This window comes from Phytopseudomonas daroniae (assembly GCF_004327285.1).
Classification (GTDB): Bacteria; Pseudomonadota; Gammaproteobacteria; order Pseudomonadales; family Pseudomonadaceae; genus Aquipseudomonas; species Aquipseudomonas daroniae.
Genome location: NZ_QJUI01000014.1, coordinates 1 through 114189 on the forward strand (window position 1 = coordinate 1; position 114189 = coordinate 114189).

The following is a 114189-nucleotide window of genomic DNA, read 5'->3' on the forward strand; positions in this document are numbered from 1 at the left end:
CCCTCAAACCTTGCCCATTCCCTCCCCCCACGCTACAGTCCTCCCGTCACGGTAAATCCCGTGACCGGGTGTGGTAGCCCGATTCACACGAAGGCGCGGTAGCGCCATAGTCGAGAGCAGGCGCTTTTTTTGTGCCTGCTGTTTTCTCGTGCATTTATGGCGGGCCGTGTGAGGCAGGCTTCGGCCTGGCCGGCCTTCCTTCGTGAGTCGGTCTACCACCCTTGCACGGTCCGCCTCCATATCGTGTGGTAGCGAATGGAACGCGGCTCCTTAAATTCACGAAGGAGCATAAGGAAAATGCACTATCCCCCTTTTACCCAAGGGCTCCGCCCTGGGCTGCTGGCTGTCGTGTCGACTTCCGTGTTGGAGGTGCTGCATGAGCCGCTTTGAGTCCGTCGTTATCCCCTTCCCCACCCCGCCAAACTCGTTGCGCAGCCATGCGGTCAATAATTGCTCGGTTCTGGCCGCGGCCGAGTATCGAGCGGCGCTGCTGGCCAAACTGCTCAGGCACATTCCCCAGCAGGAAATGGCGAGTACCACCGGCATGCTGCTCAGTGAGTTGATCGTGCTTTACCGCCAGGCCATCTACCAGGCGCACAGGAGGGCCGAGCATGATTGAGCGGCAACGGCACTTTACTCATCTGCCGGCACATGATGGGCAACCAGCCGCGGCCTTCGGCTGGGGCGAGAACTGCCAGGCGAGCTTCACCGATGGCGCGCAGCAGGCACAGGCCTGGTTGGACGATGCCAACAGCGGCTGGCTGTGGGCCAATCTACTGCTGGAGCGTCAATTGTTCCCACCGGGTGCGCAGCGCCATGCCTTCGAGCTGGGCTTTCTCAGCCGCATTCACCAGCGCCTGTGTTCACCGTTGGGTGGCGGGCATCTGGCACGGCGCACGAAGTTGCAGTTGTAGGCAGGCAAGCGGTGGGCTGCGTTACGCGGCTCACCGCTTGGCATCACACCAGGCTGTCGCGTCGCAGTTGCTGCGCTGGCACACACCGACCGAGGCGGTGCCAGATTCCTGCGGGCAGCACGCGCCCCACTCTCGTCACCGCTACACCACCGCAGCCGCAACAACTCTGGAACGCCAGGCAAACCCCAACACCATCAACAACCCCAGCGCCGCCATCGCCGCGCCGGCCAGGGAAATCGCCGGATAACCCAACCCCGCATTGATCACCGCGCCGCCCAGCGCCGCACCAACCGCGTTGCCCAGGTTGAAGGCGCCGATATTCACCGCCGAGGCCAGGTTGGGCGCGTCCTTGGCGGCCTCCATCACGCGCATCTGCAGCGGTGGCACGATGGCGAAGCTGGCGATGCCCCAGATCAGGATGGCCACGGCGGCTGGCAGCGGCCAGCGCATCAGTACGGTGAACGCCAGCAAGACGATAATCAGCACGCTCAGCGAAACGATCAGGGTGCGGTCGATGGAGCGATCGGCGGCCTTGCCGCCCCACATGTTGCCCAGCGTGAGGCCCACGCCGTACAGCACCAGCATGGCGGTGATGAAGGCGGTGGACGCATGGGTCTCGCTGCTGAGGATCGGCGCGATGTAAGTGAAAACGGTGAACATTGCACTCGAGCCAACCACGGTCAGGGCCAACGCCCCCAGCACCGGGCCACGGCCCAGCGCGCGAATTTCGGCCATTACACCGACGCTTTTCGGCGCCGACAGGTTGGGCAAGGCGAACCACAACGCGGCCATGGCCACCACGCCGAGGCCAGTAATTCCCCAGAATGCGGTGCGCCAACCGAGCACTTCACCAAACCAGGCAGCCAGCGGTACACCGCCGATGGTCGCCAGGGTCAGGCCCATGAACATGGCCGCCACCGCGCCAGCACGTTTCTCCGGGGCGACCACGCTGGCGGCGACGATAGAGCCAACGCCAAAGAACGCACCGTGGTTCAGTGACGTCACCACCCTGGCGAACATAAGGCTGTAGTAATCGGTCGCCAGGGCCGACATCAGGTTACCCAGGGTGAAAATCGCCATGAGTCCGATCAGCAGATAGCGCCGGGGAATCCTGCCGGTGGTCAGGGTCATCAGCGGCGCGCCGAGCAGTACGCCCAGGGCGTAAGCACTGACCAACAGGCCTGCGGCGGGAATGGAAACGCCGAGATCCGCAGCGATGCCCGGCAACATGCCCATGGGGGCGAACTCGGTAACGCCGATGCCAAAGGCACCAATGGCGAGTGCTACAAGGGGTGGATTGATACGCATGGAAGGCTCCTTATCTATGCCGCGAATGATAGGATCCAGACTTTTCAGGCGGTAGATAGCTTTTCTGGAAAGCACCTTTGCGTACGGAGCACAAATGGACTTCAACGGTAGATCAGGTGAAATGGGTGTGTTCACCACCGTGGCGCAGGAAGGCAGCCTGTCGGCCGCCGCGCGTGCATTGGGGCTGACACCCTCGGCGGTCAGCCGGATCATCGCGCGTACCGAACAACGTCTCGGCACCCGCCTGCTGTTGCGCACCACCCGAGCGATCACCTTCACCGCCGAGGGCGAGGCTTACCTGCGCGGCGCCCGGCGTATCCTGGCCGACATGGCCGAGGTCGAAGAAGCCATCACCGACCAGGGCGTACCCAGGGGCCGATTGCGGGTAAGCGCCGCCCTCGGCCATGGGCGGCTGGCCATCGTTCCCCTGGTGGCAGCATTCAGCGCCCGTTACCCGAACATCGTCGTCGACCTCACCCTCGGCGACGAAGTGGTCGACATTCTCGGCGGCCAGGCCGACGTGGCGGTACGCTTCGGCCATCTGCCCGACAGCCCGCTGACCGCACGCAAGATCGGCGACACCGGCCAGGTGGTGGTGGCTTCGCCCGAGTACCTGAAGCGCCATGGCATACCCCAGGAACCGGAAGACCTGCTACGGCACAACTGCCTGCGCTTCAACTTCCGCCGTGCCGAACCCAACTGGCCGTTCATCCGCGACGACAAAGAGTTTTCCCTGAAGGTCAGCGGCAATATCGAATGCAGCAGTGGTGAGGCACTGGCACAACTCGCACGGGTAGGTGCCGGCATCGCGCGCATCGGCGAGTTCAGCGTGGCCGAGGATCTGCAGCGCGGCGACCTGATACCGCTGCTGGAGGCCTGGAACCCCGGCGACCGGGAACCGATTCACGCGGTGTTCGTAGGCGGCTCGGCAATGCCGGCGCGGGTGCGGGTGTTCGTGGATTTTCTGATCGAGCATCACCGGCTCTAAGCACCAGTTGAAGACCCTCGAAGTTGGCAGGCCCCTCTGGATCAGCGGCAACGAGGCAATCGCAGCCGCTATCTGGATACCGTCTTGCTCCTTGGTCTGCAAGAGCCCGTTCGCAGTCTGGGTTCGCACGTAGGAGCGTCGACCCCGGCGCGATGCGATGGCGGCCATGCCGCAAAAATCGCGGTATGGCCACGATTCGCCGCGGGGTCGCGGCTCCTACACGAATCGGGTAATTCTGCGCTTGTTGTTGAATCCCGTAACGCATCGCTTTAGGACGTAGGGTGGACAACGCTTTTCTTGTCCACCGTTACGATTGCCGGATGGTGGACGGGTCGGACCGCGCAGGTGAAGCGTCGTCCACCCTACGACCTGATGGCGATGGCCAGCCGCTTGCGCCCGGGCAGCGGGCATTTCCGTAGCCATCGGCCAGCTCCGGCCATCTGAGACTCAACCCCCGGGGATCGGCTGCACGACGTCCAATCAAGAGGGCCTGCAACTGATCGGAGTGCCGCAAAGACGCGGTCGGCCAAGACGCCGACCACCCATCGTGGCTGGCATCTCAAGCGTAGACCGAGACGATGCCCTCGTACTTGAAATCGGGAGCACTCACCCAGTTGCCATCGACGAACTTCTCCCAGCCACCATAACGAACCTCGCCATTGGCGGAGATTTGATTGAACCAGTTGTTGCCGACCCAACTGCCATCACCCTTCTTGGCTGCATTGATCTCCTTGCCGATATCCACCGTCTGGGCAAAGTTGCCCATGTCGAGATGGTACTTGCCATACATCGACACGTTGTCAGCCGCCACGAAATCGATTTGAAGCTGGGCGTAGCGGTTGGCGGCGCCGACCAGTTGGCTGGAGGCATTCAAGGCGCTCTCCACCCGTTCTGCCTGTTGCTTGGTCAGATCTCCGGCACTGGTCAGGACGAGGCGGCCCTGAGGGTTCACGCTGAATCCGAATTCCTTGCCAGCAAGCTGAGGCTCCCTGGCAACCAGCGTCTTCATCACCTTGTCGTAATCGGCTTCCACCGACGTGTAGGCGCTCCCGGTGTCGCGGAACAACTCACGCGCCACCAGCTCGGAGGTAATCGGGCGGCTCACCTGCCGATACAGGTCGAACGAGCGCGTATCCTCCGGCACGTCCGAGACGTTGGATTGCGAGAGCACCGAAGCATGCAGTGAGGATTCCGGCGCGACTTCAACCTGCGCAGGCAGGGCCTGTGCTTGTGTCCTCTGCCCCGCGCTCGCGACCTTGGATTGCCATGTGGACAGCGTGGCCGGCAGTGCTCCGATCTCCATAGCAGTCTCCCTTCTCGGTTGTGATCCTGCCCATGTAGTCGGCAGAAGTGCGGGAAATCTTAGGGCTGTTGACATTTCAGCATGACCGCGCCGAAGCCCTGCGGCTTGCGCTGAAACGTCAACAGACCCTAGAACGTAGGGTGGACAACGCTTTTCTTGTCCACCGTTGCGATTGCCGAATGGTGGACGGGTCGGGCCGCGCAGGTGAAGCGTCGTCCACCCGACGCCCCTACGGCCGGCTTACCAACACGGTCAGGATGATCGCACCCGGCAGCACAGCCAGGATCAAAAACCCGATGAAGGTCGGAAAGAAATACAGGTAGCTGTTGGTGTCCTTGTAACGCCCCCCGGTCAGGATCCTCAGCACCCACAGACCGAACACCCTGAAACCGCGTTCGATCAGCGTACCGATGAAGTTCAGAATCTCATCCATGATGCCAGCAAACCTCTTCGTCCGAGCCCGGCCTACCGACCTAGTCCAGATAGCGCCCTGCCTGCTCAGTGATTCAGGCAAAGCAGAAACAGCAGATACAGCCCGAATCCCACGACCGGCAGCAAATGCCACAGGTTGGACAACCAAGGCGCCGAGTTCAGGTAGCCGACGATCAGTAGGCCCGCGGTGAATATCGAGATGGCCGGTAGCAGCAACATCAGGCTCGACAGCAGGCGATCCTGGAACGGCGTCAGCTCGCTGTGGTTGGCGAGAGCAGCACCGGAAAACACAACGAGCAGGCCCTGCAGGCCTGCGAAAAACAACTGGCCAATCACTCCAATGATCAATGCCGTGAGAGACATGGGCTCGCTTCCTTTCATTCACCCGGTTGTAGATTGGCCAGCAGCTTGCCGGTGAGTGCATGCAACTGCTGTTTTTCCTCGTCACTGAGGGCAGCCAGAACGCGTTGCAGGTTATCAACGTGGGCACTGAGCATGCTGTCGATCAGTTCATACCCTGCCGGCGTCAGGGCCACCAGGATGCCGCGTCGGTCGGTCGGGTGCTTGCGGCGTTCGATCAGGCCAGCCTTTTCCAAGCGGTCGATGCGGCTGGTCATGCCGCCCGAGGAAATCATCGCGCTCTCATACAGCGCCGTGGGCATCAGCGCGTAGGGTTCGCCCGAACGGCGCAAGGTGGCGAGCAGGTCGAACTCGCCGGCCTGCAGGCCGTGTTCGGCGAAGAACGGCAACAGGTGATCGCGGCCAATCACTTGAGATAGCTCGCCCAGACGACCGATTACCGCCATGGAGAATCCGTCCAGATCCGGGCGCTCCTGTTGCCACTGCTCGGCGGCCAGTTGTGCACGATCCTGCATATCGCCCTCTATTTATCTTGCTATCAAGATACTTTTCGAAAAGAATGTTTTCATCTTAGCGTATTCATCGGATGGAACCAGCCATGTCACCCTCCAATCCACGGCCAATACTGGCGCTAATGCTGTTGCTCGGCATCGGCGCGCTGATGGGATTGACCAGCAATCTGGTGAAGCTGGCCAGCGCAGCGGGCTGGTCACCGGTGGCCTATCTGCTGTGGAGCCTGATCGGTGGCGGCTTACTGTTGCTGGCGTTCACCCGCCTGCGTGGTGAGACACCCGGCATGAGCCCACGCCTGCAACGTTACTACCTGGCCTCCGGGCTACTCAGCATCGCCCTGCCCAATGGCCTGCTGTTCAGCTCCATTCCTCATGTCGGTGCCGGTTTCGCCTCCATGTGCCTGGCGTTTCCGCCGCTGATCACTTATCTGCTGGCCCTGGCGCTGCGCATGGAACCGCTGAGCCGCATGCGCCTGCTCGGCATCTGCATCGGCCTGGGTGGCAGCCTGCTGCTGGCCTTGGACAAACTGCACAGTGGCGACAGCCCGCTGCTGTGGATCATCGCCGCGCTGGCCGTGCCGGTGTTCCTGGCTCTGGGCAATATCTACCGTTCGCGCTGCTGGCCACCCGGTGCCAGCCCGTTGTCGCTGGCCCCCGGCATGCTGCTGGGCGGTGCCCTGCTCCTGCTGCCTCTGGCGCTATTCGACGTAAGGCTCAGCCCTAACCTGGACAGCGGCGTGGCGATCGTCCTGCTACTGGTGCAGATGGCCCTGTTCGCCATCGTCTACGCCTTGTATTTCGTCTTGCAGAAACTGGCCGGCGCGGTGTACCTCAGCCAGATCGGTTCGGTGGCGGCGATGCTTGGCGCAGCCATGGCCGTGACGCTGCTGGATGAACGCGGCAGCCTGTCGATGCTGCTGGCGGCACTGTGCATCGTCGGCGGCGTGCTGCTGGTCGCCTGGCGTGGCGCGCAGAAAAACAAGCGATGAAACGTCAGCCCCTGCTGTTGCTCGCCATCGTCCTGCTCGGCCTGAACCTGCGCCCGGTGCTGGCGGCGGTCGGCCCGCTGCTCGACCGCATCCAGCTCGACACCGGCCTGGGTCATGTCGGCGCCAGCCTGCTGACCAGCCTGCCCATCGTGATCATGGGCCTGGGCGTCCTGGCTGCCGGTGTGTTGCGCCAGTACACCGATGATCTGCGGCTGAGCTGGCTGGCCATGGCCGTAGCCACCCTGGCGCTGATGGCCATGGCCGCGCGTTTCAAGCCGGGCAGCGGGCACTTTCACACGCGAACCGGCTGATGCCCTCAGCCGCGGCGCTCACGCAGGTAGGCGATGACCGCCGCTTCATCGCCGGCGAACTCGATTCGCTCGGCCTTGCTGTCGCGCTGATAGGCGTACATCGGGTCGTAGTACTCGCGCAGCAGACCTTCGATCCAGCCACGGTGCAGCTCTACCGTACCGCTGCGCTGCTGCTCGTTCAGGGCAGCCTGCATGATGGCCAGCAGGCGCTGATGGCGCTCACCGCCCAGACGTTTGTGGATATTGTTCAGGCTCTGCAGCAGCCGCTCGGCGAACAGTCCGAAGCCGCTGTCTTCACCCTGCACGCTGATGAACTCGGCGCACAGATTGACTACGTAGTCGCGCAGGATACGTTCGACACGGTTGTCGAAACTGTCCTCCAGCCAGACCAGCGGATAGCGCTGCATACCCTGGTACAGCGCCAGCGGCACGTTGCAGCTGCCGACGATACGCCCCTCGTCCTCCACCACGAACTGCTCGATGCCCGCCGCGCGCTTCCTGAGCAGGTCGATGGCCAGGGCATTCTCGAAGTCGATCTGTGCCGGCTGGCCGGTGGCGCGCTTGCCGAAGCTGGAGCCGCGATGATTGGCATGGCCTTCCAGATCCAGGGCATTGGGCAATTGCGCCAGCACATCGGTCTTGCCGGTACCGGTCATGCCGCCGACGACCACGAACCGACACTGCTCCACCGCCTGTTCGAGGGTCTCCAGCAGGAAGGTGCGCATGGCCTTGTAGCCACCGACCACCCGCGGGTAGTCGATGCCGGCCTCCTTGAGCCATTGCTGGACGATCTGCGAACGCAGCCCACCACGAAAGCAGTACAGGTATCCATCCGGATTGGCCCGCGCGAACGCCACCCAGGCCTCGACCCGCTCGGCCTTGGTCTGACCGCCAACCAGCTGGTGCCCCAATCTGATGGCAGCATCCTGGCCGTGCTGCTTGTAGCAGGTGCCGACCTTCTGCCGTTCCAGGTCAGTCATCAGCGGCAGATTGAGCACACCGGGAAAGGCACCTTTGCCGAACTCCACCGGCGCGCGGGTATCCATCATCGGCACATCGGTGAGAAACAGGTCGCGGTAGTTACGGGCGTCGTCGCGCATCAGAACACCTCTACCGCGTGACGCTGTCGTTCGACCAGCACGCCGATGGGCGCCAGTTCCAGCCCCAGCTCGGCGGCGAGCGCAAGGAACTCGGCCTCGCCCTGCTCGCTGACGGCGATCAACAGACCGCCGCTGGTCTGCGGATCACAGAGCAGGTCGCGCTGCTCGTCACTGAGCGCCTCGATGCGCTCGCCGTAGCTGTCGAAGTTGCGCAGCGTGCCACCCGGTACGCAACCCTCGGCGAGGTAGTGCTCGACGCCCGGCAGGCGCGGCACGGCCGCATAGTCCAGACGCGCGCTGAGCCGCGCGCCGTCGGCCATTTCCACCAGGTGCCCGAGCAGGCCGAAGCCGGTGACGTCGGTCATCGCCGTGACCCCGGCCAGCTTGCCGAAGCGGCTGCCCGGCTTGTTCAGGGTGCACATCCAGTCGCGGGCCAGGCCGACGTCTTCGGCACGCAGCCTGGCTTTTTTCTCGGCGGTGGTGAGAATGCCGATACCCAGCGGCTTGGTCAGGTACAGCGTGTCGCCGACCTGGGCGGTGTCATTGCGCTTCATGTGTTTCTTCTGCACCACGCCGGTTACCGCCAGGCCGAAGATCGGCTCCGGCGCGTCGATGGAATGCCCGCCGGCCAGCGGAATACCGGCGGCATCGCAAACTGCGCGGCCACCCCGAATCACCTCGCGTGCGACTTCCGGCGGCAACAGATTGACCGGCCAGCCGAGAATGGCGATGGCCATCAGCGGGTCGCCGCCCATGGCGTAAATGTCGCTGATCGCATTGGTGGCGGCGATGCGGCCGAAGTCGAAGGGGTCGTCGACGATGGGCATGAAGAAGTCGGTGGTCGAGACCACGCCGCGCTCCTCGTCGAGGGCGTACACGGCGGCATCGTCCCGGGAGGCATTGCCCACCCAGAGATTCGGGTCGAGATTCTGTGCGCCGCTGCCTGCGAGGATTACCTCCAGCACCTTGGGGGAAATCTTGCAGCCGCAACCGGCACCATGGCTGTACTGGGTCAGGCGGATCGGCTCACTCATGGCAACGCTCTCGGCAACTGGGAAACAGGGCGCGGATTCTAGCAAAGCTGGTCTTTCTCGCGGCGCCTCCTATAATCGCCGCGCTCTCTAACGAATCCTTTGCAGCGCCTGTCTTGGCGCTGCTATCCGTTTTTTCCGCTATTGAACCGGAGAACTCCCATGCTCAAGCGCACCCTGGCGCTCGCCGCCGGCCTCGCCCTGTCGGTTTCCGCCCTGACTGCCCACGCCGCCGAAACCCTGCGCGTATCGGCCATTCCCGACGAGGCGCCGACCGAACTGCTGCGCAAGTTCAAGCCGCTGGGGGCATACCTGGAGCAGCAATTGGGCATGCAGGTCGAGTTCGTCCCGGTGGCGGACTACCCGGCAGTGGTCGAGGCACTGGCCACCGATCGCCTCGACATGGCCTGGCTGGGCGGTTTCACCTTCGTGCAAGTGCATCTGAAGACGGGCAACGCCATTCCCCTGGTGCAGCGCGAACAGGATGCCGAGTTCACCAGCACGTTCATCACCGCCGACCCGAACGTGAAGTCGCTGGCCGACCTGAAGGGCAAGACCTTCGCCTTCGGCTCGGTGTCGTCCACCTCGGGCAGCCTGATGCCGCGCTACTTCATGCTGCAGGACGGTATCAAGCCGGAAACCTTCTTCAGCCGCGTGGCCTACTCCGGTGCCCATGACGCCACCGCCGCCTGGGTGCAGGCTGGCAAGGTCGATGCCGGCGTGCTCAACGCCAGCGTATGGGACAAGCTGGTCAACACCGGCAAGGTCGATACCGACAAGGTCAAGGTGTTCGCCACCACACCGACTTACTTCGATTACAACTGGACGGTACGCGGCACCCTCGACCCGGCACTGGCCGAGAAGATCAAGCAGGCCTTCCTGACCCTCGACCCGGCCAATCCGGAGCACAAGGCGATCCTCGATCTGCAGGCGGCGAGCCGCTTCATCGACACCAAGCCCGAGAACTACAAGGGCATCGAAGAGGCTGCCCGTGCTGCCGACCTGCTGAAATGACCCTGCGCCTGTCCGGCATCGGCCTCAGGCACGGCAACGGCGTTCAGGCACTCGAGGATCTGCACCTGAGCATCGCTCGCGGCGAGCGGGTGGCGATCATCGGCCCGTCCGGCGCCGGCAAGTCGAGCCTGCTCAATCTGCTGGCCACGGCGCTGGCACCGAGCACTGGCGAGCTTGAGGTGCTTGGTGAAAGCCCCTGGCAACTGTCGAGCCACCAACGGCAGCGGCTGCGCGCGCGCATCGGCCTGATTCATCAGGCGCCGCCGCTGCCTGCGCGGCAGCGGGTGATCACTGCGGTGCTGGCCGGCAAGCTCGGCCAGTGGGGCCTGGGCAAGAGCCTGCTGAACCTGCTGCACCCATTGGACATTCCCGGCGCACGCGCCGAGCTGGCGAAGCTGGATCTGGCCGACAAGCTGTTCGCCCGCTGCGGCCAGTTGTCTGGCGGTCAGCTGCAACGGGTCGGCATTGCCCGGGCCCTGTATCAGGCGCCAGAGCTGCTGCTCGCCGACGAACCGGTCTCGGCGATGGATCCGCGCCTGGCCGAGCACACGCTGTCGTTACTCTGCCGCCATGCAGAGGCCAATCAGGTGACCTTGGTCGCCAGCCTGCATACGGTGGAACTTGCCCTGGCGCATTTCCCGCGCATCATCGGCATCCGCGATGGGCAGGTCGTCTTCGACCTGAACGCCAGCGAGGTCGACCGGCAGCGCCTGGATGCCCTGTATGCCAACGAGCAACTGAGCCCGGCACCCCACAGCGAGGCGTCCGCCAGCCCCTGGGCGCCGCGATGCTGAGAAGCGACCGGCGCGATCCCGCGGCCGTTTCACGCCTGCTCCTGAGCCTGCTGGCCCTTGCCCTGCTATGGCCAGGTATCCGGCTGGCCGAGCTGGATCTGACGGTACTGCTGCAACCGAACAGCACCCAGTCGATGGGCAGCTTCCTCAAGGACTTCTGGCCGCCGGCTCAGGATGCCGACTTCCTCGCCCTGCTGCTGGACGCCACCCTGCAGACCCTGGCCATCGCCACCGCGGGCATGGCCCTGGCTCTGCTGCTGGCGGTGCCGGCAAGCCTGCTGGCCAGCCGCGCGCTGTCCTTGTCGGCGGCGTCCCGCGGCGGGCGCCCCAGCCTGCTCGGCCAATGCCTGCGCTGGCCGGTGCGCGGGTTGCTGATCATCCTGCGCAGCGTGCCGGAAATCGTCTGGGCACTGCTGTTCGTGCGGGCCGTCGGCCTCGGCCCTACCGCGGGCGTGCTGGCCATCGCCATCACCTACGCGGGGATGCTCGGCAAGGTCTATGCGGAAATCTTCGAATCGGTGGATCAACGTCCGGTGCACGCCCTGCTGCAATCGGGCAGCGGACGCCTGGCGGCATTCGCCTACGGTGTGTTGCCCAATGCGGCGGCGGAACTGACCTCTTACACGGTGTACCGCTGGGAATGTGCGGTACGCGCCTCGGTGGTGATGGGTTTCGTCGGTGCAGGCGGCCTGGGTCAACAGATCGACCTGTCCATGCGCATGTTCGCCGGTGCCGAGGTAGCGAGCATGTTGCTGACCTTCCTGGTGCTGGTGCTACTGGCCGACCAGCTCAGCCGCCTGCTGCGCGGGAGGTTCGCATGAAGCGCCTGGGTAACGGGTTACTGGTGCTGGCCATCACCGCCGCGGTGATCGGCTCATTCATTTACCTCGGCCTGGATCTGCTCAGCCTGGTCAGCGGTGACAGCCTCGGGCAGATGGGCAGCTACGCGCTGCGCTTCATGAGCCCGGATTTCAGCAGCGAGCACCTGCAGGCCACTGCTCGGGGTGCCATGGAAACCCTGGCCATGTCGGCGCTAGGCACCCTGCTCGCAGCCGTACTGGGCCTGTTCCTCGCCCTGCCTGCGGCTGGTCGCCTGGGCTGGCCGCTGCAAAGCGTCACGCGTTTGCTGCTCAATGCCTTACGCGCCATTCCCGAACTGGTCTGGGCGGTGCTGATGGTACTGGCCGCCGGCCTCGGCCCCAACGCCGGCACCCTGGCCCTGGCACTGCACACCGCCGGCGTGCTTGGCCGGCTGTTCGCCGAAGCGCTGGAAAACACACCACAGGAGCCAGCCGCGGCCATTCGCCTGCAGGGTGGCGGAGCGTGGATGGCCTTCTGTTACGGCACCCTGCCTTCCCTGTGGCCACAGTTGCTGGCCTATACCCTGTATCGCTGGGAAAACAATATCCGCATGGCGGCGATCATGGGCTTCGTCGGTGCAGGCGGGTTGGGCCAGATGCTGTACGTGAGCCTCAGCCTGTTTCAGGAAGCCCAGGCCAGCACGGTAATCCTTGCCATGTTGCTGCTGGTGCTCGCGGTGGATGCCTTCAGCGGCTGGACGCGGCAGCGCTGGGTGCGCAATTAATCCCGGACAGGCTTCGCCTGCTGGCGAGAAGATCAAACGGCACATCGCGCCTCCGTCAGGGCTCGATCGACCCTGCCAGCCGCCACCTAACGCCTGATACAACCCCACCAGCGCCAGAGAAGTTGCCTGGCTGCTGTCCACCAGTTCCTCCTCGTTGACCAGCAAGGCGTGCTGCACCGATAGCACGTTGAGGTAGTCCACCGTGCCCTGGGCGTATTGCTGCTCTTCACAGCTTTGCGCCACGGCCTCTTGCAGATGATCGTGACGGCGTTGCTGGGCCTGGTAGGCGGCCATGGCGTCGTCCACTTCATGCCAGGCGCCGAGTACGGTGCGCTGGTAAGCGCGTACCAACGAACCGCGGTACTGAAGTGCAATGAAAAAGGCCCTGCAGTGCAGGGCCTCCGGTACAGCATGCGCCGGGCTATTTGCTGCCGAGCTTCTTCAACTCTTCGTCACGCAGCTCGCGGCGCAGGATCTTGCCGACATTGGTGGTCGGCAGGCTCTCGCGGAACTCGACCTGCTTGGGCCGCTTGTAGCCGGTGAGGTTGTCGTGCATGTGCGCCATGACCTGTTCCTTGGTCAGGGTCATGCCCGGCTTGACCACCACGAACACCTTGATCGCCTCGCCGGAACGCTCGTCCGGAACGCCGATGGCGGCGCACTGCAGCACCTCGGGCAGGGTCACCAGCACGTCTTCCAGCTCGTTGGGATAGACGTTGAAGCCGGACACCAGGATCATGTCCTTCTTGCGGTCGACGATGCGGATGTAGCCGTCTTCCTGGATCAGACCGATGTCACCGGACTTGAACCAGCCATCGGCATCGATGACTTCGTCGGTGGCTTCCTGACGCTGCCAGTAGCCCTTCATCACCTGCGGGCCCTTGATGCACAGTTCGCCGATCTCGCCCAGCGCCAGGTCGTTGCCCTGGTCGTCGATCACCTTGAACTCAGTGGACGGCACCGGAATACCGATGGTGCCCATCTGGATATTGGTGATGGGGTTGACCGAAGCCACCGGGCTGGTTTCCGTCAGGCCGTAGCCTTCGCAGATGGCGCAGCCGGTCACCTGTTTCCAGCGCTCGGCCGCCGCTTGCTGCAGCGCCATGCCACCGGACAGGGTGACCTTGAGCTTGGAAAAATCGAGCTTCTGGAAGCCGTCGTTGTTGCTCAGCGCCACGAACAGGGTATTGAGGCCAACGAAACCACTGAACTGGAACTTGGACAGATCCTTGACCATGGTCGGCAGGTCACGCGGATTGGTGATCAGCACGTTGTGGTTGCCGCAGTGCATCATCGCCATGCAGTGAAAGGTGAAGGCGTAGATGTGGTACAGCGGCAAAGGTGCGACCAGGATCTCGCTGCCTTCGTTGAGGTTGGAACCCATCAACTCGCGGCATTGCAGCATGTTGGCGATCAGGTTGCGGTGGGTCAGCATCGCGCCCTTGGCCACACCAGTGGTACCGCCGGTGTATTGCAGCACGGCGACCTCGTGAGCAGCGGGGCTGGCTTCGCTCACCGCCTTGCCACGGCCCTGGCTCAGGGCGTCGGTGAGTTTGATGGCGGCTGGCAGGTTGTAGGCCGGCACCATCTTCTTCACGTACTTGACCACGGCGTTGACCAGCAGGCGCTTGAGCGGCGACAGCATGTCGCCGACCTCGGTGACGATCACCGTCGTCACGCCGGTCTTGGGCACCACCTGCTCGGCCAGGTGGGCCATGTTGGCCAGGCAGACCAGCGCCTTGGCGCCGGAATCCTTGAACTGGTGTTCCATTTCCCGGGCGGTGTACAGCGGGTTGGTGTTGACCACCACCAGCCCGGCACGCAGAGCGCCGAAAACCACCACCGGATATTGCAGAACGTTGGGCAGTTGCACGGCGATGCGGTCGCCGGGCTGCAGATCCGTGTGCTGCTGCAGGTAGGCAGCGAAATGACCGGACAGCTCGAACAGCTGACCGTAGGTGAGGGTCTTGCCCAGATTGGTGAACGCGGGCTTGTCGGCGAACCGCTGGCAGGACTGCTTCAGCACCGCCTGAACGTTGGGGTACTGGTCGGGATCGATCTCGGCCGCGATCCCCTCGGGATACTTGTCCGTCCAGAAGTTTTCGGTCATGGACACCCACTCCTAAGCAACAGCTTGTCTTCACCGCGTATGCGGTTGTTTGTTGTATGTATGCCTACTGTTCGGCCCCTATGAGGCGAAAGCGGGCCGAGAGTAGCAGAGTTGCCAGATACCGACCAGAGCTCGAAACGGCCAGCCAGTACCGAAAGTGACCAAAAAAAATTAATAGTCACAAAGCTTTTTCAACCGCGATTGATCCGCAGAAGTCATCGGACGGCAGGCAAGGCCCATGATAGACGCCTGCAACTTTTTCTGCCGGGCGAGATTGGCAAGAGAGAGAAGGGATCGAAAGAGCGCAGAGCAGCGACGACGGCGGCTACGTCCAACCTCGGTCGAGTAGCGTGGGTCGAGCGCAGTCGTAGGATGGGTGAAACCCATCAATTGCCGATGGGTTTCACCTACGCGGCCCGACCCATCCTACGGACTAGAAGCGCGATCCGCGGGACAGCTTGAGCCGCGCAGGCGCCACTCGACGGCGAGTGAGGGATTGGCAACCATCCGGCCGGCGCCTCTAACTTGCCGCTTGAAGCTTGCGGCTTGTAGCTCTAATCGCGCAGCTCACGCCGCAGGATCTTGCCTACCGGTGTCATTGGCAGCGAATCCCGGAAGACGATGTGCCGCGGTACCTTGTAGCCCGTGAAGTTGTCCTTGCAGTAAGCCTTCAACTCTTCGGCCGTGAGGCTATTGTCGCGCTTGACCACGAACAGCTTGACCGCCTCCCCGGACTTTTCATCGGGTACGCCGATGGCCGCGCAACTGGCAACCTTGCTATGGGCCATCACCACATCCTCGATCTCGTTGGGGTACACATTGAAGCCGGAGACGATGATCATGTCCTTCTTGCGGTCGACGATGTGCACGAAGCCATCCTCGTCGATCACCGCGATATCGCCGGACTTGAACCAGCCTTCGGCATCCAGCACCTCGGCGGTGGCGTCCGCTCGATTCCAGTAGCCCTTCATCACCTGCGGGCCTTTGATGCATAGCTCGCCCCGCTCGCCCAGCGGCAGTTCGTTGCCGTCGTCATCGATGATCTTGAAGGTGGTTGCCGGCACCGGAATGCCCACAGTGCCCAGCCGCGCATACTCGCCGTAGGGGTTGGCGCTGGCTATCGGCGAGGTCTCGGTGAGGCCGTAGCCTTCGACCACCGTACAACCCGTCAGGCTCTGCCAGCGTTCGGCAGTGGCCTTGACCAGGGCGGTGCCGCCCGAATTGGTGACCTTGAGGTGGCTGAAGTCGAGTTTCCTGAAGTCTGGATGATCCATCAACGCCACGAACAGGGTGTTGAGCCCCAACAGCGCGGAGAACTCCCATTTGCCCAGTTCCTTGATGAAACCGGGGATATCGCGCGGGTTGGTGATCAGCACGTTGTGGTTGCCATTGACCATCATGCACATGCAATTCACGGTGAAGGCATAGATGTGATAGAGCGGCAGCGGCGCGATCATCACCTCCTGGCCGCGCTTCATCAGCGGAATGCCGTCGGGGCCGTGCTGGGACATGCAGGCGTCGGCCTGCAGCATGTTGGCGATCAGGTTGCCGTGGGTGAGCATGGTGCCCTTGGCTACGCCGGTGGTACCGCCGGTGTATTGCAGCACGGCAATATCGTCCTGCGCGGCGGTGACCGCACGGGCCGACAGGCTGGCGCCTTTGCGCAGCACCTGCTTGAACGACAGCGCCTGGGGCAGATGATAGTCGGGCACCATCTTCTTGACCTTCTTCACCAGGGTATTGACCAGCCAGCCCTTGAGCGTGGGCAGCATGTCACCCATGCGCGCTTCGATCAGGTAGTCGATATCGCTGTCGGGCAGCACTTCCTGCACCAGCTTGCCGAACATGTTCAGGTACACCAGCGCGCGCACCCCGGCATCCTTGAACTGATGACGCATCTCGCGGGCGGTATACAGCGGGTTGGTGTTGACCACGATCAGGCCGGCGCGCAGTGCACCGAACACCGCGATGGGGTACTGCAGTACGTTGGGCATCTGCACGGCGATGCGGTCGCCGGGTTTGAGATCGGTGTGCTGCTGCAGGTAGGCGGCGAACGCGCCGGAAAGCTCATCCAGCTCTCCGTAGCTCAGCGTTCTGCCCAGGTTGCTGAAGGCGGGCCGATCCGCAAAGGTCTTGCAGGAGCGTTCGAACACTTCGACCACCGACTGGTAGGCGCTCATGTCGATATCGTTGGGCACGCCAGCGGCGCGTTTGTCGTTCCAGAAATCAGGTTGCATTGTTGTTGTCCTCATTTCCCTGAATATCCGTTGAGCCTCAAGGCTCCAGTGAACTTAGCAGCCGACCACCTGCTCGCAAACCTACAATCAATACCGTGAATTTCAGCCCCTGCGCGGTCTACAATGCGCGGCATACGCAGGCTCAAGGAATTGCCATGCAGCACCGCACCTTTTGGCTCGACAGCAGTGATGACGTCCCCCTGTACGTCAACCACTGGCATGCCGAGCGTGCCCCCCGGGCGGTGCTGATGCTCGCTCACGGCATGGCCGAGCACAGCGGCCGCTACGCCCGCCTGGCCGAAGCGTTGGTAGCGGCTGGTTTCGACCTCTACGCCCACGATCAACGCGGCCATGGGCAGACGGCGCAACACGGCAGCCTTGGCCATTACGCTGATCGGGAGGGTTGGGCACGGGTGGTAGGCGATCTCTCGACGCTCAATCACCACATCCGTCAGCAATGGCCACAGGCACCGATCTTTCTGTTCGGCCACAGCATGGGTAGCTTCATCACCATGGCCTACCTGATGCGCCACAGCAGCAGCGTGCAGGGCGCGGTTCTGTCCGGCTCCAACTATCAGCCATTGCGGGTTTACCAGGCTGCCACGCTGATCGCCCGCTTCGAGCGCTGGCGCCAGGGTGCGAATGGCCGCAGTGGGCTGATCGACTGGCTGTCGTTCGGCACCTTCAACAAGGCCTTCAAACCTGCCCGTACCGCCTTCGACTGGCTCAGCCGTGACGCGACAGAGGTCGACCGCTACATCGCCGACCCACTGTGCGGATTTCGCTGCAGCAACCAGTTATGGCTCGATTTGCTCGAAGGCCTGCAACAGATCACCCCGACCGCCCGCCTGAAGCAGATCGATCCGTACTTGCCCGTGCTGATCATCGGGGGCGACCATGACCCGATGAGCCAGGGCCAGCGCCTGCAACACCTGGCCGACGCCCTGAGCCGTTCAGGGCATACCCGCACGACACTCAAACGTTACCCCCAGGCCCGTCACGAACTGCTCAACGAGCTGAACCGTGACGAGGTCACCCGCGACCTGATCGACTGGCTGGAACAGGCACTGGAGCAGCCCCGCCAGCGACCATCACTTCCTCAGGAACCCAATCCATGACACAAAGCAGCAACACGCCCTACGACAGTCTCGAAGTCGGCCAGACCGCCACCTACAGCAAAACCGTGGAAGAACGCGACATCCTGCTGTTCGCCGCCGTCTCCGGCGACCATAACCCGGTGCATCTGGATGCCGAGTATGCGGCCACCACCATGTTCCGCGAGCGCATTGCCCACGGTATGTTCAGCGGTGCGCTGATCAGTGCGGCGGTGGCCTGCACCCTCCCCGGCCCAGGCACCATCTACGTGGGCCAGCAGATGAGCTTCCAGAAACCGGTCAAACTCGGTGACACGCTCACCGTACGCCTGGAAATCCTCGAGAAACTGCCGAAATTCCGCGTGCGCATCGCCACCCGTGTGTTCAACCAGAACGACGAGCTGGTGGTAGACGGCGAAGCGGAAATCATCGCGCCGCGCAAGGCGCTGACCGTCGAACTGGCTACCCTGCCGCCGATCGGCATCGGCTGATGCCCTCGCGAGCGCAGACCTCCAGGTCTGCGCCCCCTCTCCCCTGACTTCCCCTGGAGCACCCCATGTCCCTGTCCATGTACAACATCTCGATTCCGGTCTTCACTCGCCAGCTGAACAATCTGTCGACCATCCTCGGTATCGCTGCGGCCAACGCCGAAACCCGCAAGATCGAGCAGAGCGTCTTTCTCAACGCACGCCTGGCAGCGGACATGTTCCCGCTCAGCCGCCAGGTGCAGATCGCTTGCGATACCGCGAAAACCGGCGCCGCCCTGCTGGCAGGCGTCGAAGCACCGAGCTACGCCGATGACGAAACCAGCATCGCCGAATTGCAGGCGCGCATCGCCAAGACCCTGAGCTTCCTGCAGGGCATCAGCACCGCGCAGCTCGATGGCAGTGAAGATCGCACCGTGACGCTCAAGCGTCGTGACAAGGAAACCCACTTCCTGGGGCTGGCCTTTCTGCTCGATCACGTATTGCCGAACTTCTATTTCCACCTGACGACCACCTACGCCATCCTGCGCCACAATGGTGTCGGGATCGGCAAGCGCGACTTCCTCGGCACCCGCTGAGAACCTGCTCGAGATTTTTGTAAGGGCATTGATGGACTGCTGCTGGCCGTCCCACCCGCAGGGTGGATCGGGGCGCGTAGCTGACGCTCTTTTCATCCGCCACTCTAGTCCGCCATGGCGGACAAAAAGAGCGTTGTCCACCCTACGTCCGCTCCCGCCACCTTGCAGGCAAAAACGTCTTGAGTCGCCCGTAACCTGTTGGTGCATGCCCAGACGGCATCGCACCAAGACAGGTCAAATCTGGTTATCTTCAACAAAAATAATCGGCAGAAGCGCTGAAAATCCGCATTTCATTGTGCGCATTGCACAACCCGCACTGTACGACCCGCCAAACCCATCACTTGGCACGTCACCTGCTATAGCCATGCCTTCCCTCACCCCCGTGGAGCTAGGCCATGACGCATCCCACCACCGACAGTGACTACCCCCTGAGCGAGGTTCCGGCAGGCGCCCGCAAGGGTCTGTTCTCCACCTCGATCATGTTGTTCTCCTTCACTTTCTTCACCGCCACCATGTTCGCGGGCGGCAAGATCGGCATGGCCTTCGACTTCACCACCCTGATCTGGGCGGCCGTCATCGGCAACCTGCTGCTCGGCCTGTATGCCGCGGTACTGGGTTTGATCGCCTGCCGCAGCGGCCTGAACTCGGTGCTGATGGGTCGTTTCTGCTTTGGCGAGGCCGGCAGCAAGCTGTCAGACATACTGCTGGGCTTTACCCAGATCGGCTGGTACGCCTGGGGCACGGCGACCGTCGCCATCGTGCTGGTGAAAATCCTCGGCCTGCCGGAAGGCCTGACCACCGCGCTGATGGTGCTGTTCGGCTTCGCTTTCTGCATCACCGCGTTCATCGGCTACAAGGGCCTGGACATCCTTTCGCGGATTTCCGTACCGGCCATGCTCGCCCTGCTGATCTGCTCGCTGTGGATCGCCACCGATGACATTGGCGGCCTCAGCGCGCTGCTGGCCATCGAACCGACCCAGAGCATGACCCTCAGCGTCGCCATCACCATGGTCTTCGGCACCTTCGTCAGCGGCGCCACCCAGGCCACCAACTGGACACGCTTCGCCCGCACCGGCCGTATCGCGATGATCGCCAGCATGGTCGGATTCTTTCTCGGTAACGGCCTGATGATCGTTGCCGGTGCCTATGGCGCTATCGTCTACCAACAGCCGGATGTCGTCGAAGTGCTGGTGCTGCAGGGCCTGTCCATGGCGGCGGTGATTATGCTGTTCCTCAACCTGTGGACGACTCAGGACAACACCATCTACAACTTCGCCGCCGCCGGCTGCAACCTGCTGCGCACCGGGCGCCGCAAGACGGTCACCGTGGTTGGCGCCGGCATCGGCACCTTGCTGGCCATCGGCGGCATGTACGAGCTGCTGATCCCCTTCCTGATCCTGCTCGGCTCGATCATCCCGCCGATTGGCGGGGTGATCATGGCGGACTACTTCTACGGTCATAAGGGCCGCTACCCGCTGCTCGCCGACACGCGCCTGCCCGCCTTCAACTGGGTCGGCCTGGGTGCCTATACCGTCGGTGCGCTGTGCGCCTACTTCTCGCCCTGGGTCGCGCCCCTGGTCGGTATCGCCGTCGCTGGACTGGTGTACGTCAGCCTGTTCGAAGCGAAGAAAGTGTTCGCCGCTCGCGGCCTGGTCGCCGACGCATGAGCCTGAGCGTCGCCGATGTACTGGCCCTGCCCGGCCTGCATGACCTGCGCCTGCGCGCGGCTCAGGCGGCGCTGGGCAACCCGGTGCGCTGGCCATACGTGGCCGAGAATGCGGATATCGCCGATTGGGTGATGGGTGGCGAACTGGTCTTCGTCACCGGGATCAACCATCCCCGCGATGAGGCCAACCTGCTGCTTCTGGTACGCCAGGCGGTCGAACGCGCCACTGCCGGCCTGGTGATTCTCACCGGTGCCGAGTACATCCAGAGCATCCCGGCAACGGTGCTGGCCGAAGCGGAGCGCCTCGGCCTGCCGCTGCTGGAGCAGCCCTATCAGTTGAAGATGGTGGTGGTGACCCAGGCCATCGGTACCGCCCTGGTACAGCAACAGATGCTCGGCAGTTCGCGCCAGCATGTGCTGGAGCAGTTGCTGGAAGGCGATTACCAGTCGCTCGACATCCTCCTGCAGCGTGCCGCCAGCCTCGACCTGCCCCTCGACGTACCGCGCCAGATCGCTCTGCTGCGCCTGCAGAACAGCGAGCGACTGTTCGACGGTGAGGCGGCCAACAGCGGCGAACGCCTGCTGCGCGACAACCGTCAGTGCCTGCAGCAACGCCTCGAGCAATGCCTGCAGCAACTCGGCGACGCACTGCCGCTGATCAGCCAGGGCGAACACTGGATCGCCCTGCTGCCGTGCACGAACAATCAGGACGAACAACGCAACCGCCGGCTGCTGATGGAGCTACTCGGCGAACTGGACGAGCGTCTGCAGCCCCAGCGCCTGGTTCTCGGTCTCAGTACCGGCAATCATTATCCGGAGCGCCTGGCCCGCGCCCTGGGCCAGGCCCGCCAGGCGCTGGTTGCCGCACAGGCCTTTCCCGAGCGGCTGGGGCTGTGCAGCTTCAACGAACTGGGGGTGATCGAGCTGCTCGCCGCCATCCGCGACCGCAGCCTGCTCGAGCGCTTCGTCGAACGTACGCTGGGGCCGTTGATCGGCGATGACTCGCGTCATGAACCGGTGCTCATGCCCACCCTGGAAGCCTGGTTCTTCGAGAACGCCAACATGGCCCTGGCCGCCCAACGCCTGGGCGTGCACCGCAACACCCTGAGCTACCGTGTACAGCGTATCGAAGCGCTGACCGGCTGCTCCTTCGATGATCCTCACGACCGGCTCAATATCAGCATTGCCCTGCTGATCCGCCGCCTGTCGTCTCATAGCCTGCCAAGGAGTACCCCATGAACATCGTCAACGCCCGCCTGCGTGGCCGCGAAGGCCTTTACCGTATCGCCCTGGACGGCCCGAAGATCGCCGCCATCGCTGCACAGCCGGACACCCTCAGCGCCAGCACAGGTGATCTGGACGCCGCCGGCAACCTGGTGGTGCCGCCCTTCGTCGAGCCGCACATCCACCTCGACGCCACGCTGACCGCCGGCGAGCCGGCCTGGAACATGAGCGGCACGCTGTTCGAAGGCATCGAGCGCTGGGCCGAGCGCAAGGCCCTGGTCACCTTTGATGACACCAAGACCCGGGCGAAGAAGACCATCGACATGCTGGTCGACCACGGCATCCAGCACGTACGCACCCACGTTGACGTCACCGACCCGACCCTGGCCGCGCTGAAGGCGATGCTCGAAGTCCGTGAAGAAACCCGTCACCTGATCGACCTGCAGATCGTCGCCTTTCCCCAGGAGGGCATCGAGTCCTACGCCAATGGTCGCGCGCTCATGGAGCGGGCCGTGGAGCTGGGCGCCGATGTGGTCGGCGGCATTCCGCACTTCGAGAACACCCGCGATCAGGGCGTCAGCTCGATCAAGTTCCTGATGGATCTGGCCGAACGCAGCGGCTGCCTGGTCGACGTGCACTGCGATGAAACCGATGACCCGCAGTCGCGCTTTCTCGAAGTGCTGGCCGAAGAAGCTCGCGTACGCGGCATGGGCGAACGCGTCACCGCCAGCCACACCGTGGCCATGGGTTCCTACGACAACGCATATTGTTCGAAGCTGTTCCGTTTGCTGAAGATGTCGAAGATCAACTTCGTCTCCTGCCCCACCGAGAGCATCCACCTGCAGGGGCGCTTCGACAGCTACCCGAAACGCCGCGGCCTGACCCGTGTGGCGGAAATCGATCGTGCCGGCATGAACATCTGCTTCGGCCAGGATTCCATCGTCGACCCGTGGTATCCGCTGGGTAACGGCAACATCCTGCGCATCCTCGAAGCTGGCCTGCATATCTGCCACATGCTCGGCTACAGCGACCTGCAACGCAGCCTGGATCTGATCACCGACAACAGCGCACGCACCCTCAACCTGGGCGAACGTTATAGCCTGGAAGTGAACCGCCCGGCCAATCTGCTGATTCTCTCGGCGCCCGACGACTACGAGATGATCCGCACCCAGGGTTACGCGCTGGTATCGGTTCGTCACGGCGAAGTGCTGATGCGCAGAACCCCGGCAAGCGTGCAGCGCGGCTGATCGGTTCGCAGCTCACGCAGGGAGCCAGCTCTTACATGCCGGCAGCTAGCGAACGACAATCGCCAGATGACACATTTGTAGGAGCCCCGCCCCGGGGCGAATCGTGGGCACATCGCGATATCGGTGCTGCCTGAGCCATTCGCCGCGAGGCCGCGGCTCCTGCAGATTGAACGGCCTTGAACGCTTTACTCCACCCGTACGCTGGCGGTCATGCCGGCGCTCAGTTGAACGTTTTCCGGCACTGCATCGAGCTTGATGCGCACCGGGATACGCTGGGCCAGGCGCACCCAGTTGAAAGTCGGTTCGACATTGGCCAGCAACTGGCCGTCCGGGCTGGCGTTGCGGTCGGTGATGCCGCGGCTGATGCTTTCCACCTCGCCACGAATCTCCTGCTCGCCACCCATCAGCCAGACCTCGACCGGTGCGCCGACCTGAATACGCGGCAGCTTGGTCTCCTCGAAATACGCCTGCACGTAGAACGATCCGGTATCGACCAGCGCCATCACCGACTGGCCGGCCGTCACGTAGTTGCCTTGGGCCAGCACCAGGTTGGTGACCTGGCCATCACGCGGCGCCCGCACTTCGCTGCGCGCCAGGTTGAGCTGGGCGATACGCAGGTCGGCCTGGGCCTCGCGGAATTCGCTACGCGCCATCTCGGCGCTGATCTGTGCGTTCTCGCGCAGCTCGGCGCTGATCGCCTGCGAGCCAAGGCGGGCGCGCCGGGAGGCTTCGTGCTCGCGCAGGCTGAGTTGCTGCTTGCGGATATCCACCACGGCCTGGGCCTTTTCCACCGCGGCCTGGTAACGGTCGCGGTCGATGGTCATCAGCAGGTCGCCAGCCTCCACCTGCTGGTTATCGCGCACCTTGAGCTCGACCACCCAGCCCGATACGTCCGGCGCGATGGTCACCACGTCGGCCCGCACCCGGGCGTCGCGGGTCCAGGGCGTATACATGTAGTGCTGCCAGATCCAGGAGCCGGCGAGAATCGCCGCAACCACCATGGCCAGGGTAATGCCGACGCGAATCGTCGAACGCATGTTCTCTCTCCTCAACGTGCCAGCACGGCAATCACCACCGCCAGAACACAGACATACAGGGCGCAATCGAACAGGGCTTCGTGCCAGATCCAACGTGCCAATCCAACGCGCTGCAGCCCCAGGCGCAATACGCCGGTCAGCAGCAGCGCCAATACCGCGTAGGCCGCCATGGGGCTCAGCAATACGCCGCCCAGCGACCACTCATGCAAGCCCATGGGCCTCTCCTCTCAGGTGGCACCAATGGCGCCAACCGGTTTGCAATTGCAACAGCGCAGCCTCGGCCAGACGCCGGTCGACACTGGGCGCACCGGCGCGCAGGGCGTCCTGCAAGTCAGCCACCGGGCCATTCAAATCGTCCTCGCGGCCAGGCGCAGGGCCGCGCTCCAGCACTTCGTCCAGACGCCGCAGGAAACGTCGCTGAGAACCGGCCAGATCGGTATCGGCATTGGCCAGGCAGGCCCGCAGGTGCAACAGCTCATCGCCCAGATCGAGGCCGGCAACGCCGTCGTCCCAGCGGCTGCGCGCCTGATCCGGACGTGCCGGATAATGGCGGGCGAGTTGCAACAAACGATCCGCCATACGCCCACCGAACCAGTTTTCCGCACGGCTCAGTTCCCGCCGGGTCAGTCGGCCGAGATCCACCAGAATCGCATGCATCAACCGGCGGCCATGCCACACCGGATTGCGCAGCACCACCAGGCGGAACGCCAACACGGCGAAGCCGACCCCCATGAGCATGCCCGGCGATTCGTTGAGAAAGAATTCGACGTTGTAGCCAACCCCTGGGGCGGGCAGACAGAGCACGATGAAATGCAGGCAGAAGGAGGTCGAGGTGGCGGCCAGCGGCGGTTTGGCCATACCCAGCACGCCAAAGAACAGCGGTACGCCCAGCACCATGCAGAGCATGACGAAACCGTCGATCTGCGGCATCAGTATCTGCCCGACGAAGAACGCCACCGGCAGCGCATAGAAAATGCCGCGCAGGAACATCATGCCGATCTGTGGCGCCGCCTCGAGTCGGGCGAACAGGCTACAGACCACGCAGGCCAGCAGCAGCGCGCCGGTGGCGTGCGTCCAGGCCGTGGCCAGCCAGAAAGTGGCCAGGGTCAGGAACGCCAGGGCGCTGCGAGCACCGTACACCAGTGCACTCTGCCAATCGTAATGCCAGGACAGCGCTCGCGGCGCGTCGGCCGGCGCCCTGCCCTGCTCGACCGCGAGCAAGGCCCGGCTGGCATCCTCGATACGCAGCAGCAACACCGCCATGCGCTCCAGGCACAGTTGCTGGCCACTGTTCAGTTCGTCATCCTGGGCCGCCTGGCGCAGACGTTCGATCAGCTCCGGCAGATCGCCCTGATCCTCCTGTAATCGCTCATCCACCTCCTGCAACCAGGGAGCAACGGCCTCGGCCTCGCTGCTGCTCAGCTGCCGCCATTGCCGCGCCACACCACGGGCCAGACGCAGCACGCCGAGCAGATCGCGGCTAAGGACGCGCAGCGCAATGGCGCGCTGGCGGCCCCGCTCACCCTCGAACCAGGCGTGCTCGCGCTGGGCATCCACGGCGACGATGCGGGCCAGCGCTTCCAGCAACCCCTGACGTGCTTCGACCTCACCGGTCAGCGCCTGGCGCGCCGCCTTGACGCCGGTCTGCCAGGCAGCCCTGGCCTGTTGCGCCAACTGCCGCTCTACCCGTTGCGGCCAGAGCAAGGCACTGCTGAGCGTGGCACAGACGATACCCAGGCATATCTCGGTAGAACGGGCGATGGCCTCGTCGAAGATCACCAAGGGTTTGCCAATGGCCGGCAGGCCGATGATCGCCACGGTGTAGCCGGCCAGTACGAAAGAGTACGACCAGGCGCTACGCAGCATGGTCGAGGCCGCCGTACACAGCGCCAGCCACAAGGCGAACGCCAGCAGGAACAACAGGGGCGTCTGGGCGAACAGCGCCATCATCACCACGGCCATAAAGGTGCCGATCAGCGTACCGAGCAGGCGCGCCAGGCCCTTCTGCACCACCATGCCGGAAAGCGGCTGGGCGACGATAAAGGCCGTCATCAGAGCCCATTGCGGCTGTTCCAAACCCAGACGCAGCGCGAGCCAAAGTGCCAGACCACCGCCGAGCAGGGTCTTGATGGCGAACTGGATGGCTTGGGAGCTTGGCGCAACGAACGCCAGCAGGGAATCACGCACGATGGTTACCTAAAAGAATCTCAGCTCTGAACATAGCTGTAGCGAAACGATTCCGCCTCCATGCGGAGCGCCAATTATTAGCTAGCTAACTATATGCTGTCCAGAGGGCTTTTCCGCACTCACACCTTGTCCGCGTCAAAAAATGGCCGGGAGCCATTTTTGACGTCGCCTGCGACGGCCCGAAGGGTGGCCCGCCAGGGATGGCAGGCCACAAAAAGCGCGGACGAAAAAAAGGGCGACCGAAGTCGCCCCAATGCCTTGCGTGCTCGTGAATCCGGTTTTCAGTGCGGCTTTTTCTTGCGCGCATCTCTCCAGATGAAATAAGCGAACCCGGTGCAGAACAGCAGCATCAGCCCCACGGTGCCGATACCGGCTAGAACCACCACATCGACGAACATGCTGCCTCCTGCATCCGTTGTTCGGGTATGGCGCTACGTTAGCAGCGCCGCGCCGGGCGCCATTGATCCAGATCAAGTACCACCCGCGGCCAATAGCGAACAGCCGGCAGGAAGTGACCTGGATCAACGGAAAAGGACTGGAAGTCGAAGCGCGCATCCACGAGCGGGATGCACAGAGGGTGTCACGGCAGCAAGGCGAGCGATAGCAGCGTGACGCGGCGAAACCTGTCAGCGCTTCTTCGGTTTGCTCTTGGACTTCTTCTTGCCCTTGGGCATCGGCAAGGCCTGTTCGAAGGCATTGCGCATTTCCTCGAGTTTCTTGTCGCGCAGGTCATGAATGCGCTTGTCGCGCTCGGCGTTGAAGTCGATCAGTTTCACATCGTTGCTCATAGCGGCGCCCGGATCAGACGAAACGTAAGGTTCAGGCGCGGCGCACAAGGCTTGCGCGTTTTCGCCACCTGATGCTGCCAATGATGCTGTGTCTGGCCGCCCATGACCAGTAGCGAGCCGTGCTCCAGCATAAGCGAATGTTCGATGCGGCTATGGCCCTTGCGCCGCAGATCGAAGCGTCGCGCCCCACCCAGGCTCAGAGAGACCACTAGTGGGTCATCGCCCAGCTCCCGCTCGTCATCGCTGTGCCAGCCCATGGAATCCTGGCCGTCGCGGTAATAGTTGAGCAGCGCGCCATTGAGTGGCCGCCCCAGCGCATTGACCACGCGCTGGCGAATCTCGACGAGCAGCGGCGTCCAGGGCAAGGGTTGATGAGTCATGCCGGAATAGCGATAGCTCGCCTCGGCATCACCGTACCAGGCAAGTAGCCGGGGCACCGGATGGCGACGGCCGAACAGCATCACTTCGGGTTGTTGCCAGGGTGTTTCGCTGACCAGTTGCTCAAGCCAGCGATCCGCCGTGGCGTTGTCGAGCCATGCGGGCAGATAAGTGAGGTCAGCACCGGGCAGGCTCAAATCAGAAGCATCGAACAAACCGGCCTGGCCAGGGGCAGCGGAATCGGTGGTGCTCACACTTCGACATCCACCCACAGCCCCTGGCGGGGCAGTTGCTCGATGGCTGGCTCATCAACCTCGGCCACATCGCCCTCTGCCAGTTCGGCCGGCGTGTAACCGCGACGCCGACGGCGACGCTGCTCCTCGCGCAAGCGCTCCTCGACCTCCTGCGGATGACGTTTATCCAGGCTCACCCCACTTTCCTGGGCAGCCTCGGACACCGGCGTGACCGGAGGGACATCGGGCCTGGGCTTGACCACGTCCTGCTGGGCAGTGACCGGAACCAGACTGTGAGGGATGGGTGGCAACATGGATCGATGCTCCGTCTGAGCCGGTAATTGAACAGGCCCCTGAAGGCTTGTCGGCCTCGAAACGAGCGACTTTAGCCTCGCCTCGCTACACTTACGACCGGGCATCCGTCAGTAAGTGCCAAATCGGGCGTCATGCACCTTTGGCTGAGGCCCGGCGTTCCGTTACCATAGCCGGCTTTTTCACAGGGGAGACAGGCATGGCGGAGTATCAACCGGGGCAACGCTGGATCAGCGACAGCGAAGCGGAACTGGGCTTGGGAACCATCCTCATGCAGGACGGCCGCATGCTCACCGTGCTCTACCCGGCCACGGGCGAAACCCGCCAGTACGCGACCCGCAATGCGCCGCTGACCCGCGTGCGTTTTTCCCCGGGCGACGAGATCACCCATTTCGAAGGCTGGAAGCTGACCGTACGCGAAGTCGACGATGTCGATGGCCTGCTGGTCTACCACGGCCTCGACGCGCAGAACCACAACGTTACCCTGCCGGAAACCCAGCTTTCCAACTTCATCCAGTTCCGCCTCGCCAGCGACCGCCTGTTCGCCGGGCAGATCGACCCGCTGCCCTGGTTCTCGCTGCGCTACCGCACGCTGGAATTCACCAGCCGCCAGGTGCAATCCTCGCTGTGGGGCCTGGGCGGCGTGCGTGCGCAACCCATCGCCCACCAGTTGCACATCGCCCGTGAAGTCGCCGACCGCATCGCGCCACGCGTGCTGCTGGCCGACGAAGTGGGCCTGGGCAAGACCATCGAGGCCGGCCTGGTGATCCATCGCCAACTGCTTTCCGGGCGCGCCAACCGCGTACTGATCCTGGTACCGGAAAACCTGCAGCACCAGTGGCTGGTGGAAATGCGCCGGCGCTTCAACCTGGAAGTGGCGCTGTTCGACGCCGAACGCTTCATCGAAAGCGATGCCAGCAATCCGTTCGAAGACGCGCAACTGGCACTGGTCGCTCTGGAATGGCTGTGTGAGGACGAAAAGGCCCAGGACGCACTGTTCGCCGCCGGCTGGGATCTGATGGTGGTCGACGAAGCCCACCACCTGGTCTGGCACCCGGAAAACGCCAGCCGCGAATACAGCCTGGTCGAGCAACTGGCCGAAGTGATCCCTGGCGTGCTGCTGCTCACCGCCACCCCCGAACAGCTTGGCCAGGACAGTCACTTCGCGCGCCTGCGCCTGCTCGACCCGAACCGTTTCCATGACCTGGCGGCGTTCCGCGCCGAAAGTGCCAACTACCAGCCGGTCGCCGAGGCCGTGCAGGAGCTGCTCGACAAGGGTCGCCTGTCCGCCGAAGCGCACAAGACCATCCAGGGCTTCCTGGGAGCCGAGGGCGAGGCCCTGCTCGCTGCTGTCGCCGATGGCGATAGCGAAGCCAGCGCCCGCCTGACCCGCGAGTTGCTCGACCGTCACGGTACCGGCCGCCTGCTGTTCCGCAACACCCGCGCCGCGGTGCAGGGCTTCCCCGAGCGTGAACTGCACGCCTACCCACTGCCGAGCCCCGACGAGTACATGGAGCTGCCGCTGGGCGAGCATGCCGAGCTGTACCCGGAAGTCAGCTACCAGGGCCAGTCCGACATCGAGGAAGAGCAGCGCTGGTGGCGCTTCGACCCGCGTGTCGAATGGCTGATCGACACCTTGAAGATGCTCAAGAAATTCAAGGTGCTGGTCATCTGCGCCCACGCCGAGACCGCCATGGATCTGGAAGATGCCCTGCGCGTGCGCTCCGGCATCCCGGCCACGGTGTTCCACGAAGGCATGAGCATCCTCGAGCGCGACCGCGCCGCCGCCTACTTCGCCGACGAAGAGTTCGGTGCCCAGGTACTGATCTGTTCGGAAATCGGCAGCGAAGGCCGCAACTTCCAGTTCGCTCATCATCTGGTGCTGTTCGATCTGCCAGCGCACCCGGATCTGCTCGAGCAGCGCATCGGCCGCCTCGACCGTATCGGCCAGAAGCACAAGATTCAGCTACACGTGCCGTACATGGAAAACAGCCCGCAGGAGCGTCTGTTCCAGTGGTATCACCAGGCGCTGAACGCCTTCCTGGCCACCTGCCCGACCGGCAACGCCCTGCAGCACCAGTTCGGTAGCCGCCTGCTGCCGATGCTGGAAAACGCCGACGACGGTCAGTGGCAAGCACTGATCGACGAAGCCACCGCCGAGCGCCAGCGCCTGGAAAGCGAACTGCACGCCGGTCGCGACCGTCTGCTGGAGCTCAACTCAGGCGGTGCCGGTGAAGGCGAAGCGCTGGTCGAAGCGATCCTCGAGCAGGACGACCAATTCGCCCTGCCGATGTACATGGAGCAATTGTTCGACGCCTTCGGCATCGACAGCGAGGATCACTCGGACAACGCCCTGATCCTGCGCCCCAGCGAGAAGATGCTCGATGCCAGCTTCCCGCTCGGCGACGACGAAGGCGTGACCATCACCTACGACCGCGACCTGGCGCTGTCGCGCGAAGACATGCAGTTCCTCACCTGGGAACACCCCATGGTGCAGGGCGGCATGGATCTGGTGCGCTCCGGCTCGATGGGCAACACCTCGGTGGCGCTGATCAAGAACAAGGCGCTCAAACCCGGCACCGTGCTGCTGGAGCTGCTCTACGTCAGTGAAGTGGTCGCGCCGCGCAGTCTGCAACTGGGCCGCTACCTGCCGCCGGCCGCACTGCGCTGCCTGCTCGATGGCAATGGCAACGATCTGGCGGGCAAGGTTTCCTTCGAAACCCTCAACGATCAGCTGGAAAGCGTGCCACGGGCCAGCGCCAACAAGTTCGTGCAGGCCCAGCGCGACGCGCTCAACCCGCAGATCGCTGCCGGTGAAGCGAAGATCCTGCCACGCCATGTCGAGCGAGTGGGCGAAGCCAAACGTCGTCTGGCCGCCGAGCTGGACGAAGAACTCGCGCGCCTGACCGCGCTGCAGGCGGTCAACCCGAGCGTGCGTGACAGCGAGCTGGTCGCCTTGCGTGAGCAACGCGAACAGGGCCTGGCGATGCTCGACAAAGCCGCCCTGCGCCTGGAAGCCATCCGAGTGCTGGTCGCCGGCTGAAAGCCCTCCCGCCCGCTCTGCGCAGAGAGTGAGGCGGCAGGTTTACAGCGGGAGCGGACGCAGGGTGGACAACGCTCTTTTTGTCCACCATTGCGATCGCGAGTGGTGGACGGGTCGGGCCGCATAGGCAAGCGTCGGCTACGCGCCCCGATCCACCCTACGGCTCGCTTTTGCTTCTGGCTTGAAGCTTGAAGCTTATGGCTGCTCCTAAACCATCTGCAACCGCTGCTTGCGCCCCGGCGCAGGATAGGCGCTGTCGATCATCTGCAAATCGGCCTCGCTGAGCTGCAATTCGGCCGCTGCTGCATTCTCCGCCAGGTGCCGCGGGTCGCCCGCCTTGGGAATCACCAACACACCCGGCTGCCGCAATGCCCAGGCCAACGCGACCTGCGCCGCACTCACCCCATGCCCTTCAGCGACCTGGCGCAACGCCCGGTTGGCCAGCAATGCACCGCCCTGCCCCAACGGACAATAAGCCATCAACGGCATGCCCTGGCGCTGTTGCCAAGGCAACAGGTCGAACTCCACGCCGCGCTCTTGCGGGTTGTAGAGCACCTGATTGGTGGCGCAGCCCGGTTGGCCGAGCTCTTCCAGGTCGTCCAGATCGAAGTTGGAGACGCCCCAGCGGCCGATCTTGCCCTGCTCGCGCAAGCGTTCGAAGGCCTCGACCGTTTCCTCCAGCGGGTATTGCCCACGCCAGTGCAGCAGGTACAAATCGAGATGACCGGTGCCCAGGCGCTTCAGGCTGCGCTCGCAAGCAGCCGCAACCCCGGCGCGGCTGGCGTTGTGCGGGTAGACCTTGCTGACCAGAAATACCTGATCACGCCTGCCAGCGATGGCCTCACCGACCACCTCCTCCGCACCACCCTCGCCATACATCTCGGCACTATCGATCAGGCGCAGACCGCGCTCGATACCTTCACGTAGCGCCGCCACCTCCGCACGCCGCTGGCTGGGCTTCTCGCCCATACGCCAAGTTCCCTGGCCGATCACCGGGACTCGAACGCCGGCCAATTCAAGTGTTCGCATCATGGATTCCTCCTGCCGATTGCATCCTGACCCGCTCGCTACGCGTGGGTTCAGCCTTTGCTCCATCAGATCACGCCCCCGCCGTAGAGCGTCTACGGCGGAATCCCCGTTCATGTCCCGACACGAGTTTTTTGCTCGCTGGGCAGAGCACGAAGCCGCTTAACGACTACGCTAGAGATAAAGGACAAGCCAGGGCCACTTCACGATGGGCGCACTATGGCGATCCGATTCAGCACCGCCTGTCAGCGTGCACAAAGCCGCTACCGCGGTGCATCTCGAACCTCGACGGCCCTCCCATCGCGTGCGCTGGGCAGTTGGCGTCATCCTGATGTTCCTGCTGGTAATCGGCTCAGCGCTGCTGATCGTTGAGCTACGCACCGCCTACTTCCAGTCCACCGAACTGAGCCGCTATGCCGCCCAACTGACTTATCAGGTCGAAAATGGCCCCAGCGACGCCATTGTCTACCCAGGAGCTGGCCCTTTCGATCGGCGCCTGGGCTACAGCCGCCTGCCAATCTTCATCGAGCGCCTGCAAGGCAGAGGTTTCGAAGTACTGCAGCAGAGCCACTTTTCCCCTGCCTTGATGGATTACAGCGAGCGCGGCTTCTTTACGCCCTTCGCCGAAAAGACCCAGACCGGGGTCAACATCGAGGACTGCCGCGGCACCCCGTTCTACACGGTACGCAATCCCCGTCAGCGTTACCCCAGCTTCGGCGCCATTCCGCCGCTGGTGGTCGGCAGCCTGCTGTTCATCGAGGATCGCAAACTGCTGGCCAGCGAGCCTGCCGAAGCCAATCCGGCAGTGGACTGGCCGCGGTTCAGCAAAGCCGCGCTGTCCCAGGTTGGCAAGTATGTCGGCATGCAGGATCAGTCTGCCGGCGGCAGTACACTGGCCACGCAACTGGAGAAATACCGGCACTCGCCGGACGGCATCACCCATGCGCCAGCGGAGAAACTGCGGCAGATGGTATCGGCCAGCGTGCGCGCCTATCAGGGCGGCCCGCAGACACTCGAAGCCCGGCAGAACATCGTGCGCGATTACCTCAACAGCGTACCGCTGTCGGCAGCGCCAGGGCACGGCGAGGTGCACGGCCTGGCTGACGGTCTGCGCATCTGGTACGGCGCCGATTTCAGCACCACCAACCGTCTGCTCGACCCACAGCGCTCTGCCGATGCCAGCCTGGCTGAACGGGGCTTGGCGCTGCGCCAGGTGCTGTCGCTGATGATCGCCCAGCGTCGGCCTTCGTATTACCTGTCCCAGGGTCGCGACGAGCTGGCCGAGCTGACCGATAGCCACCTGCGTTTGCTGGCCAGTGGCGGCGTACTGGATAACGAATTGCGCGATGCAGCCCTGGCACAACAGGTGACTTACCGCGACTGGCAGGCCGATCCCAACCTGCAACGCATCGACAGCGACAAAGGCATCAGCATGGCCCGGGCGCGGCTGGCCGGCCTGCTCAACCTGTCCTACTACGAGCTCGATCGTCTCGATCTGGACGCGCGCTCCAGCCTCAATTCGGATCTGCAGCAGCAGGTCAGCCACTACCTCGAACAACTCGCCGACCCGGCATTCGCCGAAACCGTCGGCCTGTTCGGCGACCGCCTGCTTTCACCGAGCAAGACCGCCGACGTACGCTACAGCTTCACCCTGTTCGAACGCACGCCCAACGGTAACCAGGTAAGGGTGCAAACCGACAACACCCATCAGCCGTTCGACATCAACGAAGGCAGCAAACTGGAGCTGGGCTCTACGGCCAAGTTACGGGTCATGGCTACCTACCTGGAGATGATCGCCGAACTGCACCAACGCCATGCCGGACAGACGCCCGCCCAGTTACGTGCCGTGGAGGTCGCCGACCTGGATCTGCTCAGCCGCTGGGCCATCGATTATCTGCTGCGCAACCCAGGCGCCGACCTCACCGGCATGCTCGACGCGGCGCTGGAGCGGCGCTATTCGGCCAGCCCTGCAGAACGCTTCTTTACTGGCGGCGGCCTGCACACCTTCGGCAACTTCCGTCGCGAGGACAACGGCCGGCGCCCGACCCTGCGTGAATCCCTGCGCGAATCGATCAACCTGCCGTTCATCCGCCTGATGCGCGATCTGGTGCGTTACAGCACCTACCAGGCACCGGGCAACAGCGCCGAGCTGCTCAAGGACGACAAGGATCCACGACGGCAGGAGTACCTGAGCCGCTTCGCCGACCGCGAGGGCACCACCTTTCTGCTGCGTTTCTGGCGCAAGTACCAGGGCCAGTCCGCCCAGGAACGCCTGGACACCTTTATCGGCGGCCTGCGTCTCACCGATACACGCCTGGCCGCCGTGCACCGCTACCTGATGCCGGATGTCGATCAGGCCACTTTCGGCAGTTTCATCAAGGCTCACCTGCCGGGTAACCCGCCGAGCGACAAACGCATCGGCGATCTCTACATGCGCTACGGGCCGGGGGCTTTCAGCCTGCCGGATCAGGGCTATATCGCTCGGGTGCACCCGCTCGAACTGTGGCTGCTCGCCTACCTGATCGATCATCCTCAGGCTCGCTTCGACGACGCCGTGGCAGCTAGCCGCGACGAGCGCCAGGAGGTCTACGGCTGGCTGTTCAAGAGCCGACACAAGAGCGCCAGGGACAGCCGTATCCGCATCATGCTGGAAGTCGAAGCCTTCCTCGACATCCACCAGCGCTGGCAGAACCTGGGCTATCCCTTCGAGTACCTGGTGCCCTCCCTGGCCACTGCCATCGGCAGCTCCGGCGACCGCCCGGCTGCGCTGGCCGAGCTGATCGGCATCATCCAGAACGATGGGCTGCGCCTGCCAACCGTGCGCATCGACAGCCTGCACTTCGCCGCCGATACGCCCTACGAAACACGGCTGGGTCACGTCCTGGAGCCTGGCCGACGGGTAATGGCTCCAGAAGTCGCTGCTGCGTTGCGTGGGGCACTTTCCCAGGTGGTGGATGGCGGTACGGCGCGGCGCCTGCAAGGCACCTTCACCCTGACCGATGGCAGCCCGCTGATCCTCGGAGGCAAGACCGGCACCGGCGACAACCGTTTGACCAGCGTGGGCCGCGGCGGTCAGGTGATCAGCTCACGGGTACAGAATCGCACGGCCACCTTCGTGTTCTTTCTCGGCCCGGATCACTTCGGCACCCTCACCGCCTTCGTACCGGGCCGCGCCGCGGAGAACTTCCGTTTCACTTCGGCGCTGCCCGTGCAGGTGCTCAAGGGCATGCAGCCGATTCTCGCCCCCTACCTGCAAACCGCCGCCCGCACACTGTGTGCCCCACCGCCGCAACAGCAGACGGCGCACGCTAGAGGAAGGCCGCCTAATCCGTGGGAGGGGCTTTAGCCGAGAGATCTACGCCTGGCCAGTCGTAGGGTGGATGACGCTTTTTTCATCCACCATTGCGATCCCATGATGGTGGACGGGTGAAGCGTCGTCCACCCTACCAACGGCCACTTTTGCCTTGTTCGCGTCTTTCGCTATCGCCAACGAAACCTAGCGCTTCTGCTTCAAATACAACGCCTCGACCTTCTCTCGCGCCCAGGGCGTTTTACGCAAAAAGGTGAGGCTCGACTTGATGCTCGGGTCGCTCTTGAAGCAGCGGATATCGATGCGCTGGGCCAGGCCGTCCCAACCCAACTGCTCGACCAGTTCGGCAAGAATGGCCTGCAATGTGATGCCGTGCAGAGGATCTTTGGACGTACTCATATCGGGCTCCTGATTCCTGGCCCGCCAGCTTACCAGCAGGCAGCAACGAAAAGGCCCGGACGAGAGTCCGGGCCTTTGCTTGAGCGAGCTACAGAAACGCGATCAGAGATGCGCGTCCTGGTACTCCTTCTCGGCCTCGTCGAAACGCTTGACCATAGTCGGCGAAGCCGGGCGACCGATCTTGCTGAAGATGAAAATGGCCAGGGTAGCGAAGATGAACCCCGGAATGATCTCGTAGAGACCCAGACCAACGAAGTTCTTCCACAGCACCACGGTCACTGCACCGACCACCATACCGGCCAGCGCGCCATTGCGGGTCATGCCTTTCCATATCAGGGAAAGGATCACCACCGGGCCGAAGGCAGCACCAAAACCGGCCCAGGCGTAGGAAACCAGGCCCAGAACCTTGCTTTCCGGATTCGACGCGATGGCTATAGCGACTACCGCAATCAGCAGCACCATGCCACGGCCGACCCACACCAGTTCGGTCTGGCTGGCGCCCTTGCGCAGAAAGGCCTTGTAGAAGTCTTCGGTCAGGGCACTGGACGATACCAGCAGTTGGCAGCTCAGGGTGCTCATCACCGCTGCCAGAATGGCGGAGAGGATCAGTCCCGCGATCCAGGGATTGAACAGGATCTTGGTCAGCTCGATGAACACGCGCTCGCCATTCTCGCTGACCGGGCCCGCCAGTGCAGGATTGTTGGCGAAATAGGCGATACCGAAGAAACCCACCGCCACGGCGCCGCCCAGGCAGAGGATCATCCAGGTCATGCCGATGCGACGCGCAGCCGGGATCGACTTGACCGAGTCAGCCGCCATGAAGCGCACCAGGATGTGCGGCTGGCCGAAATAGCCCAGGCCCCAGGCAAGCAGGGAGACGATGGCGACGAAGGACAGACCGCGGAACATGTCGAAGTTGGCCGGGTTGGCCTGCTCGATGGTGGCCATGGCCGCATCGAAATCGCCCAGGGCAAGAATCACGAATACCGGAGTGATCAGCAGAGCGAAGATCATCAGGGTGGCCTGTACGGTATCGGTCCAGCTCACCGCGAGGAAGCCACCGACGAACACATAGAGGATGGTCGCTGCCGCACCGACCCACAGGGCGGTGTCATAGGACATGCCGAAGGTCGACTCGAACAGGCGAGCACCGGCCACCACGCCCGAAGCGCAGTAGATGGTGAAGAACACCAGGATCACCAGCGCCGAGAACACGCGCAGCAGCTTGCTGTTGTCCTCGAAACGGTGGGTGAAAAAGTCCGGCAGAGTCAGGGCGTTGTGATTGTGCTCGGTGTGCACACGCAGACGACCGGCGACGAACAGCCAGTTCAGCCAGGCACCGAGGATCAGGCCGATGGCGATCCAGCTTTCCGAGATACCGGCGACGAAGATCGCGCCCGGCAAACCCATCAGCAGCCAGCCGCTCATGTCGGAGGCGCCAGCGGACAGCGCGGTAACGAAACTGCCGAGGCTACGGCCGCCGAGGATATAGTCGGAGAAGTTCTTGGTCGCACGATAGGCGATGAACCCGATCAACACCATGGCCAGGATATAGACCACGAAGGTGACCAGCATGGGAGTACTTGCAGTCATTGGGGAATGCCCCTCTCGTTTGTTTTTATTCAGGCCGGGGGATGATCCCGTACCCAGTTGGCACATCACGACCATCGGTCACGGTCGTGCTCCAGGCATGCCACTCTGCTGGTGGCATTACCGATTCGGGGCAACTGCCCCCAATAGCAAAACGGGTGAAAACCTCATCGATTCCCACCCGTCGTCTTTACTCGTCGCCCAGCGACAGCAGTGAAGCGTTGCCGCCCACCGCCGTGGTATTCACCGAGGTGGTGCGCTCGTTGACGAAGCGCAGCAGGTAGCTAGGGCCGCCGGCTTTCGGGCCGGTGCCGGACAGGCCGCAGCCGCCGAATGGCTGTACGCCGACCACCGCACCGATCTGGTTGCGGTTGACGTACAGGTTGCCGACCCGCGCCAGGGCTTCAATGCGGGCGGCAGTTTCCTCGTTTCGGCTGTGGATGCCAAGGGTCAATCCATAGCCGGTGGCGTTGATGGCCGCGACCACCTGCTCCAGATCGCCCGCCTCGAAGCGCACCACGTGCAGAACCGGACCGAACTGCTCTTTCTTCAGCTCGTGGATGCCGCCGATTTCGAAGGCCACCGGCGCAATGAAATGCCCGTTCAGACCAGTCGACAGCGTCGCTTCGGCGATCAGCTTGCCCTCGCCCTTGAGCTGCTCGATGTGCGCCAGCAGACCTTCGCGGGCCTCGGCGTCGATCACCGGGCCGATGTCGTTCTCGCGCAGGTGGGTCGGGCCGATCTTCAGTTCGGCCATGGCGCCCTTGAGCAGGTCGATCACCCGCTCGGCAATATCGCTCTGCACGTACAGCACGCGCAGTGCCGAGCAACGCTGGCCGGCGCTGGTGAAGGCGGAACCGACGGCATCCTTGACCACCTGCTCGGGCAGCGCGGTGGAGTCGACGATCATCGCGTTCTGGCCGCCGGTTTCGGCGATCAGGGTGGCGATCATGCCGTCCTTCTCGGCCAACTGGCGGTTGATGATCCGTGCCGTGTCGGTGGAACCGGTGAAGCACACGCCGGCGACACGCGGATCACGGCAGAACACGCCACCCAAGGTGGCGCCGTCGCCCGGCAGGAAGGCGATCACATCCTTGGGCAGGCCGGCTTCGAACATCAGTTCCAGCGCGCGGGCGGCGATCAGGCTGGTCTGCTCGGCCGGCTTGGCCAGCACCACGTTGCCTGCCACCAGGGCGGCACTGATCTGGCCGAGGTAGATGGCCAGCGGGAAGTTCCACGGGCTTACGCAGACGAAAATGCCACGGCCCTCGTGGAACAGCTCGTTGCGCTCGCCAGTCGGGCCCTTGAGTTCTTCGCGGCCCAGCTTGAGGCGCGCCTGCTGCGCGTAGTAACGGCAGAAGTCCACCGCTTCGCGTACTTCGTCGATGCCGTCCTGCATGGACTTGCCGGCTTCCACGGTGCACAGCGCCATCAGCTCGGCGCGATTGCTTTCCAGCAGATCGGCGAGGCGTTCGAGAATGCTCGCACGTTCGTCGATGGCGACCGCATTCCAGCGCGGCCAGGCGGCGCTCAGGCCATCCAGCGCCTGGGCTGCCTGGGCGGCGGTGGCGAATTGAGCGCTGCCGACCACCTTGCTCAGATCGAAGGGGCAACGAACTTCCTGGGCAGTACCGCTCAGGCTCTGGCCGTTGATTACGGGCGCAGCCTGCCATTGACGGTCGAGTTGCGGCTTATAGGCGTTTTCGAGCTCGGTCAGGGATGTCTGGATGTTCATGTTGATGCCTTGGGAGTTTTTCCGTGTGGCCCCGTACAACGCTGGCGGGAGTGGGATTTTGTCGTTACCGATGCTCTTGAACTGGCGTAGCTGAGTGACCGGGTGATCGATCAGCGATTCGACCGGCACGCTCGGGTCGACCAACTGGTGCACGAACGACGAGTTGGCACCGTTCTCCAGCAGGCGGCGCACCAGGTACGGCAGCAGATCCTTGTGGGCACCGACCGGCGCGTAGATGCGTACGTTCTTGCCCTGTTTCTCCAGCACCGTGTCGTACAGCGCATCGCCCATGCCGTGCAGACGTTGGAACTCGAACTCGCGCGGTGACGTCTGCTCGGCGGCCATGGCCAGGATGCAGCTGACGGTATGCGCGTTATGGCTGGCGAACTGCGGGTAGATGACGCCGCGGGTGAACTCGCTGAGCAGATAGCGGGCGCAGGCCAGATAGGAGGTATCGGTGCCTTCCTTGCGGGTAAATACCGGGTAGCCATCGAGCCCCCACACCTGGCACTGCTTGATCTCGCTGTCCCAGTAGGCGCCCTTGACCAGACGCAGCGGCATCTTCTCGCCGAGCTCCTTGCCCAGCAGGGTCAGCCATACCAGCACCGGCAGACAGCGCTTGGAGTAGGCCTGAATCACCAGACCGAACTCGCCCCAGCCGGCAACGGCCGGATCACGCAGCAGCTTCTCGTAGAGTTCCAGGGACAGTTCCAGGCGATCCGCCTCTTCGGCGTCCACGGAAATACCGACGTTCAGCTTGCGCGCACGGATCACCAGCTCGCGCACGTTGGCGAACAGCTCACTGAGCACGCGCTCGCGCTGGGCCACTTCGTAGCGCGGGTGCAGCGCCGACAGCTTGATCGAGATCGACGGCTTCGGCCCTGGGCCGACCTGCGGCTCGGCACCGACGGTATCGATGGCCTTGCGGTAGTCGGCCATGTATTTCTCGGCGTCTGCAGCGGTCAGCGCCGCCTCGCCAAGCATGTCGAAGGAATAGGTGTAGCCCTTCTGGCGCTCCGGGCGACCGTTCTTCAGCGCTTCGCTGATGGTGCGGCCAAGCACGAACTGCTTGCCCATGAGCTTCATGGCCTGGTTCATGGCTGCGCGGATCACCGGCTCGCCGGAGCGCTGGATCAAACGACCGAGCACCTTCTTCGGACGGCCATCGCTGGTTTGCGGGTCGACCACCTTGCCGGTCATCACCAGGCCCCAGGCAGCGAAGTTGACCAGCACGCTGTCGCTCTTGCCCAGGTGGCGTTCCCACTCGGCGGCATTGAGCTTGTCGCGGATCAGGGCATCGGCGGTAGCAGAGTCCGGCACGCGCAGCAGCGCTTCGGCCAGGCACATGAGCATCAGGCCTTCCTGGGTATCGAGGCTGTACTGACGCAGCAGGGCGTCGAGGGTGTCGACCGCGTTGTCGCGGCTGCGCACGTCCTGGATCAGGGTGCGTGCCTGCTGAGCGATAGCCTCGATGCCCGAGGCACCGGGATCGGCCAGCTGCAGCAGTTCGCCAAGATAGGCTGCCTCGTCAACGCTGTAGTTGGCGCTGATGACGGGGAAAAAATCGGCGGCCTTGGCAGCGGAGATCCGGTCAAGGAACTCCTGATGCAAGACGTGACTGGCTTTGAACATCACGCCCATCCTCTTGTTATGGAGATAATCTGTGAGATACCCCTGCTTTGGGTCTAGCTCAGATACGGGTATCTGGCGATTCCATGACGCAGAAGTGGATGGCGGAATTTAGTGGCAGAGTGATGACGGCTTCTTGCGGAAACCTCTGGAGTTTTTGCAGAAAGCTCCGAACTGCGGAACTTCCGCCTTGGCGAGCGCGCCAGACGGCGACCCGTGCACAGCCATGGTGCAGAAACACGAACGCCGCCGCCCATTGCTGGGCCAGCGGCGTCTGAAGACTTTCCGAAGGGCTCAGGAAGTCAGGCGGGTCAGCGCTTCGCGATACTTGTCGGCGGTCTTCTGCGCGACGTCGGCCGGCACTGCAGGTGCTGGCGGCTCCTTGTTCCAGCCGGTGGATTCCAGCCAGTTGCGCACGAACTGCTTGTCGAAACTCGGCGGATTGGTGCCTTCGGCATAGCTGTCGGCTGGCCAGAAGCGGCTGGAGTCGGGGGTCAGCACTTCGTCCATCAGGGTCAGGGTGCCGGCTTCATCGAGACCGAATTCGAACTTGGTGTCGGCGATGATGATGCCGCGAGTGGCCGCGTATTCCACCGCTGCGACGTACAGGGCGATGGAGGTGTCACGCACCTTGGCGGCCAGCTCGGCGCCGATGATCGCTTCGCACTGTTCGAAGCTGATGTTCTCGTCATGGTCGCCCACGGCGGCCTTGGTCGACGGGGTGAAGATCGGCTGCGGCAGCTTGGCGGCTTCCTTCAGACCGGCGGGCAGCTGAATGCCGCACACGGTGCCGCTCTTCTGGTATTCCTTCCAGCCAGAACCGACGATGTAACCGCGCACGATGGCTTCCACGGCAACCGGCTTGAGGCGCTTGGCGACCACGGCGCGGCCCTCGACCAGCGGCAGCTCGGCAGCCGGTACCACATCTTCGACGCGATCACCGGTGAAGTGGTTGGGCACCACGTGGGCGAGCTTGTCGAACCAGAAGTTGGAGATGGCGGTGAGGATCTTGCCCTTCTCCGGGATCGGCTGCTCGAGGATCACGTCGAAGGCCGACAGGCGATCGGTCGCGACCATCAGCATGCGCTTGTCGTCGATCTCGTAGAGATCGCGGACTTTGCCCGAATAGATCTTCTTCAGGCTCAGGGAAGGTGTGGTCATATCGAGATTCCGCCTTATCGCGTGAAAGTCGCGCCGCTCTTCGTCAAGGGTGACGACCTACGGCCTGGTAGATGCCGGCAACGCCAGAAAGGCCTGCCTGTGAAAACAAAAGGCGAAACCCCTGGGGGTTTCGCCTATCGCCAACCACTCGCCAAGGGTTCTTAGCCGAGGTTTTCCTGAATCATGCCCAGCACCCGCCGCGCGACATCGGCCGGCGCAACGGTGTTGAGGTCTTTTTCTACCGTCACCTGCACAGTGTCGCCAACAGCGGTCAGGCGTACCTGATAGCGCTCGGCGCGGGCTTCGATTTCCTCCTTGCTGTCCGAACCACCAAACAGGCGGCTGAAGAAGCCAGGCTTCTCGTTGGCGCGCTGCGGGCCTTCGGCCAGATTGACGTAGTAGACGCCCAGGGTACGGTTGATATCGTCGACGCGCAGTTCGGCCATGCGCAGCGAGCGGCCAACGCCGGACCAGGCGCGGTCGAAGTCGGTGCTCAGGTTCAGCACCGGGTTGCTGTTGCCGTCTTCGGACAGGCTCACGCGGCTCGGTGCGTCGAAGTCACGACCGGCCAGCAGCGATACCGAACCGCCCTGTTCAACGCTACGCGTCAGGTTGACCTGCAGCTCGTCGAGCAGCGCGGCGTCCAACGCCTTGTTGACGCTACGCTCAGTGAACGGTACGTCGACGGTGCTGCCGGCAGGACGCTGCGCGGTCACCACGAAGATTTCGCTGGTGTTGCGCTGTACGCCAGGCTCGAGGCGCACGTGCACACGGGTTTCGGTGTTGCTGTCAAGACCGGCGACACGGCCCCCCAGACGACTCTGCATACCGCTGGACAGCGCGTCGAAACGCTGCCAGTCGGTGCTGAACTCGCCCGTTTGCGGACGTTCGTCGACGATGCGGAAGCCGCCATCCTCGAAGAACTGACGGGCACCCGGCCAGACTTCAGCCGGAACACGCTGGGCTACCAGCCAGCTGGAGTCGCCACTGTTCTGCAGGCTGAACTCGCTGACGTCTGCACTCACGGCCAGGGCCTGCGGGCGCGGTACTTCGTATTCGCCCTGCACTTCGCTGTCGCGAATCTGCTGCGGAATCGGCAGCAGCGGGTCGAGGCGCTTGGCTTCGACGTCTGCCGGCAACTGCATCGGCGCAGTCTGCCGTGCGGTCAGGTAATCACTGCCGCGGTCGCGGAAGTAGCCATTTTCGCCCCAGACCCAGCCACAGCCACTGGTGCTGGTGATGATCAGAGCAAGTGCGGAAAGTCCGGCCAGTCGCTTCATGCGTCGTAGTTCCTCGATTAGACCAATACACCGGACTGGCGCAGGGCCTGACGCAGCGGTTCGTGACAACGGGGGCTCAGCCAGGTCAGCGGCAAGCGAATGCCGTCGGCCATCATGCCCATTTCGTTCAGGGCCCACTTCACCGGAATCGGGTTGGCTTCGATGAACAGGTTCTTGTGCAGGGGCATCAGCCGGTCGTTGATCGCACGGGCAATCGCTGCTTCACCGCGCATGGCCGCCGAGCACATGTCGCTCATCGCCCGCGGCGCCACGTTGGCGGTCACCGAGATGTTGCCCTTGCCGCCCAGCAGCATCAGCTCGACCGCAGTCGCGTCGTCGCCGGAGTAGAGCAGGAAGTTCGAGCTGACACGATCGAGGATATCGCGGGCACGCTGCAGGTCGCCGGTGGCTTCCTTGATGCCGATGATGTTGTCGACATTAGACAGGCGCTCGACGGTTTCCGGCAGCATGTCGCAGGCGGTACGCCCCGGCACGTTGTAGAGAATCTGCGGAATGGCCACTGCTTCGGCGATATGGCGGAAGTGCAGGTACAGGCCTTCCTGGGTCGGCTTGTTGTAGTACGGGGTGACCAGCAGGCAGGCATCGGCGCCAGCGCTCTTGGCGTTCTGGGTCAGCTCGACCGCTTCGCGGGTGGAGTTGGCACCCGTGCCGGCGATCACCGGGATGCGCCCACCGACTTGATCGACCACACGACGGATGACCTCGATGTGCTCGTTGACGTCGAGTGTCGCCGACTCACCTGTGGTGCCGACCGCGACGATGGCATTGGTGCCCTCTTGCAGGTGGAAATCCACCAGTTTGCTCAAGGCATCCCAATCGAGATTACCCTGTGCATCCATGGGCGTGACCAGTGCCACCATACTACCCGCAATCATGCAACCGCTCCTGCCGAAAAAGAGAGCCGTAATGGTACTGGCGCCACCAGCCTTGCACAAGCGAAGTAGCAGGTGGCGTGAACGGCCGTGATTTCCGGCATTGGCCGCCGCTATCCGCTTGGCGATAGCGGTATCTGGTCATTCCCCTGGCGGGCGCTTTTCGCTACCCTGCGAGTTTGTTTGGCACTGTCTTATAGAGCCGAGCGCTCAACGTTTAGGAAGGCTGCATGTCCACCCCCTCAGTTCGCGAACAATTCCTCGTCATCAGTGCACTCGGCACCAACGCCATGGAGCTGACCAACGTCCTGTGCCGATCCAGCCATGAAAATCGCTGCGCGGTCGTCAGCACGCGCCTGAGCCGCCACGGAGAGTTCAGCGCACTGGTGCTGCAGGTATCTGGCAACTGGGATGCCCTGGCGCGCCTGGAAGCGGGCCTGCCGGCGCTGTCCAAGAAACATGAGTTCACCGCCAACGTGATCCGCAGCGCCGCCTCGGAAGTTCGTCCCCAGGCACTGCCTTACGTCGCCTATGTCAGTTCGGTGTACCGTCCGGACATCCTCAACGAACTGTGCCAGTTCTTCATCGACCACCGCGTCGAGCTGGAAAGCCTGACCTGTGACACCTACCAGGCTCCGCAGACCGGCGGCACCATGCTCAACGCCACGCTGACCGTCACCCTGCCCGCCGGCACCCAGATCAGCTGGCTGCGCGATCAGTTCCTCGACTTCGCCGACGCACTGAACCTGGATGCATTGATCGAACCCTGGCGTCCCCAGAATCCATAAAGGAGCGTTTCATGGCCATCGCTATCGACTCCCCGATCCCCGATTTCAGCGCCCCCGCCACGGGCGGCGACTTCAACCTGGCCGCTTACAAGGGTAAGCAACTGGTGATCTACTTCTACCCGAAGGACAACACCCCGGGCTGCACCACCCAGGGCCAGGGTTTTCGCGACGGACACGATGCGTTCAGCGCGGCCAATACGGTCGTCATCGGCGTATCGCGCGACAGCCTGAAGACCCATGAGAACTTCAAGGCCAAGCAGGGTTTCACCTTCGAACTGATTTCGGACAAGGACGAAAGCGTCTGCCAGCTGTTCGACGTGATCAAACTGAAGAAGCTCTACGGCAAGGAATACCTGGGCATCGACCGCAGCACCTTCCTGATCGACAAGAACGGCGTTCTGCGCCAGGAATGGCGAGGCGTCAAGGTGCCCGGCCATGTGGATGAAGTATTGGCCGCCGCCCAGGCCCTCAACAAAGCCTGATACATATAAAAATGCCGCTCTCGAGCGGCATTTTTCATTCCTGCGCATTCAACCTGGCATCACGCCTTGCGCAGCCAATAGCGGAACACTTCGCCCTCGGTTTCCTCACGAAGCAGCTCGTGGCCAGCCAGGCGAGCGAACGCCCGAAAGTCGCGCTGCGACCCGGCATCCGTGGCCAGCACCTTGAGCACGTCGCCACTGCTCAGGCCGTTGAGGGCCATCTTGGCCTTGAGCAAAGGCAGTGGGCAATTCAAGCCACACGCATCCAGCTCGGCCTGATGCTCGCCCTCCCACACCGGTACATCACTCATAACGCCCTCCGTTTTTTCCAGCCCGACAGCATAACCCAAGGCCCGCCGACGCTGGTCAGGCAAGTGCCTCCCGGCTACAGTACGGCACTGATCCGACAAGAGCTCCATGCATGAATTTTTTGCGCCCCATTACTCTGCTGACGCTCGCCTGCCTGCTGGCGCAACCGGCGACGGCCAACGACCTGCCGTCACTCGGCGACGCCAGCTCTGCCCTGGTTTCCCCGCAACAGGAATACCAGTTGGGCCGTGCCTGGCTGAGTATCGTCCGTGGCCAGGTCAGCCAGCTGTCGGATCCCCAGCTCAAGGACTTCGTCGAAAGCAGCGTCTACCGCCTGGCCGAAACCAGCCAGGTACAGGATCGGCGTCTCGAATTCGTCCTGCTCAACAGCCCGCAGATCAACGCCTTCGCGGCGCCAGGCGGGATCATCGGCGTCAACGGCGGACTGTTCCTCTATGCGCAGACCGAAGGCGAATATGCTTCGGTGCTGGCCCACGAACTCGCTCACTTGTCGCAACGCCACTTCGCCCGCGGCCTGGAAGCCCAGCAACGCATGCAACTGCCGGTCATGGCGGCGATGCTCGCCGGTATCGTCGCAGCCGCAGCGGGTGCCGGTGACGCCGGTATCGCCGCCATTGCCTCGACCCAGGCAGCGGCCATTCAGGAACAACGACGCTTCTCCCGGCAGAACGAGCAGGAGGCGGATCGTATCGGCCTGGTCAACCTGGAAAAGGCCGGCTACGACCCACGCTCGATGCCGAGCATGTTCGAGCGCCTGATGCGCCAATATCGCTACGACCGCATGCCGCCGGAGTTCCTCCTGACCCACCCGGTCTCCGAATCGCGCATCGCCGATACCCGCAACCGCGCCGAGCAGTACCAGGCTGGCGGCACCGAGGACAGCCTGCGCTACCAGCTGATGCGCGCCCGCGTACAGCTCACCTACGAAGAAACCCCGGGCATCGCTGCCAAACGCTTCCGTGCCCAGCTCGATGAAAACCCCAACATGGATGCTGCGCGCTACGGCCTGACCATCGCCCTGATCAAAGGCAGCCAGTTCGACGAAGCGCGCGACACGCTTGCGCCCTTGCTGCAAAAGGCCCCGGACGATGTCACCTACAACCTGGCGCAGATCAGTCTGGACTCGGCGGCCAACCGCCTCTCGGACGCCGAGCAGCGCATCAAGCGCCTGCTCGATCTGTACCCTGGCAATTATCCGCTGAACCAGGCCCGTATCGATCTGCTACTCAAGCAGCGCAGCATCCCTGAGGCCGAGCGGGCACTGAATGACCTGCTCAAGCGCCGCGTAAAGGATCCGGACGTCTGGTATCAGGTGGCGGAAGTGCGCGGCCTCAGTGGCAATACCATCGGCCTGCATCAGGCACGCGCCGAGTTCTTTGCGCTGGTGGGGGATTTCAACCAGGCCATCGAGCAGCTCGATTTCGCCAAACGCCGGGCCAGCAACAACTTCCAGCTGGCCTCACGTATCGACGCCCGGCAGAAAGAGCTGATCGAAGAAAAGCGCATGACGGAAGAAATGCTGCGCGGCTAAGCAAGGGCGCTACAAGCCATCCGTAGATACCGTCTTGACCCCAAGTCGGCAAGAGGCCGTTCGGAGCCAGGGCCTACTTGTAGGAGCGTCGACCCTGGCGCGAATCGATGGCGGTCTTATCGCAATATCTGGCGTTGCGCCTATTGGTGGCGCCGTGCAGAACCGTAGGATGGGTGAAACCCATCAATTGCCGGTGGGTTTCATCACATTGCCGCCAGCAGACGACGCACAGCAGATTACAAACAAGCCTCAGGCATTACCTGCCAGCTTCAGCCGCGCCGCCTGGGTAAAGTCCAGCATGCGCTTGAGCGGCTTGATCGCCCGTGGGATCAGTGCCGGATCGACGAATACTTCGTTACTGCCCTCACGCAGGCACTGCAGCGTGCGCTGCAAGGTATTCATCGCCATCCAGGGGCAGTTGGCGCAACTGCGGCAAGCGGCGCCATTGCCGGCGGTCGGCGCCGCGACGAATTCCTTGTCCGGACACAACTGCTGCATCTTGTAGAAGATACCGCGGTCGGTGGCGACGATGAAGGTCTTGTTCGGCATGCGCTGCGCAGCGGCGATCAACTGACTGGTCGAGCCCACCGCATCGGCCAGGTCGATCACCGCCGTAGGCGACTCCGGGTGCACCAGCACTGCCGCGTCCGGGTACAGCGCTTTCATCTCTTCAAGCTGACGGGCCTTGAACTCCTCGTGGACGATGCAGGCACCATCCCAGAGCAGCATGTCGGCACCGGTCTTGTTCTGGATGAAACGCCCCAGGTGCTGATCCGGCGCCCAGATGATGCTCTCGCCGTTGTCCATCAGGTGCTCGACGATCTCCACGGCGCAACTGGAAGTCACCACCCAGTCGGCACGCGCTTTCACCGCCGCGGAGGTATTGGCGTAAACCACCACGGTGCGCTGCGGATGCTGGTCGCAGAACGCGGCGAACTCGTCGACCGGGCAACCCAGATCCAGCGAACAGGTCGCCTCCAGCGTCGGCATCAGCACACGCTTTTCAGGGTTGAGGATCTTCGCCGTCTCCCCCATGAACTTGACACCGGCGACCAGCACGGTCTGCGCCGAATGCTGATTACCGAAGCGCGCCATCTCCAGGGAATCGGACACACAGCCGCCGGTTTCTTCGGCAAGCGCCTGCAGCACCGGGTCGCAGTAATAGTGAGCGACCAGCACGGCATTCTGTCGCGTCAGTTCTTTTGCAATTTCATCACGGTAAAACGCTTCCTGCTCCGCCGTCAGCGTCTCTGGCTGCTTGGCATCAAGATGAGCTTGGACAAGAAGTCGTTCGGCAATCTGCGTCATGTCGTCAGGCCCTGTTGAGGTCTATCAGCACGGAACTTGGAGTATACCGCCAGACACACTGGCCTGGTCGGAACACGCAGAGGGGCTTCGCACAGGGTACAACGGCGGGCGCCGGCCTTGCGCGGGCGCGCATGTTAAGTGCATTGCGAGGCCTTTTTCAATCACGCAATCAGCCTACTATCGATCCACCGGTTGATCGCCACGATAAACCGCCGCATCATCAGCACAAGAACGCGACTGCTTGAGCGACACCCGCCAAGCTGGAACGTGAAGCCACTGAATCGGGAGAAGCCCTCCCGAGCGCCTGCCAGGCGCAATGGCTACACGTGGCCGACCAAGTTCAGTACCGCAGAGGCCGAGTACGACCTCTGAATGAATCATAGTTACCACCACTTCTGGAAAACACTGGCCACGCGCGCGCCCCGCAGTGGTCGTTCAGCGATTGAGGATGTCATGGCTTACGAAAGCATCGAATGGGACAAGCTGGGTTTCGATTACATCAAGACCGACCAGCGTTATCTGTCGCACTGGCGCGACGGTGAGTGGGATCAGGGTACCCTGACTGAAGACAACGTCCTGCACATCAGCGAAGGCTCCACCGCCCTGCACTATGGCCAACAGTGCTTCGAAGGCCTCAAGGCCTACCGCTGCAAGGATGGCTCGATCAATCTGTTCCGCCCGGATCAGAACGCCCAGCGCATGCAGCGCAGCTGCGCCCGCCTGCTGATGCCGGCGCCATCCAACGAGCAGTTCATCGAGGCCTGCAAGCAGGTCGTACGCGCCAACGAACGCTTCATCCCGCCGTACGGCTCCGGCGGCGCGCTGTACCTGCGCCCCTTCGTGATCGGCGTTGGCGACAACATCGGCGTGCGTACCGCGCCCGAGTTCATCTTCTCGGTGTTCTGCATCCCGGTCGGCCCCTACTTCAAGGGCGGCATGAAGCCGAACAACTTCGTCATATCGAGCTATGACCGCGCGGCCCCACAGGGCACCGGCGCTGCCAAGGTCGGTGGCAACTATGCAGCCAGCCTGATGCCGGGCGCCCAAGCGAAGAAGAACAACTTCGCCGACTGCATCTACCTCGATCCGCAGACCCACACCAAGATCGAAGAAGTGGGTTCGGCGAACTTCTTCGCCATCACCCACAACGACGAATTCGTTACACCGAAATCGCCATCGGTACTGCCGGGCATCACCCGTCTGTCGCTGATCGAACTGGCACAGAGCCGCCTGGGCCTGAAAGTCATAGAAGGCGATGTGTTCATTGATCGCTTGAGCGATTTCAAGGAAGCCGGCGCCTGCGGTACCGCGGCGGTGATCACACCGATCGGCGGTATCGAGCACCAGGGCAAACTGCACGTGTTCTATAGCGAGACAGAGGTCGGCCCGACCATCAGCCGCTTGTACAGCGAGCTGACCGGCGTGCAGTCCGGCGATGTCGAAGCACCGCAAGGCTGGATCGTCAAAGTCTGATACGACGCGCTGGCGGGCCTCAATGGCTCGCCAGCGCAAGCAGGCTGGACGCATGTACCCAAAACGAAAAAAGCCCGGATATCTTCACGATATCCGGGCTTTTTTGTGCGCCTTCACCGGGAAGGCTTGAAATGGTGGGTCGTGTAGGATTCGAACCTACGACCAATTGGTTAAAAGCCAACTGCTCTACCAACTGAGCTAACGACCCGTGGTGCGAGCGGTATGATACTGATTTAACTCAGGAATTCAACACCCACCAGAAAATAATTTATTGATAGCGAGTAGGATCGACCACACCAGCGGCGGCGAAGCCGGCCGAGCGCAAACGACAGCTATCGCATTTCCCGCAGGCACGGCCGTCGTCATCGGCCAGATAGCAGGAAACGGTCAGGCCGTAATCCACACCCAGGCGCGAACCAGCCTGGACGATTTCAGCCTTGCTCATCATCTGCAACGGCGCCTGGATACGGATGCTCTGCCCTTCTACGCCCATTTTGGTCGCCAGGTTGGCCACCCGCTCGAAGGCTTCGACGAACTCCGGCCGGCAATCCGGGTAACCGGAATAATCCACCGCGTTGACGCCGATGAAGATGTCCTGCGCCTCCAGCACTTCGGCCCAACCCAAAGCCAGGGCCAGAAACACGGTATTGCGCGCGGGCACGTAGGTGACCGGAATGCCAGTCGTCGGGCTCTGCGGTACATCGATGCTCGAATCGGTCAGCGCCGAGCCACCGATACCACCGAGGTTCATGCCGATCACCTTGTGCTCGACCACACCCAGTTGCCGCGCGACGCGCTCGGCGGCCTGCAGTTCGGAGCGATGCCGCTGGCCGTAGTCGAAGCTCATGCTGTAGCAGCTATAACCCTGCTCTTTGGCCATGGCTACCACGGTCGCGGAGTCGAGGCCGCCGGACAGAAGGATGACCGCTTTCTTTTCACTCATGTCAGTGCCCCGGCTCGTCGTTCCAAAGAATCTTGTGAAGCTGCAGTTGCATGCGCACCGGCAGGTTGTCGGCAATCACCCATTCGGCCAGCTCTCGGCCACTCACCTGCTGGTGGCTGGGTGAAAACAACAACTCACCGGCGCGCTCGGCCAGACCATACTGAATGATCTTGCTCACCGACCAGTCATAGTCCTCACGCGAACAGATGACGAACTTGACCTGATCCCGTGGCTGCAGGTACTCGATGTTTTCATAGCGATTTCGCGCTACCTCGGCGGATCCTGGCGTTTTCAGATCAATGACCTTGCTGACCCGCGCATCGACCGCGGACACGTCCAGGGCGCCACTGGTCTCCAGGGACACGTCATAACCGGCGTCGCACAGGCGCTCGAGCAAGGGAATGCAGTTGGGCTGTGCCAGCGGCTCACCACCGGTTACACAGACATAACGCGGTCGATAGCTCGCGACTTGCTCGAGGATGGCGTCCAGCGTGAGGACTTCACCACCACTGAAGGCATAGGCGGTATCGCAGTATTGACAACGCAGGGGGCAGCCGGTCAGGCGTACGAATACCGTCGGCAAGCCGGCAGTACGCGTCTCCCCCTGCAACGAGAAAAAGATCTCGGTGATGCGCAGGGTATCTTTCATAAGGGCCACGGGCGTAACGGCGAAACAGGCCATCCGCCTCCGTTGCGAAAAAGGACGGCGATTCTAAACGAAAAAAATGGCCGGGAGTCATTTTTGACGTCGCTTGCGACGGCCAAAAGGGTGGCCGCCAAGAATGACAGGCCATAAAAAACCCGCGACAGGCGCGGGTTTCGCTCGGAAGCCTGGATCTACTGGATTCTCTGCAAGTCACGCTGCGCCAGTTGCGCAGCCGAAGTACCCGGGTATTGCGCGATAACCTGCTGCAGGATGCCCTTGGCCTTGTCGTTGTTGCCCAGGCGAATTTCCACATCGGCCAACTTGAACAGCGAATCAGGCACCTTGGAATGCTGCGGGTAGGCCTGACTGACTTTGGCGAAGGCTTGACCTGCGCCCTGCAGATCACCCTTGGCGAGGTTCACCTCACCCAACCAGTATTGAGCGTTGCCTGCGTACTGACTGTCCGGATAACGACGCAGGAACGCGGCGAAGGCCTGGCTGGCCTTGTCGAAATCCTTGGCCTTGATCAGGTCGAAGGCAGCGTCGTAAAACAGCTTTTCCTTGGCGGGATCTGCCGGCTCGCCGGAGGCTTGCGCCTGCCCTGCGCCACCAGCAGGAGAACCGTCGGCACCATTGCTGGCGCCAGCGGCTGGAGAATTCTGTGTGGTTGCAGCACCGGCTGCGGCACCACTGCTCAGACGTTTATCAAGATCCTGGTAACGCTCCAGGCCTTCCTGCTTCAAACGCTGAATGTCGTTCTGCTGCTCTTCAAGCATGCCTCGCAGTTGCGCAATTTCCTGCTGCATCTGCTGTAGCTGATTGAACAACATGCCCTGCGCCGAAGATGGGGTTTCCACCCCACCTCCAGCGTAGGCGCCAGACGTGCCGTAACCGGCATTCGGATTACCACCACCGTTACCGGTACTGCCATCCTGTACGGGAATCTGAGCCCAGGCCGCAAGCGGCAGGCTCAGCGCCATTACGGTTACTACACGTCGGCACATTCGCATATCGAATTACTTACGCAGTTCGACGCGACGGTTCTGAGCCCAGGATTGCTCGTCGTTGCCAGTGGCAACCGGACGCTCTTCACCGTAGGAAACCAGTTCCAGCTGAGCTGGGGAAACGCCCTGCAGTACCAGGTAACGCTGAACGGCCTTGGCACGACGCTCGCCCAGAGCCATGTTGTATTCGCGGGTACCGCGCTCGTCAGCGTGGCCTTCCAGGACGACGCGAGCGCCGTTGCCTTTCAGATCCTTGGCATGAACGTCCAGAGCACGCATGGCTTCCGGCTTCAGGTCAGAGCTGTCGTATTCGAAGTAGAAAGTGGTGATAGCGCGCAGAGCGGCTTCTTCACTCAGGCTGCCGTCGACAGCGTCGGTGCTTGCACCGTAGCCAGCGTTCGGGTCTACAGCACCTTCGCCAGCGGTGTCACCGCCTTTGGAGGAACAGCCAACAGCCACGGCGAGAGCCAGGCTCAGTGCAGCAAACTTGCCAAATTTCAGCATTTCCATGTGTAACTCCTAATGAACCCCAGTGTGTTAAGCATACAAACAGGTGAAGCACCGCGCATCAGTTCAGGAAGGGGGACCAGGATGGCTCTCGAACTTCGCCTTGAGCGGTAGGTAGAGGGAGCCTAACGCGGCCATTAATGGACGCTAACATCAGGACTCCCCGCCCCTGCTGGCGGGTAGCGTAGATTAGCATGGTGCCATTGGGCGCAACAGTAGGCGACTCATCCAAACTTGTATCTGAAAGAATGCGCAGATTGCCACGCTCAAGATCCTGTGCTGCTACCTTGAACACGGTGTAACCATCCTGGCGATGAATCATTACCAGGGTCTTTTCGTCGGCAGACAATTTTGGGTTGGCATTGTAATTGCCGACGAAGGTCACTCGTTCGACCGCACCAGTATTGATGTTGGTCTTGTAAATCTGTGGCCTGCCAGAACGGTCAGAGGTGAAATAGATCGTCTGACCATCTTTGCCCCAGAAGGGCTCGGTATCGATAGCGTAGTGATTGGTGACACGGCGCAAGTTCCGGGAGGCCATGTCCATGACATAGATTTCCGGGTTGCCGTCTTTCGACAGGGTGAACGCCAGCTTGCTGCCATCCGGCGACCAGGCCGGCGCACCGTTGAGGCCTTCGAAATTGGTAACCTGCTCACGACGACCGGTATCGATGTGCTGGACGAAGATACGCGGACGCTTCTGCTCGAAGGAAACGTAAGCGATACGCTTGCCATCGGAAGCGAAGGACGGCGACAGGATCGGCTCGCGCGACTGCAGCAGAGTGACCGCACGGGCACCGTCATAGTCCGAACGCTGCAGGGTATAGCGGGTATTGTTGACACCGAAGCGCTCCGCCGTGACGTACAGCATTCGGGTGGAGAATGCACCCTTGACGCCTGTCAGCTTCTCGAACGACTGATCGGCGATATGGTGAGCCATGTCGCGCAGTTGATCGGTACTGCCACCCACGTTGCCGGTCAGCACCTGCTGCTCGGTGGCGACGTTGAACAGGGCGAATTGCACCTGCAGGCGAGCACCGTTCGGCACGATATTGCCGACCAGCACGTACTGGGCGCCCAGCGCTTTCCAGTCGCGGTAGATGACTTCGCTGCCCTGGGTCGGCAGGCTGATCATGTTCTGCCGCGGGATCGGCTCGAACACGCCGGAGTTGCGCAGATCATTGCCTACGATGGTGGCGATGTCTTCGGGCAGCACATTGCCGCCCTGCCAGCCGAACGGCACCACGGCGATCGGGGTGGCCCGATCAGTGCCGGTGCTGATCACCAGTGGATCAGCCGCCTGCACGGTACCGACCAGCATGGCCAGCCCCAGCACAACGATTCGCATCAGGGTATTCACAGACCTAAATCCTCCGGTTTGAAGACGGCACGACGCTGCCGGTAAAGCCGATCGAACGTGGCGCGATCAAGTTGCTGCATTTCTGCAATGCGCCCCACGTTGCGCACTGCCTGTACTGCTGAACTGTCGAACGGTGAGTCGCCGCTGGAGCGGCTGATGCTGGCATTGGTGATGGTGCCGTCGGGCAACATCTCGATCAGCACTTCCACACTCATGCCATTGCGCGCCGAAGGCGGACGCCGCCACTGCTCGCTTACCAGCTTGACGATCAGATCATCGAGGTTGCCCGCCACCTGATCGCCCTGTGTCTCGGCCAGCGCCTGTTGCCGCTCGGTGTCATCGGACAGCAGCTCGGCCAGAGCCGCTGCTTTCTTGTCCTCGACCGCCTTGCGCTCGGCTGCCTGGGCATTGGCTTTTTTCTTGGCATCTTCAGCAGCCTTTTTCTTCGCTGCATCAGCTGCCGCTTTCTTCTTCGCCTCTTCGGCTGCCTTTTTCTTGGCATCCTCGGCGGCTTTCTTCTTCGCAGCTTCGTCAGCGGCCTTTTTCTTGTCGGCCTCTTCCGCCGCCTTTACCTTGGCGGCGTCAGCCAGCTTCTTCTGCTCGGCGGCTTTCGCCGCAGCATCGGCCTCTGCCTTTTTCGCTGCATCGGCCTTTCGAGCTTCTTCGACTTTCTTTTGTTCCGCTGCTTTAGCGGCCTGCTGCTGTGCCTCCGCCTGAGCCTGCTTTTCCTGCTCGGCCTTTTTCTGTTCGAGCTGTTCGGTCTCGAACTGCGGCGCAGCGGTTTTCTTGGCTTCGCCTGCGATCTTCTGGTTGGTCTGGGTCGTAGCCTGGCTCTGCGATTTCAATTGGTACAGGGTAGCCTGCACGATCGGTTTTGCCGGTGGCAGATCGGGCGCGAAGGCAAAACTGACGAACAGCATGCCGAACATCAGCGCATGCAGCCCTACAGCCCAGACCACCGGCCAGAACAGGCTTTCCGAAGGTGAGCGTTCACGCTGCCGCATCAGGGTGCCTCGGTAATCAGGCCGACGTTACCCACGCCAGCCTGTTGCAAGCCACCCATAGCGGACATCACGGTGCCGTAATCGACCGCCTTGTCGCCACGCACGAACACCTGCACCTGCTTACCCTGGCTGCGGGTCTGATTGATGATCGCGGTAACCGCGCGAGTCATCTCGTCCAGGGTCAGGGCGCGATCCTGCACGGTATCGGTATCCACTTCCGAGCCCATGTTCCAGTAGTAGGACTTGTCGGACTTGATGGAAATGGTCAATACCTGAGAATCGTTGTCCTGAGGCAGCACTTCGCTGCTGACCTGAGGCAGGTCGACCTTGACTCCCTGATTGAGCATCGGCGCCGTAACCATGAAGATGACCAGCAGCACCAACATCACATCGATGTAAGGCACTACGTTCATCTCGGAGACGGGCTTGCGTCTGTTGCGAATTCTGGCCATGGCTCTGAAAACCTATCTATGAATGCCTAAGGCTTAGTCTTCACTACTGTGCACTTTACGGTGCAGGATCGCCTGGAACTCGTCGGCGAAGGTGTAGTAACGCGAGATCAGCATTTCACCGCGGGCAGCGAAGCGGTTGTAGGCGATAACGGCTGGAATCGCAGCGAACAGGCCGATAGCAGTAGCGATCAGTGCCTCGGCGATGCCGGGCGCGACGGTCGCCAGGGTGGCCTGCTGCACTTGAGCCAGGCCGCGGAAAGAGTTCATGATCCCCCAGACGGTACCGAACAGGCCGATATAGGGGCTGGTGGAACCGACGGTAGCGAGAAACGGCAGGCTCTGTTCGAGCTTCTCTTCTTCACGGGAAATGGCCACGCGCATGGAGCGAGCGACACCATCCATGACCGCGTCCGGATCCATGCCAGGCTGCTGGCGAAGGCGGGAAAACTCCTTGAAGCCGGCACGGAAAATTTGCTCCAGCCCCGAATCGGGATCCGGATTGCTACCCGCCTGACGATACAGTTTGGACAGATCGATACCGGACCAAAAGCGCTCCTCGAAGTTGTCCAGCGCACGCTTGGCACCGCGCAGCATGCTGCTGCGCTGGAAGATGATGACCCACGAAGTGACCGATGCGGCCACCAGGGTCAACATCACCAACTGCACCACCAGACTGGCGTTGCTGATCAGACTCCACATCGACATGTGGTCAACGGCGTTGGCTTCCACGCTTACTCTCCTGCAGTAGATGTACCGGCACCATCCTCTCCGGCGAACGCAGTTCGCAGAGACAGAGGCATGGCCCGGGGTTTGAAATTATCGGCGCGCACACAGGCCACCAGGAACTGCCCCTCACAGAGCAGCACGTTATCCGTCACCCGCCTCACCTGTTGACGAAAGCGCAGGCTGGCACGGTTCAATTCAGTTACTTCAGCACTGACCAGCAATTCGTCGTCCAGCCGCGCCGGTGCGTGATAACGCGCCTCGCTGGAGTGCACGACGAACAACAGGCCCTCACCTGCCAGCGTCGACTGGGCGAAACCCAGTTCGCGCAGCCGCTCGGTGCGAGCCCGCTCCATGAATTTGAGGTAGTTGACGTAATAGACGATTCCACCGGCATCAGTGTCTTCGTAGTAAACACGACAGCGATGGGCGAACGGCTGACCGGCGTATTGCGCGCGCATACTCTAGTGCCAGCCCCGAGTCTTGCCAATCGGCCCGACAAGTATTTTTTTCATTGCCCTTCTCCATCAATGAACAAGTCGAGGGTTGGCCGTTCATCCATGCGCTTCGGCGTGTTCAAGCCAAAGTGCAAGTAAGCATGTCGGGTCACGACTCGCCCTCTCGGCGTGCGCATGATGTAACCCTGCTGGATCAGATACGGCTCCAGCACGTCCTCGATGGTATGCCGCTCCTCGCTAATCGCTGCCGCCAGGCTATCGACACCGACCGGACCGCCATCGAACTTCTCGATCATGGTCAGCAGCAAACGTCGATCCTGATGATCGAACCCCCGCTCATCCACATCCAACAGGTTCAATGCCAGGTCGGCGATCTGCCGGGTGATGTCGCCCTGCCCGCGGACTTCGGCGAAGTCTCGCACGCGGCGTAGCAACCGATTGGCAATACGCGGCGTCCCCCGAGCGCGGCGGGCAATCTCGAACGCCCCCTTTGCCTCGATGGGCAAACCGAGAATTCCCGCCGCCCGGGTGATGATGGTCGCCAGATCCTCGGTACCGTAGAACTCGAGACGCTGCACGATACCGAACCGGTCACGCAACGGATTGGTCAGCATGCCGGCCCGAGTGGTGGCGCCAACCAGGGTGAATGGCGGCAGATCCAGCTTGATCGAGCGTGCGGCAGGCCCCTCACCGATCATGATGTCGAGCTGAAAGTCTTCCATCGCCGGGTACAGCACTTCCTCGACAATAGGCGACAAGCGGTGAATCTCGTCGATGAACAGCACATCGCCCGGCTCAAGATTGGTCAACAGCGCCGCCAGATCGCCGGGGCGCTCGAGCACCGGGCCAGAGGTGCTTTTGATGGAAACATTCATTTCCTGGGCGATGATGTTCGCCAGGGTGGTCTTGCCCAAACCCGGCGGGCCGAAGATCAACGTGTGATCGAGTGATTCCTTGCGACCTCGGGCCGCCTGGATAAACAGCTCCATCTGCTCGCGAACGACGGGCTGCCCAATGTACTCGGCCAGCGTCAGCGGGCGAATGGCGCGGTCGACCTGCTCATCGCGGTCGCGGCTGCCTGCCGTAACCAGCCTGTCTGCTTCGAGCATCTACAGCATTCCCTTCAACGCACGACGAATCATGTCTTCACTACTCAACCCATCTTCTTTGACCGCCGAAACGGCGCGACTGGCTTCCTGCGGTTTGTAGCCCAGGGAGATAAGCGCACTGACCGCATCATTCTCCGCGCTTGTGACTGCGCTACCGGCACGAGGTTCAACCACCAGATTGGCCATGCCGGGCACGGTCTCCCAGGCCTTGAAGCGATCCTTGAGCTCGACCAGCAGGCGCTCGGCGGTTTTCTTGCCGACGCCGGGAATCTTCACCAGCGCAGCCGTGTCCTGAGCCTGTACGCAACGCACCAGTTCATCGACCTCGAGCCCCGACATCAACGCCAGCGCCAGCTTCGGGCCGACGCCATTGAGGCGGATCAGCTCACGGAACAGCTCGCGCTCGCGTTTCTCGAAAAAGCCATAAAGCAGATGCGCATCCTCACGCACCACCAGGTGGGTGTGCAGCGTCAGCGGCTCACCCACCGGGGGCAAACGGTACAACGTGGTCATGGGGACTTCCAGCTCATAGCCCAGACCATTCACATCCAGAATCAAATGCGGCGGCTGCTTTTCCGCCAGGGTGCCGCGTAAACGCCCGATCATCGCGCCGTCCTTCTATAGAGTCGAATCATCAAAAATCCATCCACAACCGCCACCATTACAAACGCAGACGCCCGCCACGCCGCTTGGCACCCACCAGCCCGTGAGGAATCAGGCTCTGCCGGTGATGGGCATGACACAAGGCGATGGCCAGAGCATCGGACGCATCGATCTGCGGCTTCTGCACCAGCTTGAGAAGGTGCATGACCATCATCTGTACTTGTTCCTTGCCGGCACCACCGCTTCCGGCGATGGCCTGCTTGACCTGGGTAGCGGTGTATTCGGAGATATCCAGCCCTGCCTCGATGCCTGCGACGATGGCCACACCGCGGGCCTGGCCAAGCTTGAGCGCGGAGTCCGGATTGCGCGCCATAAACACCTGCTCGATACCCATGGTCACCGGCCCATAAGTGCTGATGACTTCACTGACGCCACGAAAGACCACCTGCAATCGCTCCGGCATGCTGCCAGTGCCGGTGCGGATGCACCCGGAGGCGACATACTCGCAGCTGCGGCCGGTATCACGCACCACACCGTAACCGGTGATACGCGAACCAGGGTCGATTCCCAGAATCAGGGTCATGCCTTTCATCCACCCGTGGCATTGATTGCCACACTGTCTATTTATCCAGGCAGCGAGTATAGGGTCGTCCATGGGCCGCCGTCATCCAAAGGATCCACGGCCTGTCGGACATAAATGCCTGAAAGCACGTTTTTGCCGTGAACGGCCGAACTGGCGCAAGATGATCGATCATCGAGGAAGGTGCCGGTGATCCGCTCTCACGCTACGGGCTCAAGGCTTCGCTGCCCATGAACCGCCCGCAGGGAGCCGGCTTGCCAACGATTGCGGTGGCAAAATTCACGCGGGTGTCGCGACTGTGATCGCTTCGCTGGCAAGCCAGCTCCTACACGACTTTCGTGTTCCTGAAAGGCATCGTTCGGCAGCACGAACCATGTAGGAGCTGCGGGGGCGCCTAGCCTTGCCGGCGATGGCGGGGACGAAATTCAGGCGGGCGTCGCGATCGAGATCGCTCCGTTGGCGAGCCAGCACCTACACGACCTTGGTAAGTCTGCAGAGCTTTGGTGTAGAGCCGGAAGCGCCAACAGCGAGTTCCGGCTTTCAACGAACCGCAGGATCAGCCGAGCTGTTCCATGATCTCGTCGGAAACTTCGGCGTTGTGGTAGACATTCTGCACGTCGTCCAGGTCTTCGAGCATATCGATCAGCTTGAACACCTTCTGCGCAGTCTCCAGATCAGTGATCGGCGCGCTGATCGACGGGATCATGGCGATATCCGCCTCCTCCCCTCTGAAACCAGCCGCATTCAACGCCTCGTTCACCGCATGGAACTCGGTGAAGCTGGTCGATACCAATGCAGCACCATCCTCGCCCATTTCCACGTCGTCGGCGCCGGCCTCCAGCGCTGCTTCCATCAGGACATCTTCGTCGATACCCGGCGCGAAGCTGATCTGCCCCTTGCGATCGAACATGTAAGCCACCGAACCATCGGTACCCAGGTTGCCACCGCATTTGGTAAATGCATGACGCACTTCGGCAGCGGTACGGTTGCGGTTGTCGGTCATCACTTCGACGATGATCGCCACGCCGCTCGGTGCGTAGCCTTCGTAGCTGAACTCGACGACGTTGTCGGCTTCGTTGTTACCGGCACCTCGCGCGATGGCACGGTCGATCACGTCGCGCGACATGTTGTTGGTCAGCGCCTTGTCGACGGCCAGGCGCAGACGCGGATTGTCCGCAGGGATCGGCCCGCCGTGCTTGGCAGCGACGGTCAGCTCACGGATGAGCTTGGTGAAAATCTTGCCGCGCTTGGCGTCCTGGCGCCCCTTGCGGTGCTTGATGTTGGCCCATTTGGAATGACCGGCCATATTCCACTCCAGATTTTTCAGATTTCACAATGAACGAGCCCAGGTTTCCCTGGGCCCGGTATACCGCTTGGCGCTTACTCCGCCTTGGGTTGCTCGCGAAGGCGAATGTGCAGTTCGCGAAGCGACTTGCCATCCACCACACCCGGTGCCTGAGTCATGACGCAGGCAGCGCTCTGGGTTTTCGGGAAGGCGATGACTTCGCGAATCGAGCTGGCACCGGTCATCAGCATAACCAGACGGTCGAGGCCGAAGGCCAGACCACCATGGGGCGGCGCACCGTACTTCAGGGCGTCGAGCAGGAAGCCGAACTTCTCCTGCTGTTCGTCTTCACTGATGCCCAGTACGCGGAACACGGTCTGCTGCATGGCCTTGTCATGGATACGGATCGAACCGCCACCCAGCTCGGTGCCGTTGAGCACCAGGTCGTAGGCACGCGACAGTGCGGCGGCCGGATTGGCCTCCAGCTCTTCGGCCGAGCACTTCGGCGAAGTGAACGGGTGGTGCATGGCGGTCAGGCTGCCATCGTCGTTCTCTTCGAACATCGGGAAGTCGACGACCCACAGCGGCGCCCACTCGGCGGTCAGCAGGTTGAGATCATGACCAAGCTTGATGCGCAACGCGCCCAGGGCATCGCAGACCACCTTGGCCTTGTCGGCACCGAAGAACACGATGTCGCCGTCGACAGCGCCAACGCGATCGAGGATCACGTTGAGATTCGGCTCGGCGATGTTCTTGACGATCGGCGACTGCAGACCCTCGACGCCCTTGGCGCGCTCGTTGACCTTGATATAGGCCAGGCCCCTGGCACCGTAGTTGCCAACGAACTTGGTGTAGTCGTCGATCTGCTTGCGCGGCATGCTCGCCCCGCCTGGAACGCGCAGCGCTGCAACACGGCCTTTCGGGTCGTTGGCCGGGCCTGCGAACACCTTGAAATCGACATCCTTGAGTTGATCGGCAACGTCGACCAGCTCCATCGGGATACGCAGATCCGGCTTGTCCGAACCGAAACGACGCATGGCTTCGGCCAGAGTCATGTGCGGCAGCTCGCCAAATTCGACGTCCAGCACTTCCTTGAACAGGTTGCGGATCATGGTCTCGGTGATGTCCATGATGTCGCTTTCATCGAGGAAGCTGGTCTCGATATCGATCTGGGTGAATTCCGGCTGGCGGTCAGCCCGCAGGTCTTCATCGCGGAAGCACTTGGCGATCTGGTAGTAGCGATCGAAGCCGGCGACCATCAACAGTTGCTTGAACAGCTGTGGCGACTGCGGCAGGGCGAAGAAGCTGCCAGCGTGGGTACGGCTCGGCACCAGATAATCGCGAGCGCCTTCCGGGGTGGCGCGGGTCAGGATCGGCGTTTCCACGTCGAGGAAACCGTTGTCGTCCAGGTAGCGGCGAATGCTGCTGGTGATACGCGAGCGCAGCTTGAGCTTCTCGGCCATTTCCGGGCGACGCAGGTCGATGAAGCGATAGCGCAGGCGGGTTTCTTCACCGACATCGGAGTATTCGTTGAGCGGGAACGGCGGCGTTTCGGCTTCGTTCAGCACTTCCAGCTCATAGCCGAGCACTTCGATGGCGCCCGACGCCATGTTCGGATTGACCGCACCAGCCGGACGCAGACGCACCTTGCCGGTGATCTTGACCACGTATTCGCTGCGCACGCGGTCGGCCTTGGCGAAGGTGTCAGCACGATCCGGGTCGAATACCACCTGAGCCAGGCCTTCACGGTCACGGATGTCGAGGAAGATCACGCCACCGTGGTCACGACGACGGTGAACCCATCCGCAGAGGGTGATTTCCTGGCCGTCCAGGCTTTCGTTCAACTGGCCGCAATAGTGGCTGCGCATCATGGTGGTAATCGCTTCTCTTGAGTCTGAAATTCATTGAACCGCGAGCCGGCGCCTTTCGTCCGAGCCAGCAAACGCACTGCAGGGATTCGCACGGACAAGCCAGGCGGTCTGTCGCTGCAGCAAAGCGAGCGATTATATATGGTTAAGCAGCACTGCGCAGCCGAGCAAGTTACCGGCGGCGCCACGCATAGTTTTCCGTGATCGGCGCCATTGATACAAAGCACATAGCGTCCTTTACCCACCGTGATAGTCTCTGCCCATTCGCAGGGCTACACAGCCTATCCCCACCGACAGGAGAAAAATCCATGGAAATCAACATCGGAATCGCTGAACAGGATCGCGCCTCCATCGCCGAAGGCCTGTCGCGCCTGCTGGCCGACACCTACACCCTGTACCTGAAAACCCATAACTTTCACTGGAACGTTACCGGGCCGATGTTCAACACCCTGCACCTGATGTTCGAAGGTCAGTACACCGAACTGGCGCTGGCCGTCGACGCCATTGCCGAGCGTATCCGCGCCCTGGGCTTTCCGGCTCCCGGCACCTATGCAGCGTACGCACGCCTGTCCTCGATCAAGGAAGAGGAAGGTGTGCCGACCGCCGACGAAATGATCAAGCTGCTGGTACAGGGCCAGGAAGCAGTGGTACGCACAGCCCGCGGCATCTTCCCGCTGCTGGATAAGGTCAGTGACGAGCCCACCGCCGACCTGCTGACTCAGCGCATGCAGGTTCACGAAAAAACCGCGTGGATGCTGCGTAGCCTGCTGGCTTCCTGATCAGGCCTTTCGCGATGGCCGCCCCTTCGGCGGCCATCGTTCCCTCATCTGTATTCTTATCTCCCCACTGCAACAGCACCGCTGATTTGAGAAGCCCCCTCCTTTGCTGTTAAATACGCCCCGTGCCGTCCTCCCGAGCCTTCGGAAAGACGCATAGGCTGGCCCTCTCGTATATTCCATCGCCCTTACGTCACGGCAAATCGCGTGGAGCCAGCTCTTCCTGGTGATCCTTTATCAAGTGAGTGCGTTAAATATGTTGAAAATCGTCCACCTACTGGTGGGGCTGTCTGCCCTGCTGTTATCTACCATCCCCAGCCTGAGCGATCACGCCCAGCCGTTCCTGCAACATCCGGACGCCCTGTGCCTGGCTCTCTTCGGCGTTCTCAACCTGCTACTGGCCACCCAGTTCCCGCTCTGGCACAACAACCTGCGTCAACAACTGCAAAACCTGGTATGCGCCCTGCTGATTCTCGGTACGCTGCTGCAAGCGCTGATTCTGCTCGCGCCACTGCCCCTGATCGCCGAGCAACCAGCTCTGCTGTTCAGCCTGCTGATCATCGCCATTGCAGTTGCCCTGCATCTGGCGACCAACCTGCGCTTCGACCGACAGAAGACGTCCGTGCCGCAGGAGCTGGGTGATCGCGAGACCGGTACGGTCAAGTGGTTCAATACCTCCAAAGGCTTTGGCTTTATCTCCCGCGATGTGGGCGAGGATATCTTCGTGCACTTCCGCGCCATCCGCGGCGAAGGCCATCGCGTTCTGGTAGAAGGCCAGCGCGTGGAATTTTCCGTGATGCAACGCGACAAGGGCCTGCAGGCCGAAGACGTGATCGCAGCGCTGCCAGCCCGGCGCTGAACACTGCATAACGAAAAAGCCCGCATCGATGCGGGCTTTTTTGTTGCCTGCCATCCCTGGCGGCAATCCTGCGGGCCGTCGCGGAGCGACGTCAAAAACGGCTCCCGGCAATTTTTTGTTCCGGGGCCAGGCACTCAATAATGAGGTGGCGGCGCATCATCCTGAGCGATACCAAAGGCGCTCGCCTCCTCCTGCCGCTTGGCCAGCGACAGCAATTGTCGCTGCAGGCGCTCGATGAGCTTCTGCTGCTCCACGAGGGCATCGTTGAGTGACTGGATGGTGTCGTCCTGAAAGGCCTGGCGGCTCTCCAGCTCGACGATGCGATCTTCGAGCACCTTCATTTATAGATCCCCGAAACGAAACGGTTCCGGTATCACCGAACGCAGCCTGTCCCGCAGGGCGGACACTTGCTCCGGCTCATAGGGTTTGGCCGGGTGACGCCCCCACACGGGAGCTGGCCAGGCAGCATCGTCGCGGTAACGCACGATCACATGCATATGCAGCTGGCTCACCACGTTGCCCAGGGTGGCGATATTGATCTTGTCCGCATTGAACGCCTCTTTCAGCACTTCGGCCAACAGAGCCGTTTCCGCCCACAACGCACGCTGATCCTCCGCATCGAGCTGAAACACCTCACTGACATCCTCTCTACGTGGCACCAGGATGAACCACGGATAGCGGGCATCGTTGCTGAGCAGTAGACGGCTCAAGGGAAACTCCCCCAATACAAAGGTGTCCTGCTGCAGACGGGTATCCAGAACGAACATTCAATTCACCACTCGACTTAATGTGACCGCCAGAGGAAAGAGGCGACCGAATGTAGGCAGGCAGCATACCGGGCACGTCCTGAAAAATTAACCCCGCCGACAGCGCACCAAGAAGCAGCACAAACGCTACGAGCGCAATTTTTCGCGCACCATTTTGTTTCGCAAAGTAAACATTAGAGGATTATCGACGCACTCAATTAAAACTCATTATCAGAAAACCCACCAAAAAGATTCCCCCCTATTAATAAGCACCCTAACCACAAGACTGAAAATGAAAAATTTAGGTCGGGAATATGTATTTTTAGCTAACGAAACGGGCTTAACGCACCTAGAGCCTCACTTATTTCACGACTTTGGCATTTTGAGCACGAGTCTTGCTTTAGAGCCTGTAACGCTCCTCTTCAGGGCAAAAGTGGTAACGTAACCACGCCCGATCAAGAGCCGAAAGAACGGTTGGCAGGTACTGCACGAGTGGAAATCTACGAAATTGCGACATGTCCGATTCTGTTTACGACCAGACGGCGGACACGACCAATGGATAGATCGAAACTATCGCCAATAAAGGCGCCGTGCTATAAATTACCGCCGACACAAAAAGAAATAGAGCTGCTCTCCATAACAACCAATTGAGCAGTGGAAGTATTCTTCTAAACCAAAGGAGCAAATCACGATGCGAGTGATGAAGTGGAGCGTAATCGCCCTGGCAGTAGCCGCGGGTACTTCTCAAATGGCAGTGGCGTCCAGCCAGTCCGAGTCCAACGGCTTTATCGAAGACAGCAGCTTCAATATTTTCAATCGCGCGTTGTACTTCAACCGTGATTTCCGTAATGCCGCACCTGGCTCCCAGAGCTACACCGAAGAAACCGGCCTCGGTATTCGCCTGCTGTACGAATCCGGCTTCACTCAAGGTACCGTTGGTTTCGGTTTCGACGCTCACAGCCTGAGCAGCATCAAAATCGACAGCGGCCGTGGCCGCCACAGCACCGGCCAGTTCGGCACCACCAGCGACGGCCGCGGTGAAGACACCCAGAGCGAAGTCGGTGGCGCTATCAAACTGCGTCTGTCCGATACCGTTCTGAAATACGGCAGCCAGTTCACTTCGAGCCCGGTATTCGCCACCGACGACAGCCGCATTCTGCCGGAAGTCGCCACTGGTACTCTGCTCACCAGCAATGAAATCGAAGGTCTCGAGCTGACCGCTGGTCGATTCACCGCAATGAGCAGCCAAGTAGGCAGCGGCCGTGATGGCATCAACGGCAAGGGCGAGCAAGGCCTGACCTCCGCCAACATCGTGGGTGCAAGCTACAGCTTCACTGACAACTTCAGCGGCGCGATCCACCACTCCGACGTCGAAGACTTCTTCAAGAAGACCTATGTCAACTTGAACTACAACCTGCCGCTGAGCGACGAGCAAGCGCTGAACTTCGACTTCAACGCCTATAAAACCAGCGGTGACGGCGAAGAGCGCTATGGCGAAGTCGACAACAAGATCTGGAGTTTGGCAGCAGCCTATAGCCTCAGCGCCCACACCTTCACCGTTGCCCACCAGCGTTCCAGCGGTGATGCAGGCTATGCTTACGGCGTTGATGGTGGCGGCACCGTCTTCCTGGCCAACTCCGTGCAGATGCGTGACTTCAACGGTAAAGACGAGAAGTCCTGGCAGGCCCGCTACGACCTGGATCTGGCGACTTTCGGCGTACCAGGCCTGAGCTTCATGGCTCGCTACATCACCGGTAGTGACATCGATGTAGGCCCTGGCAGCGACCTGAGCCGCTGGGAACGCAACATCGAAGCCAAATACGTCGTACAGGACGGCGCGGCCAAGGATCTGTCGTTCCGCGTTCGCCAAGCAACCTACCGTGCTGATGCCGGCTATGAAGGTGGCAAGCTGGACGAAGTTCGTCTGATCGTCGAATACCCGCTGAGCGTTCTGTAAATACAGGCACTACGCGGCGACAAATGAAAAACCCGGCTTGATGCCGGGTTTTTCTTTTTAAAAGGCCGCGCATACAGCCCTCTGCCCCATCTGCGCAGATGCCTCATGCATCCGCACCACGCCCCTCGACCTACCTCCCCAAATCGATATCAGCCTTCTGCGCCCTGCACCGGCATCCTGTACGCAACAGGACAGGCACCGTACAATGCCGGGTCATAAAAATCCTTTGCAACCGACAGAACGGCCCCCCATGCGCACCAGTCAGTTCCTGCTCTCGACCCTCAAAGAAACGCCTTCCGACGCTGTCGTCGTCAGCCACCAGCTGATGCTGCGTGCCGGGATGATCCGCAAAGTCGCCTCCGGCCTCTACACCTGGCTACCCATGGGCCTGCGCACGTTGCGCAAGGTAGAGAAGGTGGTACGCGAAGAGATGGATGCCGCTGGCGCTCTGGAAGTGCTGATGCCCGCCATTCAGCCTGCGGAATTGTGGCAGGAGTCCGGTCGCTGGGTGCAATACGGCCCGGAACTGCTGCGTGTGAAGGATCGCCATGACCGTGAGTTCTGCGTCGGCCCGACCCATGAGGAAGTCATCACCGACCTGGCGCGCAACGAGCTGAACAGCTACAAGCAGCTGCCGCTGAACATGTACCAGATCCAGACCAAATTCCGCGACGAGATCCGCCCGCGTTTCGGCTTGATGCGTGGCCGCGAGTTCATCATGAAGGACGCCTACTCCTTCCATGCCAGCCAGGCTTCCCTGCAGGAAACCTATGACCGCATGCACCAGGCTTACTGCAATATCTTTACCCGCCTGGGCCTGAATTTCCGCCCGGTGGTGGCCGACAACGGCTCGATCGGTGGCGCCGGTTCCCACGAGTTCCATGTACTGGCCGAATCCGGCGAAGATGACATCGTGTTCAGCAATGTCTCCGACTACGCGGCCAACATCGAGAAGGCCGAAGCGATTCCTCGCGAAACCGCTCGCCCGGCAGCCACTGAAGAACTGCGCCTGGTCGACACACCGAACGCGAAAACCATCCAGCAACTGGTGGATGGTTTCGATCTGCCGATCGAGCGCACCATCAAGACGCTGATCGTGCACGCCGAAGAAGAAGGCAAGCTGATCGCCCTGATCGTCCGCGGTGATCACGAGCTGAACGAGATCAAGGCCGGCAATCAACCAGGCGTCGCCAGCCCGCTGGTGATGGCCTCGGACGCCGAGCTGCGTACCGCCATAGGCGCAGGTGCTGGCTCCCTGGGCCCGCTGAATCTTCCCCTGCCGATCATCATCGACCGCTCGGTAGAACTGATGAGCGACTTCGCCATCGGCGCCAACGTCGACGACAAGCACTATTTCGGCGTCAACTGGGAACGCGACCTTCCCGTACCGACCGTTGCCGATCTGCGCAACGTAGTGGCCGGCGACCCGAGCCCGGACGGCCAGGGCACGCTGGAAATCAAGCGTGGCATCGAAGTCGGGCATATTTTCCAGCTTGGCACCAAATACAGCGAATCGATGAACTGCCAGGTGCTGGGTGAAAACGGCAAGCCGGTCACCCTGAGCATGGGCTGCTACGGCATCGGCGTATCCCGCGTGGTGGCGGCGGCCATCGAGCAGAACTCCGATGAGCGCGGCATCATCTGGAACGATGCCCTGGCGCCCTTCCATATCGCCCTGGTGCCCCTGCGCTACGAGACCGAGGCCGTGCGCGAAGCGACCGACAAGCTGTATGCGCAACTGACCGCTGCGGGCTTTGAAGTGCTGCTCGATGACCGTGACAAAAAGACCAGTCCGGGCATCAAATTCGCGGACATGGAATTGATCGGCATCCCGCATCGTATCGTGGTCAGCGACCGCGGTCTCGCCGAAGGCAACCTGGAATACAAGAGCCGCGTGGAAACCGAGGCTCAACCAGTTGCCGTTGCCGATGTCCTGTCGTTCATCCAGAACCGTATCCGCCGCTGACCCGCCAAAGAGTCGTCATGTTCAAGCGAAGCACCTTACGCCTCGTCGGCGCCACAACCTGTGGCGCCCTGCTTCTCACTGGCTGTGCCAATCATTTGCCACAGCGCAGCGAACACGAGGAACGCATCGAGCGCAAACTGTTGAGCCACAGTCTGCAGATCGACGTGGGGCAGCCTCAGGTATTGGAGCTGCCGCAGCGACGCGTACGCGTGCACGAACAGAAAGTCTTCGAGGTGACGCCTTTCGAAGTCACCCGCCACTATGATCGCTACACGCCTTACCAGCCCTGGCGCGAGCTCTACGAGATTCCGCTGGGCACGGTGGCTATCGTCGGTGGTGTTGGCGCCAACGTGCTCAACGTGGTGACACTGGGTCGGCTGCCGGATGCAGCGACCAAGGACTGGATCAGCTACGGAGTGGCGGGCATCAATCCGTTCATGAACGTCGAATCCAATGGCCGCTCGCAACAGAATCTGGCCAGTATCGAAGAAAAGCGCCAGGAAACCCGTACCGAATACTCCAGCCTGCCCTGGACCGAACGACCAGTGCTGGTCAAAGCCGGCGAGCAAACCCACGAACTGCTCACCGACCGCCACGGGGTGCTGCGACTGAATCTGCTTGATGCCCCCTTTGTCGACCAGGACATAGCCCGTATTGGCACGCTACTACTGAGGGTTACCGACGATCAGGATTCGACCAGCGCCGAAGCGACATTGCTGGTTAGCCGTACCCTGCGCGGTAAACTGCGCGAAGCCCATGATCTGATTTATGACGATCTGGAAGGCGCGGAAGTCGAGCAGTGGGTGCATCGCGTCAAGCGCCTGTCAGAACTGGGGCTTGAAGAGGAAGCCAGCGAACTTGAGCAGAGCCTGATCGAGCTGACCCGTCATGATCCGGAATTGCAGGCGGTGTTTCTCAAATCACTGACCGATAACGCAGGACGATTGGTCGCCGATCCAGGCGAAGACTAAGCTCTCAACGCCGCACGGCGAAACCCTTCACTCCCTGCAAGGGCCGCTCCTGCAATGCCAGCGAAGTCACTCTCGCCTGAGGCGGCCCGTTTTCCAGCCAGCTCGCCAAGACCCGCACCGCGGCGGTGTCACCTTCGAACAATACCTCCACCCGGCCATCGCTCAGGTTGCGCACCCAGCCTGACAGACCCAGTCGCACTGCCTCGGCTGCCGTACTTTGGCGAAAACCGACGCCCTGAACACGGCCGCTGACATAGCCGTGCAGGCATAGATTGGCCATAGCGTTATCCCTCTCGCCGCAACGCACTCAGGCGCGCTTTCAAACCCTCTGCATTCTGCTCGCCGAGCAGGCGTTCGCGCACTTTGCCTTTATCATCGACGATATAGGTCACCGGCAGGGCATCGCTGGGCGGTAGCCCGTAGTGCTCGGCGGGATCTTGAGCCAGCACGGTGAACTCGATGCCCAGCGCCTGCGCAGCACGGGCGAGGTCATCGCCCTGCAAGCCATCGAAGTTCACGCCAAACACGCCGATCGACTGTTTCTCCAACTCCGGAGCCAGCGCATTCAACTCGGGGATCTCGGAACGGCATGGGCCGCACCATTCAGCCCAATAATTGATAACCAGCCACTGGCCATCAAGCCGCTCAGCCGCTACCTTTTGCCCATGCTGGTCGACGCCGAAGTCATTCCCGCACCCCGCCAGCGCCAACCCGGCGACGAGCACCGTCACGATCCGAATGACTGCCTGGAGTCGCTTTACCATGGAAACGGTCCTCATACCGGTAGGGTTGCTATGACACTGGATGCCTCGCAGCTCGACGTGCCCGAAGCCCTGCAGAGCAATTCGATAACCCGGGCCGAACTCGGCGAGCGACTCAGCACGGCTCGCCAGCAGCCCGCAGAAGCTGGATTGCAGGAGGCGCTCGCCCTGCTTTCGCGCCTCAACCGCAGTACGATGACCTTACTCGAAAGGCAGCGCACGCTGCAAAATTTCAGCGATGAGTATCATCACTACAACGCGGGCGGACACAGTGCACCGCCAGTGCAGCTGTTGATCCTGCTGTGCTGCGAACTGGCCATCGGCTTCAAGCGCCTGCTGCTGCAGATACTCCAGGGACACAAGCCCTCGCGCCCTCATCTCGCCTGGTGCCTGTACATGGCCCAGCATTTCATCGCGCAAACGCTGCTGCGCCACTACCAGCAGTACCGGGAACCGGCCCCCGAGCTGTGGCGCGACAGCCATCTGCTGTACTGGCTGGGCGAACAGCAGGATTGCCTCGACGAACCCGTGGCAGCGGCCTTTTCGCCAACGCCTGCCGATACACTGCGCGGCCTTTACCAGCAGATACTTTTGCTGGCTCTCAGCAATCCACCTCACTTGCATCCCGAAGAAAGCGAACGGTTATTCACCGCCCTGGCACCACTGGCAGCCACCGCACGCTTACTGCCCTGGGATGTGGAAGACAAATCCGAAGGGGCACTGGTCGATCTGGAGGGAGCTCAACCCTGCCTGACCTATTCAAAGCGCCCGGATGCAGGCTCCGACACGCTGCGCCGCCTGGAACTCGGTGCGTTGCTGATCGCTCTAAGCGAACCGGCACCGCTGCAGAGCGTCGCCGCGCGTGAGCTGCTCGAGCGTGTGCAGCAGCACTGGCTAGTGAATAATCAGCGCCGCCACTCTCGCACACTGAAACAAAGCGATTGCCGACTGGCCATCGGCGTACCGGCGATTCACGCTCAACTGCTGGAACAGCGCCCCCAATGCACGGAAGGAAAAATTCTCGATATCGGCCCTGGCGGCGCACGTTTACTGTGCGCGGCACAAGCCGCAAGCACGCTGCCCATCGGCCAATTGGTGCTATTGATGGCCGACAGCGACGTCCTGGCACTGATCTGCTGGCGGCACCTCAATACCGAAGGGCTTCATCTCGGCCTACGTTATCTCAAGGGCCTGGCGCAACCGACCTGGATCAGGCGTACCCCCAGCAGCCAATCGCACCTGGGCATCCTGCAGAGCACACCAAAACCACGAAATGGCTGGCACCACGGCCTGTGGTTACCGCGCAATCAATTCGCCGACGAGGAAAACCTCTGGCTGCAATTGCCCAATGCGGTCAGCCAGAATCAGTTGCAGTTGCCGCCATGCAATCTGCTCAGTGCAATGGTGAGCCGCCACCCTCTCGAACTGCCATAAATGAGAGTCGAATCACGCCAAACATCGGCATAGCGCACAGTCTGCAAGCAGGTGGCCTCTTTATAATTCTCCGCTGACGTCCTTTTGCAGCCAGGGAAAGTCCCATGCCCAACGCTCATGACACGCTGATCGGCCAGGTACCCGCTCACCTTATCGAGAGCGCTCACCTGCAACTCACCACCTATGACGGGCGTGTGGCCGAATTCAACATCGCCGCCTGGCTCCACTTGCCCGGCCAGGCCAACAGCCTGGTATCGCTGCAGGTCAGCTATCGCGACGGTGGCCAGCTGCGCTCGGTGAATCTGGATCACGCCAAGGTCAGTGCCCAGGACAGAATCCTGCTATCCGGCATCGCGCGGCTGCCGGTCGCACAGCGGATCGAGGATATGCAGATACGCCTACGCTCGGCACTGCCCCGAGTCGAGGTGAAGGTGGAAGAACTCTTCGTACAAGCCGTCGAACCCGCATTCGCTCAAACGGAAGTAAATCAGGCAAACGCCTGACCGAAAGGCGCCGGTGCGCCTGACTCACCGAGGCCTGGCCGGGCGTTCGGTTGCGCCTCTTTCTGCGCGGGCGAAACAAGAGATTCTGGCCAGCGGCTGAAGCGAAGCCCGGTAATGCGATTCAGGTTCTCCAGCGCGGCGCTGCTGTCACGCGGGCGAAGCATGACGACGTTATCCGAAGCGTTGTTCATCGCATGCACTCCTCGGCGCTGATACGAAAGATCTACTAAGCAGGTACTTTGCCAGAATCATGCCATTTTGATGGCGCCAACAGACCGTCACAAAAACCACGGCTCCGAAAGGTCTGCAGTAACAGCCTCATCTCAGTATCAGGCGCATCTGACGCGCAATCTGTCATTTTTTGTCACTCCCTTCCCCTTCCAACCAATGCGCCAGGCTATCGCCGAACAGCAGCGCCTGCTCCTCATGCAAGCGCTGCAAAGCCTGATGCAAGGCGGGATACCACGGCTCCTCCAGCTCTGTCGGTAGCTGATCGAGACGGGGCAACGACCACGGGCTGTGCTCCAACAACTGCCGCAACGAGTAATGTCCAAGGTCGCGACTGAGCATCCAGCTGTCTCCGCCCGTGCAGGCCACCAGTCGCTGACTCTCGAGAAAGCTCAGCACCTCTTCCCACTCATGTTCCGGCAATAACCAGCCTTGGCGCTGCACATCACGATGACGCACCTTCAGACCGGAACGTTGCCGGGTCTGGAAAATCCGCAGAACGCCCAGCAACACCAGCACTCTTGGCATCGCCTGCTTGCGCCAGCGATGGGAAACACCCAGGTTACATACCAGCTCGGCGCCAATAAGCACGATCAGCCACGACATAAAGATCCACAGCAGGAACAGAGGCACCGTGGCGAATGCACCGTAGATCAGCTGGTAGCCCGGAAACAGGCGCACGTAGATACCGAACAGCGCCTTGGCCAACTCCAGCAGCACTGCCGTGAAGACGCCACCCAACAAGGCATGCCGCAGCGGCACACGGGCATTGGGAACCGCCGCATAGAGCAATGTGAAGGCAGCCACACTGAGCAGCAGTGGTGTGAAACGCAGCAGCGTCTTGGCGCCGACCACGGCATCCGGCCCACTGAGCAGCGACAACGAAGCAATGTAGGTACTGACGGCAAAACCAGCGCCCAGCAGCATCGGGCCAAGGCTGAGAATCGCCCAGTACAGCAGGAACGTGGAGATCCCCCGGCGCGGCTGACGCACCCGCCAGATGGTATTGAAGGTGCGCTCGATGGTCACCAGCATCCAGAACGCGGTAACCGCCAGAACCGCGACGCCGACCCAGGTCAGCTGGCGTGCCTGGGTGGTGAAATCGCGCAAATACTCCTGCAATGCTTCACCCGCAGAGGGTACAAAGTTGTGGAAGATGAATGCCTGGATCTGCTCGCCAGTAACCTGAAAAACCGGAACGGCGGAAAGCATGGCAAAGGTGACGGTCATCATCGGCACCACGGCGAACAACGTGGTGTAGGTCAGCGCAGCCGCATTGTCAGCACCGCGGTTGGCGAAAAACCGATGCCAGAGAAATCGCCAGAACTCCAGCCAATCGCGCAAACGTTGCTGCATATCTACCTCTCAGAGCCTCGAGCAGAACGTAGCCTGGATTAGCCGCAGGCGTAATCCGGGGCCGAAGGCCTGTCCATGGTTCGACGCGGGTCACTGTAAACGCAACGGAACCGACGCATAACAGACGCTGAGTCGGCACTTAGGTTCGCATCCATTGCCGCACCCAGTTCAGCGCAAGGCGCCGACGTGGTTAGAATAGCCGTCACCTGCCGCCAGAAGCGACGACCTCATGACCGACCTGACGCTCTACCACAACCCACGCTGCTCCAAATCTCGCAGTGCCTTGCAACTGCTCGAAGATCGGGGCTTGCAACCGACCTTGGTACGCTACCTGGAAGCCCCACCAACCGCCGCTCAATTGCGTGACCTGCTGGCCAAGCTGGGCATTCCCGCGCGGCAATTGCTGCGTACAGGCGAAGACGAGTACCGCGAGCTGAACCTGGCGAACACAGACCTCAGCGAGGCTCAACTGATCGACGCGATGGCTGCTCACCCACGCCTGATCGAACGCCCAATCCTGATCGCGGGCGACCGCGCCGTGATCGGTCGCCCACCCGAGAACGTTCTGGATCTACTGTCATGAGTAACGATTACATCCTCGTGCTGTATTACAGCCGACATGGCGCTACCGCCGAAATGGCCCGCCATATCGCCCGCGGCGTGGAGATGCAGGGCCTGGAAGCGCGCCTGCGCAGCGTGCCGGCGGTGTCGGCCGAGTGCGAAGCGGTAAGCGATACGATTCCTGCCGAAGGCGCACCTTACGTCAGCCTGGAAGATCTGAAGAACTGCGCTGGCCTGGCCCTTGGCAGCCCAACACGCTTCGGCAACATGGCCGCGCCACTGAAGTATTTCCTCGACGGCACCAGTAACCTGTGGCTCACCGGCAGCCTGGTCGGCAAACCCGCCGGTGTATTCACCTCCACCGCCAGCCTGCATGGCGGCCAGGAAAGTACCCTGCTGTCGATGTTGCTGCCACTCTTGCACCACGGCATGCTGGTCGCCGGCCTGCCCTACAGCGAATCCGCGCTGGTAGAAACCCGCGGCGGCGGCACGCCCTACGGCGCCAGCCATCATGCAGGCGTAGACGGCAAGCGCGCCCTGGATGAGCATGAAACAACCCTGTGCCGCGCCCTCGGCCAACGCCTGGCGACTATTGCACTCAAACTGGGAAATGACCGTGGGCAGAACCGCTAAACCGCTTCCCGGCCTGGACTGGCTGCTGCCACGTCTGCGCTTTTGCCGCTACCTGAGCCTGGCAAGTTTTCTAGCGCTGGCAGCATTATTGCTGATCTGGAACCTGGGTTATGCAGCGGTACCCAGCTCGCTGTTATGGGCGGTGCTGGCCTTCCAGATGCTGCCTCTTCTGCTGCTCGCCCCCGGCATTATCGGCGGACATCCGCGAGCCCATTCCTGGGCCTGCTTCGTGGTCAACCTGTATTTCATCCAGGGCGTGCTGGCGGCATTCGATCCGTCCAAGCAGTTGTTCGGCTGGCTGGAAATCCTGCTCAGCCTGAGTCTGTTCACCAGTGCCCTGCTCTACACCCGCTGGTGTGCGCTGTACCAGCGCATCGACAGCAACAGCGGCAGTACAGAGGAATAGGCGCTGCTGCGGGTTCGACCCTGGAATACCGAAGGATCGCCCGCAAGGCTAGGCGCCCCGTGGCTCCTACGAACAACGCGAGAGCGCCTGGGAATGCTCGTCCCGTAGGGTGGATCAGGCGGCGATCCGCTTCAGGCCGCTGGATGAACGGGAGCCGAACCGCCGACTACCAGCCCAGCGTCTCTTTCAAAAAGGGAATGGTCAGTTTGCGCTGGGCCTGCAACGAGGCCTGATCGAGGCGCTCGAGCAGTTCGAACAGGGCGCTCATGCTGCGCTCGCCGCGGGTGAGAATAAAACGTCCGACGTCATCACTCATATGCAGCCCGCGACGCGAGGCACGCAATTGCAGCGCGCGCAGCTTGTCTTCGTCGGACAGCGACTGCAGTTGGAATACCAGCGCCAGGGTCAGGCGTGACTTCAGGTCGGGGAGCTTGATCGGCAACTCGCGGGGCGAGGCGTTGGCCGCCAGCAGCAGGCGGCGACCGCTATCACGCAGTCGATTGAACAGATGGAACAGCGCTTCTTCCCAGATACGCTGCCCGGCAGCAGCCTCGAGGTCGTCCAGGCAAATCAGCTCGAACTGCTCCAGATTGTCGAGAATCTCCGGGCCGTATTGCACCACCTCGGCCAGCGGCAGGTAAACGGCACGCTCACCGATCTGCTCGAAGCGCAGGCAGGCGGCCTGCAGCAGGTGGCTGCGACCGACACCCTCACCGCCCCACAGATAGATCAGGCTCTCCGTCCAACCAGCATCTGCTTCGCACAGGCGCTCGACATACCCCAGAGCAGCGGCATTGGCGCCCGGGTAGTAATTGGCGAAGGTGGCGTCGTCACGCAGACGCACACCCAAGGGCAACTGAATCGGCTTCATGCTGGGGGAAGGCTCGTCGGAGCCAGATCGAGGCTCTGGATAAAGGTGGCAAAGTCTATACCCTTAGCAGCGCCCTGTCATCGCCGTACTTTTCAAGGCAATACAAGGATTTACGCGCTCAGATCCAAGCCGCGCGGGTTGCCAGCAAGGTATAGACACCCCGCACTCTCAGGCAGCGGGTTTCTGCCCGCTATAAGCATCCGACTGTTTGTATAGCTCGTGCACATGACGCAGCAGCACCATGATTACCGCGGCCACCGGCAGCGCCAGCAGAATGCCGGTGAAGCCGAACAACTGACCACCCGCCATGATGGCGAAGATCACCGCCACCGGATGCAGGCCAATACGATCACCGACCAGCAGCGGCGTCAGCAGCATGCCCTCGAGCATCTGACCGACCACGAACACGCCGGCGATAGCCAGCAGCGGATAGGGATCGCCACCGAACTGGAACAAACCGGCCAGCAGCGCTGCGCCGATACCGACCACCACGCCAAGATAGGGCACGATACTCGCCAGGCCAGCCAGCAGACCAATCAACAGCCCCAGCTCCAGCCCGATGGACATCAGGCCGACCGCGTACATCACACCCAGGGCGAACATCACCAGCAGTTGCCCACGCAGGAACGCGCCCAGCACCTCATGGCATTCAGTGAACAACTTGACGGTCAACCCTTCATTGTCGCGCGGCACCAGGCTGCGCAGCTTCGCGACCAGCAGATCCCAATCGCGCATCAGGTAAAAGCTGACCACCGGAATCAACAGCAGGTTGGCTACCCAGGCCATCAGCGCCAGGCTCGACGCCGTTACCTGGGAAAGAATCAGCCCGGCGATATCGCTGGTCTGGCCCAGGTGCCCGGAAATCGCTGCTTTCAGCTGGTCGAAGCGCCAGAACCCTTCGTTCAGCCCAAACTTGACCTGAATCCACGGCAGCGCCTGATTCTGCGCCCAGTCGAGCATCTGCGGGAGCAGTTCGTAGAGGCGTGCCAACTGCTTGCCCAGCATTGGGATGAGTACCAGCAGCGCCAGGGCGATCAACAGTGTGAACAAGGTAAACACCACGATCACACCCCAGGTGCGCGATAGCTTCAGGCGCTCCAGACGATCCACCAGCGGATCGCCGAGATAGGCAATCAGGATGCCGACAAGAAACGGTGAAAGAATCGGATGCAGCGCATACAAGAAGCCACCCAACACCAGCAATACAGCAATCCATAGCCAGCGAGACGAAAGGGGCATGCTCAATCCTCGAGAGGGAAATGACGGATCAGGGCGCACTCGACGGCGGCCGGGGCAAACAGCAGCCAGCCCGGTACAAGCGCTTCAACTCAGGTGGCTGGCAGTCTACCAGCGAAAACGCAGCACATCGTCACGCGGCACGATGGTAGGCGTCTCGGGCTCGACCTGCGGTTCGACAGGCATCTGACCGGCATCCACGGGGACTGGCTCTTCGGCTACGGCTGGCGCTTCGGCAGCCAGCTCAGCGGCGGAGACTTCGCGCAGTTGCACCAGGGCAAGCTGGGTACGCAACTGCTCGGCGCTGGCGCTGACCTTGTAGATCAAGCGATCGGCCTGCACCGATTGCAACTGTGCACCAAAGGGTTCGAGCACACGCTGCAACTCGGCATAGCGCGACAGATCCGCGCCGATGATTTCTACGGTCTGGGTCGTGGCCGCTCCCGGAGCGACCACGAAACGCGGCGCCAGGCGCTCGCTCACGGCCAACAGCACGGCATCGGCCAGAGCAGCCTGATCGGCACCTTCGGCCTTGCCCTGCTCGCGCTTCTCGCCCAGCCACAACTGCCAGTTGGCTTGCCACTTGCCGTCGCTCTCGCTGGCGCGAACCGCCAACAGCGCGTCGGCGCCGTAGCGCTCCGAGGCCGAGCGCAAGGAATCCGGATCCTGCGCGCTCAGGTTTTCGTCGGTCGCCAGCAATTGCTCGCTGAGATCCGCCAGCGGCAAGCGCAACGGCAAGCCACGGTGCTGCGCGGCCAAACGCAGGGGTTCGGCACTGGCCTGACCATCACCGACCATGTTCGAACCATCCGCCGTATCGTTCAGCCACCAGGCCAGGATGGCCGGGCGATTGACACCCCACAACGCAAAGCCTGCCTGACGCAGTGAACGGTCAGTGGACACGGCATCGAAATCGACCACCAGATGATCGCCTTCGTAACCGTACTGGCTGATGATCTGCTGAGGATCCTTGCGCAGCTCCACCAGTGCGCCGTCCTTGGCCGCTTCCGGCTTGCCGGTCAGGCGCAACACCAGCGTATCCACCGCGCGTTGCAAGGCCGCGTCACGCTCCTCGGGCTGCTGGCTGGCGACCGGTTCCCGTACCTGATAAAGGTCACTGACCGTAGCCGCCAGGGTCGGCAGGCTGAGTAGCGACAGGCAGAGAAGCAACGGGCGGAAGGTCGGGCGCATGAATTGGGACTCTCGACGGAAAGAAGACGGCGCGCGGCAGAAGCCGGGGCGTTATACCTTAGGGGCTGTTCCCGTTTCAGCGCAAGCCGCGAGGCGCTGGCGCCCTTGTCCGTTTGTGACCTGCACCCAAGGGATGGGTTTCATTCCTGCCGTCTCGGAACCTACGGATCAGCCTCCACCCGGCGCTGTGGCTGGCCGCTGCCGGGCAAGCCTGATAAAATCGCGCGCCTTCGCAGAACGGCCCCGAGGGGCCGGTGCTATTCCGACTTTTCCCCTTCCAAAGGCCTGGATCTATGAGCAAGCAACCCTCCATCAGCTACAAGGACGCAGGTGTAGATATCGACGCGGGTGAAGCCCTGGTCGAGCGCATCAAGGGCGTAGCCAAGCGCACCGCCCGTCCTGAAGTCATGGGTGGCCTGGGTGGCTTCGGCGCCCTGTGCGAGATCCCGGCCGGCTACAAACAACCTGTGCTGGTATCCGGCACCGATGGCGTGGGCACCAAGCTGCGCCTGGCACTGAACCTGAACAAGCACGACAGCATCGGCCAGGATCTGGTGGCCATGTGCGTGAACGACCTGGTGGTCTGCGGTGCCGAGCCGCTGTTCTTCCTCGACTACTACGCCACCGGCAAGCTCAACGTCGACGTCGCGGCCACCGTGGTCACCGGCATTGGCGCCGGTTGCGAGCTAGCCGGCTGCTCGCTGGTTGGCGGCGAAACCGCTGAAATGCCCGGCATGTATGAAGGCGAAGACTACGATCTGGCCGGCTTCTGCGTTGGCGTCGTGGAAAAGGCAGAAATCATCGACGGCTCCAAGGTCGCCACTGGCGACGCGCTGATCGCGCTGCCCTCCTCCGGTCCGCATTCCAATGGCTACTCGCTGATCCGCAAGATCCTCGAAGTGTCCGCTACCGACATCGAGAATACTCAGCTCGATGGCAAGCCGCTGGCCGACCTGCTGATGGCACCGACGCGTATCTACGTCAAACCGCTGCTCAAGCTGATCAAGGACACCGGCGCGGTCAAGGCCATGGCCCACATCACCGGCGGCGGCCTGCTCGACAACATCCCACGCGTGCTGCCGGACAACGCCCAGGCAGTGATCGACGTGGCCAGCTGGCAGCGTCCGCTGGTATTCGACTTCCTTCAGGAAAAAGGTAATGTCGACGAACACGAAATGCACCGCGTGCTGAATTGCGGCGTGGGCATGGTCATCTGCGTGGCCCAGGAACAGGTTGAAGTCGCACTGCAGGCACTGCGTGCCGCTGGCGAGCAACCCTGGGTCATCGGCCAGATCGCCGCAGCCGCCGAAGGCGCCGAGCGCGTCGTGTTGAACAACCTGAAAAGCCACTGATGCCGCAACCCTGCAACGTTGTGGTGCTGCTGTCCGGCACCGGTAGCAATCTTCAGGCGCTGATCGACAGTACCGGCGATGGCACTGGCGATGGCAAAAGCCCGGTGCACGTCGCCGCGGTGATCGCCAATCGCAGCGACGCCTACGGCTTGCAACGAGCGCGAGACGCAGGCATCGCCACCTGCGTTCTCGAACATGCCGATTACGACGGGCGCGAGGCCTTCGATCAGGCGCTGATACGGGCCATCGACACCTTCGCGCCGCAGCTGGTGGTATTGGCTGGCTTCATGCGCATCCTCACGCCTGCTTTCGTGCGCCACTACCACGGACGCCTGCTGAACATTCATCCATCACTGCTGCCCCGTCACAAAGGCCTGCACACCCATCAGCGCGCGCTGGAAGGCGGAGACACCGAGCATGGCTGTAGCGTGCACTTCGTGACGGAGGAACTCGATGGTGGCCCTCTGGTCGTACAGGCAGTAATCCCGGTACAGTCGCAAGACACTGCCGCCAGTCTGGCGCAGCGGGTTCACGTGCAGGAGCACCAGATCTATCCGCTCGCCATACGCTGGTTTGCCGAAGGCCGTTTGCGCCTCGGCGACTCGGGCCCGCTGCTCGACGGTAATCCACTGCCGGCTACCGGCTACCTCATCAACAGCAAGGAGACTCCATGCGCCGCGCCCTAATGTTAGCCCTGGCGTTGTTCAGCCTGCCTGCCCTCGCCGAAGAGCCGAAGCCCTTCTCTGCCAGCTATACCGCCGACTGGAAACAGGTACCGGTCAGCGGCTCGGCCGAACGCAACCTGCAGAAGCTCGATGATGGACGCTGGCAGTTGGTCTTCAAAGCCTCCATGCTGGTCGCCGGCCTGACCGAACAGAGCACCTTCACGGTCGAGGGCGATGCCTTCCTGCCGCAAAGCTACAAGTTCGAGCGCAGCGGCCTGGGCAAGAGCAAGGATGTCGAATTCGATTTCGACTGGTCGCAGAAACAGGTGATCGGCAGCGACCGCGGCGATCCCGTGCGCTTCCCCCTCAACCGCGGCATGCAGGACAAGTCGACCTACCAGCTCGCCCTGCAGCACGACGTCGCGGCTGGCGAGAAAAGCATGAGCTATCAGGTGGTCGACGGTGACGAAATCGAAACCTACGACTTCCGCGTTCTGGGCGAGGAAGTGGTGCGCACCAAGGCCGGCCTGATCGACTCGATCAAGGTCGAGCGCGTACGCGATCCGACTCAGAGCAACCGCAAGACCATCCTTTGGTTCGCCAAGGACTGGGATCACCTTCTGGTACGTCTGCACCAGGTAGAGAAGGACGGCAAGGAATACCAGATCATGCTCAAGTCGGGCACGGTCGATGGCAAAACAGTCGAAGGTCGCCGCGATTGACCGCCTGACCAGCCTCCGCCACCAGTAAGCCGGGCATGCCCGGCTTTTTCTTGCCCGCAGAATCAGGGCAGCAAGAAGGCGGAAGCGGACATTCGATTTGGTGGGCTTCATGACGTAGATACCGTCTTAACCTTCACCTCGCAATGGTGGATGAAAAGAGCGTCAGCTACGCGCCCCGATCCACCCTACGGATGCTATCGCCTCGTAGCCGTCATCTCGGGCATTTATCGGCACGTGCCTTGGGTTCGTGCCCATGCTTGCAACTGGCCGCATTGTCCCTCTTGCGGAACTTGTAACTAATTACTACAGTGATAGGCGTCGTTGCTTAGCAGGCTAAGCACGAACTCAAACACCTTGCGCCGCATTTATCCGGCAAAACTGGAGAAATAAGAATGAGCGTAGTAGTAGTGACCGAGCGTGACGAACACCATATGTCCCATGAGGCCCAGGCCGAGGGCAAGCGGATCTGGGACGTACACCAGAACGACCAATTGGTCGGCATATTCCCCTCCAGGGAAGAAGCCATCGCCTACCAGGCGGAGCTGACAGCCACCGATGTAGCCCACTCGCAATAATCGGAATCGAAAGAAAAAGCCCGCTGATCGCGGGCTTTTTATTGAATAACGCGCTGTTTACCACATCAGGTCGTCAGGCACCTGATAGGCCGCATACGGATCATCCTCATCCGCCGCTTCGGTTGGCGTGTTGAGCAGCAGAATGCGCTGGGGATCGCGCTCCTGAATCTTCAGCGCAGCCTCGCGGGGAATCACTTCATAACCGCCGCCATGGCGCACGATGGCCAGGGAGCCACGGCTGAGCTTGTCGCGCATCAGCGTATTGACCGACAGGCGCTTGACCTTCTTGTCGTCGACGAAGTTGTAGTAGTCCTCGGTGGTCAGCTTGGGCAACCGGGAAATCTCGATCAATTGCTTGACCTGTGCAGCGCGGGCTTTCTGCTCCGCCTTTTCCTGCTGCTGGCGGTTCAGCTCCTGGTCGCGGATGGCTTTTTCGGCCTTGGCCTGCTGAGCGGCCAACTGCCCGGAATTGTCCTCTTCGGCCTGACCTTTTTTTACCAGACGCTGCTGCTTCTGCTGTTGCTTGCTGGCCTGCTTGACCTGCTTCTCGTTGACCAATCCGGCCTTGAGCAACTGGTCACGTAATGAAATCGCCATAACCTACCTATCCGCAGACAATTTAATGGGATGGGGCACGCCCATCGTGATCAATCCAGGGCGCCTGTGCCGCCCTGGCTCAGCAGCCTCGCTGCTTCTCGTGTTTCTTGGCCTCGCCCCACAGGGCGTCAAGCTCGTCCAGTGTGCAATTCTCGATGGGGCGCCCCACTTCGCGCAATGCCTGCTCGATAAAACGAAAGCGCCGCTCGAATTTGCCATTGGCTGCCCGCAACGCCGCTTCCGGGTCAACTTTCAGGTGCCGTGCCAGATTGGTGGCACTGAACAGCAGGTCGCCAATTTCCTCGGCGATGGCTTCCGGATCGTTCTCGCTGATCGCTTCGAGCACTTCATCCAGCTCTTCGCGCACCTTGTCCAACACCGGCAGCGCATCCGGCCAGTCGAAACCGACCCGCGCGGCACGGCCTTGCAGCTTTTTGGCACGGCTCAGGGCTGGCAGCACGTTCGGCACATCGTCGAGCAATGACAATTGCTGCGGCGCCGCTGAACGCTCAGCCCGCTCCTCGGCCTTGATCGCCTCCCAACGCTGCTTGACCTCGACCTCGCTCAGCCGCGGCTGATCCAGCGGGCCGTACAGATCGCCATCGGGAAATACATGGGGATGACGGCGTACCAGCTTGCGGGTGATGCCATCGACCACATTGGCGAAATCGAAGCGCCCTTCTTCCTTGGCCAACTGGCTGTAGTAAATCACCTGAAACAGCAGGTCGCCGAGCTCACCGGGTAGTTCGGCGAATGCCTCACGCTCGATGGCGTCCGCCACTTCGTAGGCTTCTTCGAGGGTGTGCGGCACGATGCTCGCGTAGGACTGCTGCAAATCCCAGGGGCAGCCATACTGCGGGTCGCGCAAGCGGGCCATCAGGTTTAGCAGATCGTTGAGTTGGTACATGGAATGTTCCCGTCGATGCAGTCGTGAGACACGGATGCGCCTCACGCCTGTCTAGCGGTTCAAGGCGCCCGGTGGCGACGCGCCTCGATGATGTTGGGCAACTGCGACAGGCGCCCGAGCAGACGACCAAGTGCGTCCAACCCCGGAATTTCCACGGTCAGCGACATCGATGCCGTATTGTCTTCCTTGTTCGAATGGGTGTTGACCGCCAGCACGTTGAGCTTCTCGTTGAGCAGCATCTGGGTCACGTCGCGCAGCAGACCGGAGCGGTCGTAGGCGCGAATGATGATGTCCACCGGATAGGTCTGTACCGGCACCGGCCCCCAACTGACCTGAATGATCCGTTCCGGCTCGCGTGCTCCCAATTGCAACACCGCCGCGCAGTCCTGACGGTGGATGCTGACACCACGCCCCAGGGTGATGTAACCGACGATGGGATCGCCCGGCAGCGGCTGGCAGCAGCCGGCCATCTGCGTCAGCAGGTTGCCGACTCCCTGAATCTGGATATCGCCGCGCTTGCCCGGTTTGAAACCTTGCGCCTTGCGTGGAATCAGCTCGAGCTGCTCGTTTCCGCGCTCGGGCTCGACCAGTTGCTGCGCCAGGTTGACCAGTTGCGCCAGGCGCAAGTCGCCGGCACCGAGGGACGCGAACATATCCTCGGCGGTGCGCAGATTGGCCTTCTCGGCGAGCTTGTCGAAATCCACCGGCGGCAATGCCACCCGCGCCAGTTCCCGTTCGAGCATCGCCTTGCCGGCCGCGACGTTCTGGTCGCGATCCTGCAGCTTGAACCAGTGAACGATCTTCGCCCGAGCCCGCGAGGTGGTGATGTAACCCAGGTTGGAGTTCAGCCAGTCGCGGCTCGGCGTGCCCTGTTTGCTGGTGATGATCTCCACCTGCTCGCCGGTTTGCAGACTGTAGGTAAGCGGCACGATGCGGCCGTTGATCTTGGCGCCACGGCAGTTATGGCCGATCTCGGTGTGCACGCGGTAGGCGAAATCCAGCGGCGTGGCCCCCTTGGGCAGGTCGATGGCATGACCGTCGGGCGTGAATACATAGACCCGATCCGGTTCGATATCGACGCGCAGCTGCTCGGCCAGCCCACCGATATCGCCCAATTCCTCGTGCCATTCCAGCACCTGACGCAGCCAGGAAATCTTTTCCTCGTAATGGCTGGAGCCGGATTTGACGTCGGTTCCCTTGTAGCGCCAGTGGGCGCAGACGCCGAGTTCGGCCTCTTCGTGCATGTTGGAAGTACGAATCTGTACCTCCAGTACCTTGCCTTCAGGCCCCAATACGGCTGTATGCAGGGAGCGGTAGCCGTTTTCCTTGGGGTTGGCGATGTAGTCGTCGAATTCCTTGGGAATGTGCCGCCACAGCGTGTGCACGATACCCAGCGCGGTGTAGCAATCGCGCACCGCCGGCACCAGCACACGTACCGCGCGCACGTCATAGATCTGGCTGAACTGCAGGCCTTTGCGCTGCATCTTGCGCCAGATCGAATAGATATGTTTCGCCCGGCCGCTGATATCGGCCTTGATGCCGGTGGCTTCCAGCTCCTCGCGCAGTTGCTCCATCACTTCATTGATGTAGTGCTCGCGATCCAGCCGGCGCTCGTGCAACAGGTTGGCAATCTGCTTGTATTGCTCGGGCTCGAGGTAGCGGAAGGACAGATCCTCCAGCTCCCATTTGATATGACCGATGCCCAGACGGTGGGCCAGAGGCGCGTAAATGTCGAAGACTTCGCGGGCGACACGCTGGCGACGCTCCTCGTCGGTGTCCTTCACCGCGCGGATCGCGCAGGTACGCTCGGCCAGCTTGATCAGCGCGACACGCACATCGTCGACCATGGCGACCAGCATTTTGCGCAGGTTATCGACCTGGGCCTGGGAGCCAAGCACCATGGACTCGCCACGTGGATTCAGACTGGCGCTGATGGCTGCCATGCGCAGCACACCTTCGATCAGCTTGGCTACGACCGGGCCGAAACGCTGACGGACGTCAGCCAGAGGAATCTTGCCTTCACGTACGCCGCGGTAGATGACCGCGGCGACCAGGGAATCCTGATCGAGCTTGAGGTCGGCAAGGATCTCGGCGATCTCGAGCCCGGCACTGAAACTGGATGCACCTTCAGTCCACAGATTCTGCGCCGCGTTGGCCTGCTGTTCGGCCGCTCGGGCGAATTCGCAGGCGTCGCGCAGGGCATCGTGATCGAGTGCGGGGTCGACACTCGTTACGTGCTCCAGCCAGGCCTCGAGATTGATACTGCCATCATCGTTGATGGGCTGGTGCAGCCTAACCTGAACCATCTTGCTTACCTTCCCTACCGCGGGGCGTGCCCCGCTGAATGTCGCCAGACTTCTGCGAGCCGGTCGGTTTGACCACATCGGCGCAATCCCTATGCACCACTGCACTTATTATCCATCTACATCCTGGAACCTGGCGAGCCGGCCGATGTGGCAATGCTCAGCAGACTCCGAACAGGATCTTAACGTTCGAACAGCGCCATCGCTTCGACATGCGCCGTTTGCGGAAACATGTCCAGAATACCGGCTTTTTTCAATCGATAACCCTGTTGCAACAATTCGCCACTGTCCCGCGCCAGGGTCGTCGGATTGCACGATACATAGACCAGACGATTGGCCCCGAGACTGGCTATCTGCTGAACCACCTGCAGCGCACCATCGCGCGGCGGATCGAGCACAATGGCATCGAAACCACCCACGGCCCAGCCTGCCTCAGCCAGCGGCTTGGACAGGTCAGCCTGATAAAAGTGCGCATTGGCCAGGTCGTTGTCCCGAGCATTGCCTGCCGCGCGCTCGACCATGGCTTGCACACCTTCCACGGCGATCACTTCACGTGCTTGCCGGGCCAGTGGCAACGCGAAGTTGCCCAGGCCGCAGAACAGATCGAGCACCCGCTCGTCGCTACGCGGCGCCAACCACTGCAAGGCCTGGGCCACCATCGACTCGTTGACGGCGGCATTCACCTGCACGAAGTCGCCAGGTCGATAGGCCAACTGCAGGTTCCAGGTGTCCAGGCGGTAGCCCAGCTGCTGCGCGGCGCCTACCGGTTGCGGTTCACCCTCGCCCTGCAGCCACAGCTGAGCGCGATGCACCGAGCAGAATGCCTGCAAGCGAGCCAGATCCACTTCGCCCAAGGTGTCGGTGTGACGCACCAGCACGGCGCTGGCGGTGCCCTGGAACAGCTCGACATGGCCAATCGCACGTGGCGCCTGCAGGCCACTCAGCAGCGCCGGCAAGGCGCGCAGGATCGGCTGCAGCGGCTCGACCAGCACAGGGCAATCACTAATGGCGACGATGTCCTGGCTGGCCGCGGCGCGAAAGCCGACTTCCAGACGCTTGTTGCGCATATCCCAGCGCACGGCGATGCGGGCGCGGCGGCGATAGGCGAACTCGGGGCTGGTCAGCGGCTCGGCCCAGGCGTCGGGCTGCAACCCGGCCAGGCGCTCGAGTTGGTCGGCGAGCATCCGCTGTTTCAAAGCGAGTTGCTCACCGTGCGGCATGTGCTGCACGCTGCAGCCACCACAGACGCGGGCGTGCACGCATGGCTCGTCACGTCTGCCGGGGCTGGCCTGGAACACACGTTCGGTACGCGCTTCCACCACCTGACTACGGGCGCCGAGCACGCGGGCTTCGACCTCCTCGCCGGGCAGCGCGCCGCTGACGAACCAGGTACGGCCTTCGATGAAGGCGATGCCACGGCCATCGTTGGCCAGGCGCTCGACCTTCAGGCGCTGCTTCTTGCCCACCGGCACCTGAGCCGCACGCGTGCCGCCACTGGGCTGGAAGCGCAAGCCGCCGTTCTTGCGGGCCATCAGTTCTCCGTGGCGTCGTACACGCCAGTGGACAGATAGCGGTCGCCGCGATCACAGATGATGGCGACCAGCACCGCATTTTCCAACTCCTGGGACAGGCGCAGCATGGCCGCGACAGCGCCGCCGGAGGACACGCCACAGAAGATGCCTTCTTCGCGCGCCATACGCCGCATCACGTCTTCGGCCTCGGCCTGCGCCATGTCGACGATGCGATCGACGCGCTCGGCTTCGAAGATCTTGGGCAGGTATTCTTCCGGCCAGCGACGAATACCGGGAATCGCCGAACCTTCCATCGGTTGCAGGCCGATGATCTGCACGCCGGGATTCTGCTCCTTGAGGTAACGCGACACACCCATGATGGTGCCGGTGGTACCCATGGAACTGATGAAATGGGTGATCTGCCCGTCCGTCTGGCGCCAGATTTCCGGGCCGGTGCTGGTGTAGTGGGCAACCGGATTGTCGCCGTTGGCGAACTGGTCGAGTACTTTGCCACGCCCCTCGGCCTGCATGGCCAGGGCCAGATCACGGGCGCCCTCCATGCCCTCCTCCTTGCTCACCAGGATCAGCTCGGCACCGTAGGCGGTCATCGCTGCCTTGCGCTCGGCACTGGAGTTGTCCGGCATGATCAGGATCATCTTGTAACCCTTGATCGCCGCAGCCATCGCCAGGGCGATACCGGTGTTGCCCGAGGTCGCCTCGATCAGCGTGTCGCCGGGCGCGATATCACCGCGCAGTTCGGCACGGGCGATCATCGACAGCGCCGGACGATCCTTCACCGAACCGGCCGGATTGTTGCCTTCGAGCTTTACCAGCAAGGTATTGCTGGTCGCGCCAGGCAAGCGTTGCAAGCGAACCAGGGGCGTGTTGCCGACGCATTCGGCGATCGTAGGGTATTGCGGGGTCATAGCGTCGATCGAGTCCAGACGGCTGCAGGGGGCGGCCATGATACCGGCAAAACGGCGCGAGCCCTACTACCGACTGCACGAGTTCACGTTCTGCCCAGGCGCCTCATCAGCCGTCGCGGAGCCCTTGCTACCAGCTTTCCAGCGTCAGCAAGCTAGGCCTGCGAACAAGCCGATCTAAGCTGATAACGGATTGATCTAGGGCCTGTTAACGCCGTGTGACACCGGCAATCACCGGAGTGCCACTGACCGGGTCACGCATCAGCGTGCAACGCACGTCATACAGTTCCTCGACCAGCGCCGGCGTGACGATATCGGCCGGGGCGCCCTCGGCGACGATACACCCCGCCTTCATCGCCACCAGGTAATCGGCGTAGCGGCAGGCGCTGGACAGGTCATGCACCACCATGATCACGGTCTTGCCGACCGAGGCCAGATCGCGAATCAGCTCGAAGACCTCGATCTGGTGGCCGAGATCCAGGGCCGAGGTCGGCTCGTCGAGCAGCAACAGCGGCGTCTGCTGGGCCACCGCCATGGCGATCCAGGCACGCTGGCGCTGACCGCCGGACATCGACTCCAGCGGGCGCTCGGCCAGTGACTGCAGATCGGCCACGCGCAACGCTTCCTCGACGATGGCCTGATCTTCTGCCGACCACTGGCGCAGCAGGCTCTGATGCGGCTGCCGGCCGAAGCGGATCAGTTCGGATACGGTCAGGCCGTCGGGCGCGGTGGCGTCCTGGGGCAGCAGCGCCAGTTGCCGTGCCACTTGCTTGGACGGCAGGCTGCCGATGGCTCGACCATTGAGCAGCACCGCACCTGCGGTCGGTTTGTGCAGGCGCGACAGCCCGGCCAGCAGGGTCGACTTGCCGCAACCATTGGGACCGACGATAGCAGTGACCTGCCCAGGCGGAATGCGCAGCGACAACCCTTCGATAATCGCCGCATGGGGATAACCCAGGCTCAGGTTCTCGGCGTGCAGGGTGACCTCGGCCTCGGGCCGGGTGGCGAACAGGTTGGAGGTGGTCATCGGCTCATATCCACAGCGGCCGCCAGGTTCGGGCAGCCTTTCATGTCAGTCTGCGCGACGGCTGGCGCAACAGGATCCACAGCAAGTAGGGCCCGCCGACCACGGCAGTGATCACCCCGACGGGAATTTCGATGGGTGCCAGCCAGGTACGCCCGACCCAGTCGGCGCTGGTCATCAGCAGCGCGCCAGCGAGGGCCGAACACAGCACGGGTACGCCACGATGGCCGCTCAGGTAACGGGCCATCTCCGGTGCGGCGAGCGCGACCAGGCCTACCGGGCCGGCCACCGCCACGGCAAGCGCGGTAAGCAGTACCGTGGTGATCAGGGTCAGCAGACGCATGGCCTTGAGTCGCACACCGAGGCCTACGGCCACGCTGTCGGAAAAGCGCATCAGTTCCAGGCGCTGAGCCAGGTACTTGACCAGCGGCAGGCACAGGATCAAGCCGATGCCCAACAGCCAGATGGCCAGCGCCGGCCGCGCGTTGAGGCTGCCGACCGTCCAGGGATAGGCCACGTTGGCGGCATCGATATCGGCGCGCGCCAGCATCAGGTTGGTCAGCGCGCCGAACACCGCGCCAACGGCGATACCGACTACGATAAAACGATAGCCGCGGGCACCGGCACCGGCACTCAAGCCGAAAGCCAGCACGGCCGCGGTGGTTGCACCGGTCAGCGCCAGCGCGGAAGGCGCCAGGGTCGTGGGTACCGCGACGATGGAGGCCACGGCGAAGGCGGTAGCGCCGTCGTCGATACCTATCACTCCCGGTGTGGCCAGGCGGTTACGCGCCAGGGTCTGCAGCAGGCAGCCACCAATGCCGAACGCCGCACCGGTCAGCAGTCCGGCGATCAGACGCTGTAGGCGCAACTCCTGCACCAGAAACACATGCATCGGCTCGCCCTGCCCGAAAGCAGCCGCCAGCGCCGTCCACGGGGACAAGCCGGCAGCACCGGATGCCAGGCTGATGCCGACAATGATCAAGATTGCGCCAAACAGCCCCAGCGCAGCAAAAACACCGCGCCGATTCAACAACACGCGCAACGAACCGAACGCCAGCAGCCAATAACCGCTCGGTGCCTTAGGCAGCGAGGAAACCGGGCTATTCATAGGGTCGGCAGCCTGTGGCTGCGCACCACGGCGATCAGCACCGGTGCGCCGATCAGTGCGGTCACCACGCCAATCGGCAGTTCATAGGGACTGACCAGCAGGCGCGAAAGGATGTCGGCGAACAGGATGATGCTCGGCCCGAGCAGCAACGACAGGCCGATGGTACGGCGAATGTCCGGCCCCACCAGGCGCCGGGCCACGAAAGGCACCACCAGGCCGACAAAGGCGATCGGCCCCGCCGCCGCCGTTGCCGTGCCGACCAGCACGGCGACCCCGAGCAGCGCACCGAGGCGCGTGAGCGCCGGGTGATGACCCAGCCCGGTGGCCATTTTCTCGCCCAGGGCCAGGGCCGACAACGGCCGGATCAGCGGCAGCAGGATCGCCAGACCGAGCAGCAGGCCCGGCGTACTCCAGGTCAGCACGTCCTGCGGTCTGCCGGCCAGCGCACCGATGATCCAGAAGCGGATTTCGTCGGCGCTGCGCTGATCGTGCAGCAGGATCAGCGTGCTGATGGCGGTGAGAATCCCGGAGAACGCCGCGCCGGCCAGCACCAGGCGCACCGGATCGTCACCGACACCGCGCACCTGGGTGACCAGCAACACCAGCAGGCAACCGACCATGGCGCCGCCGATAGCCACGCCGAGATTCAGGGTCGCCGCACTGGCGCCGAGGCTGATCGCCAGCACCACGGCAAAGGATGCTCCGGCACTGACACCGAGCAGGCCCGGCTCGGCCAGCGGGTTGCGCGTGGCCGACTGCAGCACCACCCCCGCCGCGCCCAGGGCCACACCCGCCAGCACGCCCAGCAGGGTACGTGGCAGGCGCAGTTCGAAGAGCACGAAACGGGCCTCGCCATCGGCCGTCGCAAACAGTGCCTGCGCACTGCGCAGGACACCGACCTCGCCTGCACCGATCAGCAGGCTGGCCAGGCACAGGGCCAGCAGCAGGCCGACACAGAGCGCCAATGCCCGCGACAGCGACAGGCGCGCGCCCTTCCCCGCTGCAATCATTGACCGGTCAAGGCCTTCTCCACGTCATCGAGGATGACCTGCGCGGCCAACGGACCGCTGCCGCTGCTCCAGATCTGCCCGTCGACGCTGACGGCATGGCCACTGCTGACCGCTTTCAGGCGCGCGAAGGCCGGTTGCTGACGGGCCTGCTCCAGCGCCTTGGCGCCATCGGGGTTGAGGGTGGCGAGGAACAGCCAGTCGCCATCGATGCGCGACAGGTTCTCCAGGCTCAGGGCATCGCTATGGGGTTTCGTGGTCAACGCCTCGGCCATCGCCGTGCTCTTGAAACCGAGCTGCGCCAGCAACTGGCCGACGAACAGGTGGCTGGACATCACGCCCGGGCCCTGGGGATTCCAGCGCACCACCGACGCCACCTGGCCCGGCTCGACCTTGCCCTTGAGGGCGTCGATGCGCTGGTCGATGGCGGCAATCGCGGCCTTGGCCTCGGCGCCCTTGCCCAGGGCCTGGCCATAGAGCTCGACGTTGACACGCCAGTCCTGGAACGAATTGCCCTTGGGCACGATGGTCGGCGCCATCAGGCTGAGTTTCTGGTACTGATCCTTGTCCAGCTCCGGCGACGCCAGGATCAGATCGGGTTGCAGGGCGAACACCGACTCCAGGTTGGTTTCACGGGCGGTACCGACCACTCGAATGGCCCCGGCCTTGTCCTTGAGATAGGCGGACACGTCATTGCCGCCCCGGGTGGCGACGCTGCCCAGAGGCTGCACGCCGAGGGACAGGGCGACGTCCAGCGGATTCTCGCCCAGGGTGATCACCCGCTGCGGCGTCCCCTGCAGCTCGACCTCGCCAAAGGCGGTATCGATCGTGCGCGACTCGGCGACGGCCAGCCCCAACGGCGCCAGGCTGATCAGACCGGCAACGGCCAGCGTGCGCGCCAGGCGGCGGGTGCAAGTGGAAATCGTGAAATTCATGAGCATATCCTTCTCTACCTATGAGCAAATGCCGGCCAACAAGCCGGCGCAATCAGCTCCGCCCCATCGCCCACGGGCTGAGTGGCCCTGTCACGACAAAAGCGGATTTTCGCATGTTCCCCATCAGGGCTGCACGCTCGTCATTTGTTACCGGACACTGCGATTACAGCAGCAGCGCCAAGCTCAGCGGCACGGGCAGCCCCGCCAGGTTCAGCGCCAGACGCGGTCGGTACGGCAGCAGCAAGGCGACCAGCAGGCCGCCCAGCGAGGCCAGGCCGCACCAGGCCACCGATCCCATCGCCCAGCCCCAGGCCTGCGCGCTGGCGCAGAAACCGAGCGCCAGCGCCAGCCATCCGCCGATGCGCAAGGCGCGCAGCAAATGTGCCGGCGGCGCCTTGGCCCCGATCTGTTTGTAATGACGGGCCAGGCCCAGGCACAGCAGCGCCATGCCGCTATAGTTCAGGGTCAGCGCCAGGGCGAGCATGATCATCCGTTCACCTGCGCCACGCGCGGGGTTTCCAGCCCCCTCTGCCGGCTCTCGCCAGCCGAACGCGACACGCGCCAGGCGCAACCGGCCAGGGCCGCGCCCAGGCCGAGCACCGCGAGGTCGAGCCAGAAACGCATGCCATCGCCGGCCAGCAGATCCAGCCAGGGCGAAGCGCCGAACGCATCCAGCAGCGGCAGGGCGGCGCACAACAGCGCCGCCGCGATCAGTTGCTCACGCCAGGCCTGTAGCGGCGCTCGCCACAATGCATGGGGCAAGCTCAGCAGCCATACGGCGAAGAACACCCGCACCTCCCAATCGGCACGACCGATCAGCTCGGCCGGTACCAGGCGATTGGCCCACAGCAGGGCCACGCAAGCCAGGCCCAGACCCGCCACACAGGATACATTCAGCGCCTCGATCAACCGGTAGGTCGCCGGGCTCAGTTCCTGCTGCCGACGCCGGCGCTTGACGGTGAACAGCACCAGCCCGGTGGCGATCATCGCGCAACTGGCCAGCCCGCAGAGGAAATACAGCCAGCGCATCGGGTAGCCGCCGAACTGGGCGAAATGCAGGCCGGCCATGACCCGCTGGGTCAGCACGCTGGCACGCGAAGGGGGTGGCGCCTGTATCAACTCGCCGGTCACGCCATTGAACAGCATGCGTTCGCCCTTGGTCAGCTCGATACGATTGCCCAGCACCGGGCTGACCGCCACCTGGGCATCGGCTCGGCCAGGATTGCTGATACTCAGCGAACCCAGCGCGCCCTTGCCGTAATGAGCCTCGCCCGCGGCGATGAAGTGCCCGATGGGCAGCATCGGCACGGCAGTCACCGGAGCACGCTCGGCGCCGCCCTCGCCCCGGCCACGCCCTTCGCCCCTGGCCTCGCCACGCTGCTGGAAGCCCATATCGGCGAACAGCGCCTGGCGGTCGTCCTGGTAGAGCGCCTGTACCCCGGCCGGCATATAGACGAGGTAGAAGATCGCCAGGCCGGTGTAGGTGATCATCAGGTGGAAGGGCAGCACCAGCACGGCACTGGCGTTGTGCGCATCGAGCCAGGAGCGGGCGCCCTTGGCCGGGCGGAAGGTGAAGAACTCCTTGAAGAACTTCTTGTGGATGACGATGCCGCTGACGAGGGTCGCCAACATCGCCATGGCCGCCAGCCCGACCACCCAGATCCCCAGGTTGCGCGGCATGTTGAGGGTGAAGTGGAAGCGGAAGAAGAAGTTGCCCCCCGCCGTCTCGCGCGGCTGCAAGGTTTCGCCGGTAAGCGGGTCGAGCACCTGTCCGCCACCCCGTCGCCCCTCGCCACTGGATACCTGCAGGCCCGGCGAACGCTCACTGGGCAGGCCGATGTTCCAGGTTCGCGCCTGCGGCGCCGTCTCGCCCAGGTAGGCCAACGCGACTTGCGCCGCCTGCGCCTGATCGACCCCGGCGGCACGCCGCTCGGGCTGCATCCAGTAGCCGATTTCCTTGTCGAACACCGCCAGGGTTCCGGTGAGGAAAATGGCGAACAGCAGCCAGCCGAAGATCAGCCCGGCCCAGGTGTGCAGCCAGGCCATCGATTGGGTAAGGGTCTGCGCTTTCATCCGTTCAGGCTCCAGCCCATGGCCAAAAGCCGATAGCCGCCAACGGCAGCGCCACGCCCATGCCCGCCCAGGCGCGCCAGGCACTGGCCGCGCCGAAGGCCCAGAGGATGGCCAGGGTATAGATGGCGAACGACAGCAGGCTGGCGACGATCAGCGCATCGACCTTGGCCAGCGGCAACAGCCGGGCCAACGCAGCGTTGAAGGCGTAGGCCACGGCATAGCCGCCGAGAACCGCCGCGAGAATGCGCAGCACCACGGCTCGCCATGCCCCCGTGGGAGCGGAAGATTTTCTAGCGGCCATCGGCGGTATCCTTGTTATCGTTATCGTTCGGTACGGCGCCCGCAGCGCTGCGCAGGGCCTCGAAGAGCGAGACCGGCAACATCGGGCCATGACTGAGATCGGCGAACTCGCGATAGCTCACCTGCATGCCGGGATAGGCCGCCAGCCGCTCGGCCATGCGCGCAGCCGCATCTTCCGGCACGGCGGCGACGGCCTTGCGCCTGGCGGCGGTCGCTGCATCGTCCTTGGCGCGCGGACGTTCGCCCAGGCCTCTCAGCAGCACCAGCCGTACAGCTTCGGCCGGCGCGCTGAAGGCTTTCTCTTCGTCGAGGATGAAACCGTCCTGCCACCAGATCGACGGATCGGCGACGATATAGTTCTGAAACGCTTGTGGTCGGGTGAACAGGCAGTGCAGCGCCAGCAAGCCGCCATAGGAATGCCCCCACAGGCTCTGTCGCTGCGGGTCGATGGGAGCGCGCGCCTCGACCTGCGGCTTGATCTTCTGCTGCAACAGATCGAGGAACAGCTCCGCCCCGCCGCCCCGGCGTTCACGGGCGAGGTCATCGATCACCGGCTTTCCACCCGGTAGCGGCGGCGTGTAGTCGTAGGCACGGGCGGTGACATCGAAACGCAGCTCGGTGGCATAGCCGACGAAGACCAGCAGCGGCGGCCCACGCTCATCCAGATCCGCCAGTTGCTGTTCCTCCAGGGCGCCCAGGGCGGCATTGCCGTCGAGCAGGTAAATCACCGGATATCCGCTAGCCGGCGCCGCGCGTTTCGGCGTGGCGATCCAGATACGGTACTGGCGCTGGCCGTCCAGGGAGGCCATCTCCAGGGTTTCGAAACGGTAGAAGGCCGAACCGCGGTCGGCCACGGTCGGCTCCAGCGGCTCGGAAAGGTCGGGCCGGGCAAACGCCGGGCCGGCGCACAGCAGCGCCATCAGACAGAGGCAACACAGGGAACGAAGCATGATGCCCACCCAGGACGATTGCGAAGGTATACGCAGAAACCGCAGGCCCTGCCCGCGGTTTCCTTGCAGCACAGTGCGTCCATCACTCAGAAGTCGATCGTCAGCCCCACATTCAGGCGGCGACCGTCCAGAACCACGTCGTAGTCGGAGTTGGTGACTTCCTTGTTGGTCACGTTGTACAGGCCGGCCTTGACATCCACGCTCTCGGTCAGCTTGTACACCGCCCCCACGTCGACGAAGCCATAACCCGGCGTACTATCGCTCATGCTGGTGCGGCTCAGGTAGTCGGAGGTACGGCTGCGGTAGTTGTACTGGGTCCAGAGGTTGAGCCGGTTGCTCGCCGCCCAGTCCAGGTTGGCATTGAACATGTGCCGGGGCTGCTTGTTCAGTGGCTCGCCCTTGAACTCCCCGGTTTTCTGCTCGGATTCGGTGAAGGTGTAGCTGGTGCTCAGTTGCAGGTCCGATGTGAAATCGTAATCCAGCGTCAGCTCGACCCCCTGCATCACGGCCTCGTCGATGTTCTTGGTCGTGCTGAGGAAGTAGAAGGTGTTGCCGCCAAAGACACAGCTGTAATTGGCCACGTCGTTATTGTTCGCGGCACCAGTGCTGGTGCAGTAACGATCTTCCGCGAGCTTGTCCTTGAAGATGGTGTGGAAGACCATCAGGCTGGCTCCCAGGCCGACAGATGGATCGTTGTAGACGAAGCCCACCTCGTAGTTGGTGCTGGTTTCCGGATCGAGATCGGCGTTGCCGATGCTCAAGGCGCGTGGCAGGGGTTGGCCGGTGGTGCTCACGTTCGGCGAGCCACCGCCCCCTGTACGCCCACCGAAGCCCTCCGTGGATTGGCTCAGGGTCGGCTGCCGGTAACCGGTGGACACACCGCCCTTGAGGGTGAGGGTCGGCATCAACTGGTAAACGCCGTAAATCCGCGGCGACAGATGCGCCCCGAAGAACTCGTCATCGTTGTAGCGCAGGCCGGTGGTCACCGACAGATCGTCGGTAATCGCCCAATCCACCTCGGTGAATACTGCCGCGATCCAGCGATCCGCCTTCCTCACCCCGCCTGGGATGTTGTCGTTGAACAGGACGTTCTGTCCGTTCACGAACTCCTCCTCCTTGTACTGGCCACCGAAGGTAACGGTGTGCGAGCCCCAGAAGTAGGTGCCTTGCGTGTTGAACAGGTTGATCGTTTCTTCCATGGGAAGATCCTGCACCCGCTCGGAGTAATCGCGCTGCAGATAGCTGTTGATCAGCAGGTCGCCATAGTTGCCATCGTGCGACAGCGTCCATATTTCCTTGTCGAAGCGGCTGGTCGATGCCGTGCCTGCGGGAGCGGTCGCCGTCACTGGCGTGCTTTTGCCCGCGGTATGCGTGGTTTCCTGAGTCGTGTCGCGATAACCCAGCGAGATGCGATCGCTCTCGGTCGGGGTCAGGCTGAACTCCAGGCCGGCATTCTTGCGTTTGGTTTCGGGATTACTTTCCGAGCTTTCGCTGCCACCAACGAAATCGCTTTCGTCGACGCCGGTGTAGGCGCCGTTGACCTGCAGGCTCAAAAGACCGGGGATCAGCGCACCGCCTGCATAGATTTCGGTATGCGCTTCGTCGTTGCTGATGTCATTCAGAGATGAGGTGTATTCGGTACGAACGGTGCCGTGCCATTCATCCGTGGCTCGGCGCGTGATGATATTGATCACACCGCCCATGGCCTCGGAACCATACAGGGATGACATGGGGCCGCGAATGACCTCGATCCGCTCGATCATGGCCAGGGGCGGCAGGGAAACCTGCTGCTTGCCGGCACTGGTACCATTGGTTTGAACCGCGCGACCGGCAGAAACCGGACGGCCATCCACCAGCACCAGGGTGTAGTCGCTGGTCATGCCGCGGATGCTGATGTCCTGTGAGTTACCACCACCGGTCACGTAGACACCCGGAATGTTTTTTACCGCATCGATCACGCTGGTGTAGGACTGCTTCTCCAGCTCTTCGCGGGACACCACGGAAATACTGGCCGGCGCATCGGCAATGTTCTGCTCGAAGCCGGCAGCACTGACCACCCTGACGCTGTCCAGCTCGAGGGGATCGGTGTCAGTAGCGGCCTGTGCAACGGTGTGCAGGGAAGCACTACCCAGAACCAGCAGGGCAGCACTGATCGGGTTCATGGAAAACCTTTTCGAAGTCATGGCGCACTCTCATTATCGTGTCGTGTTGGCATGGCGGGGGCAGACTGCCGACGAAGATGATATGCATACTCAAATGAGAGTAAATTTCATTTACATTCTATACACTTTGTTCCTGCAGCACGGCGGCCGGTAGCAGCAGATGCATTTGCAGACCGCTCCCGGGCGGGCTTTGCGCCCACAGACGGCCGCCCTGCAAGGCGATGGCGCTACGGGCTATGCTCAAGCCGAGACCAAAACCGCCATCGCCGGGGCGAGCACTGTCCAGACGCGCGAAGGGTTCGAAGATGGTCTCCAGGTAGCGGGCATCGATGCCCGGCCCGTCATCGACCAGGCGAAGGTGCCAGTTCTCCCCTTCCAGCTCTCCCAGCAAACGTACGCTGCCGTCGGCTGGTGAATGGCGGATGGCGTTGCGCAGCAGGTTCTCCAGGGCCTGGGCGAGGCTGGTCAGGTTGGCGGCGACCAGGCAGCTTTCATCCACCTGGAACAGCAACTGGTCGCTCGACCAGCCCGTCTCGAAACAGGCGTCCTCGACCAGCATGTCCCAGAGCTGCACCAGGCGGATCGGTTCGCGGGCGAACTGCGGGCGCTCGGAATCCAGCCAGGCCAGCTCCAGGGAGTTTTCCACCAGGCGCTGCATGATGGTGATTTCCCGATCCAGGCGCTGGCACAACGCTTGCGGATCGCTTTCCCCGTCAGCGGCGACTCGCAGGCGGCTCAGCGGGGTGCGCAGTTCGTGGGACAGGTCGCGCAGCAGGCGCCGCTGGTAGGCAACGGTACCCTGCAAACGTTCGGCCATATGGTCGAAAGCGCGCCCCAGTTCGCCGAGCTCATCCTTGCGCGCAGCCACGGGGGGCCCGACACGGGCGCTCAGGTCTCCTGCGCTCAGGGCGTTGGCCTGGCGACGCAGAATCACCAGGGGTGCGATGAACAGGCGGTACAGCAGAACCCCAAGCAAAAAGGCGAGTGAAGCCGGCAGCACCTTCTGCAGGAAAAACTCCCAAACCGGCTTGTAGTAACGCGGATCCAGCCGCGGTGGCAGCTCCATCACCAGGCGAATGTGGCTGTCGCTGAATGGCACATAGAAGGTCGGCCGCCCACCTGGCCGCCCGACTTTCCAGTCGAGGCTGCGCACGAAATCCAGGCGCAGCCCCTCCGCTGCGGTCAGGGGCTGGGAAGACAGCGACTGGTGATGGTCGTTGACCACCACGGCCCAGACCTGCTCGCGTTCACGCAGTTGCAGAAGGAAATCATCCAGCCCCGCCGTGCCTCGCTCCTTCCAGGCGACCTCAGCCTCCCGGGCGAACTCGGTGAGCGCGCGCCGGCCGGATTCGGACAAGGTGGACATCGAGTCGTAAACACGCTTGTCCAGATCCACGTGCAGGCTGACGATCAGCAGGCAGAACAGCGCCAGCCCGACGACCAGCTTCCAGAACAGCGAATGCCGGCCCGGCATCTCAGGATTCCCGGCCGGTGAGTACGTAGCCTTTGCCCCAGACCGACTCCAGGCGCGTGCTGGCGTAAGCGATATTCTTCAGTTTGCGGCGCACGTTGCTGACGTGCATGTCCAGGCTGCGATCATGCTGGGCATAACCACGGTGCAACACGTGCTGATAGAGGAAGGCCTTGCTCAGCACCTCTTCGGCATGCCGGGAAAAGGTTTCCAGCAGGCGGTACTCGGTAGGTGTCAGCAAGGCCCAGTGGCCGTCATGACAGACGTCGGAACGATCTTCGTCAAAGGTCAACGTACCCTCCTGCAAGGGTGGTTGCTCACGCCGCTCGTACGCCACGCGACGCAGGATCGCCTCGATACGCACACTGAGTTCACCGAGGCTGAACGGCTTGGGCAGGTAATCATCGGCGCCCTTGCTGAACCCGGCGATGCGATCCTGCTCGGCGCCCAGCGCAGACATCAGGATCACCGGTACATGGCGTCGCTCACGCAGACGCTGCAATACATCCAGGCCATTGCTGCCGGGCAGCAGGATGTCCATCAGAATCAGGTCGAAATCCTGTTCCTGAGCCAGGCGTAGCCCTTCACTGCCATCGCGGCTGACGGTGACGTCGAAACCACAACCCTGCAGATGGGCATGCAGATGGGACGCGAGAGCCGGGTCGTCTTCGACCGCAAGAATACGAATGGCGCTGTTGGCTGGGGACGACATAACAAGCGGACTCTGAAAGCAAATGTGAACGATTCTACCTATTAGTGGCATGTCCGGTAAGCAGCCAAACGCCAGACAAGCGTCTGCGCAGCGGAATCGCTACACTGCCTGGCATCGTTGAAAGGGGACGTCGCGTGTTCAAGGATATCGGCATCAAGGGCCGGGTACTGATGCTTACCCTGCTGCCTACCAGCCTGCTGGCGCTGGTACTGGGTGGCTACTTCATCTGGATGCAACTCTCCGGGCTGCAGGCGCAACTGTTGCAGCGTGGCCACATGATCGCCGAGCAACTGGCCCCCCTGGCGGCGCCTGCCCTGCTGCACGGTAACAAGTCGCTGCTGCAGCGCATCGCCACCGAAGCTCTGGAACAGCCGGATGTACGCGCAGTGAGTTTTCTCGCCATGCAGAACGACCGCCTTGCTCATGCCGGTCCAAGCATGCTCAACGAGCGGCCGACCGTCGACAGCGACACCGTGGATGTCGCCCAGCACAGCAGCCAGGACGCGACCCGTTTTCTGCTGCCGGTAATGGCCCAGCACCTGACCTTGAGCGAAGAAGAACAGTTCAGCTCGGGCACCGGCCCGATCGGCTGGGTGGAGCTGGAGCTGTCGCACCACAACACGCTGCTCAGCGGCTACCGCAGTTTGCTGACCAGCCTGCTATTGGTGGTGACCGGGTTGATCATCACCGGGTTGCTGGCCTTGCGCATGAGCCGCAGCATCAACGACCCGCTGCTGCGCATCAAGCACGGTGTCGCCCTGCTCAAGGACGGCCACCTGGAAACCCGTCTGCCACCGCTGGGCAGCCATGAGCTGGACGAACTCGCCTCGGGCATCAACCGCATGGCCGAGTCATTGCAGAACGCCCAGGAAGAAATGCAGCACAGCATCGACCAGGTCACCGAGGATCTGCGGCAGAATCTGGAGACCATCGAGATCCAGAACATCGAACTGGATTTCGCCCGCAAGGAAGCCCTGGAAGCGAGCCGCATCAAGTCGGAGTTCCTGGCCAACATGAGCCACGAGATTCGCACCCCGCTCAACGGCATTCTCGGGTTCACCAACCTGCTGCAGAAAAGCGAGCTGAGCCCGCGCCAGCAGGATTACCTGGGCACCATCGAAAAATCCGCCGACAGTCTGCTGGGCATCATCAACGAGGTACTCGACTTCTCCAAGATCGAGGCCGGCAAGCTGGTGCTGGAGAACATTCCGTTCAACCTGCGTGACGTACTTCAGGACACCCTGACCATCCTTGCGCCCTCTGCCCATGAAAAGCAGCTGGAGCTGCTCTCGCTGGTCTACCGCGATACGCCGGTGTCGCTGTCTGGCGACCCGCTGCGTCTCAAGCAGGTGCTCACCAACCTGGTCAGCAATGCGATCAAGTTCACCCGCGAAGGCAGCATCGTCATCCGCGCCATGCTCGAGGAAGAGACGGCGGATCGCGCCCAGTTGCGCATCAGCGTTCGCGACACCGGCATCGGCCTGGCCGAAGAAGACCTGCGCGCACTGTTCCAGGCATTCAGCCAGGCCGACAATTCGATGTCCCGCCAGGCCGGCGGCACCGGCCTTGGCCTGGTAATTTCCAAGCGCCTGATCGAGCAGATGGGCGGCGAAATCGGCGTGGACAGCACGCCGGGCGAAGGCTCCGAATTCTGGGTCAGCCTGAGCCTGCCCAAGGCCCGCAGCGATGCTGAAGATCAGCCCCGCGCGCTCTCGGGGCGTCGGGCCGCGATTCTCGAAGCCCATGAACTGGCCTGCCAGGCGCTGCAGCATCAGCTGGAAGACTGCGGACTGCAGGTCAGCGTATTCAGCGACCTGAACGCATTGTGCGAAGCCGCCAGCACGGCCAGTCGTTCTGCGCAGCCATTCAACTGCGCCGTGCTCGGTGTAACGGCCAGCCATCTACCACCAGAGCAACTCGGCAAGCGCATCTGGGATCTCGAACACCTGGGCTGCAAAACCGTGGTGCTCTGCCCGACCACCGAGCAAGCGCAATACCAGGACTGCGTGCCCGACTGGCATAGCCAGCTGCAGGCCAAGCCCGCCTGCACGCGCAAGCTGCAACGCACACTGACCGAGCTGATCGTTCCAAAGCAGATACGCCAGCAGGTGCGACACAGTACAACGCGCTCGCCGGCCATCCTGTGCGTTGACGACAATGCCGCCAACCTGCTGCTGGTGCAAACCCTGCTCGACAGCATGGGTGCCCAGGTCACGATCGCCAGCAGCGGCTTCGACGCCCTGGCGATCACCCGGGAGCAGGATTTCGATCTGGTGTTCATGGATGTGCAAATGCCGGGTATGGATGGCCGGCAGACCACCGAAGCCATCCGCCAGTGGGAACACGACAGCGCCCGCACACCAATGCCCATCGTCGCCCTGACCGCCCACGCCCTGGCCAACGAAAAACGTACCTTGCTGCAGAGCGGCATGGACGACTACCTGACCAAACCGATCAGCGAACGGCAGCTGGCCCAAGTCGTACTCAAATGGACAGGTCTGGCGCTGCAAGGCGCCAATCAGGATCACCCGGCCAGCACAGAACTGCCCACCGCCGTACTGGATAACGAGGAAGGCCTGCGTCTGGCAGCCGGCAAGGCCGACCTGGCCGCCGACATGCTGAGCATGCTGCTGGCCGGGTTGCCCAGTGACCTCCAGGCAGTCCGCCAGGCGCGCGCCGATGGCGACCGCAATGCCCTGATCGAGCGCATCCACCGCCTGCATGGCGCTACCCGCTACTGTGGCGTGCCGCAACTGCGCGCCGCTTGCCAGCACAGCGAGACTCAGCTCAAGCAGGATCAGCCACTCCACAGCAGCGGGCTCGATGAACTCGAACAGGCGATAGAGCGCCTGGATCAGCTGGCACGCAGTGGCCCGGCACACACGATGGGCTAGTGTCGCGACAACGGTCATATGTCGGCCAGGGTGGTCGATGTGACCAAGGCGGCGAACGGGGTATCGTAATGTGGGATGGCAGCCATGTGGCGTAAGCGGACGGTCGTAGGATGGGTGAAACCCATCGGAAATTGATGGGTTTCACCCATCCTACGGGCTGGTGGATGAAAAGAGCGTCATCCACCCTACGGGGTGAGCGTCCGCTCCCGCCTTTGAGCGACCACTCAGCCCAATCGATCGGATACGACATTTGATGTGTGACGCTACACTAGGGTCTGTTGACGTTTCAACGCGAACCGCGTTGCCGCGAGAAATCTCGCCGGCCGGGCGGCGATCCGCTAGGTGGAGGACGCAGGGAATGGACTAGCCGTCCGCGCTTTCCCTTGCCTAGTCCTCCAACAACGCATGGCGAGATTTCTCGCGCAACCCGAAGGGCCGGGCTGCAAAGGGAACAGCCCTAATGTCTGACAACCTGTGCCCGCATGTGCCTGATGCGAAAAGAGGCGGTTATCGGCGGACGCATGCCATGCCGCTCGACCAGTTCGGCCGCCATGCCGTGGCCAACGAACACCATCTCCTGCAGCTCCGAAAAATGGCTACTGCGCTTGAGGTAGCCCAGCAAACCATCAAGAACCGCGAACGCGGAAAGGCCAACCGCCCCTTCGCTGGAAAGCTCACCGCCAGTCCAGGCCTGTTCGCCGTGCCATGCAGGCAGATCCATCGGCATCGGACGACCATCGATAACCTGAAACTGCGGCACGAGTACGAGCGTTCCGTCACTCGCCTCCAGGGACGACTCACTGGAGAACACGTCATCCTCGATGCGAACGACAACACGTCGTAAACCTTGCGGCAGGTTGTACAGATCGGCGTTGGCCGCTACCAGGATGGTGAAGGTACTGGTGCCATCATGCAGACGCAGCAACTGCATTGCTCTGTCAGTGCTGCTGGAGGTTTCGGGTCTGCCTGCCGTGCCGTCACCGAGTACCAGGCCGACCAATGCAGCCGAGCAGAACAGCAGGAGAAAACAGCGGGTGCAGGTCATGTTCACGATCCTGACGGAAACGAGCGGCGACCCGACCCGGCATCGGGCCGCCTCTCGAATTTACCTGGCGGCCGACACCAGCCGGCCGAAAGCCTTGTCCAGATTGGCATCGGCCTTGATCAGGCGCTGACGCCATTCTCCCATCTGGTTCTCGTCCGCCCCCAGGCGCTTCTGGGCCTGTGCCAGCATGCGCTTGACCTCGCTCGGCTGCGGCCCACCCGTCCCCTTGCGGGTCTGCACCATGGTGCGTGGCGACAAGGTCGCACGGAACGCGGTCTCGCTCAGAGGCAGACGCTGCTCCTTCCATTGGTACTTCTGTGCAGCCTTGGTATAGAGCGCTTGCGCGTCGGCGTAAGGGAAGTTCTTGGGCAGTAGCCCCTGCTCGCGGGCTTGGCCGACGATCAGCGAGGCGAAACTGTGGCCGATGCGGAACGGTACCCTGTGTTCACGCTCGAGGGTGTCGGCCAGCTCCATCGAGGTCGTCCAGTCGGCATCCAGTTCCTCCATGGCGCGCTCAGGATTGATCACCAGGGCATCCAGCACCATATCCAGGCGCTCGAACATATCGATGGCGGACTTGAACAGCCCCAAATCATCGAAGGCCGCCTTGTAGTCGGTCATGCCGGTGGTAACGTTATGCGCGCGGATGGTGGTGGCGCCGGCCAGGCCGACCACATCGGAAGCCGATTCGCGGGTACGCATCAACAGTCCGGGGTTACGTTTCTGCGGCATGGCGCTGCTGGTATAGGTCGACCCTTCGTCAAGCAGCAGCCAGGGGCGTGTCTGGTGGTATTGAGTATGGATGTCGCCGATCAGGGCACCGACACGAATAGCCGAAGACGAGGCGATACCAGCAGCCTCCAGCGGGATGTCGTAGGTCGATACCTGGCTGGCATCCAGTGAGTTCTCGCGTACGCCATCGAATCCCAGCAGCGCGGCCAATCGCTCGCGGTTGAGCGGCCAGCCGGAGTTGGCCAGCACCGCCGTCCCCATCGGGCTGAGATTGAGGCGCGCATAGAGTTCACGAATACGTTGGGCATCGCGCTCGAAGGCGGCCTCGAAAGCCAGCAGGTAATGGGCATAGCTGATCGGCATGGCCTGCACGCCATTGGTATAAGCCGGGATCAGGGTGTCGACATTGTCCCCGGCAATCTTCAGCAGGCGAGCGCGGGAAGCGTTCAGCGCATCGCCATAGTCCAGCACCTGGGCACGCAGGACAGCCAGGCGGTAGGTTGCATACATGTCCTGGCGACTGCGCCCGGAATGGATCAGCGAAGCCTCCGGGCCGATCTTGTCGATCATGATCTGTTCGAGTTGCAGCACATCGCTCGGGCGCTTGCCATCGGGTTGGCCAGCCTGGTCGATCACGTGCTGTACCCCGCCAGCGATACGCCGGCCCTGCTGCGCGGAAACGATGCCTTCCTCGCTGAGCATGACGATGGACGCCTTGTTGATGCGGTTCAACCAGGAAAACTGGCTTTCGTAGGCACCGCCCTTGAGTGCGGATTTGTCCACCGTAGCCCCGATCTTGCGGGCCTGCTCCGCGCACTCTGCAGTCGTCCGACAAGGTACCTCGGCAGTATTGGCCGCCTGTGCGCCATAGGAGATGAACAGGGCATAGGCAACGGCCAGGTGAAGCAGTGTCTTTCTTGTTCTCATTGTTTTTCAGTTCCGCTCGAAATCGTGGGTGGCTCGACCGTTCGAGAACGGACGTGACCACTGGATGCTAGCGGCAACTCAAAGAGATATGAAATATATTAAAAATATCAAATCAATACATTAAAAGTACCAACAGGATAAATGCTCACACTGATTTATCGAGCGCCGCCACACTCACCATGCCCGGCCAGGGCATTACTGATGGCCGGATCCAACGCCTTCAACACCATACTTTAAAGATATTGAATTTCTATTTTCAAGATATTTTATCTAAGCAAAAACGGCTGATAGGATCGTCCCCATAACTCCAATCAATCAGGCCGACTCACGCTTCCTGCAAAGGTGGGTACGGCTAGTAGCGCGACATCCGTCGAATTACCTGGATGCCGCTCTGCGCTCTCTGCCGAGGTGGGATATGCCGTACTATGTTTTCTGGCCCCTGGGTTCCTCTATCAACTGGCCCGACTTCCGCAGAGTGGCAATCTTTGCCAGCGTCCTGCTCGCCACCCTCTTCCACACGACACTCGCCACGGCTACCCAGCAGACTCTACGTCTGGGGCAAGCAAAACCTTATGACTTCGTCACCTTTGCCAATGCCGATCTGCAGCAAGCAGTGCCGGCCACGCGAGCAGTGGTGCTGATCCACGGGGTACGCCGCAATGCCGACGACTACTACCAGAACGGCCTGAATCTGCTGAAAAAGGCTGGTCTGAGCTCGACCGACACCCTGCTGCTGTCTCTCAACTTCCTCACCGATACCGACCCGCGCGCGGGGGCGGACATGCCCTTGTGGGCACGTGACAAATGGATGCACGGCATCGATTCGGAGAAAGGTCGACCTGGTATCGCCGGCTTCTCGGTGCTCGACGACCTGCTCATCCACCTGGCCGACCGCAAGCGCTTTCCCGGCATGCAGGAAATCGTCCTGATCGGCCACTCCGCTGGCGGCCAGCTCATGCAGCGCTACAGCATCCTCGGCGATGGCGACGAGCGCCTGGCCGGCAGCGGCATCAGCGTCCGCTACGTCGTGTCCAGCCCGTCGTCCTATGTCTATTTCGAGAACAGCCGCCTGCAGGACGGAACCTTCCAGCCGGTGCACACCATCATGTGCCCGAGCTTCAGCCGCTATCGCTACGGCCTGGACAGGGCGCCCTTCTACCTGACGCGCCAGGGCCTCGACACCGAGCAGCTGTTTCGCCGTTATGCCGCACGCGACGTGACCTACATGGTCGGCGAACGGGATAACAACCCGCGTGATCGCATCATGGATCGTACCTGTGGCGCCAGCATGCAGGGCTCTAACCGGGTCGAGCGCCAACTCAATTACCTGCGCTACGAAGCCTTCCTGTCCAGCAAATGGGGGGTGCCTATCCATCATCGGCAATTTCAGGTCGCCGGCATCGGCCACAACGTTGCCCGTTTGTTCGCCACAGAAACCGCCGCCAACGGAATATTCCCGACGCACTGATACACCGTCTGCCCACCCACAAAAATAAAAATGAGCTTGCCATGACTCGGATATCTCTCAACGCCCCCGCGCGTCGGGTGCTGCACCCATGCAACCTGACCTTGCTGGCCGCCGCCATATTCACCGTCCAGGCCCAGGCCGAAACCCTGCCCTCCGCCGGCTCGCTGTTCGACAACAACCGCGACAGCCTGCGCCCGGCAGAAAGGCCCCAGGACATGCCACGCGGCAGCGTGCGTATCGAACCCCAGGACGACCGCCCCCAGGTGACACCAGGCGCAGCCGAACAGACGGCCAGGTTCAGGGTCACCGCCTTCAAACTGACCGGTAACCGCGAGATCAGCGAGTCCCGTCTGCTGCAGGAACTGCAGGGGCACACCGGCCGCGAGCTGAACCTGGCCGAACTGCGCGAGGCGGCGGCACGTATCACCGAGCTGTACCGCAGCCGCGGCTATCTGGTGGCCCGTGCCTACCTGCCGCCCCAGGAAATCAATGAAGGCGTGGTCACCATCGGCGTGCAGGAAGGCAAGGTCGGCACGGTGCGCGCCGAACCCGAACCCGGCGTGCGCCTGCGGCCCGGCATGCAGCAGCGTTTCGTCGATGCCATCCCGAGCGGCAGCATAATCCGCGAAGCCGATCTGGAACGCGTGCTGCTGCGCCTGTCGGATATCGCCGGTGTCTCGGTTCGTGCCGTGCTGCAACCTTCACGCGAACCGGGCGCGGCCGACATCGTCCTCAAACTCAGCGAGATAACCGCCTGGACCGGTCGCGTCAGCTTCGACAACCACGGCAACTATTACACCGGCACCAACCGGGTCACCAACAACATCAGCCTCAACGATGCCCTCGGTTTCGGCGAAAGCCTGTTCTTCAACGGCCAGAACAGCTTCGAGGGGCTGGAAATCCGTGGCCTGGGCTATCGCCAACCGCTGGGCGCCAGCGGCGTCACGCTGGGTGCCAGCTATGCGGAGATGGAATATGCAATCGGCAAGAGCCTGAAGACCGCCGATGCCAGCGGCACCGCCATCGTCTCCTCGGTGTTTCTCGACAGTTCGCTGCTACGTAGCCGCGACGCCAACATTTCGTTCAACCTGGCCGAGGAGCACCGCCACTTCGAGGATGAGGCAGGCGCCTTTGCGGTGAAGAAATCGGCGGTGTTTCGCGGCGCCACTCTTTATGGCGACTGGCGCGACGACTGGGCCGGCAGCAACCGCTGGAGCCTCGCCTACGGCATCGGCAAGCTGAACAAGGACACACCGATCGATGCCGCCCTCGACCAACTGACGGCCAATGCCGCCGGCACCTATCGTAAGGCCTCGGTATCGTTCAGCCGCCTGCAGGAACTGGGCGGCGGCTACTCGCTGTTCGCTTCGTTGAACGGCCAGTGGGCCAATAAAAATCTCGATGCCTCGGAAAAATTCAGCCTGGGCGGCCCCAACGGCGTACGAGCCTACCCGGTCGGCGAAGCCGCCGGCGACGAAGGCCTGCTCGGGCGCCTGGAACTGCGCAAATACCTGGGCCATTACCACGGTGCCATCGCCGAAGGCACCTTGTTCGCCGACGGTGGCCGGGTACGGGTGAACAAGAATCCCTGGGACGCCAGCGAGAACCATCTGACCCGCTACGGCTATGGCGCCGGCCTCAATGTCTATCACCGCGACCTGGTGATGAATGCCAGCCTGGCCTTCTCCCCGGGCGACGACCCGACCAGTGACGAGCGCGACTCCAAGCGTTTCTGGCTATCGGTCACCGGCTCGCCGCAGGCCTTCGCCGGCTTGGCCAAGGATCTCGGTACGCGCGAGGACTTCCGCGACAAGACTACCGAACTGACCCTCTATGGATCGCTCGGCCTGGTGCCCGAGTACATCGACCGCCGCGACTCCACCCGCGCATCCCCGGCCGACCAGAGCAAGCTGGCCACCGCCAACGGACGCAACATGTCCAGCTACTGGCGTGCGCGCGATAACGTCTCCTACGTCGGCGCGCGTGCGGGCATTCCCATCAACGACGCCACACGTGTGCTGTGGCAGTTGGAATACGGCATCTCGGTAAACTACACCCTGGGCGGCGACGAAAGCGCACCGCTATCGATCTCGCCCAACACCCGCCTGCGCAACTCGGCGGTCGCCCTGGACGACGACCGCTACGGCACCCTGCTCTATGGCGTATGGGACATGCCACTCAAGGAAAGCACCACCAGCCTCGACCCCTTCTTCGGCAAGACCAGTGCGGCCTACTACAACATCATCGGCTCCCCCGGCTTCAACAGCAGCCTGGCCAGTACCGTATCCGGCCCGGCCAGCACTGCCGACAGCAGCGTAGGCTCGGACGGCGCATTCAACCGCCGTCAGTCCGGCATGGTCGCCTGGTGGTCACCGCAGTGGTACGGGCTGAGCGTCAAGCTGGCCTACTCCAACAACGGCATGAAAGCCGCTGAAGACGTCGACACCGGCTACATCTACGGCGGTAGCGTCAATTACCAAAATGGTGGTTTCACCGCCGTCGCCGCAGCCGAACGTCACGTCAACTACTTCGGTATCGCCAACCTCGGCCGCAACGCCCGCGGCGTGGGCAGCAACACCCACGTCACCGATGGCACCTCGTCGAACGACTACAGCTTCCGCCTGGGCCTGGGCTACCGTTTCGGCAATACCCAGCTGTCACTGATCGCCGACGAGCTCTATTACTCCGAGGACGACGTGATCAACAACAGCGTCAGCTTCAGCGACCTTTCCGAATATCGCCGCCGCGCCTACATGCTCGGCGTCAGTCATCGCATCGGTGCCTGGCGCCTGCGTGCCAGCTACGCCCGTGCTCTGCCCGGCGAGTGCTCGATGATTTCCGCCAGCGGTATCGAATGCGACACAAGCGGCATGGGCGCCCGCCAGTACGCCCTCGGCGTCGGCTACCGCTTCAACCGTAACACCGAGGTCTTCGCCCATTACGTTCTGCTCAAGAACGAGTCGTTGGCCAACTATAACTTCGCCGTGGCTGGCGCCTACGCCGCCAGCGGCTTCGCCCCGGGTGTCGGTACCACCATCAACGCCATCGGTACTGGTTTCAACTATTCGTTCTGAGGAGATGACCGTGAACAGCAGCCAATCCCGTCGCGGCCGTCGCCCGCAACTACCTTCCCTCAAACCCCTGAGCTATGCGGTGCTGTGCGTGATGCACGGCCTGATGCCGATCCAGGCCATGGCGCTGGGCAACGATGTCCTGCCCAGCAACGGCCAGATCAGCGCCGGCAGCGGCAGCATCAGCCAGTCCGGCAACGTCCTGGACGTGACCCAGAACAGCCAGAAGCTGATCGCCACCTGGGACACCTTCAATATCGGCCGCGATGCCAAAGTGAATTTCCACCAGCCGGGCACCTCGGCGGTGGCGCTGAACCGGGTCATGTCCAGCGATGCGTCGCAGATCCTGGGTCAGCTCAATGCCAACGGCCAGGTGTATCTGATCAACCCTTCCGGCGTGCTGTTCGGCAGCAGCGCCGCGGTCAATGTCGGCGGTCTGGTAGCCAGCACGCTGGAGATTGCCGATGACGACTTCATGGCCGGGCGGATGCGCTTCCATGGAGGCAGCAGCGCCGGCGCGGTGATCAACCAGGGCACCCTGCGTGCGGCGGATGGCGGCAGCGTCGCCCTGCTCGGATCCCAGGTGCGCAACGAAGGCAGCGTGGTCGCGAAAATGGGCTCGGTGGTGCTCGGCGGCGGCGAGAAAATCACCCTCGACTACCACGGCGATGGCCTGATCAACCTGCAGGTCGACGAAGCCGTCATCGACGCCAGCGTGGTCAACCAGGGTCTGCTGCAAGCCAATGGCGGCACGGTGATCATGAGTGCACGGGCCAGCAACGCCATGCTCAACCAGGTGGTGAACAACGAAGGCGTGATCGAGGCGACCAGCCTGCAGCAACGCGGCGGGCGCATCGTACTCGACGGCGGCGACAGCGGCGTGGTGGCCAGCAGCGGCGTGCTCGACGTATCCGGCCGCAATGCCGGCGAACGCGGTGGCGAAGTGACCATGACCGGCGAATACGTCGGCCTGTTCGACGACGCGCGCATCGATGCATCCGGCGATGCAGGTGGCGGCACCGTACTGCTCGGTGGCGACTATCAGGGCAGCGGCCCATTGCACCAGGCCAGCGCCACCCATATGGGCCAGAATGCGCGGATCGAGGCCGATGCCCTGAACAGCGGCGACGGCGGCAAGGTCATTCTCTGGGCCACCGACAGTACCCAGTTCCACGGCAACATCAGCGTGATCGGCGGCGGCGAAAGCGGCAAGGGCGGCCTGGTGGAAACCTCCGGCCATGTCCTGGATGCCACCGGTCGCGTCAACCTCAGCGCCGCGTCGGGCCAGGGCGGTACCTGGTTGCTCGATCCCTACAATATCAACATCACCAGTGGCGCGAACAACGGCACGTCCAGCAGCAGCCCGTTCACACCGGATGCCGGCCGCAGTTCCAACCTCAGCTCGGCCACGCTCAATGCGTCGCTCAGCGAAGGCGCCAACATCATCGTGCAGACCTCGTCCGGGCCAGGCACCTCCGGCGACATCAACGTGCTGGACAACGTCCAGGCCCAGGGCAATGCCAGCCTGACGCTGACCGCCCACCGCAATATCAACATGAACGGCACCAGCATCAGCCATGCCGACGGCAAGTCGCTGAATGTGTCGATGCAGGCCAACTTCAACAACAGCGGCAACGGCTCGGTGGCACTGAACAACGCCACCATTCGTACCAACGGTGGCAATCTGACCATCGGTGGCGCCGTCGATCCGTCCAGCTCTTACGCCAGCACCAACGTCAGCAACGGTACCGGCGTGTCGATCCGCGGCGGCAGCCTGATCGACACCCGTGGCGGCGACGTGACCATTCGCGGCGCCACCTCCGCTACCCTTGCCGCCGGCGCCAGCGCCAGCGCCAACGCGGTGAACATCTCCGCCAGCACCATCGATGCTGGCGGCGGCAACATCAGCATCACCGCCCGGCAAGACAGCGCCACTGGCAGTGGCGACGCCTTCATCCTGCATGGCGGCAGCAGCCTGCTGACCGAGGGTGCCGGCGCCATCGACATCAGCGCCGACAACCTCGGCAGCGGCAATGGCACGCGCATCTTCAGCACTAGCAACACCATTGCCGCCATCGGCTCCGGCAACGTCACCCTGACAGGCAAGGCCGCCTCCGGCTTCGGCGTGCTGATCTGCTCCACCGCCAGCGGCTCGACGCAGAATATCGGCGTGGGCGGCGGCACCCTCACGATCAACGGCGCCAGCGACAGTGGTCGCGGCCTGTACCTGGCCGCATCCGGTAACGGCGCGGTGAACCTCGGCGCCAGCGATGGCGGCAACATCGTCCTCGCCGGGGACAGCGGCGGCAGCTACGGCACGGTGCTCAACGTCACCGGCGCCGGCGCCTCGATCAACCTGCTGAGCGACGGCGACATCAGCGTCGAAGGCAATACCTCGGGCGGCACCACGCCTGCCCTCGGCCTGATCACTTCCGGCAGCGGCAGCGCCATCGACATCGCCAGCACCACGGGCAACGTGCGCCTCGCGGCCGACAACAACGTGATCAACACCGGCAGCGGCTCCTTCCGCGCGCTGTATCTGGATGCCAGCGGCGATAACTCCGCCATTCGTGTCGGCAGCCAGAGCGGCAACCTGACCCTGGAGGGCAACAGTGTCTCCGGACGCGGTGTGGATCTCGCCGCCTCCGGCACCGGGGCCACCATCGACCTGGCGACTACCAGCGGCAACATACTGATCAGCGGCGACAGCACCGGCAACTTCGGCGACTCCGCTATCCTGCTCAACGCGACCAGCGGCTCGCAGGGCATCAGCGTCGCCACACGGGGCGGCGACATCACCCTGAACGGCACCACATCGACCAACGCCAGCGCCGATGCGGTGAACATTGCCCGCAGCACGCTCAATGCCGACGGCGGCAACATCAGCATCACCGCCCGGCAAAACAACACCGACGGGATCGGCGATGCCTTCGTCCTTACCCGTGGCAGCAACCTGCTGACCAAGGACACTGGCTCCATCGACATCAGCGCTGACAACCTCGGCAGCGGCAACGGCACGCGAGTGTTCAGCACCACCAATACCATCGCCGCCAGCGGCTCCGGCAACGTCACCCTGACAGGCAATGCCGCCTCCGGCTTCGGCGTGCTGATCTGCTCCACCGCCAGCGGCTCGACGCAGAATATCGGCGTGGGCAGCGGCACCCTCACGATCAACGGCATCAGCGACAGTGGTCGCGGCCTGTACCTGGCCGCAGCCGGCAATGGCGCGATTAACCTCACTGGCGGCAGCGGCAATATCCTGCTCACCGGCGACAGCGGTGGCAGCTACGGTACGATCCTCAACGTCACCGGTTCCACTGCGTCGATCAACCTGCTGAGCGACGGCGACATCAGCGTCACAGGCAACAGCTCGGGCGGCAGCACGCCAGCGTTGGGGCTGATCGCCTCGGGCTCCGGCAGCGCCGGCACACCGGGCGCACAGATCAACATCGCCAGCACAGCGGGCGATGTTCGCCTGACAGCCAACAACTCGGTCATCAACACCGGCAGCGGCTCCTTCCGCGCGCTGTATCTGGATGCCAGCGGCGATAATTCCGCCATTC

Annotated in this window: 105 protein-coding genes, 1 tRNA gene and 1 pseudogene (1 of these 107 only partly in view); 39 read left to right on the forward strand and 68 right to left on the reverse strand. The window is 62.4% G+C overall.

The window, feature by feature from the left end; translation table 11 throughout:
- Positions 1-376 precede the first annotated feature (376 nt).
- The gene (locus tag DNK06_RS16340; protein WP_131181059.1) at positions 377-619 is read left to right on the forward strand and encodes a hypothetical protein; all 243 of its coding nucleotides are present in this window, start codon (positions 377-379) and stop codon (positions 617-619) included.
- Positions 612-914 (forward strand): LasR-specific antiactivator QslA, encoded by a 303-nt coding sequence (locus tag DNK06_RS16345; RefSeq protein WP_131181060.1) that lies wholly within the window; start codon positions 612-614, stop codon positions 912-914. Before DNK06_RS16340 ends, DNK06_RS16345 begins: the two co-directional genes overlap by 8 nt.
- Positions 915-1055: 141 nt before the next feature.
- Here DNK06_RS16345 and DNK06_RS16350 read toward each other — a convergent pair whose 3' ends face one another.
- The gene (locus tag DNK06_RS16350) at positions 1056-2222 is read right to left on the reverse strand and encodes an MFS transporter (protein ID WP_131181061.1); all 1167 of its coding nucleotides are present in this window, start codon (positions 2220-2222) and stop codon (positions 1056-1058) included.
- A gap of 94 nt (positions 2223-2316) precedes the next feature.
- On the opposite strand from DNK06_RS16350, the gene DNK06_RS16355 reads away from it, so the two are divergent.
- Complete coding sequence (locus tag DNK06_RS16355; protein ID WP_131181062.1) at positions 2317-3210, forward strand: LysR family transcriptional regulator; 894 nt, start codon at positions 2317-2319, stop codon at positions 3208-3210.
- 559 nt (positions 3211-3769) lie between these two features.
- On the opposite strand, the gene DNK06_RS16360 is transcribed toward DNK06_RS16355, so the two are convergent.
- The 4 genes from DNK06_RS16360 to DNK06_RS16375 form a co-directional block, all read right to left on the reverse strand.
- On the reverse strand, positions 3770-4513 hold the full coding sequence (locus tag DNK06_RS16360; protein ID WP_131177727.1) for a hypothetical protein: 744 nt from the start codon (positions 4511-4513) through the stop codon (positions 3770-3772).
- Between the two features lie 229 nt (positions 4514-4742).
- Entirely contained in the window at positions 4743-4946 is a 204-nt protein-coding gene (locus DNK06_RS16365; protein WP_131181063.1) for a hypothetical protein, read from the reverse strand.
- Between the two features lie 65 nt (positions 4947-5011).
- A complete protein-coding gene (locus DNK06_RS16370; RefSeq protein ID WP_131181064.1) occupies positions 5012-5308 on the reverse strand; it encodes a hypothetical protein in 297 nt (98 codons plus the stop codon).
- A gap of 14 nt (positions 5309-5322) precedes the next feature.
- Positions 5323-5820: a MarR family winged helix-turn-helix transcriptional regulator gene (locus DNK06_RS16375; protein ID WP_131181065.1), complete on the reverse strand. Its 498-nt coding sequence runs from the start codon at positions 5818-5820 to the stop codon at positions 5323-5325.
- A gap of 83 nt (positions 5821-5903) precedes the next feature.
- Between DNK06_RS16375 and DNK06_RS16380 the strand changes: the two genes are divergently transcribed.
- Together DNK06_RS16380 and DNK06_RS25335 are read left to right on the forward strand one after the other, a co-directional pair.
- Positions 5904-6806, forward strand: a complete 903-nt coding sequence (locus tag DNK06_RS16380) for a DMT family transporter (RefSeq protein WP_131181066.1) — start codon at positions 5904-5906, stop codon at positions 6804-6806.
- Complete coding sequence (locus tag DNK06_RS25335) at positions 6803-7117, forward strand: hypothetical protein (RefSeq protein WP_242674689.1); 315 nt, start codon at positions 6803-6805, stop codon at positions 7115-7117. Before DNK06_RS16380 ends, DNK06_RS25335 begins: the two co-directional genes overlap by 4 nt.
- A 5-nt stretch (positions 7118-7122) precedes the next feature.
- Here DNK06_RS25335 and mnmH read toward each other — a convergent pair whose 3' ends face one another.
- On the reverse strand, positions 7123-8217 hold the full coding sequence (gene mnmH / locus DNK06_RS16390) for a tRNA 2-selenouridine(34) synthase MnmH (RefSeq protein WP_131181067.1): 1095 nt from the start codon (positions 8215-8217) through the stop codon (positions 7123-7125).
- Positions 8217-9251 carry a selenide, water dikinase SelD gene (gene selD, locus DNK06_RS16395; protein ID WP_131181068.1) on the reverse strand — a complete coding sequence of 345 codons (1035 nt, stop codon included), beginning with the start codon at positions 9249-9251 and terminating at the stop codon, positions 8217-8219. The genes mnmH and selD overlap by 1 nt, the downstream gene beginning before the upstream one ends.
- 159 nt (positions 9252-9410) lie before the next feature.
- On the opposite strand from selD, the gene DNK06_RS16400 reads away from it, so the two are divergent.
- The 4 genes from DNK06_RS16400 to phnE are packed head-to-tail and all read left to right on the forward strand — an operon-like array spanning position 9411 to position 12641.
- Positions 9411-10262, forward strand: a complete 852-nt coding sequence (locus DNK06_RS16400) for a putative selenate ABC transporter substrate-binding protein (protein WP_131181069.1) — start codon at positions 9411-9413, stop codon at positions 10260-10262.
- A complete protein-coding gene (locus DNK06_RS16405) occupies positions 10259-11056 on the forward strand; it encodes a phosphonate ABC transporter ATP-binding protein (RefSeq protein WP_131181070.1) in 798 nt (265 codons plus the stop codon). The genes DNK06_RS16400 and DNK06_RS16405 overlap by 4 nt, the downstream gene beginning before the upstream one ends.
- Positions 11050-11877, forward strand: a complete 828-nt coding sequence (locus DNK06_RS16410; protein ID WP_131181071.1) for a PhnE/PtxC family ABC transporter permease — start codon at positions 11050-11052, stop codon at positions 11875-11877. Before DNK06_RS16405 ends, DNK06_RS16410 begins: the two co-directional genes overlap by 7 nt.
- Entirely contained in the window at positions 11874-12641 is a 768-nt protein-coding gene (phnE, locus tag DNK06_RS16415; RefSeq protein WP_131177717.1) for a phosphonate ABC transporter, permease protein PhnE, read from the forward strand. The genes DNK06_RS16410 and phnE overlap by 4 nt, the downstream gene beginning before the upstream one ends.
- A gap of 72 nt (positions 12642-12713) precedes the next feature.
- On the opposite strand, the pseudogene DNK06_RS25340 reads toward phnE, so the two are convergent.
- The 3 genes and pseudogenes from DNK06_RS25340 to fadD2 form a co-directional block, all read right to left on the reverse strand.
- Positions 12714-12980, reverse strand: a pseudogene (locus DNK06_RS25340) (efflux transporter outer membrane subunit); the annotation flags it as partial.
- Positions 12981-13062: 82 nt separating this feature from the next.
- Positions 13063-14751 carry a long-chain-fatty-acid--CoA ligase FadD1 gene (fadD1, locus tag DNK06_RS16425; RefSeq protein ID WP_131181072.1) on the reverse strand — a complete coding sequence of 563 codons (1689 nt, stop codon included), beginning with the start codon at positions 14749-14751 and terminating at the stop codon, positions 13063-13065.
- 554 nt (positions 14752-15305) lie between these two features.
- Complete coding sequence (gene fadD2, locus DNK06_RS16430; RefSeq protein ID WP_131181073.1) at positions 15306-16988, reverse strand: long-chain-fatty-acid--CoA ligase FadD2; 1683 nt, start codon at positions 16986-16988, stop codon at positions 15306-15308.
- A 155-nt stretch (positions 16989-17143) separates the two neighbouring features.
- On the opposite strand from fadD2, the gene DNK06_RS16435 reads away from it, so the two are divergent.
- The 6 genes from DNK06_RS16435 (at position 17144) to codA (ending at position 23282) form a co-directional block, all read left to right on the forward strand.
- Complete coding sequence (locus DNK06_RS16435) at positions 17144-18106, forward strand: alpha/beta hydrolase (RefSeq protein ID WP_131181074.1); 963 nt, start codon at positions 17144-17146, stop codon at positions 18104-18106.
- On the forward strand, positions 18103-18573 hold the full coding sequence (locus DNK06_RS16440; RefSeq protein ID WP_131181075.1) for a MaoC family dehydratase: 471 nt from the start codon (positions 18103-18105) through the stop codon (positions 18571-18573). Before DNK06_RS16435 ends, DNK06_RS16440 begins: the two co-directional genes overlap by 4 nt.
- Before the next feature lie 65 nt (positions 18574-18638).
- Positions 18639-19145 (forward strand): DUF1993 domain-containing protein, encoded by a 507-nt coding sequence (locus DNK06_RS16445; protein WP_131181076.1) that lies wholly within the window; start codon positions 18639-18641, stop codon positions 19143-19145.
- Between the two features lie 395 nt (positions 19146-19540).
- The gene (gene codB, locus DNK06_RS16450) at positions 19541-20812 is read left to right on the forward strand and encodes a cytosine permease (protein WP_131181077.1); all 1272 of its coding nucleotides are present in this window, start codon (positions 19541-19543) and stop codon (positions 20810-20812) included.
- Entirely contained in the window at positions 20809-22050 is a 1242-nt protein-coding gene (locus tag DNK06_RS16455) for a PucR family transcriptional regulator (protein WP_131181078.1), read from the forward strand. The genes codB and DNK06_RS16455 overlap by 4 nt, the downstream gene beginning before the upstream one ends.
- Positions 22047-23282, forward strand: a complete 1236-nt coding sequence (codA, locus tag DNK06_RS16460; RefSeq protein ID WP_131181079.1) for a cytosine deaminase — start codon at positions 22047-22049, stop codon at positions 23280-23282. The genes DNK06_RS16455 and codA overlap by 4 nt, the downstream gene beginning before the upstream one ends.
- Positions 23283-23467: 185 nt before the next feature.
- On the opposite strand, the gene DNK06_RS16465 is transcribed toward codA, so the two are convergent.
- The 7 genes from DNK06_RS16465 to DNK06_RS16485 all read right to left on the reverse strand — a co-directional run bounded on the left by DNK06_RS16465 (position 23468) and on the right by DNK06_RS16485 (position 28219).
- Positions 23468-24319, reverse strand: coding sequence for an efflux RND transporter periplasmic adaptor subunit (locus tag DNK06_RS16465; protein WP_131181080.1), 852 nt, complete (start codon positions 24317-24319; stop codon positions 23468-23470).
- 11 nt (positions 24320-24330) lie between these two features.
- Positions 24331-24534, reverse strand: a complete 204-nt coding sequence (locus DNK06_RS16470) for a DUF1656 domain-containing protein (RefSeq protein ID WP_131181081.1) — start codon at positions 24532-24534, stop codon at positions 24331-24333.
- Positions 24521-26506: an FUSC family protein gene (locus DNK06_RS16475; RefSeq protein WP_131181082.1), complete on the reverse strand. Its 1986-nt coding sequence runs from the start codon at positions 26504-26506 to the stop codon at positions 24521-24523. The genes DNK06_RS16470 and DNK06_RS16475 overlap by 14 nt, the downstream gene beginning before the upstream one ends.
- A gap of 281 nt (positions 26507-26787) precedes the next feature.
- The gene (gene ccoM, locus DNK06_RS25450; protein ID WP_278248836.1) at positions 26788-26904 is read right to left on the reverse strand and encodes a cytochrome c oxidase subunit CcoM; all 117 of its coding nucleotides are present in this window, start codon (positions 26902-26904) and stop codon (positions 26788-26790) included.
- 228 nt (positions 26905-27132) lie between these two features.
- Positions 27133-27294, reverse strand: coding sequence for a hypothetical protein (locus DNK06_RS25135; protein ID WP_165493654.1), 162 nt, complete (start codon positions 27292-27294; stop codon positions 27133-27135).
- Positions 27291-27926: an alpha-ketoglutarate-dependent dioxygenase AlkB family protein gene (locus tag DNK06_RS16480; protein WP_242674688.1), complete on the reverse strand. Its 636-nt coding sequence runs from the start codon at positions 27924-27926 to the stop codon at positions 27291-27293. The genes DNK06_RS25135 and DNK06_RS16480 overlap by 4 nt, the downstream gene beginning before the upstream one ends.
- A complete protein-coding gene (locus tag DNK06_RS16485) occupies positions 27923-28219 on the reverse strand; it encodes an aspartate-semialdehyde dehydrogenase (RefSeq protein ID WP_131181083.1) in 297 nt (98 codons plus the stop codon). The genes DNK06_RS16480 and DNK06_RS16485 overlap by 4 nt, the downstream gene beginning before the upstream one ends.
- Before the next feature lie 197 nt (positions 28220-28416).
- Here DNK06_RS16485 and rapA point away from each other — a divergent pair, with 197 nt between their 5' ends.
- Positions 28417-31260 carry an RNA polymerase-associated protein RapA gene (rapA, locus tag DNK06_RS16490; RefSeq protein ID WP_131181084.1) on the forward strand — a complete coding sequence of 948 codons (2844 nt, stop codon included), beginning with the start codon at positions 28417-28419 and terminating at the stop codon, positions 31258-31260.
- A gap of 207 nt (positions 31261-31467) precedes the next feature.
- Here rapA and DNK06_RS16495 read toward each other — a convergent pair whose 3' ends face one another.
- Positions 31468-32289 (reverse strand): aldo/keto reductase, encoded by an 822-nt coding sequence (locus DNK06_RS16495; RefSeq protein ID WP_131181214.1) that lies wholly within the window; start codon positions 32287-32289, stop codon positions 31468-31470.
- Between the two features lie 205 nt (positions 32290-32494).
- Here DNK06_RS16495 and DNK06_RS16500 point away from each other — a divergent pair, with 205 nt between their 5' ends.
- Positions 32495-35632: a transglycosylase domain-containing protein gene (locus tag DNK06_RS16500; protein ID WP_131181085.1), complete on the forward strand. Its 3138-nt coding sequence runs from the start codon at positions 32495-32497 to the stop codon at positions 35630-35632.
- A 150-nt stretch (positions 35633-35782) separates the two neighbouring features.
- Here the strand turns inward: DNK06_RS16500 and DNK06_RS16505 are convergent, their stop codons facing one another.
- From DNK06_RS16505 to dapA, 6 genes are all read right to left on the reverse strand, one after another.
- On the reverse strand, positions 35783-35995 hold the full coding sequence (locus DNK06_RS16505; RefSeq protein ID WP_131181086.1) for a VF530 family protein: 213 nt from the start codon (positions 35993-35995) through the stop codon (positions 35783-35785).
- A 102-nt stretch (positions 35996-36097) separates the two neighbouring features.
- Positions 36098-37588: a sodium/proline symporter PutP gene (gene putP, locus DNK06_RS16510; protein ID WP_131181087.1), complete on the reverse strand. Its 1491-nt coding sequence runs from the start codon at positions 37586-37588 to the stop codon at positions 36098-36100.
- A gap of 187 nt (positions 37589-37775) precedes the next feature.
- Complete coding sequence (gene putA / locus DNK06_RS16515) at positions 37776-40952, reverse strand: bifunctional proline dehydrogenase/L-glutamate gamma-semialdehyde dehydrogenase PutA (protein WP_131181088.1); 3177 nt, start codon at positions 40950-40952, stop codon at positions 37776-37778.
- Positions 40953-41243: 291 nt separating this feature from the next.
- On the reverse strand, positions 41244-42110 hold the full coding sequence (locus DNK06_RS16520; RefSeq protein ID WP_131181089.1) for a phosphoribosylaminoimidazolesuccinocarboxamide synthase: 867 nt from the start codon (positions 42108-42110) through the stop codon (positions 41244-41246).
- A gap of 161 nt (positions 42111-42271) precedes the next feature.
- Positions 42272-43390, reverse strand: a complete 1119-nt coding sequence (gene bamC / locus DNK06_RS16525) for an outer membrane protein assembly factor BamC (RefSeq protein WP_131181090.1) — start codon at positions 43388-43390, stop codon at positions 42272-42274.
- 17 nt (positions 43391-43407) lie between these two features.
- Positions 43408-44286, reverse strand: a complete 879-nt coding sequence (gene dapA / locus DNK06_RS16530; protein ID WP_131181091.1) for a 4-hydroxy-tetrahydrodipicolinate synthase — start codon at positions 44284-44286, stop codon at positions 43408-43410.
- Positions 44287-44513: 227 nt separating this feature from the next.
- Here dapA and DNK06_RS16535 point away from each other — a divergent pair, with 227 nt between their 5' ends.
- Both DNK06_RS16535 and DNK06_RS16540 read left to right on the forward strand, forming a co-directional pair.
- Positions 44514-45071 carry a glycine cleavage system transcriptional repressor gene (locus tag DNK06_RS16535; RefSeq protein ID WP_131181092.1) on the forward strand — a complete coding sequence of 186 codons (558 nt, stop codon included), beginning with the start codon at positions 44514-44516 and terminating at the stop codon, positions 45069-45071.
- A gap of 11 nt (positions 45072-45082) precedes the next feature.
- A complete protein-coding gene (locus tag DNK06_RS16540; RefSeq protein WP_131181093.1) occupies positions 45083-45553 on the forward strand; it encodes a peroxiredoxin in 471 nt (156 codons plus the stop codon).
- 59 nt (positions 45554-45612) lie between these two features.
- Here DNK06_RS16540 and DNK06_RS16545 read toward each other — a convergent pair whose 3' ends face one another.
- Positions 45613-45864 carry a sulfurtransferase TusA family protein gene (locus DNK06_RS16545; protein WP_131181094.1) on the reverse strand — a complete coding sequence of 84 codons (252 nt, stop codon included), beginning with the start codon at positions 45862-45864 and terminating at the stop codon, positions 45613-45615.
- 110 nt (positions 45865-45974) lie between these two features.
- Between DNK06_RS16545 and DNK06_RS16550 the strand changes: the two genes are divergently transcribed.
- Entirely contained in the window at positions 45975-47414 is a 1440-nt protein-coding gene (locus DNK06_RS16550; protein ID WP_131181095.1) for a M48 family metalloprotease, read from the forward strand.
- A 249-nt stretch (positions 47415-47663) separates the two neighbouring features.
- On the opposite strand, the gene nadA is transcribed toward DNK06_RS16550, so the two are convergent.
- Positions 47664-48722, reverse strand: coding sequence for a quinolinate synthase NadA (gene nadA / locus DNK06_RS16555; protein ID WP_131181096.1), 1059 nt, complete (start codon positions 48720-48722; stop codon positions 47664-47666).
- Between the two features lie 453 nt (positions 48723-49175).
- On the opposite strand from nadA, the gene DNK06_RS16560 reads away from it, so the two are divergent.
- On the forward strand, positions 49176-50195 hold the full coding sequence (locus DNK06_RS16560; RefSeq protein WP_131181097.1) for a branched-chain amino acid aminotransferase: 1020 nt from the start codon (positions 49176-49178) through the stop codon (positions 50193-50195).
- Between the two features lie 132 nt (positions 50196-50327).
- Here DNK06_RS16560 and DNK06_RS16565 read toward each other — a convergent pair.
- The 15 genes from DNK06_RS16565 to aspS all read right to left on the reverse strand — a co-directional run bounded on the left by DNK06_RS16565 (position 50328) and on the right by aspS (position 62740).
- Positions 50328-50403, reverse strand: a tRNA-Lys gene (locus DNK06_RS16565).
- Positions 50404-50463: 60 nt separating this feature from the next.
- Entirely contained in the window at positions 50464-51138 is a 675-nt protein-coding gene (queC, locus tag DNK06_RS16570) for a 7-cyano-7-deazaguanine synthase QueC (RefSeq protein WP_131181098.1), read from the reverse strand.
- A gap of 1 nt (position 51139) precedes the next feature.
- On the reverse strand, positions 51140-51787 hold the full coding sequence (gene queE, locus DNK06_RS16575) for a 7-carboxy-7-deazaguanine synthase QueE (RefSeq protein WP_131181099.1): 648 nt from the start codon (positions 51785-51787) through the stop codon (positions 51140-51142).
- A gap of 188 nt (positions 51788-51975) precedes the next feature.
- Entirely contained in the window at positions 51976-52794 is an 819-nt protein-coding gene (gene ybgF / locus DNK06_RS16580; protein WP_131181100.1) for a tol-pal system protein YbgF, read from the reverse strand.
- Between the two features lie 6 nt (positions 52795-52800).
- Positions 52801-53298, reverse strand: coding sequence for a peptidoglycan-associated lipoprotein Pal (pal, locus tag DNK06_RS16585; RefSeq protein WP_131181101.1), 498 nt, complete (start codon positions 53296-53298; stop codon positions 52801-52803).
- Between the two features lie 58 nt (positions 53299-53356).
- Positions 53357-54655: a Tol-Pal system beta propeller repeat protein TolB gene (gene tolB, locus DNK06_RS16590; RefSeq protein ID WP_131181102.1), complete on the reverse strand. Its 1299-nt coding sequence runs from the start codon at positions 54653-54655 to the stop codon at positions 53357-53359.
- The gene (gene tolA / locus DNK06_RS16595; protein WP_131181103.1) at positions 54652-55662 is read right to left on the reverse strand and encodes a cell envelope integrity protein TolA; all 1011 of its coding nucleotides are present in this window, start codon (positions 55660-55662) and stop codon (positions 54652-54654) included. Before tolA ends, tolB begins: the two co-directional genes overlap by 4 nt.
- A complete protein-coding gene (gene tolR / locus DNK06_RS16600; protein WP_131181104.1) occupies positions 55659-56111 on the reverse strand; it encodes a protein TolR in 453 nt (150 codons plus the stop codon). Before tolR ends, tolA begins: the two co-directional genes overlap by 4 nt.
- A 33-nt stretch (positions 56112-56144) precedes the next feature.
- Positions 56145-56840, reverse strand: coding sequence for a protein TolQ (tolQ, locus tag DNK06_RS16605; protein WP_131181105.1), 696 nt, complete (start codon positions 56838-56840; stop codon positions 56145-56147).
- 2 nt (positions 56841-56842) lie between these two features.
- A complete protein-coding gene (gene ybgC, locus DNK06_RS16610) occupies positions 56843-57295 on the reverse strand; it encodes a tol-pal system-associated acyl-CoA thioesterase (protein WP_131181106.1) in 453 nt (150 codons plus the stop codon).
- A gap of 50 nt (positions 57296-57345) precedes the next feature.
- The gene (gene ruvB, locus DNK06_RS16615; protein WP_131181107.1) at positions 57346-58401 is read right to left on the reverse strand and encodes a Holliday junction branch migration DNA helicase RuvB; all 1056 of its coding nucleotides are present in this window, start codon (positions 58399-58401) and stop codon (positions 57346-57348) included.
- Positions 58402-59007 carry a Holliday junction branch migration protein RuvA gene (gene ruvA / locus DNK06_RS16620; protein WP_131181108.1) on the reverse strand — a complete coding sequence of 202 codons (606 nt, stop codon included), beginning with the start codon at positions 59005-59007 and terminating at the stop codon, positions 58402-58404.
- A 55-nt stretch (positions 59008-59062) separates the two neighbouring features.
- Positions 59063-59587: a crossover junction endodeoxyribonuclease RuvC gene (ruvC, locus tag DNK06_RS16625; protein ID WP_131181109.1), complete on the reverse strand. Its 525-nt coding sequence runs from the start codon at positions 59585-59587 to the stop codon at positions 59063-59065.
- Between the two features lie 553 nt (positions 59588-60140).
- Positions 60141-60890 (reverse strand): YebC/PmpR family DNA-binding transcriptional regulator, encoded by a 750-nt coding sequence (locus DNK06_RS16630; protein WP_131181110.1) that lies wholly within the window; start codon positions 60888-60890, stop codon positions 60141-60143.
- Between the two features lie 74 nt (positions 60891-60964).
- Positions 60965-62740: an aspartate--tRNA ligase gene (gene aspS / locus DNK06_RS16635; RefSeq protein WP_131181111.1), complete on the reverse strand. Its 1776-nt coding sequence runs from the start codon at positions 62738-62740 to the stop codon at positions 60965-60967.
- Between the two features lie 305 nt (positions 62741-63045).
- On the opposite strand from aspS, the gene DNK06_RS16640 reads away from it, so the two are divergent.
- Positions 63046-63516, forward strand: a complete 471-nt coding sequence (locus tag DNK06_RS16640; RefSeq protein WP_131181112.1) for a Dps family protein — start codon at positions 63046-63048, stop codon at positions 63514-63516.
- Between the two features lie 253 nt (positions 63517-63769).
- Positions 63770-64372, forward strand: a complete 603-nt coding sequence (locus DNK06_RS25545) for a cold-shock protein (RefSeq protein WP_131181113.1) — start codon at positions 63770-63772, stop codon at positions 64370-64372.
- A 134-nt stretch (positions 64373-64506) separates the two neighbouring features.
- On the opposite strand, the gene DNK06_RS16650 is transcribed toward DNK06_RS25545, so the two are convergent.
- Positions 64507-64713 (reverse strand): SlyX family protein, encoded by a 207-nt coding sequence (locus DNK06_RS16650; RefSeq protein ID WP_131181114.1) that lies wholly within the window; start codon positions 64711-64713, stop codon positions 64507-64509.
- The gene (locus tag DNK06_RS16655; protein WP_131181115.1) at positions 64714-65139 is read right to left on the reverse strand and encodes an HIT family protein; all 426 of its coding nucleotides are present in this window, start codon (positions 65137-65139) and stop codon (positions 64714-64716) included.
- A gap of 670 nt (positions 65140-65809) precedes the next feature.
- Between DNK06_RS16655 and DNK06_RS16660 the strand changes: the two genes are divergently transcribed.
- The 3 genes from DNK06_RS16660 (at position 65810) to DNK06_RS16670 (ending at position 70012) form a co-directional block, all read left to right on the forward strand.
- Complete coding sequence (locus DNK06_RS16660; protein ID WP_131181116.1) at positions 65810-67075, forward strand: OprD family porin; 1266 nt, start codon at positions 65810-65812, stop codon at positions 67073-67075.
- 250 nt (positions 67076-67325) lie between these two features.
- Positions 67326-69041, forward strand: coding sequence for a proline--tRNA ligase (locus DNK06_RS16665; protein ID WP_131181117.1), 1716 nt, complete (start codon positions 67326-67328; stop codon positions 69039-69041).
- A 17-nt stretch (positions 69042-69058) separates the two neighbouring features.
- Positions 69059-70012, forward strand: coding sequence for a hypothetical protein (locus DNK06_RS16670; protein ID WP_131181118.1), 954 nt, complete (start codon positions 69059-69061; stop codon positions 70010-70012).
- 4 nt (positions 70013-70016) lie between these two features.
- Here DNK06_RS16670 and DNK06_RS16675 read toward each other — a convergent pair whose 3' ends face one another.
- Together DNK06_RS16675 and DNK06_RS16680 are read right to left on the reverse strand one after the other, a co-directional pair.
- Complete coding sequence (locus tag DNK06_RS16675) at positions 70017-70292, reverse strand: acylphosphatase (RefSeq protein WP_131181119.1); 276 nt, start codon at positions 70290-70292, stop codon at positions 70017-70019.
- A gap of 4 nt (positions 70293-70296) precedes the next feature.
- A complete protein-coding gene (locus tag DNK06_RS16680; protein ID WP_131181120.1) occupies positions 70297-70776 on the reverse strand; it encodes a TlpA disulfide reductase family protein in 480 nt (159 codons plus the stop codon).
- Between the two features lie 30 nt (positions 70777-70806).
- Between DNK06_RS16680 and DNK06_RS16685 the strand changes: the two genes are divergently transcribed.
- Positions 70807-72207 carry a PilZ domain-containing protein gene (locus DNK06_RS16685; RefSeq protein ID WP_131181121.1) on the forward strand — a complete coding sequence of 467 codons (1401 nt, stop codon included), beginning with the start codon at positions 70807-70809 and terminating at the stop codon, positions 72205-72207.
- A 104-nt stretch (positions 72208-72311) separates the two neighbouring features.
- Positions 72312-72710, forward strand: a complete 399-nt coding sequence (locus tag DNK06_RS16690; RefSeq protein WP_131181122.1) for a hypothetical protein — start codon at positions 72312-72314, stop codon at positions 72708-72710.
- Here DNK06_RS16690 and DNK06_RS16695 read toward each other — a convergent pair.
- Both DNK06_RS16695 and DNK06_RS16700 read right to left on the reverse strand, forming a co-directional pair.
- A complete protein-coding gene (locus DNK06_RS16695) occupies positions 72695-72901 on the reverse strand; it encodes a hypothetical protein (RefSeq protein WP_131181123.1) in 207 nt (68 codons plus the stop codon). The genes DNK06_RS16690 and DNK06_RS16695 overlap by 16 nt on opposite strands.
- A 163-nt stretch (positions 72902-73064) precedes the next feature.
- Positions 73065-74294 (reverse strand): YihY family inner membrane protein, encoded by a 1230-nt coding sequence (locus tag DNK06_RS16700; RefSeq protein WP_131181124.1) that lies wholly within the window; start codon positions 74292-74294, stop codon positions 73065-73067.
- Positions 74295-74523: 229 nt separating this feature from the next.
- Between DNK06_RS16700 and arsC the strand changes: the two genes are divergently transcribed.
- Genes arsC through DNK06_RS16715 form a run of 3 tightly spaced genes read left to right on the forward strand, consistent with a single transcriptional unit; the run spans position 74524 to position 75894 of the window.
- The gene (arsC, locus tag DNK06_RS16705) at positions 74524-74877 is read left to right on the forward strand and encodes an arsenate reductase (glutaredoxin) (RefSeq protein WP_131181125.1); all 354 of its coding nucleotides are present in this window, start codon (positions 74524-74526) and stop codon (positions 74875-74877) included.
- Positions 74874-75488 carry an NAD(P)H:quinone oxidoreductase gene (wrbA, locus tag DNK06_RS16710; protein WP_131181126.1) on the forward strand — a complete coding sequence of 205 codons (615 nt, stop codon included), beginning with the start codon at positions 74874-74876 and terminating at the stop codon, positions 75486-75488. The genes arsC and wrbA overlap by 4 nt, the downstream gene beginning before the upstream one ends.
- Positions 75472-75894: a DUF2069 domain-containing protein gene (locus DNK06_RS16715; protein WP_131181127.1), complete on the forward strand. Its 423-nt coding sequence runs from the start codon at positions 75472-75474 to the stop codon at positions 75892-75894. Before wrbA ends, DNK06_RS16715 begins: the two co-directional genes overlap by 17 nt.
- A gap of 166 nt (positions 75895-76060) precedes the next feature.
- Here DNK06_RS16715 and hda read toward each other — a convergent pair whose 3' ends face one another.
- The 3 genes from hda to DNK06_RS16730 all read right to left on the reverse strand — a co-directional run bounded on the left by hda (position 76061) and on the right by DNK06_RS16730 (position 79192).
- On the reverse strand, positions 76061-76765 hold the full coding sequence (gene hda, locus DNK06_RS16720; protein ID WP_131181128.1) for a DnaA regulatory inactivator Hda: 705 nt from the start codon (positions 76763-76765) through the stop codon (positions 76061-76063).
- A 168-nt stretch (positions 76766-76933) separates the two neighbouring features.
- The gene (locus tag DNK06_RS16725) at positions 76934-78004 is read right to left on the reverse strand and encodes an AI-2E family transporter (RefSeq protein ID WP_131181129.1); all 1071 of its coding nucleotides are present in this window, start codon (positions 78002-78004) and stop codon (positions 76934-76936) included.
- A 105-nt stretch (positions 78005-78109) separates the two neighbouring features.
- A complete protein-coding gene (locus DNK06_RS16730; protein WP_131181130.1) occupies positions 78110-79192 on the reverse strand; it encodes a DUF2066 domain-containing protein in 1083 nt (360 codons plus the stop codon).
- 293 nt (positions 79193-79485) lie between these two features.
- Here DNK06_RS16730 and purM point away from each other — a divergent pair, with 293 nt between their 5' ends.
- From purM to DNK06_RS16750, 4 genes are all read left to right on the forward strand, one after another.
- Positions 79486-80544: a phosphoribosylformylglycinamidine cyclo-ligase gene (gene purM, locus DNK06_RS16735; RefSeq protein WP_131181131.1), complete on the forward strand. Its 1059-nt coding sequence runs from the start codon at positions 79486-79488 to the stop codon at positions 80542-80544.
- Complete coding sequence (gene purN / locus DNK06_RS16740) at positions 80544-81230, forward strand: phosphoribosylglycinamide formyltransferase (RefSeq protein WP_131181132.1); 687 nt, start codon at positions 80544-80546, stop codon at positions 81228-81230. The genes purM and purN overlap by 1 nt, the downstream gene beginning before the upstream one ends.
- Entirely contained in the window at positions 81215-81931 is a 717-nt protein-coding gene (locus tag DNK06_RS16745; RefSeq protein WP_131181133.1) for a DUF3108 domain-containing protein, read from the forward strand. The genes purN and DNK06_RS16745 overlap by 16 nt, the downstream gene beginning before the upstream one ends.
- 392 nt (positions 81932-82323) lie before the next feature.
- Positions 82324-82506, forward strand: a complete 183-nt coding sequence (locus DNK06_RS16750; protein WP_131181134.1) for a hypothetical protein — start codon at positions 82324-82326, stop codon at positions 82504-82506.
- Positions 82507-82563: 57 nt separating this feature from the next.
- On the opposite strand, the gene DNK06_RS16755 is transcribed toward DNK06_RS16750, so the two are convergent.
- From DNK06_RS16755 to DNK06_RS16830, 16 genes are all read right to left on the reverse strand, one after another.
- Complete coding sequence (locus tag DNK06_RS16755) at positions 82564-83103, reverse strand: DUF2058 domain-containing protein (protein WP_131181135.1); 540 nt, start codon at positions 83101-83103, stop codon at positions 82564-82566.
- Between the two features lie 79 nt (positions 83104-83182).
- Positions 83183-84010 carry a nucleoside triphosphate pyrophosphohydrolase gene (gene mazG, locus DNK06_RS16760; protein WP_131181136.1) on the reverse strand — a complete coding sequence of 276 codons (828 nt, stop codon included), beginning with the start codon at positions 84008-84010 and terminating at the stop codon, positions 83183-83185.
- A gap of 59 nt (positions 84011-84069) precedes the next feature.
- Positions 84070-86316, reverse strand: a complete 2247-nt coding sequence (relA, locus tag DNK06_RS16765) for a GTP diphosphokinase (RefSeq protein ID WP_131181137.1) — start codon at positions 86314-86316, stop codon at positions 84070-84072.
- 179 nt (positions 86317-86495) lie between these two features.
- Positions 86496-87845 carry a 23S rRNA (uracil(1939)-C(5))-methyltransferase RlmD gene (gene rlmD, locus DNK06_RS16770; protein WP_131181138.1) on the reverse strand — a complete coding sequence of 450 codons (1350 nt, stop codon included), beginning with the start codon at positions 87843-87845 and terminating at the stop codon, positions 86496-86498.
- A complete protein-coding gene (gene cysM / locus DNK06_RS16775; protein ID WP_165493653.1) occupies positions 87845-88750 on the reverse strand; it encodes a cysteine synthase CysM in 906 nt (301 codons plus the stop codon). Before cysM ends, rlmD begins: the two co-directional genes overlap by 1 nt.
- A gap of 205 nt (positions 88751-88955) precedes the next feature.
- A complete protein-coding gene (locus tag DNK06_RS16780) occupies positions 88956-89774 on the reverse strand; it encodes an ABC transporter ATP-binding protein (protein ID WP_131181140.1) in 819 nt (272 codons plus the stop codon).
- Positions 89775-89814: 40 nt separating this feature from the next.
- The gene (locus tag DNK06_RS16785) at positions 89815-90879 is read right to left on the reverse strand and encodes a FecCD family ABC transporter permease (RefSeq protein ID WP_131181141.1); all 1065 of its coding nucleotides are present in this window, start codon (positions 90877-90879) and stop codon (positions 89815-89817) included.
- Positions 90876-91889 (reverse strand): FecCD family ABC transporter permease, encoded by a 1014-nt coding sequence (locus DNK06_RS16790; RefSeq protein WP_131181142.1) that lies wholly within the window; start codon positions 91887-91889, stop codon positions 90876-90878. Before DNK06_RS16790 ends, DNK06_RS16785 begins: the two co-directional genes overlap by 4 nt.
- Positions 91886-92821: an ABC transporter substrate-binding protein gene (locus DNK06_RS16795; protein ID WP_131181143.1), complete on the reverse strand. Its 936-nt coding sequence runs from the start codon at positions 92819-92821 to the stop codon at positions 91886-91888. The genes DNK06_RS16790 and DNK06_RS16795 overlap by 4 nt, the downstream gene beginning before the upstream one ends.
- Before the next feature lie 163 nt (positions 92822-92984).
- Positions 92985-93311: a DUF3325 domain-containing protein gene (locus DNK06_RS16800; RefSeq protein ID WP_242674686.1), complete on the reverse strand. Its 327-nt coding sequence runs from the start codon at positions 93309-93311 to the stop codon at positions 92985-92987.
- Positions 93308-94894 carry a PepSY-associated TM helix domain-containing protein gene (locus DNK06_RS16805; protein WP_131181144.1) on the reverse strand — a complete coding sequence of 529 codons (1587 nt, stop codon included), beginning with the start codon at positions 94892-94894 and terminating at the stop codon, positions 93308-93310. Before DNK06_RS16805 ends, DNK06_RS16800 begins: the two co-directional genes overlap by 4 nt.
- 4 nt (positions 94895-94898) lie before the next feature.
- Complete coding sequence (locus tag DNK06_RS16810) at positions 94899-95195, reverse strand: iron transporter (RefSeq protein WP_131181145.1); 297 nt, start codon at positions 95193-95195, stop codon at positions 94899-94901.
- The gene (locus tag DNK06_RS16815) at positions 95185-96144 is read right to left on the reverse strand and encodes an alpha/beta hydrolase (RefSeq protein ID WP_242674685.1); all 960 of its coding nucleotides are present in this window, start codon (positions 96142-96144) and stop codon (positions 95185-95187) included. Before DNK06_RS16815 ends, DNK06_RS16810 begins: the two co-directional genes overlap by 11 nt.
- Before the next feature lie 86 nt (positions 96145-96230).
- Positions 96231-98327, reverse strand: coding sequence for a TonB-dependent receptor domain-containing protein (locus DNK06_RS16820; RefSeq protein ID WP_131181146.1), 2097 nt, complete (start codon positions 98325-98327; stop codon positions 96231-96233).
- A gap of 97 nt (positions 98328-98424) precedes the next feature.
- Positions 98425-99780: a sensor histidine kinase gene (locus DNK06_RS16825; RefSeq protein WP_131181147.1), complete on the reverse strand. Its 1356-nt coding sequence runs from the start codon at positions 99778-99780 to the stop codon at positions 98425-98427.
- Position 99781: 1 nt separating this feature from the next.
- Positions 99782-100489: a response regulator transcription factor gene (locus DNK06_RS16830; RefSeq protein ID WP_131181148.1), complete on the reverse strand. Its 708-nt coding sequence runs from the start codon at positions 100487-100489 to the stop codon at positions 99782-99784.
- A gap of 134 nt (positions 100490-100623) precedes the next feature.
- On the opposite strand from DNK06_RS16830, the gene DNK06_RS16835 reads away from it, so the two are divergent.
- Entirely contained in the window at positions 100624-103383 is a 2760-nt protein-coding gene (locus tag DNK06_RS16835; RefSeq protein WP_131181149.1) for an ATP-binding protein, read from the forward strand.
- A gap of 457 nt (positions 103384-103840) precedes the next feature.
- Here DNK06_RS16835 and DNK06_RS16840 read toward each other — a convergent pair whose 3' ends face one another.
- Together DNK06_RS16840 and DNK06_RS16845 are read right to left on the reverse strand one after the other, a co-directional pair.
- Positions 103841-104428, reverse strand: coding sequence for a hypothetical protein (locus tag DNK06_RS16840; protein ID WP_131181150.1), 588 nt, complete (start codon positions 104426-104428; stop codon positions 103841-103843).
- A gap of 60 nt (positions 104429-104488) precedes the next feature.
- A complete protein-coding gene (locus DNK06_RS16845) occupies positions 104489-106087 on the reverse strand; it encodes an argininosuccinate lyase (protein ID WP_131181151.1) in 1599 nt (532 codons plus the stop codon).
- A gap of 415 nt (positions 106088-106502) precedes the next feature.
- Between DNK06_RS16845 and DNK06_RS16850 the strand changes: the two genes are divergently transcribed.
- The 3 genes in view from DNK06_RS16850 to DNK06_RS16860 are tightly spaced (at most 41 nt apart) and all read left to right on the forward strand, a layout consistent with a single transcriptional unit that may run on beyond the window.
- Complete coding sequence (locus tag DNK06_RS16850) at positions 106503-107555, forward strand: alpha/beta fold hydrolase (protein ID WP_242674684.1); 1053 nt, start codon at positions 106503-106505, stop codon at positions 107553-107555.
- A gap of 41 nt (positions 107556-107596) precedes the next feature.
- Positions 107597-110629 carry a porin gene (locus tag DNK06_RS16855; RefSeq protein ID WP_131181152.1) on the forward strand — a complete coding sequence of 1011 codons (3033 nt, stop codon included), beginning with the start codon at positions 107597-107599 and terminating at the stop codon, positions 110627-110629.
- A gap of 10 nt (positions 110630-110639) precedes the next feature.
- Positions 110640-114189 carry the 5' portion of a beta strand repeat-containing protein gene (locus DNK06_RS16860; RefSeq protein WP_242674683.1) on the forward strand. Its footprint extends 1274 nt past the window's final position, so only the first 3550 of its 4824 coding nucleotides appear in the window; the start codon lies at positions 110640-110642; its stop codon lies off the right edge, out of view.

Bases quoted from the DNA above. Each gene is read 5' to 3' on its own strand.
- DNK06_RS16340 (WP_131181059.1), top strand. From the start codon at position 377: ATGAGCCGCTTTGAGTCCGTCGTTATCCCCTTCCCCACCCCGCCAAAC.
- DNK06_RS16345 (WP_131181060.1), top strand. From the start codon at position 612: ATGATTGAGCGGCAACGGCACTTTACTCATCTGCCGGCACATGATGGG.
- DNK06_RS16350 (WP_131181061.1), bottom strand. From the start codon at position 2,222: ATGCGTATCAATCCACCCCTTGTAGCACTCGCCATTGGTGCCTTTGGC.
- DNK06_RS16355 (WP_131181062.1), top strand. From the start codon at position 2,317: ATGGACTTCAACGGTAGATCAGGTGAAATGGGTGTGTTCACCACCGTG.
- DNK06_RS16360 (WP_131177727.1), bottom strand. From the start codon at position 4,513: ATGGAGATCGGAGCACTGCCGGCCACGCTGTCCACATGGCAATCCAAG.
- DNK06_RS16365 (WP_131181063.1), bottom strand. From the start codon at position 4,946: ATGGATGAGATTCTGAACTTCATCGGTACGCTGATCGAACGCGGTTTC.
- DNK06_RS16370 (WP_131181064.1), bottom strand. From the start codon at position 5,308: ATGTCTCTCACGGCATTGATCATTGGAGTGATTGGCCAGTTGTTTTTC.
- DNK06_RS16375 (WP_131181065.1), bottom strand. From the start codon at position 5,820: ATGCAGGATCGTGCACAACTGGCCGCCGAGCAGTGGCAACAGGAGCGC.
- DNK06_RS16380 (WP_131181066.1), top strand. From the start codon at position 5,904: ATGTCACCCTCCAATCCACGGCCAATACTGGCGCTAATGCTGTTGCTC.
- DNK06_RS25335 (WP_242674689.1), top strand. From the start codon at position 6,803: ATGAAACGTCAGCCCCTGCTGTTGCTCGCCATCGTCCTGCTCGGCCTG.
- mnmH (WP_131181067.1), bottom strand. From the start codon at position 8,217: ATGCGCGACGACGCCCGTAACTACCGCGACCTGTTTCTCACCGATGTG.
- selD (WP_131181068.1), bottom strand. From the start codon at position 9,251: ATGAGTGAGCCGATCCGCCTGACCCAGTACAGCCATGGTGCCGGTTGC.
- DNK06_RS16400 (WP_131181069.1), top strand. From the start codon at position 9,411: ATGCTCAAGCGCACCCTGGCGCTCGCCGCCGGCCTCGCCCTGTCGGTT.
- DNK06_RS16405 (WP_131181070.1), top strand. From the start codon at position 10,259: ATGACCCTGCGCCTGTCCGGCATCGGCCTCAGGCACGGCAACGGCGTT.
- DNK06_RS16410 (WP_131181071.1), top strand. From the start codon at position 11,050: ATGCTGAGAAGCGACCGGCGCGATCCCGCGGCCGTTTCACGCCTGCTC.
- phnE (WP_131177717.1), top strand. From the start codon at position 11,874: ATGAAGCGCCTGGGTAACGGGTTACTGGTGCTGGCCATCACCGCCGCG.
- fadD1 (WP_131181072.1), bottom strand. From the start codon at position 14,751: ATGACCGAAAACTTCTGGACGGACAAGTATCCCGAGGGGATCGCGGCC.
- fadD2 (WP_131181073.1), bottom strand. From the start codon at position 16,988: ATGCAACCTGATTTCTGGAACGACAAACGCGCCGCTGGCGTGCCCAAC.
- DNK06_RS16435 (WP_131181074.1), top strand. From the start codon at position 17,144: ATGCAGCACCGCACCTTTTGGCTCGACAGCAGTGATGACGTCCCCCTG.
- DNK06_RS16440 (WP_131181075.1), top strand. From the start codon at position 18,103: ATGACACAAAGCAGCAACACGCCCTACGACAGTCTCGAAGTCGGCCAG.
- DNK06_RS16445 (WP_131181076.1), top strand. From the start codon at position 18,639: ATGTCCCTGTCCATGTACAACATCTCGATTCCGGTCTTCACTCGCCAG.
- codB (WP_131181077.1), top strand. From the start codon at position 19,541: ATGACGCATCCCACCACCGACAGTGACTACCCCCTGAGCGAGGTTCCG.
- DNK06_RS16455 (WP_131181078.1), top strand. From the start codon at position 20,809: ATGAGCCTGAGCGTCGCCGATGTACTGGCCCTGCCCGGCCTGCATGAC.
- codA (WP_131181079.1), top strand. From the start codon at position 22,047: ATGAACATCGTCAACGCCCGCCTGCGTGGCCGCGAAGGCCTTTACCGT.
- DNK06_RS16465 (WP_131181080.1), bottom strand. From the start codon at position 24,319: ATGCGTTCGACGATTCGCGTCGGCATTACCCTGGCCATGGTGGTTGCG.
- DNK06_RS16470 (WP_131181081.1), bottom strand. From the start codon at position 24,534: ATGGGCTTGCATGAGTGGTCGCTGGGCGGCGTATTGCTGAGCCCCATG.
- ccoM (WP_278248836.1), bottom strand. From the start codon at position 26,904: ATGTTCGTCGATGTGGTGGTTCTAGCCGGTATCGGCACCGTGGGGCTG.
- DNK06_RS25135 (WP_165493654.1), bottom strand. From the start codon at position 27,294: ATGAGCAACGATGTGAAACTGATCGACTTCAACGCCGAGCGCGACAAG.
- DNK06_RS16485 (WP_131181083.1), bottom strand. From the start codon at position 28,219: ATGTTGCCACCCATCCCTCACAGTCTGGTTCCGGTCACTGCCCAGCAG.
- rapA (WP_131181084.1), top strand. From the start codon at position 28,417: ATGGCGGAGTATCAACCGGGGCAACGCTGGATCAGCGACAGCGAAGCG.
- DNK06_RS16495 (WP_131181214.1), bottom strand. From the start codon at position 32,289: ATGCGAACACTTGAATTGGCCGGCGTTCGAGTCCCGGTGATCGGCCAG.
- DNK06_RS16500 (WP_131181085.1), top strand. From the start codon at position 32,495: ATGGGCGCACTATGGCGATCCGATTCAGCACCGCCTGTCAGCGTGCAC.
- DNK06_RS16505 (WP_131181086.1), bottom strand. From the start codon at position 35,995: ATGAGTACGTCCAAAGATCCTCTGCACGGCATCACATTGCAGGCCATT.
- putP (WP_131181087.1), bottom strand. From the start codon at position 37,588: ATGACTGCAAGTACTCCCATGCTGGTCACCTTCGTGGTCTATATCCTG.
- putA (WP_131181088.1), bottom strand. From the start codon at position 40,952: ATGTTCAAAGCCAGTCACGTCTTGCATCAGGAGTTCCTTGACCGGATC.
- DNK06_RS16520 (WP_131181089.1), bottom strand. From the start codon at position 42,110: ATGACCACACCTTCCCTGAGCCTGAAGAAGATCTATTCGGGCAAAGTC.
- bamC (WP_131181090.1), bottom strand. From the start codon at position 43,390: ATGAAGCGACTGGCCGGACTTTCCGCACTTGCTCTGATCATCACCAGC.
- dapA (WP_131181091.1), bottom strand. From the start codon at position 44,286: ATGATTGCGGGTAGTATGGTGGCACTGGTCACGCCCATGGATGCACAG.
- DNK06_RS16535 (WP_131181092.1), top strand. From the start codon at position 44,514: ATGTCCACCCCCTCAGTTCGCGAACAATTCCTCGTCATCAGTGCACTC.
- DNK06_RS16540 (WP_131181093.1), top strand. From the start codon at position 45,083: ATGGCCATCGCTATCGACTCCCCGATCCCCGATTTCAGCGCCCCCGCC.
- DNK06_RS16545 (WP_131181094.1), bottom strand. From the start codon at position 45,864: ATGAGTGATGTACCGGTGTGGGAGGGCGAGCATCAGGCCGAGCTGGAT.
- DNK06_RS16550 (WP_131181095.1), top strand. From the start codon at position 45,975: ATGAATTTTTTGCGCCCCATTACTCTGCTGACGCTCGCCTGCCTGCTG.
- nadA (WP_131181096.1), bottom strand. From the start codon at position 48,722: ATGACGCAGATTGCCGAACGACTTCTTGTCCAAGCTCATCTTGATGCC.
- DNK06_RS16560 (WP_131181097.1), top strand. From the start codon at position 49,176: ATGGCTTACGAAAGCATCGAATGGGACAAGCTGGGTTTCGATTACATC.
- queC (WP_131181098.1), bottom strand. From the start codon at position 51,138: ATGAGTGAAAAGAAAGCGGTCATCCTTCTGTCCGGCGGCCTCGACTCC.
- queE (WP_131181099.1), bottom strand. From the start codon at position 51,787: ATGAAAGATACCCTGCGCATCACCGAGATCTTTTTCTCGTTGCAGGGG.
- ybgF (WP_131181100.1), bottom strand. From the start codon at position 52,794: ATGCGAATGTGCCGACGTGTAGTAACCGTAATGGCGCTGAGCCTGCCG.
- pal (WP_131181101.1), bottom strand. From the start codon at position 53,298: ATGGAAATGCTGAAATTTGGCAAGTTTGCTGCACTGAGCCTGGCTCTC.
- tolR (WP_131181104.1), bottom strand. From the start codon at position 56,111: ATGGCCAGAATTCGCAACAGACGCAAGCCCGTCTCCGAGATGAACGTA.
- ybgC (WP_131181106.1), bottom strand. From the start codon at position 57,295: ATGCGCGCGCAATACGCCGGTCAGCCGTTCGCCCATCGCTGTCGTGTT.
- ruvB (WP_131181107.1), bottom strand. From the start codon at position 58,401: ATGCTCGAAGCAGACAGGCTGGTTACGGCAGGCAGCCGCGACCGCGAT.
- ruvA (WP_131181108.1), bottom strand. From the start codon at position 59,007: ATGATCGGGCGTTTACGCGGCACCCTGGCGGAAAAGCAGCCGCCGCAT.
- ruvC (WP_131181109.1), bottom strand. From the start codon at position 59,587: ATGACCCTGATTCTGGGAATCGACCCTGGTTCGCGTATCACCGGTTAC.
- DNK06_RS16630 (WP_131181110.1), bottom strand. From the start codon at position 60,890: ATGGCCGGTCATTCCAAATGGGCCAACATCAAGCACCGCAAGGGGCGC.
- aspS (WP_131181111.1), bottom strand. From the start codon at position 62,740: ATGATGCGCAGCCACTATTGCGGCCAGTTGAACGAAAGCCTGGACGGC.
- DNK06_RS16640 (WP_131181112.1), top strand. From the start codon at position 63,046: ATGGAAATCAACATCGGAATCGCTGAACAGGATCGCGCCTCCATCGCC.
- DNK06_RS25545 (WP_131181113.1), top strand. From the start codon at position 63,770: ATGTTGAAAATCGTCCACCTACTGGTGGGGCTGTCTGCCCTGCTGTTA.
- DNK06_RS16650 (WP_131181114.1), bottom strand. From the start codon at position 64,713: ATGAAGGTGCTCGAAGATCGCATCGTCGAGCTGGAGAGCCGCCAGGCC.
- DNK06_RS16655 (WP_131181115.1), bottom strand. From the start codon at position 65,139: ATGTTCGTTCTGGATACCCGTCTGCAGCAGGACACCTTTGTATTGGGG.
- DNK06_RS16660 (WP_131181116.1), top strand. From the start codon at position 65,810: ATGCGAGTGATGAAGTGGAGCGTAATCGCCCTGGCAGTAGCCGCGGGT.
- DNK06_RS16665 (WP_131181117.1), top strand. From the start codon at position 67,326: ATGCGCACCAGTCAGTTCCTGCTCTCGACCCTCAAAGAAACGCCTTCC.
- DNK06_RS16670 (WP_131181118.1), top strand. From the start codon at position 69,059: ATGTTCAAGCGAAGCACCTTACGCCTCGTCGGCGCCACAACCTGTGGC.
- DNK06_RS16675 (WP_131181119.1), bottom strand. From the start codon at position 70,292: ATGGCCAATCTATGCCTGCACGGCTATGTCAGCGGCCGTGTTCAGGGC.
- DNK06_RS16680 (WP_131181120.1), bottom strand. From the start codon at position 70,776: ATGGTAAAGCGACTCCAGGCAGTCATTCGGATCGTGACGGTGCTCGTC.
- DNK06_RS16685 (WP_131181121.1), top strand. From the start codon at position 70,807: ATGACACTGGATGCCTCGCAGCTCGACGTGCCCGAAGCCCTGCAGAGC.
- DNK06_RS16690 (WP_131181122.1), top strand. From the start codon at position 72,312: ATGCCCAACGCTCATGACACGCTGATCGGCCAGGTACCCGCTCACCTT.
- DNK06_RS16695 (WP_131181123.1), bottom strand. From the start codon at position 72,901: ATGAACAACGCTTCGGATAACGTCGTCATGCTTCGCCCGCGTGACAGC.
- DNK06_RS16700 (WP_131181124.1), bottom strand. From the start codon at position 74,294: ATGCAGCAACGTTTGCGCGATTGGCTGGAGTTCTGGCGATTTCTCTGG.
- arsC (WP_131181125.1), top strand. From the start codon at position 74,524: ATGACCGACCTGACGCTCTACCACAACCCACGCTGCTCCAAATCTCGC.
- wrbA (WP_131181126.1), top strand. From the start codon at position 74,874: ATGAGTAACGATTACATCCTCGTGCTGTATTACAGCCGACATGGCGCT.
- hda (WP_131181128.1), bottom strand. From the start codon at position 76,765: ATGAAGCCGATTCAGTTGCCCTTGGGTGTGCGTCTGCGTGACGACGCC.
- DNK06_RS16725 (WP_131181129.1), bottom strand. From the start codon at position 78,004: ATGCCCCTTTCGTCTCGCTGGCTATGGATTGCTGTATTGCTGGTGTTG.
- DNK06_RS16730 (WP_131181130.1), bottom strand. From the start codon at position 79,192: ATGCGCCCGACCTTCCGCCCGTTGCTTCTCTGCCTGTCGCTACTCAGC.
- purM (WP_131181131.1), top strand. From the start codon at position 79,486: ATGAGCAAGCAACCCTCCATCAGCTACAAGGACGCAGGTGTAGATATC.
- purN (WP_131181132.1), top strand. From the start codon at position 80,544: ATGCCGCAACCCTGCAACGTTGTGGTGCTGCTGTCCGGCACCGGTAGC.
- DNK06_RS16745 (WP_131181133.1), top strand. From the start codon at position 81,215: ATGCGCCGCGCCCTAATGTTAGCCCTGGCGTTGTTCAGCCTGCCTGCC.
- DNK06_RS16750 (WP_131181134.1), top strand. From the start codon at position 82,324: ATGAGCGTAGTAGTAGTGACCGAGCGTGACGAACACCATATGTCCCAT.
- DNK06_RS16755 (WP_131181135.1), bottom strand. From the start codon at position 83,103: ATGGCGATTTCATTACGTGACCAGTTGCTCAAGGCCGGATTGGTCAAC.
- mazG (WP_131181136.1), bottom strand. From the start codon at position 84,010: ATGTACCAACTCAACGATCTGCTAAACCTGATGGCCCGCTTGCGCGAC.
- relA (WP_131181137.1), bottom strand. From the start codon at position 86,316: ATGGTTCAGGTTAGGCTGCACCAGCCCATCAACGATGATGGCAGTATC.
- rlmD (WP_131181138.1), bottom strand. From the start codon at position 87,845: ATGGCCCGCAAGAACGGCGGCTTGCGCTTCCAGCCCAGTGGCGGCACG.
- cysM (WP_165493653.1), bottom strand. From the start codon at position 88,750: ATGACCCCGCAATACCCTACGATCGCCGAATGCGTCGGCAACACGCCC.
- DNK06_RS16780 (WP_131181140.1), bottom strand. From the start codon at position 89,774: ATGACCACCTCCAACCTGTTCGCCACCCGGCCCGAGGCCGAGGTCACC.
- DNK06_RS16785 (WP_131181141.1), bottom strand. From the start codon at position 90,879: ATGAATAGCCCGGTTTCCTCGCTGCCTAAGGCACCGAGCGGTTATTGG.
- DNK06_RS16790 (WP_131181142.1), bottom strand. From the start codon at position 91,889: ATGATTGCAGCGGGGAAGGGCGCGCGCCTGTCGCTGTCGCGGGCATTG.
- DNK06_RS16795 (WP_131181143.1), bottom strand. From the start codon at position 92,821: ATGAATTTCACGATTTCCACTTGCACCCGCCGCCTGGCGCGCACGCTG.
- DNK06_RS16800 (WP_242674686.1), bottom strand. From the start codon at position 93,311: ATGATCATGCTCGCCCTGGCGCTGACCCTGAACTATAGCGGCATGGCG.
- DNK06_RS16805 (WP_131181144.1), bottom strand. From the start codon at position 94,894: ATGAAAGCGCAGACCCTTACCCAATCGATGGCCTGGCTGCACACCTGG.
- DNK06_RS16810 (WP_131181145.1), bottom strand. From the start codon at position 95,195: ATGGCCGCTAGAAAATCTTCCGCTCCCACGGGGGCATGGCGAGCCGTG.
- DNK06_RS16815 (WP_242674685.1), bottom strand. From the start codon at position 96,144: ATGCTTCGTTCCCTGTGTTGCCTCTGTCTGATGGCGCTGCTGTGCGCC.
- DNK06_RS16820 (WP_131181146.1), bottom strand. From the start codon at position 98,327: ATGACTTCGAAAAGGTTTTCCATGAACCCGATCAGTGCTGCCCTGCTG.
- DNK06_RS16825 (WP_131181147.1), bottom strand. From the start codon at position 99,780: ATGCCGGGCCGGCATTCGCTGTTCTGGAAGCTGGTCGTCGGGCTGGCG.
- DNK06_RS16830 (WP_131181148.1), bottom strand. From the start codon at position 100,489: ATGTCGTCCCCAGCCAACAGCGCCATTCGTATTCTTGCGGTCGAAGAC.
- DNK06_RS16840 (WP_131181150.1), bottom strand. From the start codon at position 104,428: ATGACCTGCACCCGCTGTTTTCTCCTGCTGTTCTGCTCGGCTGCATTG.
- DNK06_RS16845 (WP_131181151.1), bottom strand. From the start codon at position 106,087: ATGAGAACAAGAAAGACACTGCTTCACCTGGCCGTTGCCTATGCCCTG.
- DNK06_RS16850 (WP_242674684.1), top strand. From the start codon at position 106,503: ATGCCGTACTATGTTTTCTGGCCCCTGGGTTCCTCTATCAACTGGCCC.
- DNK06_RS16855 (WP_131181152.1), top strand. From the start codon at position 107,597: ATGACTCGGATATCTCTCAACGCCCCCGCGCGTCGGGTGCTGCACCCA.